This window comes from Melissospora conviva (assembly GCF_049523535.1).
Classification (GTDB): domain Bacteria; phylum Actinomycetota; class Actinomycetes; order Mycobacteriales; family Micromonosporaceae; genus Melissospora; species Melissospora conviva.
The window spans coordinates 112,922-208,928 of sequence record NZ_JBLLDT010000006.1; the positions used below are offsets into that span (position 1 = coordinate 112,922).

88 protein-coding genes and 2 pseudogenes (1 of these 90 only partly in view) are annotated in these 96,007 nt (G+C 71.7%); 50 read left to right on the forward strand and 40 right to left on the reverse strand.

The window, feature by feature from the left end; translation table 11 throughout:
- The 4 genes from ACK8GG_RS15485 to mce form a co-directional block, all read right to left on the reverse strand.
- Positions 1–880, reverse strand: partial view of a DivIVA domain-containing protein gene (locus ACK8GG_RS15485; protein ID WP_440351628.1) — the 5' portion only. 374 nt of this gene lie to the left of the window's left edge; the window shows 880 of its 1,254 coding nt (coding positions 1–880); it begins with the start codon at positions 878–880; its stop codon lies off the left edge, out of view.
- 203 nt (positions 881–1,083) lie between these two features.
- Positions 1,084–2,439 (reverse strand): crotonyl-CoA carboxylase/reductase, encoded by a 1,356-nt coding sequence (gene ccrA, locus ACK8GG_RS15490; protein WP_440351749.1) that lies wholly within the window; start codon positions 2,437–2,439, stop codon positions 1,084–1,086.
- A gap of 315 nt (positions 2,440–2,754) precedes the next feature.
- Entirely contained in the window at positions 2,755–3,192 is a 438-nt protein-coding gene (locus ACK8GG_RS15495; RefSeq protein WP_440355111.1) for an LLM class flavin-dependent oxidoreductase, read from the reverse strand.
- A gap of 97 nt (positions 3,193–3,289) precedes the next feature.
- Positions 3,290–3,763, reverse strand: a complete 474-nt coding sequence (gene mce / locus ACK8GG_RS15500; protein WP_440351626.1) for a methylmalonyl-CoA epimerase — start codon at positions 3,761–3,763, stop codon at positions 3,290–3,292.
- 62 nt (positions 3,764–3,825) lie between these two features.
- On the opposite strand from mce, the gene ACK8GG_RS15505 reads away from it, so the two are divergent.
- From ACK8GG_RS15505 to ACK8GG_RS15535, 7 genes and pseudogenes are all read left to right on the forward strand, one after another.
- Complete coding sequence (locus tag ACK8GG_RS15505) at positions 3,826–5,022, forward strand: acetyl-CoA C-acetyltransferase (protein ID WP_440351625.1); 1,197 nt, start codon at positions 3,826–3,828, stop codon at positions 5,020–5,022.
- Entirely contained in the window at positions 5,019–6,017 is a 999-nt protein-coding gene (gene meaB / locus ACK8GG_RS15510) for a methylmalonyl Co-A mutase-associated GTPase MeaB (protein ID WP_440351624.1), read from the forward strand. Before ACK8GG_RS15505 ends, meaB begins: the two co-directional genes overlap by 4 nt.
- A gap of 149 nt (positions 6,018–6,166) precedes the next feature.
- Positions 6,167–6,667 (forward strand): Asp23/Gls24 family envelope stress response protein, encoded by a 501-nt coding sequence (locus ACK8GG_RS15515; RefSeq protein WP_440355112.1) that lies wholly within the window; start codon positions 6,167–6,169, stop codon positions 6,665–6,667.
- Positions 6,668–6,799: 132 nt separating this feature from the next.
- The gene (gene icmA, locus ACK8GG_RS15520; RefSeq protein ID WP_440351622.1) at positions 6,800–8,488 is read left to right on the forward strand and encodes a coenzyme B12-dependent isobutyryl-CoA mutase large subunit; all 1,689 of its coding nucleotides are present in this window, start codon (positions 6,800–6,802) and stop codon (positions 8,486–8,488) included.
- 104 nt (positions 8,489–8,592) lie between these two features.
- Positions 8,593–9,528, forward strand: a complete 936-nt coding sequence (locus ACK8GG_RS15525; RefSeq protein ID WP_440351621.1) for a tetratricopeptide repeat protein — start codon at positions 8,593–8,595, stop codon at positions 9,526–9,528.
- Between the two features lie 64 nt (positions 9,529–9,592).
- Positions 9,593–10,609, forward strand: a pseudogene (locus ACK8GG_RS15530) (arginase family protein); the annotation flags it as partial.
- Positions 10,610–10,841: 232 nt separating this feature from the next.
- On the forward strand, positions 10,842–13,163 hold the full coding sequence (locus ACK8GG_RS15535) for a carboxypeptidase regulatory-like domain-containing protein (RefSeq protein WP_440356645.1): 2,322 nt from the start codon (positions 10,842–10,844) through the stop codon (positions 13,161–13,163).
- A gap of 70 nt (positions 13,164–13,233) precedes the next feature.
- Here the strand turns inward: ACK8GG_RS15535 and ACK8GG_RS15540 are convergent, their stop codons facing one another.
- The gene (locus tag ACK8GG_RS15540) at positions 13,234–14,001 is read right to left on the reverse strand and encodes an ABC transporter permease (RefSeq protein WP_440351619.1); all 768 of its coding nucleotides are present in this window, start codon (positions 13,999–14,001) and stop codon (positions 13,234–13,236) included.
- Positions 13,998–14,735 (reverse strand): ABC transporter ATP-binding protein, encoded by a 738-nt coding sequence (locus tag ACK8GG_RS15545; RefSeq protein WP_440355116.1) that lies wholly within the window; start codon positions 14,733–14,735, stop codon positions 13,998–14,000. Before ACK8GG_RS15545 ends, ACK8GG_RS15540 begins: the two co-directional genes overlap by 4 nt.
- Positions 14,736–14,847: 112 nt before the next feature.
- On the opposite strand from ACK8GG_RS15545, the gene ACK8GG_RS15550 reads away from it, so the two are divergent.
- Complete coding sequence (locus ACK8GG_RS15550) at positions 14,848–15,951, forward strand: sensor histidine kinase (RefSeq protein ID WP_440356646.1); 1,104 nt, start codon at positions 14,848–14,850, stop codon at positions 15,949–15,951.
- Complete coding sequence (locus ACK8GG_RS15555; protein ID WP_440355117.1) at positions 15,948–16,592, forward strand: response regulator; 645 nt, start codon at positions 15,948–15,950, stop codon at positions 16,590–16,592. The genes ACK8GG_RS15550 and ACK8GG_RS15555 overlap by 4 nt, the downstream gene beginning before the upstream one ends.
- 16 nt (positions 16,593–16,608) lie before the next feature.
- Here the strand turns inward: ACK8GG_RS15555 and ACK8GG_RS15560 are convergent, their stop codons facing one another.
- On the reverse strand, positions 16,609–18,561 hold the full coding sequence (locus tag ACK8GG_RS15560) for a penicillin-binding transpeptidase domain-containing protein (RefSeq protein ID WP_440355118.1): 1,953 nt from the start codon (positions 18,559–18,561) through the stop codon (positions 16,609–16,611).
- 353 nt (positions 18,562–18,914) lie between these two features.
- Between ACK8GG_RS15560 and ACK8GG_RS15565 the strand changes: the two genes are divergently transcribed.
- Complete coding sequence (locus tag ACK8GG_RS15565) at positions 18,915–23,960, forward strand: NAD-glutamate dehydrogenase (protein ID WP_440351614.1); 5,046 nt, start codon at positions 18,915–18,917, stop codon at positions 23,958–23,960.
- Positions 23,961–24,058: 98 nt separating this feature from the next.
- Here ACK8GG_RS15565 and ACK8GG_RS15570 read toward each other — a convergent pair whose 3' ends face one another.
- The 3 genes from ACK8GG_RS15570 to ACK8GG_RS15580 form a co-directional block, all read right to left on the reverse strand.
- Positions 24,059–24,430, reverse strand: a complete 372-nt coding sequence (locus tag ACK8GG_RS15570) for a hypothetical protein (protein WP_440355120.1) — start codon at positions 24,428–24,430, stop codon at positions 24,059–24,061.
- Positions 24,431–24,644: 214 nt separating this feature from the next.
- The gene (locus ACK8GG_RS15575; protein WP_440356647.1) at positions 24,645–25,520 is read right to left on the reverse strand and encodes a hypothetical protein; all 876 of its coding nucleotides are present in this window, start codon (positions 25,518–25,520) and stop codon (positions 24,645–24,647) included.
- Positions 25,521–25,531: 11 nt separating this feature from the next.
- Positions 25,532–26,119, reverse strand: coding sequence for a hypothetical protein (locus tag ACK8GG_RS15580; RefSeq protein ID WP_440351611.1), 588 nt, complete (start codon positions 26,117–26,119; stop codon positions 25,532–25,534).
- Positions 26,120–26,364: 245 nt separating this feature from the next.
- Here ACK8GG_RS15580 and ACK8GG_RS15585 point away from each other — a divergent pair, with 245 nt between their 5' ends.
- The 3 genes from ACK8GG_RS15585 to ACK8GG_RS15595 all read left to right on the forward strand — a co-directional run bounded on the left by ACK8GG_RS15585 (position 26,365) and on the right by ACK8GG_RS15595 (position 31,276).
- Positions 26,365–27,408 (forward strand): lactonase family protein, encoded by a 1,044-nt coding sequence (locus ACK8GG_RS15585; RefSeq protein WP_440351610.1) that lies wholly within the window; start codon positions 26,365–26,367, stop codon positions 27,406–27,408.
- A 267-nt stretch (positions 27,409–27,675) separates the two neighbouring features.
- Positions 27,676–29,430, forward strand: coding sequence for a VWA domain-containing protein (locus ACK8GG_RS15590; RefSeq protein WP_440355122.1), 1,755 nt, complete (start codon positions 27,676–27,678; stop codon positions 29,428–29,430).
- Positions 29,431–29,791: 361 nt separating this feature from the next.
- On the forward strand, positions 29,792–31,276 hold the full coding sequence (locus tag ACK8GG_RS15595) for a sugar transferase (RefSeq protein WP_440356648.1): 1,485 nt from the start codon (positions 29,792–29,794) through the stop codon (positions 31,274–31,276).
- Between the two features lie 62 nt (positions 31,277–31,338).
- Here ACK8GG_RS15595 and ACK8GG_RS15600 read toward each other — a convergent pair whose 3' ends face one another.
- A complete protein-coding gene (locus ACK8GG_RS15600) occupies positions 31,339–32,469 on the reverse strand; it encodes a PP2C family protein-serine/threonine phosphatase (protein WP_440351607.1) in 1,131 nt (376 codons plus the stop codon).
- A 60-nt stretch (positions 32,470–32,529) separates the two neighbouring features.
- Here ACK8GG_RS15600 and ACK8GG_RS15605 point away from each other — a divergent pair, with 60 nt between their 5' ends.
- The 3 genes and pseudogenes from ACK8GG_RS15605 (at position 32,530) to ACK8GG_RS15615 (ending at position 36,298) form a co-directional block, all read left to right on the forward strand.
- Positions 32,530–33,033: a MarR family winged helix-turn-helix transcriptional regulator gene (locus ACK8GG_RS15605; protein ID WP_440351606.1), complete on the forward strand. Its 504-nt coding sequence runs from the start codon at positions 32,530–32,532 to the stop codon at positions 33,031–33,033.
- Positions 33,034–33,117: 84 nt separating this feature from the next.
- Positions 33,118–34,509: pseudogene (locus tag ACK8GG_RS15610) on the forward strand (MFS transporter); the annotation flags it as partial.
- A gap of 367 nt (positions 34,510–34,876) precedes the next feature.
- Positions 34,877–36,298: a sugar transferase gene (locus tag ACK8GG_RS15615; protein WP_440356706.1), complete on the forward strand. Its 1,422-nt coding sequence runs from the start codon at positions 34,877–34,879 to the stop codon at positions 36,296–36,298.
- 95 nt (positions 36,299–36,393) lie between these two features.
- On the opposite strand, the gene ACK8GG_RS15620 is transcribed toward ACK8GG_RS15615, so the two are convergent.
- Positions 36,394–37,374 (reverse strand): WecB/TagA/CpsF family glycosyltransferase, encoded by a 981-nt coding sequence (locus ACK8GG_RS15620; RefSeq protein ID WP_440356649.1) that lies wholly within the window; start codon positions 37,372–37,374, stop codon positions 36,394–36,396.
- Here ACK8GG_RS15620 and ACK8GG_RS15625 point away from each other — a divergent pair.
- From ACK8GG_RS15625 to ACK8GG_RS15650, 6 genes are all read left to right on the forward strand, one after another.
- Positions 37,373–38,374, forward strand: coding sequence for a glycosyltransferase (locus ACK8GG_RS15625; protein ID WP_502216356.1), 1,002 nt, complete (start codon positions 37,373–37,375; stop codon positions 38,372–38,374). The genes ACK8GG_RS15620 and ACK8GG_RS15625 overlap by 2 nt on opposite strands.
- Before the next feature lie 324 nt (positions 38,375–38,698).
- Positions 38,699–40,474, forward strand: coding sequence for a DUF4082 domain-containing protein (locus ACK8GG_RS15630; RefSeq protein WP_440356651.1), 1,776 nt, complete (start codon positions 38,699–38,701; stop codon positions 40,472–40,474).
- A 146-nt stretch (positions 40,475–40,620) separates the two neighbouring features.
- Positions 40,621–41,889, forward strand: a complete 1,269-nt coding sequence (locus ACK8GG_RS15635; RefSeq protein ID WP_440356652.1) for an MFS transporter — start codon at positions 40,621–40,623, stop codon at positions 41,887–41,889.
- Positions 41,886–42,929: a TolB family protein gene (locus tag ACK8GG_RS15640; RefSeq protein ID WP_440356653.1), complete on the forward strand. Its 1,044-nt coding sequence runs from the start codon at positions 41,886–41,888 to the stop codon at positions 42,927–42,929. Before ACK8GG_RS15635 ends, ACK8GG_RS15640 begins: the two co-directional genes overlap by 4 nt.
- Positions 42,926–43,975 carry a glycosyltransferase gene (locus ACK8GG_RS15645; RefSeq protein ID WP_440356654.1) on the forward strand — a complete coding sequence of 350 codons (1,050 nt, stop codon included), beginning with the start codon at positions 42,926–42,928 and terminating at the stop codon, positions 43,973–43,975. Before ACK8GG_RS15640 ends, ACK8GG_RS15645 begins: the two co-directional genes overlap by 4 nt.
- Before the next feature lie 11 nt (positions 43,976–43,986).
- Positions 43,987–44,841, forward strand: coding sequence for a DUF6492 family protein (locus ACK8GG_RS15650; RefSeq protein WP_440355132.1), 855 nt, complete (start codon positions 43,987–43,989; stop codon positions 44,839–44,841).
- A 15-nt stretch (positions 44,842–44,856) separates the two neighbouring features.
- Here ACK8GG_RS15650 and ACK8GG_RS15655 read toward each other — a convergent pair whose 3' ends face one another.
- From ACK8GG_RS15655 to ACK8GG_RS15705, 11 genes are all read right to left on the reverse strand, one after another.
- The gene (locus ACK8GG_RS15655) at positions 44,857–46,071 is read right to left on the reverse strand and encodes a rhamnosyltransferase WsaF family glycosyltransferase (protein WP_440355133.1); all 1,215 of its coding nucleotides are present in this window, start codon (positions 46,069–46,071) and stop codon (positions 44,857–44,859) included.
- A gap of 11 nt (positions 46,072–46,082) precedes the next feature.
- Entirely contained in the window at positions 46,083–47,534 is a 1,452-nt protein-coding gene (locus ACK8GG_RS15660; protein WP_440356655.1) for an oligosaccharide flippase family protein, read from the reverse strand.
- Complete coding sequence (locus ACK8GG_RS15665; protein ID WP_440356656.1) at positions 47,525–48,757, reverse strand: glycosyltransferase; 1,233 nt, start codon at positions 48,755–48,757, stop codon at positions 47,525–47,527. The genes ACK8GG_RS15660 and ACK8GG_RS15665 overlap by 10 nt, the downstream gene beginning before the upstream one ends.
- 122 nt (positions 48,758–48,879) lie before the next feature.
- Positions 48,880–52,047: a N,N-dimethylformamidase beta subunit family domain-containing protein gene (locus tag ACK8GG_RS15670; protein ID WP_440356657.1), complete on the reverse strand. Its 3,168-nt coding sequence runs from the start codon at positions 52,045–52,047 to the stop codon at positions 48,880–48,882.
- Between the two features lie 201 nt (positions 52,048–52,248).
- Positions 52,249–53,082 carry a Wzz/FepE/Etk N-terminal domain-containing protein gene (locus ACK8GG_RS15675; protein WP_440355137.1) on the reverse strand — a complete coding sequence of 278 codons (834 nt, stop codon included), beginning with the start codon at positions 53,080–53,082 and terminating at the stop codon, positions 52,249–52,251.
- Entirely contained in the window at positions 53,082–54,626 is a 1,545-nt protein-coding gene (locus tag ACK8GG_RS15680) for an O-antigen ligase family protein (protein WP_440356658.1), read from the reverse strand. Before ACK8GG_RS15680 ends, ACK8GG_RS15675 begins: the two co-directional genes overlap by 1 nt.
- A gap of 12 nt (positions 54,627–54,638) precedes the next feature.
- A complete protein-coding gene (locus ACK8GG_RS15685) occupies positions 54,639–55,829 on the reverse strand; it encodes a DegT/DnrJ/EryC1/StrS family aminotransferase (RefSeq protein WP_440356659.1) in 1,191 nt (396 codons plus the stop codon).
- Positions 55,830–55,831: 2 nt separating this feature from the next.
- Entirely contained in the window at positions 55,832–56,548 is a 717-nt protein-coding gene (locus tag ACK8GG_RS15690; RefSeq protein ID WP_440355140.1) for a NeuD/PglB/VioB family sugar acetyltransferase, read from the reverse strand.
- Positions 56,545–57,678, reverse strand: coding sequence for a DegT/DnrJ/EryC1/StrS family aminotransferase (locus ACK8GG_RS15695; protein ID WP_440355141.1), 1,134 nt, complete (start codon positions 57,676–57,678; stop codon positions 56,545–56,547). Before ACK8GG_RS15695 ends, ACK8GG_RS15690 begins: the two co-directional genes overlap by 4 nt.
- The gene (locus tag ACK8GG_RS15700; protein WP_440356660.1) at positions 57,675–58,649 is read right to left on the reverse strand and encodes an NAD-dependent epimerase/dehydratase family protein; all 975 of its coding nucleotides are present in this window, start codon (positions 58,647–58,649) and stop codon (positions 57,675–57,677) included. Before ACK8GG_RS15700 ends, ACK8GG_RS15695 begins: the two co-directional genes overlap by 4 nt.
- Positions 58,646–59,734: a Gfo/Idh/MocA family protein gene (locus tag ACK8GG_RS15705; protein ID WP_440356661.1), complete on the reverse strand. Its 1,089-nt coding sequence runs from the start codon at positions 59,732–59,734 to the stop codon at positions 58,646–58,648. Before ACK8GG_RS15705 ends, ACK8GG_RS15700 begins: the two co-directional genes overlap by 4 nt.
- Before the next feature lie 305 nt (positions 59,735–60,039).
- Between ACK8GG_RS15705 and ACK8GG_RS15710 the strand changes: the two genes are divergently transcribed.
- On the forward strand, positions 60,040–60,657 hold the full coding sequence (locus ACK8GG_RS15710) for an acyltransferase (RefSeq protein ID WP_440356662.1): 618 nt from the start codon (positions 60,040–60,042) through the stop codon (positions 60,655–60,657).
- 56 nt (positions 60,658–60,713) lie between these two features.
- Here ACK8GG_RS15710 and ACK8GG_RS15715 read toward each other — a convergent pair whose 3' ends face one another.
- The 9 genes from ACK8GG_RS15715 to ACK8GG_RS15755 form a co-directional block, all read right to left on the reverse strand.
- On the reverse strand, positions 60,714–62,402 hold the full coding sequence (locus tag ACK8GG_RS15715; protein ID WP_440356663.1) for a glycoside hydrolase family 13 protein: 1,689 nt from the start codon (positions 62,400–62,402) through the stop codon (positions 60,714–60,716).
- 100 nt (positions 62,403–62,502) lie between these two features.
- Entirely contained in the window at positions 62,503–63,468 is a 966-nt protein-coding gene (locus ACK8GG_RS15720; RefSeq protein WP_440355146.1) for a carbohydrate ABC transporter permease, read from the reverse strand.
- 1 nt (position 63,469) lies between these two features.
- Positions 63,470–64,486: a carbohydrate ABC transporter permease gene (locus ACK8GG_RS15725; protein WP_440356664.1), complete on the reverse strand. Its 1,017-nt coding sequence runs from the start codon at positions 64,484–64,486 to the stop codon at positions 63,470–63,472.
- A 72-nt stretch (positions 64,487–64,558) separates the two neighbouring features.
- A complete protein-coding gene (locus tag ACK8GG_RS15730; protein ID WP_440351583.1) occupies positions 64,559–65,893 on the reverse strand; it encodes an ABC transporter substrate-binding protein in 1,335 nt (444 codons plus the stop codon).
- 181 nt (positions 65,894–66,074) lie between these two features.
- Complete coding sequence (locus tag ACK8GG_RS15735) at positions 66,075–66,566, reverse strand: TspO/MBR family protein (RefSeq protein WP_440355148.1); 492 nt, start codon at positions 66,564–66,566, stop codon at positions 66,075–66,077.
- A 164-nt stretch (positions 66,567–66,730) separates the two neighbouring features.
- Complete coding sequence (locus ACK8GG_RS15740) at positions 66,731–66,874, reverse strand: GPGG-motif small membrane protein (RefSeq protein WP_440355149.1); 144 nt, start codon at positions 66,872–66,874, stop codon at positions 66,731–66,733.
- A gap of 11 nt (positions 66,875–66,885) precedes the next feature.
- Positions 66,886–67,644: a metallophosphoesterase family protein gene (locus ACK8GG_RS15745; protein WP_440356665.1), complete on the reverse strand. Its 759-nt coding sequence runs from the start codon at positions 67,642–67,644 to the stop codon at positions 66,886–66,888.
- Between the two features lie 10 nt (positions 67,645–67,654).
- Positions 67,655–67,930: a hypothetical protein gene (locus tag ACK8GG_RS15750; protein ID WP_440351579.1), complete on the reverse strand. Its 276-nt coding sequence runs from the start codon at positions 67,928–67,930 to the stop codon at positions 67,655–67,657.
- A gap of 48 nt (positions 67,931–67,978) precedes the next feature.
- Entirely contained in the window at positions 67,979–68,548 is a 570-nt protein-coding gene (locus tag ACK8GG_RS15755) for a nucleotidyltransferase family protein (RefSeq protein WP_440351578.1), read from the reverse strand.
- 247 nt (positions 68,549–68,795) lie between these two features.
- Between ACK8GG_RS15755 and ACK8GG_RS15760 the strand changes: the two genes are divergently transcribed.
- From ACK8GG_RS15760 to ACK8GG_RS15770, 3 genes are all read left to right on the forward strand, one after another.
- On the forward strand, positions 68,796–69,722 hold the full coding sequence (locus ACK8GG_RS15760; protein ID WP_440355152.1) for a MurR/RpiR family transcriptional regulator: 927 nt from the start codon (positions 68,796–68,798) through the stop codon (positions 69,720–69,722).
- Positions 69,719–70,645, forward strand: a complete 927-nt coding sequence (locus ACK8GG_RS15765; RefSeq protein ID WP_440355153.1) for an N-acetylmuramic acid 6-phosphate etherase — start codon at positions 69,719–69,721, stop codon at positions 70,643–70,645. The genes ACK8GG_RS15760 and ACK8GG_RS15765 overlap by 4 nt, the downstream gene beginning before the upstream one ends.
- A 320-nt stretch (positions 70,646–70,965) precedes the next feature.
- A complete protein-coding gene (locus ACK8GG_RS15770; RefSeq protein WP_440355154.1) occupies positions 70,966–71,967 on the forward strand; it encodes a sigma-70 family RNA polymerase sigma factor in 1,002 nt (333 codons plus the stop codon).
- 141 nt (positions 71,968–72,108) lie between these two features.
- Here ACK8GG_RS15770 and ACK8GG_RS15775 read toward each other — a convergent pair whose 3' ends face one another.
- Complete coding sequence (locus ACK8GG_RS15775) at positions 72,109–73,071, reverse strand: C40 family peptidase (RefSeq protein WP_440355155.1); 963 nt, start codon at positions 73,069–73,071, stop codon at positions 72,109–72,111.
- 201 nt (positions 73,072–73,272) lie between these two features.
- Between ACK8GG_RS15775 and ACK8GG_RS15780 the strand changes: the two genes are divergently transcribed.
- Complete coding sequence (locus ACK8GG_RS15780; RefSeq protein WP_440355156.1) at positions 73,273–73,422, forward strand: hypothetical protein; 150 nt, start codon at positions 73,273–73,275, stop codon at positions 73,420–73,422.
- A 124-nt stretch (positions 73,423–73,546) separates the two neighbouring features.
- Here ACK8GG_RS15780 and ACK8GG_RS15785 read toward each other — a convergent pair whose 3' ends face one another.
- Together ACK8GG_RS15785 and ACK8GG_RS15790 are read right to left on the reverse strand one after the other, a co-directional pair.
- The gene (locus ACK8GG_RS15785; protein ID WP_440351573.1) at positions 73,547–73,876 is read right to left on the reverse strand and encodes a DUF3817 domain-containing protein; all 330 of its coding nucleotides are present in this window, start codon (positions 73,874–73,876) and stop codon (positions 73,547–73,549) included.
- Positions 73,877–73,899: 23 nt separating this feature from the next.
- Positions 73,900–74,364, reverse strand: a complete 465-nt coding sequence (locus ACK8GG_RS15790; RefSeq protein WP_440356666.1) for a hypothetical protein — start codon at positions 74,362–74,364, stop codon at positions 73,900–73,902.
- Positions 74,365–74,510: 146 nt separating this feature from the next.
- On the opposite strand from ACK8GG_RS15790, the gene ACK8GG_RS15795 reads away from it, so the two are divergent.
- From ACK8GG_RS15795 to ACK8GG_RS15805, 3 genes are all read left to right on the forward strand, one after another.
- Positions 74,511–74,828 (forward strand): DUF6158 family protein, encoded by a 318-nt coding sequence (locus ACK8GG_RS15795; RefSeq protein ID WP_440355158.1) that lies wholly within the window; start codon positions 74,511–74,513, stop codon positions 74,826–74,828.
- A gap of 1 nt (position 74,829) precedes the next feature.
- Positions 74,830–75,168 carry a hypothetical protein gene (locus ACK8GG_RS15800; RefSeq protein ID WP_440351570.1) on the forward strand — a complete coding sequence of 113 codons (339 nt, stop codon included), beginning with the start codon at positions 74,830–74,832 and terminating at the stop codon, positions 75,166–75,168.
- A gap of 121 nt (positions 75,169–75,289) precedes the next feature.
- Positions 75,290–75,829: a DUF1360 domain-containing protein gene (locus tag ACK8GG_RS15805; RefSeq protein WP_440351569.1), complete on the forward strand. Its 540-nt coding sequence runs from the start codon at positions 75,290–75,292 to the stop codon at positions 75,827–75,829.
- Between the two features lie 57 nt (positions 75,830–75,886).
- Here the strand turns inward: ACK8GG_RS15805 and ACK8GG_RS15810 are convergent, their stop codons facing one another.
- From ACK8GG_RS15810 to ACK8GG_RS15820, 3 genes are all read right to left on the reverse strand, one after another.
- A complete protein-coding gene (locus tag ACK8GG_RS15810; protein WP_440351568.1) occupies positions 75,887–76,087 on the reverse strand; it encodes a hypothetical protein in 201 nt (66 codons plus the stop codon).
- A gap of 13 nt (positions 76,088–76,100) precedes the next feature.
- On the reverse strand, positions 76,101–76,307 hold the full coding sequence (locus ACK8GG_RS15815) for a hypothetical protein (RefSeq protein ID WP_440351567.1): 207 nt from the start codon (positions 76,305–76,307) through the stop codon (positions 76,101–76,103).
- 354 nt (positions 76,308–76,661) lie between these two features.
- On the reverse strand, positions 76,662–77,747 hold the full coding sequence (locus ACK8GG_RS15820) for a 3-deoxy-7-phosphoheptulonate synthase (RefSeq protein WP_440356667.1): 1,086 nt from the start codon (positions 77,745–77,747) through the stop codon (positions 76,662–76,664).
- Positions 77,748–78,034: 287 nt separating this feature from the next.
- On the opposite strand from ACK8GG_RS15820, the gene ACK8GG_RS15825 reads away from it, so the two are divergent.
- The 10 genes from ACK8GG_RS15825 (at position 78,035) to ACK8GG_RS15870 (ending at position 87,240) form a co-directional block, all read left to right on the forward strand.
- Complete coding sequence (locus ACK8GG_RS15825) at positions 78,035–78,262, forward strand: hypothetical protein (RefSeq protein WP_440351565.1); 228 nt, start codon at positions 78,035–78,037, stop codon at positions 78,260–78,262.
- Between the two features lie 123 nt (positions 78,263–78,385).
- Positions 78,386–79,678, forward strand: coding sequence for a M16 family metallopeptidase (locus ACK8GG_RS15830; RefSeq protein WP_440356668.1), 1,293 nt, complete (start codon positions 78,386–78,388; stop codon positions 79,676–79,678).
- A complete protein-coding gene (locus ACK8GG_RS15835) occupies positions 79,675–81,027 on the forward strand; it encodes a M16 family metallopeptidase (RefSeq protein WP_440356669.1) in 1,353 nt (450 codons plus the stop codon). Before ACK8GG_RS15830 ends, ACK8GG_RS15835 begins: the two co-directional genes overlap by 4 nt.
- Positions 81,028–81,124: 97 nt before the next feature.
- Positions 81,125–82,159: an aspartate-semialdehyde dehydrogenase gene (locus ACK8GG_RS15840; RefSeq protein ID WP_440356670.1), complete on the forward strand. Its 1,035-nt coding sequence runs from the start codon at positions 81,125–81,127 to the stop codon at positions 82,157–82,159.
- Positions 82,160–82,230: 71 nt separating this feature from the next.
- On the forward strand, positions 82,231–82,647 hold the full coding sequence (locus tag ACK8GG_RS15845) for a CBS domain-containing protein (protein ID WP_440355163.1): 417 nt from the start codon (positions 82,231–82,233) through the stop codon (positions 82,645–82,647).
- Positions 82,648–82,802: 155 nt separating this feature from the next.
- Positions 82,803–83,180: an SCP2 sterol-binding domain-containing protein gene (locus tag ACK8GG_RS15850; protein WP_440356671.1), complete on the forward strand. Its 378-nt coding sequence runs from the start codon at positions 82,803–82,805 to the stop codon at positions 83,178–83,180.
- Positions 83,173–85,227 carry an amylo-alpha-1,6-glucosidase gene (locus ACK8GG_RS15855; protein WP_440356672.1) on the forward strand — a complete coding sequence of 685 codons (2,055 nt, stop codon included), beginning with the start codon at positions 83,173–83,175 and terminating at the stop codon, positions 85,225–85,227. Before ACK8GG_RS15850 ends, ACK8GG_RS15855 begins: the two co-directional genes overlap by 8 nt.
- Positions 85,228–85,368: 141 nt before the next feature.
- Complete coding sequence (locus ACK8GG_RS15860) at positions 85,369–86,124, forward strand: lysophospholipid acyltransferase family protein (RefSeq protein WP_440351558.1); 756 nt, start codon at positions 85,369–85,371, stop codon at positions 86,122–86,124.
- A gap of 58 nt (positions 86,125–86,182) precedes the next feature.
- A complete protein-coding gene (locus ACK8GG_RS15865; RefSeq protein WP_440356673.1) occupies positions 86,183–86,803 on the forward strand; it encodes a hypothetical protein in 621 nt (206 codons plus the stop codon).
- Between the two features lie 77 nt (positions 86,804–86,880).
- Complete coding sequence (locus ACK8GG_RS15870) at positions 86,881–87,240, forward strand: cupin domain-containing protein (RefSeq protein ID WP_440351556.1); 360 nt, start codon at positions 86,881–86,883, stop codon at positions 87,238–87,240.
- Here the strand turns inward: ACK8GG_RS15870 and ACK8GG_RS15875 are convergent.
- Positions 87,206–87,937, reverse strand: a complete 732-nt coding sequence (locus tag ACK8GG_RS15875; protein WP_440351555.1) for a methyltransferase — start codon at positions 87,935–87,937, stop codon at positions 87,206–87,208. The genes ACK8GG_RS15870 and ACK8GG_RS15875 overlap by 35 nt on opposite strands.
- Positions 87,938–88,419: 482 nt before the next feature.
- Between ACK8GG_RS15875 and ACK8GG_RS15880 the strand changes: the two genes are divergently transcribed.
- The 10 genes from ACK8GG_RS15880 (at position 88,420) to ACK8GG_RS15925 (ending at position 95,533) form a co-directional block, all read left to right on the forward strand.
- On the forward strand, positions 88,420–88,596 hold the full coding sequence (locus ACK8GG_RS15880) for a hypothetical protein (protein WP_440351554.1): 177 nt from the start codon (positions 88,420–88,422) through the stop codon (positions 88,594–88,596).
- A gap of 84 nt (positions 88,597–88,680) precedes the next feature.
- Positions 88,681–89,082 carry a hypothetical protein gene (locus ACK8GG_RS15885; RefSeq protein WP_440351553.1) on the forward strand — a complete coding sequence of 134 codons (402 nt, stop codon included), beginning with the start codon at positions 88,681–88,683 and terminating at the stop codon, positions 89,080–89,082.
- Between the two features lie 114 nt (positions 89,083–89,196).
- A complete protein-coding gene (locus tag ACK8GG_RS15890) occupies positions 89,197–89,844 on the forward strand; it encodes a hypothetical protein (protein ID WP_440356674.1) in 648 nt (215 codons plus the stop codon).
- Positions 89,845–89,934: 90 nt separating this feature from the next.
- A complete protein-coding gene (locus ACK8GG_RS15895) occupies positions 89,935–91,221 on the forward strand; it encodes an MFS transporter (protein ID WP_440356675.1) in 1,287 nt (428 codons plus the stop codon).
- Complete coding sequence (locus ACK8GG_RS15900; protein ID WP_440356676.1) at positions 91,214–91,963, forward strand: MerR family transcriptional regulator; 750 nt, start codon at positions 91,214–91,216, stop codon at positions 91,961–91,963. The genes ACK8GG_RS15895 and ACK8GG_RS15900 overlap by 8 nt, the downstream gene beginning before the upstream one ends.
- Before the next feature lie 150 nt (positions 91,964–92,113).
- Complete coding sequence (locus ACK8GG_RS15905; protein ID WP_440356677.1) at positions 92,114–93,067, forward strand: zinc-binding dehydrogenase; 954 nt, start codon at positions 92,114–92,116, stop codon at positions 93,065–93,067.
- A 162-nt stretch (positions 93,068–93,229) separates the two neighbouring features.
- Positions 93,230–93,883 (forward strand): hypothetical protein, encoded by a 654-nt coding sequence (locus tag ACK8GG_RS15910; protein ID WP_440356678.1) that lies wholly within the window; start codon positions 93,230–93,232, stop codon positions 93,881–93,883.
- Between the two features lie 70 nt (positions 93,884–93,953).
- Complete coding sequence (locus ACK8GG_RS15915) at positions 93,954–94,343, forward strand: VOC family protein (RefSeq protein ID WP_440356679.1); 390 nt, start codon at positions 93,954–93,956, stop codon at positions 94,341–94,343.
- The gene (locus tag ACK8GG_RS15920) at positions 94,340–94,975 is read left to right on the forward strand and encodes an SAM-dependent methyltransferase (protein WP_440356680.1); all 636 of its coding nucleotides are present in this window, start codon (positions 94,340–94,342) and stop codon (positions 94,973–94,975) included. Before ACK8GG_RS15915 ends, ACK8GG_RS15920 begins: the two co-directional genes overlap by 4 nt.
- A gap of 57 nt (positions 94,976–95,032) precedes the next feature.
- The gene (locus ACK8GG_RS15925; protein ID WP_440356681.1) at positions 95,033–95,533 is read left to right on the forward strand and encodes a hypothetical protein; all 501 of its coding nucleotides are present in this window, start codon (positions 95,033–95,035) and stop codon (positions 95,531–95,533) included.
- An 86-nt stretch (positions 95,534–95,619) separates the two neighbouring features.
- Here the strand turns inward: ACK8GG_RS15925 and ACK8GG_RS15930 are convergent, their stop codons facing one another.
- A complete protein-coding gene (locus tag ACK8GG_RS15930) occupies positions 95,620–95,874 on the reverse strand; it encodes a hypothetical protein (protein WP_440356682.1) in 255 nt (84 codons plus the stop codon).
- Positions 95,875–96,007: the final 133 nt, after the last annotated feature.

Below are 96,007 nucleotides of genomic sequence, written 5' to 3' on the forward strand. Positions count from 1 at the left end.
GCTGCTCGGCCTCGCTGACCAGCTTCTGGGTCTGGGCGACCTGGGCGGCGTGCCGCTCGGACTCCTCGCGCTCGGCCTTCTCCCGCCGCTCGGCGAGCTGCAGCTCCAGCGCCTGCAGGTCCTTGTCGCGCTTGTCCCGGGCGTCGGCGAGCAGCTTGGTGGCCTCGGCGCGCTTCTCCTCGGCCTCGCGGGCGGCCTTCGCCCGCTGCTGGGTGATCTCGCGCTCGGCGGTGGCGCGCAGCGTGGCGACCTCGCGCTCCACGGTGGACTTCAGCTCGGCCACCTCGTGCGCGGTGACGGAGCGCAGCTGCTTGGTCTCCCGGTCGGCGTCGGCACGGAGGGTGTCCGCCTCCCGGCGGGCCTGCACGCGGACCTCGGCGGCCTCGCGCTCGGCGACGGTGCGGACGGTGCCGGCCTCGCGCTCGGCGGCGGCCTTCATCGCCGCGGCCTCGGCCCGGGCCTTGTCGGTGATCTCCCGGGCCTCGAGCCGGGCGGCGGAGAGGATGCCCTCGGACTCCCGCTTGGCCTCGTTGCGGTGGTCGTTGGCCTGCTCCTCGGCCAGCCGCAGAATCTGCTCGACCCGCGTGCCGAGTCCGGAGAGCGTCGGGCGGCTGTTCTCCTCGAGCTGCTTGTTGGTGTCGGCGAGCTTCTGCTCGAGCGCGGTCAGCCGCTGCTCGGACTGGCGCAGTCGGCGCTGCGCGTCGTTCATCCGCTGCTCGGCCTCGGCGCGGGCCTGCTCGGACTGCGCCAGGGCGCCGTTGAGCCGCCCGATGAAGTCGTCGACCTGAGCGGAGTTGTACCCGCGCAGGCTGACGGTGAAGTCGGGCTGTGTGTTCGCGTTTTCGAAGAACGCCAGAGGGGGGGTCTGCTGCTGGGGCATGGCCCCATACTCGCAGACGCACCAGGGGGCTCCGCAAGAGCCGGTCGGCCTTGTCGGCAGCCTCGCACCGCGCCGGCGGCCCGGTCGCGGCGCCCTCGGGCGAGCGGCCCGCCGTGCTGGTGGCGCAGGCGTCGGGTGACTGTGGAGAAACGGCGGCGTCCGGACAGTCGAGTGACCGTCCGGACGCCGCCGACCACCTGCTGTTACTGACCGCGGAAGCGGTTGATCTCCTGCTCGTACTTCGCCCGCATCTGCGTGTTGCGCACGCCGAGCCCCTCCTCGGGGGCCAGGCAGAGCACGCCGACCTTGCCCTGGTGGGCGTTGCGGTGCACGTCGTACGCGGCCTGCCCGACCTCGGCCATGCTGTAGCTCTGCGAGACGGTGGGATGCACCAGGCCCTTGGCGATCAGCCGGTTGGCCTCCCACGCCTCCTTGTAGTTGGCGAAGTGGCTGCCGACGATGCGCTTGAGGTTCATCCAGAGGTAGCGGTTGTCGTACTCGTGCATGAAGCCGCTGGTGGAGGCGCAGGTCACGATGGTGCCGCCGCGCTTGGCGACGTAGACGCTGGCGCCGAAGGTCTCTCGGCCCGGGTGCTCGAAGACGATGTCCGGGTCCTCGCCGCCGGTCAGCTCACGGATCTTCTCGCCGAAGCGCCGCCACTCGGCCGGGTCCTGGGTCTGCTCGTCGGACCAGAACTTGTAGCCCTCGGCGGCACGGTCGATGACCAGCTCGGCGCCCATCCTGCGGCACAGTTCGGCCTTCTCGGGAGAGGAGACGACGCAGACCGGGATCGCGCCGCCGTTGAGGGCCATCTGGGTCGCGTAGCTGCCCAGGCCGCCGGAGGCGCCCCAGATCAGCACGATGTCGCCCTGCTTCATGTTGGCGCCGTGGTGCGAGACCAGCTGCCGGTACGCGGTGGAGTTGACCAGCCCCGGGCTGGCGGCCTCCTCCCAGGTCAGGTGGTCCGGCTTGGGCATCAGCTGGTTGGCCTTGACGATCGACAGCTCGGCCAGGCCGCCGAAGTTGGTCTCGAAGCCCCAGATCCGCTGCTGCGGGTCGAGCATCGTGTCGTCGTGGCCGGCGGCGTCCTCGAGTTCCACCGAGAGGCAGTGCGCCACGACCTGGTCGCCCGGCTTCCACTTGGTCACGCCGGCGCCGACCTTGAGGACCACGCCGGCGGCGTCCGAGCCGACCACGTGGTACGGCAGATCGTGGCGCTTGGTCAGCTCCGAGTTGCGGCCGTAGCGCTGCAGGAACTTGAAGGTCGAGACCGGCTGGAAGATGCTCGTCCAGACGGTGTTGTAGTTGATGGCGCTCGCCATCACGGCGATGAGCGCCTCACCCGGGCCGAGTTCGGGGGTGGGCACCTCCTGCACGTGCAGCGACTTGCGGGGGTCCCGGTCGCGGCTGGCCAGTCCGTCGAACATGTTCTGCTCGTCGGCGCGGACCACCACGCCCTGGTAGCTCTCCGGTACTGCGAGACCACCGATGCCGGCGAGTTCCCTGGCCGGATCCTTGGCCCCCTCCGCCGCCATGATCGCGTCGAGGATGTCCTGCACGGTGACCTCCCGGTGAGACGCGCCTGCCCGGCGCGTGGTTGCTGCCATCGTTCGAGGGTGAGCCACGGGCGGTGGCGCTGCTCGGAGCGTCCGGTCTGGCGGCAAATGCCGGACCCCGCCCGGTGCTTTGCGCGGACGTTACTGAAGAGTAGCAATCGGATAAAGACACTGTGAAAAACTGCATCGAGCGCTGCGCGTAGTTGTGCGGTAGCAGCACGGGCCGGACCGTTTCGCGCCTCATATCGGCAACCGTAGGCAGATTTCGGGCACCGGAACCCGCCGCAGTAGTCCGAATGGCCGACCAGGTGGTCGGCCCTACGGCCGGTGGCGCCTCGCCGGTTCGCCGCTTCGCGCCGCGCCGCCCGTCAGCACCCGGCGAGCCGGGCGCCCGTCGCGGGAATTCACGCCGGCGGCGCGGCGGGGGTTGATCCCGACGATGTCCGCGAACCGGCCGGCGAGCCCCAGCACCCGGCGGCCGCCACCGCCAGTCGTTGCAGAACCCACCAGCGCCAGCACCCGCAGCCGGGAGGTCGCCTCCGCGGCCACCGTCATCGCCACGACCGGGTCCATGCTCCAGCCGCCGGTGAGGTGGTCCGAGACGGAGACCGAGTCGAACCCGAGCTCCTCGATGCGGCGTACGTCGTCGCGCCAGTGGGACGCCGGCCCGGTCAGCGCGGGCATCGAGGTGGTGAAGCGGAACGGGCGTACCGGATTCGCGTCGGCATCGTCTCCGCGTCGATCCGTGCCTGCCACGACCACGGACAGTAAATGCCGGGGGTGGTAGCTGACGGTGGCGCGGGTTCGACACGCCGGGTGCCCCTCCCGCTGCCCGGCGGGAGGGGCCGGTCGGTCAGTGGCCGGCGGCCGGCTCGACCAGCTCGACCAGGACGCCGCCGGCGTCCCTGGGGTGGACGAAGTTGATCCGCGAGTTCGCGGTGCCGCGGCGCGGCGCGTCGTAGAGCAGCCGCATCCCGCGCTCACGCAGCTTCGCCGAGGCGACCTCGATGTCGGCGACGGTGTACGCGACCTGCTGCACACCCGGGCCGTTGCGGTCCAGGAACTTCGCGATGGTCGATTCCGGGCTCAGCGGCGCGAGCAGCTGCACGCAGCCGCCGGCCGGGGTCGGTCCCACCGAGAGCATCGCCTCGCGGACGCCCTGCTCGGTGTTGGTCTCGGTGTGCACGCAGCGCATGCCGAAGACGCGCTCGTAGAACTCGATCGCGGCGTCCAGGTCGGCGACGGCGACTCCGACGTGATCGATACGGAGAAGCCCGATGTCTGTGACATTGTCCGCACCGGGCGCAGGGGAGTGAATGTCGGCCATGGCGCTAGTCTGGCCGAACAATCGTTACGCCGTCGGCCCACCCCCCTCGGAGGCTCACAGACATGGCTTCGGTGATCGTCAGCGGTGCGCGTACCCCCATGGGGCGCCTGCTGGGCAACCTCAAGGACCTCCCTGCGACCAAGCTCGGCGGTATCGCCATCGGCGCCGCCCTGGAGCGGGCCGGCGTGGCCCCGGAGCAGGTGCAGTACGTCATCATGGGTCAGGTGCTGCAGGCCGGCACCGGTCAGATCCCGGCCCGCCAGGCCGCGGTCGAGGCGGGCATTCCGATGAACGTGCCCGCGCTGACCATCAACAAGGTCTGTCTCTCCGGTCTGGACGCCATCGCCCTGGCCGACCAGCTGATCCGCGCGGGCGAGTTCGACATCGTCGTCGCCGGCGGCATGGAGTCGATGACCAACGCCCCGCACCTGATGCTCGGACAGCGCTCCGGCTACAAGTACGGCGACGTCGTCATCAAGGACCACATGGCGCTCGACGGCCTGACCGACGCCTGGGACTGCTGCTCGATGGGCGAGTCCACCGAGCGGCACGGCGCCAAGCACGGCATCACCCGCGCCGAGCAGGACGCCTTCTCCGCCGCCAGCCACCAGAAGGCCGCCGCCGCCCAGAAGAACGGCGTCTTCGCCTCCGAGATCACCCCGGTGCTGATCCCGCAGCGCAAGGGTGACCCGATCGCCGTCACCGAGGACGAGGGCATCCGCCCGAACACCACCGCCGAGTCGCTGGGCAAGCTGCGTCCGGCGTTCACCTCCGACGGCACCATCACCGCCGGCAGTTCGTCGCCGATCTCCGACGGCGCCGCCGCGGTCGTGGTGATGAGCAAGGCCAAGGCGACCGAGCTGGGGCTGACCTGGCTGGCCGAGATCGGTGCGCACGGCAACGTCGCGGGACCGGACAACTCGCTGCACTCGCAGCCCTCCAACGCCATCCAGCACGCCCTGCGCAAGGGCGGGCTCAGCGTCTCCGACCTGGACCTCATCGAGATCAACGAGGCCTTCGCGGCGGTCGGCATCCAGTCGATGCGCGACCTCGGCGTCAGCGAGGAGATCGTCAACGTCAACGGTGGCGCGATCGCGCTCGGCCACCCGATCGGCATGTCCGGCGCCCGGCTCGTGCTCTCCCTAGCGATGGAGCTGAAGCGGCGCGGCGGCGGCACCGGCGCGGCCGCGCTCTGCGGCGGCGGCGGTCAGGGCGACGCCCTGATCATCCACGTTCCGGGTGGTGAGAACAGCAAGTGAGCACCGTCGGTACGGGCGCGTCGGGCGTCCGGCGCAGCCGGGACGTACCGACGCTGGTCGAGCGGGCCCGCGCGGGTGAACCCCGCGCGGTCGCCCGCCTGATCACGCTGGTCGAGTCGGGCGACGAGCTGCTGCCGCAGGTGGCGGCGGCGCTCGCGCCCCACACCGGCAAGGCGCAGGTCGTCGGGCTGACCGGCTCACCGGGCGTGGGCAAGTCGACCACCACCAACGAGCTGGTCCGGGCGCTGCGCGCGCGCGGCCACCGGGTCGGGGTGCTGGCGATCGACCCCTCCAGCCCCTTCACCGGCGGGGCGATCCTCGGCGACCGGGTCCGGATGCAGGACCACGCCACCGACCCCGGTGTCTACATCCGCTCGATGTCCAGCCGCGGTCACCTCGGCGGCCTCTCCGCGGCGACGCCGCAGGCGGTCCGGGTCCTGGAGGGCGCCGGCTGCGACGTGGTGCTGGTGGAGACCGTCGGCGTCGGACAGGCCGAGGTGGAGGTCGCCTCACTCGCCGACACCACGCTGGTGCTGCTCGCCCCCGGGATGGGCGACGCCATCCAGGCGGTCAAGGCCGGCATCCTGGAGATCGCCGACGTCTTCGTCGTCAACAAGGCCGACCGCGACGGCGCCGACGCGACCATCCGCGACATCAAGGGCATGATCGCCCTCGGTGGCCGGGAAGCGGGACAGTGGCGCCCCGAGGTGGTGCGCGCCGTCGCCGCCCGCGGCGAGGGAATCGACGACGTGGCCGCCGCGATCGACAAGCACCGCGACTGGCTCACCGACACCGGTGAGCTGCGCCGCCGCCGGGAGGCCCGGGCCGCCGCCGAGGTCGAGGCGATCGCGCTCGGCGTGCTGCGCGGCCGGATCGGCTCGCTGCGCGACGGCACCGAGCTGACCGTCCTCGCCGAGCAGGTGGCGGCTGGTTCCCTGGACCCGTACGCCGCCGCCGACGAGCTGCTGCGCCACCTCGACCGGCCCGCCGGCTGATCGCACGACCGGGCCGGCCAGGCCCGCCGGCCTCTCCGGCCGCGGTGTCCACATTGCCGCTCGCGACCCCACCCCTGGTGGCTCTCGCCGAGTAGGCTCCCTGATCGCCACGGAGGCCGGCTCGGTGGCGGACCAGGGGAGATGTGTCGATGACCGAGGTTGAGCAGAACGACGGGGACGCCACCGCTGCCGGTGCCGTCCCCGCGCCCGTAGCGCCGCAGCCCGCTCCGGCCGCTACGCCGGACGCGCCGGCTCCGGCCGCTACGCCGGACGCGCCTGGCGCGGCGGCGAGCCGGGGCGCCACGGAGGTCTCCGAGGAGGTCGTCCAGAAGATCGCGGTCGCGGCGGCACGTGCGGTGCCCGGGGTGGCGGATCTCGGCGGCGACGTGGCGCGTTTCTTCAACGACGTGCTGGACCGGGTGGGGCTGGATTCCGTCGGCGACGCCACCCGGGGCGTCTCGGCGAAGGTGACCGGCACCAGCGCCGTCATCGACGTCGTGCTCGTCATCGAGGCGGGGCACGTCGTCGGGGACGTCACCGAGGCGGTGCGGACCCGCGTCATCGAGGCGGTCGAGGGCTACGGCCTGGCGGTGACCGAGGTCAACGTCAAGGTCGACGACCTCCAGACCCCCGCCGCGCCCACCGCCTGACCCGGACCGGACCGGCCGGCGGGGCCGGTGGTCGTCGACCCTGCCCTACCGGCCGGTACGAGTTTCCTTAGTGATCGTTCAGGTAGACCCTCTACACTCGATGGCGCATCGAGGCTCAAGGAGGAGCTACGGATGAACGCCGATGAGATCGCCGCCGGGCGGGCCCGCTGGCAGGCCCGCTACGACGCCGCGCGCAAGCGCGAAGCCGACTTCACCACGCTCTCCGGGATGCCGGTCGAGCCCGTGTACGGCCCACCCGAGGGCACCGATCACCCGGGCTTCGCGCGGATCGGCTGGCCGGGGGAGTACCCGTACACCCGGGGGTTGTATCCGACCGGCTACCGGGGTCGTACCTGGACGATCCGGCAGTTCGCCGGCTTCGGCAACGCCCGGCAGACCAACGAGCGCTACAAGATGATCCTCGGCGCGGGCGGCGGCGGCCTCTCCGTCGCCTTCGACATGCCCACCCTGATGGGCCGCGACTCCGACGACCAGCAGGCCCTCGGCGAGGTCGGCCACTGCGGGGTGGCGATCGACTCCGCGGCCGACATGGAGACGCTCTTCGACGGCATCGACCTGACCGCCGTCACCACCTCGATGACCATCTCCGGGCCGGCCGTGCCGGTCTTCTGCATGTACCTGGTCGCCGCCGAGCGCCAGGGGGCCGACCTGGCCCGGCTCGACGGCACGCTGCAGACCGACATCTTCAAGGAGTACATCGCCCAGAAGGAGTGGCTCTTCGACCCGGAGCCGCACCTGCGGCTGATCGGTGACCTGATGGAGTACTGCGCGGCCGAGATTCCGCGCTACAAGCCGCTCTCGGTCTCCGGCTATCACATCCGGGAGGCCGGCTCCACCGCCGCGCAGGAGCTGGCGTACACGCTCGCCGACGGCTTCGGCTACGTCGAGCTCGGGCTCTCCCGCGGCCTGGACGTCAACACCTTCGCCCCGGGGCTGAGCTTCTTCTTCGACTCGCACCTGGACTTCTTCGAGGAGATCGCCAAGTTCCGCGCCGCCCGCCGCATCTGGGCCCGCTGGCTGCGTGAAGTCTACGGCGCCACCGACGAGCGGGCGCTCTGGCTGCGCTTCCACACCCAGACCGCCGGCGTCTCGCTCACCGCCCAGCAGCCGGTCAACAACGTCGTCCGTACGGCGGTGGAGGCGCTGGCCGCGGTGCTCGGCGGCACCAACTCGCTGCACACCAACGCCCTGGACGAGACCCTGGCGCTGCCCACCGACGAATCCGCCGAGATCGCGCTGCGTACCCAGCAGGTGCTGATGGAGGAGATCGGCGTGACCAACGTCGCCGACCCGCTCGGCGGCTCCTGGTACGTCGAGGCGCTCACCGACCGCATCGAGGCCGAGGCGGAGGAGATCTTCGCCCAGATCCGGCGGCTCGGCGGCGACGGCCCGCACCGCATCGGCCCGATGACCTCGGGCATCCTGCGCGGCATCGAGGACGGCTGGTTCACCGGGCACATCGCCGAGGCGGCGTTCGTCTACCAGCAGGCCCTGGAGAAGGGCGAGAAGAAGATCGTCGGAGTGAACTGCCACACCGGCACCGTCGCCAAGGAGCTGGAGATCCTGCGCATCTCGCACGAGGTGGAGCTGGAGCAGCGGCGGGTACTGGCGCAGCGTAAGGCGGACCGGGACGCCGGCGCGATCCGGGCCGCGCTGGAGCGGATGCGCGCCGCCGCCCGCGCCGACGAGAACATGATCCCGGCGATGCTCGACGCCGTCCGCGCCGAGGCGACGCTCGGCGAGATCTGCGACACCCTGCGCGAGGAGTGGGGCGTGTACTTCGAACCCGCCCGCTTCTGAGGTCGGGTCGCCGACAGTCGCCGGTGACGCGAACACGGCACGGGGCGACTGTCGGCGCCGCGGTTGGTCTGACCAGCGCCCGGCACGTGCAAGACTAGGCAACCATGAACGACCCACGGATCAACCCGTCGATTTTCACCCGCGGCGCGGTCGACCTCAGCGCGCTGCGTAACGCCCCGCCGTCCGCCCGGCCCACCCCGCCGCCGGCCGCGGCGCCGAGCGGTCTCCCGGCCGGTGTGCCGGGCGGCGCCCCGGCCGCGCCCGGCGGCGGCGTCGCCGTCCTGGACGTGACCGAGGCGACCTTCCAGACCGAGGTGCTGGAACGCTCGCTGACAACGCCGGTGGTGCTGGACTTCTGGGCCGAGTGGTGCGAGCCCTGCAAGCAGCTCGGCCCGATGCTGGAGCGGCTCGCCGCCGAGGGCGACGGCGCCTGGATCCTCGCCCGCGTCGACGTGGACGCCAACCCGCGCATCGCGCAGATGTTCCGGATCCAGAGCATCCCGATGGTCTTCGCCGTCGTCGGTGGACAGCCCATCGACGCCTTCTCCGGTGTGGTGCCCGAGGCGCAGCTGCGGCAGTGGCTCGGCGCGGTCCTCAAAGCCGGCGGCGTGGCGGTCGAAGCCCCGGGCGACCCCCGGCTCGACGAGGCCGACGACGCGATGATGACCGGTGACCTGGACGCCGCCGAGGAGGCGTACAAGCGGATCCTGGCCGAGACCCCGGGCGACGCCGCCGCCGAGGCCGGCCTGGCCCAGGTCGGGCTCTTCCGCCGGGTTGCCGGCGTCGACCCCGGCACCGTGCTCGCCGCGGCCGAGGCCGCCCCCGACGACGCGCCGGCGCAGCTGCTCGCGGCCGACGTCGAGGTGGTCGCCGGCAACGCCGAGCAGGCGTACGCCCGGCTGGTGGGGCTGGTCCGGCGGACCTTCGGCCCCGAGCGGGAGACGATCCGGCAGCACCTGGTGTCGCTCTTCGCCGTCGCCGGACCGGACGATCCGGCGGTGGCCAAGGCCCGGCGGGCGCTGGCCAGCGCGCTGTTCTGATTCGACGCACCGACGCGGGCCGGCACTCCGGCCGGCCCGCCCGACCCCGAGGACGGGAGTTGCCCTGATGCGCCGGATTGCCGTCCTTGACGCGCCGACGAACCTGGGCCTGCGACCGCCCACGCCGACCTCGGTGCCCGGCTGCGCCAAGGCCCCGGGCGCGCTGCGCGACCACGGCCTGGTCGCCCGGCTCGGGGCCCGCGACGCCGGGTGCCTGACCCCGCCGCGCTACGACCCGGGGGACTGGCGCCCCGGTGACGGGGTCTGCCAGGCGCGGGAGATCGAGTCGTACTCGGCGGCGCTTGCCGACCGGATCGGCGAGATCATCGACCAGGGCGAGTTCCCGGTGGTGCTCGGCGGCGACTGCTCGGTGCTGATCGGCGCCGCGCTGGCGATGCACCGGCTCGGCGAGTCGGTGGGCGGCCGGGTGGGGCTGGTCTACGTCGACGGCCACTCCGACTTCCGCCACCCGGGCAACGCCTCCTACGTCGGGGCCGCCGCCGGGGAGGGGCTGGCCCTCGTGACCGGCCGCGGCCAGGCCGACCTGGCCGGCATCGAGGGACGGCGACCCTACTTCCGCGACATCGACGTGGTGCTCATCGGCATCCGCGCCCAGGACGAGTACCGGCTGGACCTGCAGGCCGCCGGCATCGTCACCCGGCCGGTCCCGGCGCTGCGCGCCGAGGGCGCCGCCCGCAGCGCGCAGTGGGCCCACGACCAGCTCGCCGACTGTGCGGGCTACTGGGTGCACATCGACCTCGACGTGCTGGACCCGGCGGTGCTGCCGGCGGTGGACGCGCCGGAGCCCGGCGGGATCGCCTTCGCCGAGCTGGAGATCCTGCTGGCCGGACTGGTGGCCAGCCCGCACTGCCTCGGTGTCGAGATCACCGTCTTCGACCCGGACTACGACCCGCAGGGCGGGTACGCCGCCGAGATCGTCGCCACGCTCGTGGCGGCGCTGGCCCCGCTCGGGGTGGCCGCCGACCCGCCGGTACGGCTGGTGCCGCAGCAGGCCGGTCCGGAGGCGGCCGGGACGCCGGGCCGCCCGGACGACGCGGTTGCGCCGACCGCACGGGCCGACTCGACTCCTGCCTGACTCGCGTACCGCGGGCCCGGCGATCGCCGCTCGCGCAGCACCGGTCGGCGACGGGCCAGGTGCGCCGGCGCGACCCGCCGAGCCGGTACGTACGGCGCCCGGCAGGGGATTTAATTGATCAAGTTTGTCGGGCCCTTCCGCTAGTGTCCGTGTCCGAAAGGGAGCGAGAGGGGACTTCGGGCCCCCGGTGCTCCGTCGTTCTTCGGACTGGAGATGAATGCGCAGATCACCCCTGCAGCGGCTGGTGCTGCTGCTCGTGCCGGCACTCGCCGCCGCGACCATGACCGCGGCGGCGGCCCCGGCCGCCACCGCATCGGAAACCGGCACCATCGCCGGTACTCTCACCGACAACGGCGCACCCGTCGCCGGCGCCTCGGTCTACCTGTACGCCACCGACGACTCTTACGGCGACTGGGCCGAGACGGACTCCAACGGGCGCTACACCCTCTCGAACGTGCCGGCCGGGGAGGACGCCTACCTGGTGTCGTTCCAGGCGGCGGGCCACCCTGAGCAGTACGCCTTCGGCAAGGTCAACTGGGACGACGCGGACCGCATCTCGGTGGTCGCCGGTCAGCGCACGACCGTGGATGACGCGTTGCTGCCGACCGGCACGATCAGCGGCCGCTTCACCGACAGCGACGGCAACGGCGTCTACGCCTGGGTGCGTGCCGACGGAGGGAACGTCTCCGGCGGCAGCACCAGGACGGATTCCGACGGCAGCTACTCGCTGAAGGTCTTCCCCGGCAGCTACCGGATCTCGTTCTCCTACGGCGAGAACCAGCAGTACGCCTACGGAACCACCGACCACGAGCAGGCCGAGGTTTTCGCGGTGGCAGCCGGACAGGCGGTGACCGTCAACGACATCAAACTGCAGACCGGTGCGATCGAAGGCCGGGTGACCGACGCGAATGGCGTACCGGCTGCCGACATCGAGGTCCAGGCGAGCGGCGCGGGATCCGGCTGGACCCGCACCGATGAGTCCGGTGACTACCGGCTCGACGATCTGTTGCCGGGCACATACAAGGTCGACTTCAGCGTGCCGGACGGCGGCCGGCAGTACGCGCATCAGAGCCGTACCTGGCACGAGGCAACGCGCTTCGAGGTCGTCGGCGGCGAGACGACTCGACTCGATGAGCAGTTGCTGCCCACCGGATCGGTCGCCGGGCGGTTCGTCGACCGCACCGGCGCGGGAATGGCCAATGTGCAGGTGTCGGTCTCCGCGGTCGGTTACGACGACCAGGGCTGGGCCTCCACCGACGCCAACGGCGACTTCCACGTTGCCGGGCTCTTCACTGGCGAGTACACCGTCCACTTTTCCAAGTGGGGGGCGATCGACCAGTACGCCTACGGCCAGGTGCACGCCGCGCAGGCCGAGCGGATCACGGTTGCGGCGGGTCAGACCAGCACGGTGAACGACACCGCCCTGCCCGTCGGGGATGTGCGCATCACGGCGCGTGATGCGGTGACCGGTGCCGCCGTGACGGACTTCTGGGTAAACGTGAAGGACTGGAGTGGCAGCAGCGCCGATGGCGCTGTGACCATCACCGGCCTTCCGGTCGGTACCTACCCGGTCAGCGCCGGAGGTGACGGCTACGCCTTCAACGACGATGCGGCTTCGGTGACGGTCGTCGCCGGAGCGCAGGTCGAGGTCGAGCTCAGCCTGCGGCCGCTCGGCCGGATCACCACGACGGTGACCGACCGTGCCACCGGTGCACCCGCGGCCGGGATCTGTGTCTTCCCGGTCAGGGAGAAGTCCTTCAACTTCCCGGACGGCTGCCGGTTCCGCAGCGACTCACAGGGCGAGGTGACGATCACCGTCAACGACCCCGACCGCTATCGCCTCTTCGCGCTGCCGGACCGCAGCAGTCCGTACGGGGCGCAGTGGGTGGGGACGACCGGGGGCACGGGTTCGGAGTTGGCCGCCAAGCTGCTGACCGTTGAGGCGGGCGCCACGGTGGCCGCGCCGACGGTCCGACTTGACCGCAAGGGAGTGGTTACCGGCACGGTCACCACTGCCGACGGTGCGCCGGTGCGCAACGGCACCGTGAGCATCGTCGGCCCGGACATCGGCGCCGGAGCGGACCTGCGGTATGCCCGGGTCGCCGCCGACGGCACGTACCGCATCGACTGGCTCGGTCCGTACCGGTGGCCGTTGCTGTTCAAGGCCGAGGCGCACCCGTACCAGTGGAGCGGTGGACTGGGCAACCGCTACCTCGGCCGGACGGTCGCGGTTCAGGCGGGAACCACCAGCACCTTCGATCACACCCTTCGCGCCGGCGCGGACCTGACGGTCACCGTACCGTCTGTGACGTCGGGGCGGATCGTCGTCCACAACGCGGTGACTGGCGACCGGATCGGTGTGGTGGACGGACTGGTCTCCACCGGGGTTACCCTGCAGGTCGCCCGCCCCCAGTTCGTCAAGATCTCCTGCTACTGCGGTGACGGAATGCGCTGGTACGGCGGGGACGACTTCGACTCCGCGTCCCCGGTGCTGATCACCGGCATCGGCACCAAGGAGATCGTCTTCCCGGCAGGCTGACGGTCGCGATACATGGTGGGGGACGTCCGCGGACGTCCCCCACCGCTTTTCCGCTGCTGTACCGCGCCTGTCATTCCCAGCGGAAGAGCAGTGCCGCCACCGTCGCGCCGACCGCGACCGTGATGCCGAGGCTGAGGAGCTGGCCTCCCTCGACGGCCGTCCCGGCCCAGGCGGCGGAGAGGGCGTCGACCGCGGCCCCGAAGGGCAGCCGGCTGCCGATCTCCGCGAGCGGCTCGGGGAGCCCGCCGCGACCGCCGAACATGCCGCCGAGGGCGCCGAGTGCGAAGAAGGCGACGAGACCGGCGGCGACGGCGGAGTTGGGCGTGGGGGCGACAGCGGCGACGATCATGCCGATGCTGTACATCGCCGCCATGGTGAGCGCGACGACGCCGATGGCTGCCCCCGGATTGACGGGCGGGTTGGCGTCGAAGGCGAGCGTGGCGACCACGAGGGCGAGGGTGATGCCCACGGCCGCCTGCATGAGGCTCACGATCGCCTGGGCGGCAAGCACCATGACCGGTGACGCGGGAGTGACCGCGAGCCGGCGCAGGATGCCGGAGCGCCGGTAGTAGGCGAGGAAGCTGGGCATGTTGATGATGCCGATCGTCGCCGTGACCATGGCGAGGACGAGCGGCAGTACGAAGAGGTCGAGCGCCGTCCGCCCGTTGACGATTTCCGTCCTGCCGGCGGCGGAGGCGCTGGTGAGCAGGATGAGCAGCGGTAGCCCCAGCGGCACGACGAGGCCGGCGGTGTCGCGGACGACCATCTTCGTCTCGGCGCCGATGAGGATGAGCATCGACCGCATTCCGGGTCGGTGGGCCTCGATGACGGTGCTCATTGCGAATCCTCCGGTTCCTTGCCGGCCAACGCGACGAACGCGTCGTCGAGGGTGGCGGTGCCCGCCCGCGCCGCGAGGCCGCGGGGGGTGTCCAGGGCGACGATCCTTCCGGCGTCGAGGAGGGCGACCCGGCCACAGAGGCGCTCGACCTCCTCCATCGCGTGGCTCACCAGCAGGATCGTCACGCCGTCCTGTTTCAGCTGCTCGATCGTGCCCCACATGTGCCGTCGGGCTCTGGGGTCGAGTCCCGTGGTCAGCTCGTCGAGGATCAGGACGCGGGGCCGGCCGGCGAGCGCGAGGGCGATGGAGAGGCGCTGCTGCTGCCCGCCGGAAAGCTTTTCGAACACCGTCCGCCGTTGCTCGCCCAGATCCACCAGCTCCAGCAGTTCCGCGCCGGAGCGCGGGTTCGGATAGAAGCTGCGGTACAGGTCGACCAGCTCGGAGACCCGCAGTGCGCCGTGCAGATAGGCGTGCTGCAGCTGTACGCCGAGCACCTGCCGCAGCCGGGTGCGGTCGTGGCGGGGGTCGAGGCCGAGCACCCGTACCCGGCCTTGGTCGGGATGGCGCAGGCCCGCGATCATCTCGACGGTGGTGGTCTTGCCGGCGCCGTTCGCCCCCAGGATCCCGAACGTCTCACCGGCCTCGATTCGCAGGCTCACGTCCGCGACGGCGACCTTCTGCCGGTAGCGCTTGGCGAGCCCTTCGGCGAGGATCGCCGGATCGGATGTATTCATGGTCATCACGCTAGAGACCGCACGGCCCTGCTGGCTCGTGCTGGAAGTCACCCTCCGCAACCATGACTTTCCGCAGGGGTGCCTGCGGTGTCCGGCTTCGTAGGATGGCGGCATGCGGCGGCTCGGGACGGAGGAGTGGTCAGGTCTGGCGATGCTCGTCGTCTCCGTCGCGGTCGCGGCCCCCGTCCTGTTCGGAGTCGCGGCGCCGACGATGCCACGAGGCGGATGGATCGCGCTCTGCACGCTCTTTCTGGTGGCCCTGCTCGGTGCGATCACGGCGCAGACCTCGGCGCCGGCCCGGTACGGCGGGTTCGCCGTGGCCACCGTGTCGGCATGGGCGCTCGTGCTGACCGCGCCGGGAATGGGCCTGCTGCTGATCCTGCTGGTGATGACGGCCGCGACGAGCGTCTACGTCCTGCCGCTGCGGGCGGGGTTCGTCGTCGTGGCCCTCAACACCGGCGTGATCGTCGCGGTCACCGTCCAGGTCGCCGCGGACGTGACCGAAAGCGTCATCCTCGCCGGCTTCTACCTGTTCATCCAGCTGGCCACGTTGCTCAGTTCGGCCACGCTGATCCGCGAGCAGCGGATGCGCCGCGAACTCGCCGAGGCGCACGTCGAGCTGCAAGCGGCGAGCGTCCTGCTCTCGGAGTCCGCACGCACCGCCGAACGGCTGCGGATCTCCCGTGAACTGCACGACCTCATCGGCCACCAGCTGACGGTGCTGACGTTGGAGCTGGAGACCGCCCGGCATGTCGAGGGCGCCGGTTCCCGCGAGCACCTCGACCGTGCCGACCGGGTCGCCCGCGAGCTGCTGCGTGACGTACGCGCCACCGTCGGTCAGCTCAGGACCGAGGCTCCCGACCTCGAACGTGCACTGCGTGCCATGGCCGACGCGGCACCGGGGCTCGCTGTCTCGGTCGAGGTCGCCCCGCGGGTGCGACTCGACGAGCAGCAGAGCGCCACTCTCGTCCGCGCGGCACAGGAGGTCGTCACCAACACCCTCCGGCATGCCGACGCCCGCGAGCTCTGGATCGAAGTCACCGCCGAGGCGGACAGTGTCGTGTTCCGCAGCCGTGACGATGGATGCGGCGCCCGCGATGTCGTGCTCGGCAACGGTCTGCTGGGCCTGCGCGAGCGCTTCGCCGAGCTCGGCGGTGACATCACCGTGGACGGACGTGACGGGTTCCGGATCACCGCGTGGGTGCCGGCCTCATGATCCGTGTGGTGGTCGTCGACGACCAGGCGCTGATCCGGCAGGGCATCGCCGGGCTGCTCGCCGTCGCGGGCATCGAGGTCGCCGGTGAGGCCGCCGACGGACGGGCCGCGATCGAGCTCATCGCCGCGACGGAACCCGACGTGGTCCTCCTCGACATGCGGATGCCCCGCTTCGACGGGATCTGGACGCTCGAGCGGCTGCGGGAGAACGGGACGGAGGTCCCGGTCCTGGTGCTGACGACCTTCGACGACGATGCCCTCGTGCTCGACGCCCTCCGGGCCGGGGCGCGCGGATATCTGCTCAAGGACGTCACGCTCGCCCAGCTCACCCAGGCGGTGCAGACACTGGCCGAGGGTGGAACCCTCGTCGCCCCGGCCCTCACCGACCGCCTGCTCCGGGCGATCCGCTCCGGGGCCTCGCCGGTCGCCGCGGATGCTCTCCCGGCGCAGAAGCTGACGGCCCGCGAACTCGACGTGCTCCGTCTCGCGGCGTCCGGCTACAGCAACCGGCAGATCGCGGACGCGCTCTTCCTCGCCGAGGGGACGGTCAAGAACCACCTCTCCGCCATCCTCGCCAAACTCGGTGCCCGGGACCGCACCAGCGCGGTCCTCCGCGCGCTGCACGACGGCATCCTGGGCTGAGCGGTACGCCGCGGTCCTAGCGGTTGAGGCCGCGCAGGAAGCGTCCGGCGATCGGTACGGCGCTGTCGCCGCTGCCGCCACCCTGTTCGACGAAGACGGCGAAGGCGACGTCACCCTGCCAGCCGACGAACCAGGCGTGCGTGTGGGCGGGGTTGTCGTCGTACTCGGCGGTGCCGGTCTTGCCGTGGACCGGGCCGCCGGGCACCCGGGCGAGGCTGGTGGCGGTCCCCTTGGTGACGACCTCGCGCATCATCGTGCGCAGCGCCGCGACCGACTCGGCGTTCAACGGCGCCCCTTCGGCGGCCGGCGAGCCGGGCACCGGGTCGAGGAGCAGCTTCGGCTGCACCGCGTGCCCGCGGGCCACCGCGGCCGTCGCCGACGCCATCGCCAGCGGGCTGACCAGGGTGGTGCCCTGACCGAAGGAGGCCGCGGCCTGCTCAACCGCGGGGCCGCCGGTGGAGACCTTGCCGCTGAACGCTTCCAGCCCCAGGTCCCACTGGCCCTCGAGGCCCAGGCTGCGCCCGGCCGCCGCGAGGCCGTCGGGGCCGAGCTTCGGCGCCAGGGCGGCGAAGGCGGTGTTGCAGGATTCGGCGAAGTCAGTCCGGAAGGGCACCCGGCCGAGTGCGAAGTTGTTGGCGTTCTTGAACGAACGGCCCTCCACGGTGAAGGTCTTCGGGCAGGCGACCGGAGTGTCCAGCTTCACCGCGCCGGCGTCGAGCAGCCCCAGTGTGCTGACCATCTTGAAGGTCGAGCCCGGTGGCACCTGCGCGGTGAAGGCAAGGTTCTGCCCGGCGGCGCCGGGGCCGTTGGCGGTGGCGAGGACGGCGCCGTCGCTGATACGGATCGCCACCACCGAGGCGCGCCGCTTCTCGCCGTGCAGGGCCGCGTCGGCGGCGTTCTGGGTCGCCACGTCCAGGGTGGTCCGCACCGGGGCCCCGGCCGCGGGCTCCTGGCGGAAGATCTCGGTCGTGGTGACGGTGCCGTCCGGCCCGGGACGGTTGATCGAGACGCCGACCCCGGTGCCGCCGCGCAGCCGCTCGTCGTAGCGGCCCTGCAGGCCGCCGTGGCCGACCAGGTCGCCGGCGGCGTACACCTCGGGCTTCGCGGCGAGGTCCTCGGCGGTGGCCTGGTCGACCGACCCGAGCAGCGCGCGGGCGAACTCGCGGGTCGGGGCGAGGTTGAGTTCACCCTCGCGGAACCGGGTGCCGGGCAGGTCGTAGATGCGGGGCTTGATCTGGTCGTACGCCTCGCGGCGCAGGGTGACCACCTCGACGAAGGCGTCGGGCTTCGCCTCGGCCAGCCGCGCGGGCAGATCGGAGACATCGACGGCGGGGGTGAGCCGCGGGCGGACGGCCTTGAAGGCGGCGTCCAGGTCGCGGGCGAGCTGTCGCGGGTTCTCGGCCGCCTGCGGCTCCACGCCGACGGTGACCACCGGCCGGGGCGCCACGATCGGCTCGCCGACCCCGTCGAGCACCGCCGCGCGGGCTGCGGTCAGGCGGGTCACGGCCAGCCGGTCGCCGCTGGTCATGCCCTCGTGCACCAGCGCCGGCTCCCAGATGACCTGCCACCTGTCGTCGGCGCCGCGCTGAAGCCTGATCGGCCGGGTGTAGCTCCACGCCACGTCCCCCGGCAGGGTCCACTGCACGCTGAAGGCGGCGTCGGCGCCGTTGCCCTGCACCCGGACGTCGCCGCTGCGCGAGAGTTTCGGCGGGGTGTCGCCGAGATCCCCCACCAGGCCGGCGATCTCGGTCGCCACGGTGTCGGCGGCGATCCGCTGGCCTGCGGGGTTGAGGAAGCCGACATCATGCAGGCTGCCGGTGGTCCAGCCGTTGAGGAAGGCGTCGATGTCCCGTTCGACGTCACCCTCGGCGGAGCAGGCGGCCAGTCCTGTCGTGACCAGGATCAGCGCGGCCAGGACGGCCACCGACCGTCGTGCGCGGGGCAGCGCCGTGCGTGATGCCAGGGGCATGCGACTTCCCTCCAGATGCGGCTCGTGGGCACCCTAGCCGTTGCGGCGGTGGCTGCGCTGGCCCTTCCGCGGCGACGCGCCAGCGACGTGTGCGGCCGGCGGGCCGCTCGGGTCCGGCCCACCGGCCGGAAGAACCTGCCCTGCCCCCGGGGTGAGGAAGCCACCGCTGCTGGGTACTCCGGTGAGGCATGTCCGTGTTCTTCATCGCCGGTTGCGCGCCGCACCACAGACCGGACAACAACGGCGGATATCGGCGCCCGGACTGCGATCCACCGCGTCGGTGGCCGATCGCGAAGGCTTAGTGTGGGCGCAAGAGTGACCCACAGCGTGGTGGGTCGAGGGGAGTGGCACCGATGGACCGGCGTCCGAGAAGCAGCATTGGACCCGATCTCCGGCCCGCACGTGGCGGCCGGAACGACAGCTCGGCCGTGCCGGGCGGGCAGGCGACCCGGATGCCGGGCAGGGGTGGTGGGGCGACCGGCCCGGACAGCCGGTCCGGCTTCGGGCTTCCGCCGGGCGCCCTCGCCGACGACATCGAGGAGAGCGAGCTCGACGCGGCGGTCCCGAACGCCGAGCGCCTCGTCGCCCAGGCGGTGACGATGGCCGGCGACGACCACGACACGGCGACCCTGGTGGCCCGGTTCTGGCGCTTCGCCCCGGACGAGGATCTCGTCGGGCTCACCCCCGAACAGATGATCACCGCGGCCCGCGAGCACAAGGAGCTCGCCGAGCAGCGGGTGCCGGGCGAGCTGAAGCTGCGTATCCACGAACCCGGACCGGAGCAGCAGCACTCGGTCATCGAGATCGTCACCGACGACATGCCGTTCCTGGTCGACTCGGTGACCGCCCTGCTCACCTCCCGCCACCTGGACGTGCACCTGCTGGCGCACCCGCTGGTCGTGGTCCGGCGCGAGCCGCTGGGACGGCTGACCGAGGTCGCCGCGAACGTCGAGCCGGACGACGCGATCGACGGGGACATCGTCGAGAGCTGGATGCACGTCGAGATCGACCCGGTCCGCGGCGAGGGCGCCCGCGACGAGCTGCGCCGCGAGCTGCAGCGGGTGCTGACCGACGTGCGCGAGGCGGTCGAGGACTGGCAGCGGATGCGCCGGCAGGCGCTGGAGCTGGCCGACGAGCTGGCCGCCGCCCGTACCTCCGACAACCGGCCGCCGGTGCCGGAGAAGGACATCACCGACTCCGTCGAACTGCTGCGCTGGCTGGCGCACGACCACTTCACCTTCCTCGGCTACCGGGAGTACCGCCTCGTCGACGGGGACGCGGTCGACGGGCAGCGGCCCGGCGAGAAGGTGCTGGAACCGGTGCTCGGCACCGGCCTGGGCATCCTGCGCCAGGGCGCAAGCGGCGGGCGGGCGTTGTCGTCGATGCCGGCCGAGGCGCACGACAAGGCGCTGGAGAAGCGGCTGCTGATCATCACGAAGGCGAACTCCCGGGCAACCGTGCACCGCTCGGCGTACCTCGACTACATCGGCTTCAAGGTCTTCAACGACTCCGGCGAGGTGATCGGCGAGCGCCGCTTCCTCGGGCTCTTCTCCACCGCCGCCTACCGCACCAGCGTGCGGGAACTCCCAGTGGTGCGCCGTAAGGTCGCCGAGGTGCTGGAGCGCTCCGGCCTCAGCGAGCGCAGCCACTCCGGCAAGGACCTGCTGCAGATCCTGGAGACCTACCCCCGCGACGAGCTCTTCCAGATCAAGACCGACGACCTCTACCACGCCACGATCGACGTGCTGCGCATGGCGGGCCGCCGGCAACTGCGCGCCTTCGTACGCCGCGACGCGTACGGCCGTTTCGTCTCCTGCCTGATCTACCTGCCGCGGGACCGCTTCACCACCGCGAACCGGCTGCGGATGCAGGACATCCTGCTGGCGGAGCTCAACGGCATCGGCGTCGACTACACCACCCGGGTCACCGAGTCGATGCTGGCGCGGGTGCACTTCATCGTCCGCACCGACCCGGCCGACCCGCCCGGCGAGGTGAACACCGACCTGCTGGTCGAGAAGCTCTCCGACGCGACCCGGCACTGGGACGACGACTACCGCCTGGTGCTGGAACGCAAACTCGGTGACGAGCAGGCCAAGCACCTCTTCACCCGCTACGCCGACGCCTTCCCCGACTCGTACAAGGACGGGCACACCCCGTACGAGACGATGAAGGACCTCGCCAAGCTCGAGCTGCTCGAGGAGCCGGGGCAGCTGGAGATGCACCTGTTCCGCAAGCAGTACCCGCCGCGTGCGGTCCGGGTCCCCGCCAAGCAGGACGTGCGGTTCAAGGTCTACCGCTACGGCGAGCCGATGATGCTCTCCGCCGTGCTGCCGGTGCTGCACTCCCTCGGTGTGCAGGTCGTCGACGAACGACCGTACGAGGTCCAGCGGCGCGACGGCCGGGTCTGGCTCTACGACTTCGGGCTGGAGCTGCCCGCCGGGCACCGCGAGCTGGCCGAGGTCCGCACGAACGTGGAGAACGCCTTCGCCGCCGCCTGGCGCGGTGAGGCCGAGGTGGACGCCTTCAACCAGCTGGTGCTGCACGCCGGGCTCACCTGGCGGCAGGTGGTGGTGCTGCGGGCGTACGCGAAGTACCTGCGCCAGGCCGGCACCGTCTTCTCCCAGGAGTACATGGAGTCGACCTTCGTCACCTACCCGCACCTGGCCGGGCTGCTGGTCGAGCTCTTCGAGGCCCGCTTCGCCCCGGACGGTCCGGCCGACCCGGCCGAGCGCGACGAGCGGGCACGTGAGCTCGTCGACCGCATCGGCGCGGCGCTCGACGACGTGGCCAGCCTCGACCAGGACCGGATCATCCGGGCCTACCTGATGCTGATCCAGGCAACCCTGCGGACCAGCTTCTACCAGCGCAGCGCCGACGGGCGACCCAAGGCGTACGTGGCGTTCAAGCTGGACCCGCAGGCGATCCCGGACCTGCCGCAGCCGCGGCCCAAGTACGAGGTCTTCGTCTACTCGCCGCGCTTCGAGGGCGTGCACCTGCGGTTCGGGCCGGTCGCCCGGGGCGGGCTGCGCTGGTCCGACCGGCGGGAGGACTTCCGTACCGAGGTGCTCGGCCTGGTCAAGGCGCAGATGGTGAAGAACGCCGTCATCGTGCCCGTCGGCGCCAAGGGCGGGTTCGTGCTGAAGCAGAAGCCGGGGGACCGGGACGAGGCCGTCGTCTGCTACCGCGAGTTCATCTCCGCGCTGCTGGACGTCACCGACAACATCGTCGGCGGGCAGCTCGTGCCGCCGGCGGACGTGGTGCGCCACGACGGCGACGACCCGTACCTGGTGGTCGCCGCCGACAAGGGGACCGCGACCTTCTCCGACACCGCCAACGAGATCTCCACCGCGTACGGCTTCTGGCTCGGTGACGCCTTCGCCTCCGGCGGCTCGGCCGGTTACGACCACAAGAAGATGGGCATCACCGCCCGCGGCGCCTGGGAATCGGTCAAGCGGCACTTCCGGGAGCTGGGCCTGGACACCCAGGCCGAGGACTTCACCGTTGTCGGCGTCGGCGACATGTCCGGCGACGTCTTCGGCAACGGCATGCTGCTGTCGGAGCACATCCGGCTGGTGGCCGCCTTCGACCACCGCCACATCTTCCTCGACCCGGACCCGGACGCGGCGGCGTCCTGGGTGGAGCGGCGCCGGCTGTTCGAGCTGCCCCGCTCCTCCTGGGGCGACTACAACCCGGAGCTGATCTCGGCCGGCGGTGGGGTGCACCCGCGCACGGCCAAGTCGATCCCGATCACCGGGCAGGTGCGCGCGCGGCTCGGGCTCGACGAGGACGTCACCGCGCTCTCGCCCCACGAGCTGATCCGGGCGATCCTGACCTCGCCGGTGGACCTGTTCTGGAACGGCGGCATCGGCACGTACGTCAAGGCCTCGTTCGAGACGCACGCCCAGGTCGGGGACAAGGCCAACGACCCGATCCGGGTCGACGGCAAGCAGCTGCGCTGCCGGGTGGTGGGCGAGGGCGGCAACCTCGGCTGCACCCAGCACGGCCGCATCGAGTACGCCCTCGGCGGCGGCCGGGTCTTCACCGACTTCATCGACAACGCGGCCGGGGTCAACTGCTCCGACCGTGAGGTGAACATCAAGATCCTGCTCAACGGGGCGGTCGCCGACGGTGAGCTGGCCCTGCCCGACCGGGACCGGCTGCTGGCCGAGATGACCGACGACGTCGCGGCGCTGGTGCTGCGCGACAACTACGACCAGGCGCGGGCGATCGGCAACTCGCTGGTGCAGGCGCCGTCGCTGCTGCCGGTGCACCGGCGAATGATCGACGATCTGGAGCGCAGCGGGCAGCTGGTGCGGGAGCTGGAGTCGCTCGCCTCCGACGAGGAGCTGGCGGCGCGCGGCAAGGGTCTGACCGCGCCGGAGTTCGCGGTGCTCATGTCCTACATCAAGATCGGGCTGGAGCGGGAGATCCTCACCGACGGCATCGCCGACGAGGAGTGGACCGCCCAGGTGCTGGCGAACTACTTCCCGCCGGCCATGCGCGAGCGGTACGCCGAGCGGATGGCCGGCCACCGGCTGCGCCGTGACATCGTCACGACGGTGCTGGTCAACGAGGCGATCAACCGGGGCGGCATCTCGTTCGTCTTCCGGGTGGTGGAGGAGACCAACGCCTCGCCGGCCGATGTGATCCGGGCCTACGTGGTGGTGCGGGACGTCTTCGGGCTGCGGGAGCTCTGGGCGGCCGCGGAGGCGCTCGACAACGCCGTGCCGACGGCGTTGCAGACGACGGTCTACCTCAACAGCCGCCGGTTGCTCGACCGGGCGGTGCGCTGGCTGGTCACCAACCGGCGTTCACCGCTGGACGTGCCGGCCGAGATCGCCCGGCTGCGGGACGGGGTGGCCCGGCTCCTGCCGGAGCTGGAGCGGCTCTTCCAGGGCGACGAGCGGGCGGCGCTGACCGCCCGGATCGACGAGCTGACCGAGCAGGGCCTGCCGCGGGAGCTGGCCGAACGCAGCACCCGGCTGATGTACGGCTTCGGTCTGCTGGACATCGTGGAGACGGCGGCGCAGACCGGGCGCGACGTGGAGGAGGTGGGCGCGCTCTACTTCGTCCTCTCCGACCGTTTCCGGGTCGACGCGCTGCTGTCGAAGATCTCGCTGCTGCCGCGCGACGACCGGTGGCAGACGCTGGCCCGGATGGCGCTGCGCTACGACCTCTACGCCGCCCTGGCGGCGTTGACCGCGGAGGTGCTCGCGGCGACGGACGCCTCGATGAGCCCGGAGGACCGGGTAGTGCATTGGGAGCAGTTGAACACCACAGCGATCGGGCGTACCCGGCAGGCGATGAGCGAGTTCAAGGACTCCCGCGCCGACCTGGCGGCGTTGTCGGTGCTGCTGCGCCAGATCCGCACCCTGGTGCGCACCTCGGCGGCGGGCTGAGCGCGACCGCTTCCGCGTGCGGTGAGCGAAGACGCGTCCCGGCCCCCGGCGATCAGCCGGGGGCCGGGACGCGTCTCCGGGTGCGGGCGGGGTGGGGCTCAGGGCACGGTGCCCTCGACGGCGGCCGGGCCGTCCTGGTCGAGGTCGCGCCGGGCCCGTGCGAGGTTGTCCGGGGTGAGGTCCTCGCCGCGGGCCCGGACCAGGTCGCCGGGCTCCCAGGGCTGCTCGGCCCCGGTGCGGCCGAGTGTCTCGGTGCCGGGCCTGCCGTAGGCGTCGCCGATGATGTCGTCGTCGCCGAGGTCCTCGCCCGGCGGCAGATCCTGCGGGGCGACGAAGTCCGGCCCCTCCGCGTCGAGGTCGATGCCGTCGTCGGCGAGGAACTGCGGCACCGCGGTGTCGTCCTCGACGGCCGCCGCCACCTCGGGCAGCTCCTCCAGGGGTTCCTCCAGCTCGGGGTACCGCTCGGTCATCTCTGCGCCCTCCTGTCGGCTTTCGCGCCCGTGGTCGGTTCGGCGTGCCGGACACTTCCGGTCCGGCTACCCGTCTGCCGCCCGGGCATGCCGGCCGCGGCCGCCTCGTCGCGCATCCCGCGCACCGCCGCGTACGGGCAAGCGCCCCGGTCGGGCACGCGACAGCGCCCGGGACCTCGAGGTCCCGGGCGCTGCGGTGGGGCGGGTGGCCGGCTCAGAGAGCCACCAGGCGGTCCAGGAAGTCGCGGTAGCGGCGGACTGCCATCCGCAGCTTCTCGGTGTCGTCGGCGCTGCTGCCCTGCCAGTCGCCGAGCTCCTCGCGGCTGCGCTTGAGCGACGCCGCGATCTCGTCGATGGCGCTCTCGACCAGCTCCTGGGCCTCGCCGGCGGCGCCCTTCGGGTCGTCGACGAAGCGCAGCTGCACGTCGCGCCAGCGCTCCTTGAGGTGGGTGCCGGTGCCGGCGGCCAGCAGCGACGGGCCTTCGGAGTGATGCCCGTCGCCGGTCTCGTGCTGCCCGGTGGCGACCCCCGAGTCGGCGACGGACTGCGCCGGCAGTTCGTCGGAGCCGCTGTGGGCGGCGGTGAAGTCGTCGGTGCCCAGCTCCTCGGAGTTCGCCGGGTCGGTGTGCCGGTCGGTCGTGGTGGTGTCGATGCCCCGGCCGAGGGCCGGGTCCCGGTCGGCGGCGTCCGTGTCGGCGACCCGGTCGGCCGTCGCCGCCTCGGTGGCGCCGTCGCGCCGGCCGTCGCCGACCGCCACGGTGCTGTCGTCGTTCGGGTCCGGCTGGACGTCCGTACGCGGGTTCGCCAGCGCCGAGGCGGCGACATCCTCGCCGACGCTGGTGGCGCCGAAGGTGGTGGACGCCGGCGCCGGCTCGTGGAACGTCACGTCGTCGTCACGTCGTACGCCGTCGGCGTCGTACTCGCCGGAGTGGTCCCGGTCGTACGAGCCGCGGTCGTCGACGGTCTCCTGGGTCAGCCCGTCGGTGTGCTCGTCCCGGTCGGGGTCCTGCGAGGTCGCGGCCACCGGCACCGGGGTGGAGCGGACCGTCTCGGGGTGCTCGTCGCGGGTCTGTTCGTCCTGGTAGCGCATGGTGGTGTCTCCTAGCGGCTCGTGGCGTCCTGGGGACGGTCGGGGTGGTCGCTGCTGGTCTCCTGCGGTACGGGCTGCTCGCCGAGCAGGTCGGCGAAGAGCGCGCGGTAGTGCACGACGGCCTGGCGCAGCTCCTCGGTGCCGGCCTCGCCGCGGGCGTTGCGCAGCTGGATGTCGTGGGCCTCGCGGTAGTGGGTCAGGGTGCGGGAGTGCTCGACGGAGAGGTGTTCGAGCTGGCTGGAGTAGTCCTCCGTCGGGTATCCGCGTTCGGAGATCAGCCGGGTGACGAGTTCGTCGGCCTCGGCGACGGCTTCGGCGGGGGAGTCGACGAAGCGGGCCTGGATCTCCTCCCAGTCGTGGGCGTAGCGGGCCCTGGCCTCGGGAGCGAGTTCGGTGAGCTCGAGTTCGGCGTGGCGCCGCTCCCGGGCTCGCAGCTCACGCGCGGCGGCCGAGGCGCTCTCCTGCTCGGCCAGCCGGTCGTACTCCGGCCCGAAACGCTGACGCAGTGATCTGCGGCGCATGACGACGACGGCGACGGCGATCAGGGCGGCGACGACCAGTACGGCGAGAACTATGACGATTACCTGCGATGACGACATGGTTCCTCCTTCGGTTCTCCTGCTATTCCCGCGCAAGGGTGGTCGCCAATCCCCGATCGTCGTTTCTTTGCCGCAGTGGTATCGCAAAAAGCGACACAGCGTGACGAAACGGAAGCGCGCCGTGGCTCCTTGGCGAGGTGGTGGTGGCGTGCCTGGGCGGCGGGGGTCGCGGGCTCGACCTGCGACCACGGCAGGATCTTGATTGGATCGAGGAGGATTCGACGGGCGGGACGAAGGAGGCGGGCGTGGCTCGTGCCGAAAGCGAACTGGTCTTTCTGGGCTGTTACACCCCGCAGGGCGGTGGCCGTGGCGAGGGGGTGGTCCTGGCGCGGCGGGATCCGGTCGGCGGCGGCCTCACCGTGGTCGGGACTGCCGCCGTCACCGAGTCGCCCTCCTATCTGGCCCGCCATCCGCGACTGCCGGTGCTCTACGCGGTCAACGAGCGCCGCGACGGCGCTGTCAGCGCCTGGCGTTTCGACGCCGACGGTGCGCTGACGCCGTTGGCGGTGCGCGACACCGGCGGGGAGGAGCCGTGTCATCTCGCTGTCTCGCCCGACGGCGGCCACCTCTTCGTGGCGAACTACGGCAGCGGCAGCGTCGCCGTGCATCCCCTTGACGATCAGGGCGTGCCCGGCGAGCGCAGTGACCTGCTGCGGCACGCCGGGCACGGGGCGGACCCGGACCGTCAGGCCGGGCCGCACGCGCACCAGGTCTGTCCCGGCGCCGACAGCGCCTCGCTGCTCGTCGTCGATCTCGGCATCGACCTGGTCGGCCGCTACCGGCTGGACCGGGCGACCGGCCGGCTCAGCGCCACCGGTGAACCGCTCCGCCTGCCGGCCGGGACCGGGCCGCGGCACCTGGCGCGACACCCCGACGGGCGGCGGGCGTACGTCGCCGGCGAGCTGGACGGCACCGTCACCGAGATCGTCTTCGGCGCCGACGGCGGGCTGCGCGCCGGAGCCCGGGTGCCGGCGAGCGATCGCGGCGGGCACGTGCAGCCCTCCGGGATCGCGGTCGGGGCGGACGGGCGCTTCCTCTATCTGGCGAATCGGGGCGTCGGCACTGTCACTGTCTTCGATCTGACAGATGTCGACCCGCGGCATCTGGACGAGGTGGAGACCGGGGGTGAGTGGCCGCGTCAGTTCGCCTTCGCCGGGTCCCATCTCTACGTCGCCGACGAGCGGGCCCACCAGATCCGGGTCTTCGCCCTCGACCCCTCGACCGGGGTGCCGCGGCCCTGCGGTGAACCGGTCGAGGTGCCGAGTCCGACCTGCGTGCTGCCCGTCTGAGTGGTCCGGTCCGCGCCGCGGGCCGCCGCTGCCGGCCGGTGTGGCGGAGGTCGGCGGGCCGGCGGCCGGTGGCGCTTCATCCGGAAAGATCAGGTAAAGATGATCTAGAGTGGGCTACCGGCCGTTTTGGCGACATTGAGAAACCGCTCGGTAACCAAAAGTCACTGTGTGTCGATCAACTGTTTCTGGCGGGTAACTTTCGTCCGAACGGATATGGCACAGCGCCGCAACGGTCCGCAAGATGGTCACGTGTCTGGCCGCCATCGCATGAACTCAAAGATCCGCGGAGCCGGCGTCATCGCGGCTACGTTGGTGCTCGCCGTCGTCGCCGCCGGATCGTGGTTCGCCCTGCGCGGACTCACCGGCGCCTCCTGTTCCGGCGAGGTGCCCCTCGCCCTGGCCGCCGCCCCCGAGATCGCGCCGGCGATCCAGGCAGCGGCCGATGAGTGGATGTCCACAGGTGCCGCCGTCGACGGCACCTGTGTCAAGGTCGTCGTCGAAGCGTCCGATTCGGTCGACGTCGCGGCGGCCGTCGCCGGCAAGCACGGCGCCAGCCTTTCCGGCGTCGGGCAGGCCAGTGGCACCGCCACCACGCCCGACGTCTGGGTGCCGGACTCCTCCACCTGGCTGGTCCGGCTGACCAGCGGTGGCGCGGCGGCCTTCGACCCGGGAAACGGCGCCTCCGTGGCGCGCAGCCCGGTCGTGGTGGCGATGCCCGAGCCGGTCGCCACCGGTCTCGGCTGGCCGGAGGAGACCCCTTCCTGGTCCGACCTGCTCCAGGGGATCACCAAGGGGACCAAGCTGCGGGCCGGCATCGTCGACCCGACCCGGGACGCCGCCGGTCTCTCCGCCCTGCTGGCGCTGACCAGCGCCGCGGCGCAGAGCGCCGGCGGCAACGTCCAGTCGGCGACCACCGGCGCACTGCGGGCGCTGGCGACCGGCCGCTCCGCCCTGCGGGAGGACCTGGTCGCCAAGTTCCCCCGCTCCTCGGACGCCTCCACGGTGGCGCAGGCGCTGAGCATGGCGCCGCTGTCGGAGGAGGACGTCATCGCCTACAACGCCAAGAAGCCGCCGATCCCGCTGGCCGCGCTCTACCTGACCCCCGAGCCGGTGGCCCTGGACTACCCGTACGCGGTGCTGCCCGGCCTCGACCCGGTCAAGAATTCGGCGGCGAAGGGCCTCTTCGACCGCCTGGGCACCGACGCCTTCAAGGACCGGCTGGCCGCGCAGGGGCTGCGCGCCGCCGACGGCAGCTGGGGTGGCGGCTTCTCGGCGCCCCAGGGCGCTCCCAGCCCGTCCGCCGGGGCGCCGCAGCCGATGGCGAGCGACGGGCCGGACAAGGGGGGCGTGGACCCGAAGGTGCTCGAGCAGGTCGTCACCGGCTGGTCGATCACCACCCAGTCGGGGCGGATGCTCGCGGTCATCGACGTCTCCGGTTCGATGAACCAGCAGGTGCCCGAGGCCAACGGGGCGACCCGCGCCGAGGTCACCGCCGCCGCCGCCCGGCGCGGCCTGGCGCTCTTCGACGACAGCTGGGCGCTCGGCCTCTGGATCTTCTCCACCAAGCTGGATGGCAACCGCGACTACCGGGAGCTGGTCGGCATCGGCCCGCTCTCGGCGCAGCGCAGCGAGCTGGAGCGTGCACTGCCCCAGGTGCGGCCCAAGGACGGCAGCCGCACCGGCCTCTACGACACCGTGCTCGCCGCCTACAAGGAGGTGCAGAACGGCTGGGAGCCGGGCCGGGTCAACTCGATCGTGCTCTTCACCGACGGGCAGAACGAGGACGACCCGGGGGGCCTCACCCGCGCCAAGCTCCTCTCCGAACTGGAGCGGCTCAAGGATGACGAGCGCCCGATCCAGCTGGTCTTCATCGGCATCGGGGCCGACGTCAACGAGGGCGAACTGAAGTCGATCGTCAAGTCCAGCGGCGGAACGGGCGGCGTATTCATCACCCAGGACCCGACCGACATCGGCGACATCCTGCTGCGGGCGATCTCGATGCGCGGCACCCCGGGCAGCTGACCCGCGGCCACTGCGCCGTCGGCGAACCACCGCCACAGCCCCCACGACTCGTGTCGCGGGGGCTGTGGCCGTCCCGGGCCCGGGACGTACCCATGACGGCGCCACCGTCGGTGACCACCTGTTTCTCCCGGCGAATGCCCAGCCGGACCGGATCTCCCGTGGTCCGCGATCGTTGTCTCCTCTGGCGGCCCGGCCGGCATCCGGCCGGCCGCCGCAGATCCACATACGAAGCGATTCGCGGCTGATCCGGCGAACTGCCCTTGTTGCGGGGTTTTCTGCGCGATGATGAGCGGGTCCCGCTGTCCGTCCGCGCCCGCCTGCCCGGGGACCGCGGCTCGCATGTGCGAACAGGGAGGGGCCGGTGACGAGTGGCACCATGCTGAGTCCTGCGACGGTGCCCGCCGCCGCGGGCAGGTCACGGGTCACCATGAGGATGTCGCAACGACCGTACGTGCGCGCAGTCGTCCTGCTGGACGCCGCGGTCATCGCTCTGGCCGTCGGCGGCGGCTACCTGGCCCGCTTCGGCGGGGACGAGCAGAGCACCGGCGGCTCCGAGATCCCCTACGCCGTCGTCGCGCCCGCCCTGGTGCTGATCTGGCTGCTCACCCTCAAGATGCTGCGCTGCTACGACAACCGGGTGCTCGGTTACGGCGCCGACGAGTACCGGCGGGTCTCGGTGGCGAGTTTCCGGCTCGCCGGCGGTGTCGCCATCGCCGGGTACCTCGCCGATGTGGGAGTCTCCCGGGGCTTCCTCGGCATCTGCTTCATCACCGGCACCGTCGCCCTGGTCGGCACCCGCTTCCTCGCCCGCAAGTGGCTGCACCGGGCCCGCAGACGCGGCGCGGGCTGGTGCCGACGGGTGCTCGCCGTCGGGGACACCGCGCACGTGCTGGAGTTGGTGCATACGTTGCGGCGTGAGCCGTACGCGGGTTATCAGGTGGTGGGGGCGTGTATTCCGGACGCGCTGTTGGCGCCGGTGCCGCAGCGCCTCGGCGACGTGCCCGTGGTCGGGTCGTTCAGCGGCATCCTGGACGCCGCGCGCGCTGCTGAGGCGGACACGGTGGCGGTCACCGGTTCCGCCGAGTTGACGGCGACGCGGTTGCGTCGTCTGGGTTGGCAGTTGGAGGGGACTGACATCGATCTGGTGTTGGCGCCGGCGTTGACGGATGTGGCGGGGCCGCGGATCCATACCCGGCCGGTGGCGGGGCTGCCGTTGATCCATGTGGAGGCGCCGGAGTTCCGGGGCGCCCGGAAACTGGTGAAGGGGTTCGTCGACCGTTCCATCTCCGCGGTGGTGCTCGCCTGCGCGCTGCCACTGATGATCATCATCGCCCTGGCGATCAAGCTGGACAGCCGCGGGCCGGTCCTGTTCCGCCAGGTACGGGTGGGGCAGGGCGGGCGTGAGTTCGGCGTCTACAAGTTCCGCACCATGGTCACCAACGCCGACGCGCTCCTGGCCGAGCTCGCCGCCCGCAACGAGACCGACGGGCTGCTGTTCAAGATCCGCGACGATCCGCGGGTCACCCGGGTCGGGCGCTATCTGCGCAAGCGGTCGCTGGACGAGCTGCCGCAGCTGCTCAACGTCCTGCTCGGCCAGATGAGCCTGGTCGGCCCCAGGCCACCGCTGCCCACCGAGGTGGCCCGCTACGACGGCGACGTCGCCCGCCGGCTGCTGGTCAAGCCCGGCATCACCGGGCTGTGGCAGGTCAGTGGCCGCTCCGACCTGCCCTGGGAGGACGGGATCCGGCTGGACCTCTACTACGTCGAGAACTGGTCACTCGCCAGCGACCTGACGATCCTCTGGAAGACTCTCGGCGCGGTACTGCACGGCCGCGGCGCGTACTGATCCGGGTGGGCGCCGCGACCCCGGTGCGGGTCGGCCGACGCGCACCCGTCCGGGCCGGGGCCTCACGGCTGCGGCCCGCTCCAGTCCAGGCAGACCACCACCGCGTCGTCGACCAGATCGGTGCCGACGAAGGCCCGCAGATCGCCCAGGATCGAGCGGACCGCCTGCATCGGCGCCATCGCCGCCGTGCGCCGCAGGAACCGCGCCAGCGCGGCGTCGCCGTAACGCCCGGCGGCCGCCGTCGCCTCGGTCACCCCGTCACTGACGACGAAGAGCCGGTCGCCGACCCGCAGGTCGAAGTGCTGCGCCTCGTACCGGGTGCCGTCGAACATGCCCAGCGGCAGCTGCGCCTCCAGCTTCTGGTGGGTGACCTCGCCGTCGCGCAGCAGCAGCAGCCGTGGCGAGCCGGCGTCCACCGCGGTGACCCGCCCGGTACGCAGCTCGACGCCGAGCAGCAGCACCGAGACGTGCTGCTCGCCCCGGTGGAAGGAGTAGAGCGCCTGGTCGGCCAGCTCCGCCTGGTCGGCCAGGTCGACACCGGCCCGGCGGGCGTTGCGCAGCGCGTTGACCGCCAGCGTGGTCAGCGCCGAGGCCGCGGTCCCCTCGCCCATGCCGTTGAGCACCGAGAGCCAGAGCCGCTCGCCGTTGTCGGACCAGTCGAAATTGTCACCCCGGACCGCGTACGCCGGTTCGAGCTGCCCGGCGAGGCTGAACGACGGGCGGACCCGGCTGCGGCCGGGCAGCAGCTCCCACTGCATCTCCGCGGCCAGGGTCAGCCGCCGGCTGCGCGCGGCGACGGTGTACCGGTCGGTGCCGGTGCCCGCGGCGGCCAGCTCGTGGGCGAGCAGCCGGGCCACCTCCACCAGCTCGCCCAGCAGCTCCGGCTCGCTCGGCACCGGCGTGACCCGCAGCACCCCGGTCCGCTCGCCGCGCACCGTCACCGGGAAGTAGCCGACGCCGTCGGCGAGGGCCGGTGACTGGTGGTCGAAGCAGTGCCATGCCGGATGGCCCGCCGACGAGACCGGCTCACCGCCGCGCAGCGGCAGCAGCGTGGACAACCGGTAGTCGACCTGCAGGAGTTCGGCCCCGGTGATCCCGTACGAGCGGCGAAGCTCCTCCTCGAGCCGCTCCACGAGCAGATCCACCGGAGCCGCGGTCAGCGTGTCGCACACTCGTGATGTCCGCTCGTCCATGATTTCCATCCCCCTCGCCGACCCGGCCGTTGCCAGGTTCGGAGTATTCTCGGCCTCACCATGGCTGACAAACGCAGTCTGAGCGGACCAGACGAGAACATGGCCGCCGCGATTGACGCGGTCGGCGGCAGCCTGCTGTCGGTCTGGGACGTCGCCCGGGAGCGGACGACAAGCAGGCTCTCCAGCTCCCAGCTGCGCGCCGTCGTCGCCGTCGAGCAGCAGCAGGGCATCAACCTGCGCGGGCTCGCCGAGGCCCTCGGCATGCTGGTCTCCTCGGCCAGCCGGCTCTGCGACCGGCTGGTCGCCGCGGGCATGCTGCAACGCGAGTCGAGCCGCCTCGACCGGCGCGAGATCTCACTGCACCTGACCGCCGAGGGTGAGGCGCTCCTCACCGAGCTGCGCGCCGAGCGGCGCAGCGAGCTCGCCCGGGTCCTGGCCGAGATGACCCCGGCCGGCCGGCAGGCGCTGCTGCGCGGTCTCTCCGAGTTCGCCGCCGCGACCGAGGTGCTCCAGAGCGACCAGGAAGGGCTCGCCACCCCGTCGTCGCTGGCCCACACCGCCTGAACCCAGGCCGGGCACCCCCGCTCCCGATACGATCCGAGACCGGTCCCTGTGCAGGCGGGTACCCGGAATCGGACAGGGGAGGGAATGCGGGTGCCCAGAGGCGGATCGGCGGCACACCGCTGGTACAGCGTCGTCGTCTTCGTGGTGCTCGCCTCGCTGGACAACGTGGCGATCGCCCTGGTGCCGCCCCTCTACGAGTCGATCTCCGTCGACCTGGCGGTGCCCAAAGCCATGATCGGCGCGGTCACCGCCGCCGGCTACCTGGTCAGCGCGGTGGCCGCCGTGGTGTGGGCGTACGTCGGAGACCGGACCAACCGCAAGCCGCTGCTGATGGCCGGCACCCTGCTCTGGGCCGCGGGCACCGCCGGCACCGGTCTCGCCGGCGGCTACTGGACCTTCCTCGCCGCCCAGTTGATCGCCGCGGTCGGGCTGGGCGCGGTGGGGTCGGTCGGCTTCTCCGTCGTCACCGATCTCGTCGCACCGCGCCGCCGCGGCCTGGTGCTGAGCTTCTGGGGACTCTCCCAGGGGGTCGGCACCCTCACGGGCACCCTCGCCGGCGGTCTGCTCGGGGCGACCGACTGGCGCCGGCCCTTCCTGGTGCTCACCGTGGCCGGCCTCGTCGCCACCGTCGCGTACCTGTTCACGTACGACATCCGGCGCGGTCAGAGCGAACCCGAACTCGCCGGGGTGCTCGCCGCCGGTGGTGACTACGACTACCGGATCAGCCGCGCCGACGTGCGCCGCATCATCGACCGGCGGACCAACGTCTGGCTGATCCTGCAGGGGGTCAGCGCGCAGGCCGCGTTCGGTTCGATGGTCTGGCTGCCGGTGCTCTTCAGCGAGCGGGCCCTCTCCCAGGGCTACTCGCTGCCGACGGCGACCATGGTCGGCAGCATCTTCGCCACGCTCTTCCAGCTCGGTGCCGCCCTCTCGATCGTCGGCGGGCTGCTCGGCGACGTGTTACAGCGGCGCAACCCACGCGCGAGGGCACTGGTGGCCGCGGTCGGAATCCTCGCCGCGGTGCCGTTCTACCTGGTGCTCTTCTTCGTGCCGATGCGGATCGAGGTTCCCGACGGCGCCGGCGTCGGCGCGACCGTCACCGCAGTGCTGGCCAATGTCTTCACCGAGCCCACGGTGGGGCTCAGTCTCGTCGCGGCGCTGGTGGCACTCGCCCTGACCTCGGCGAACTCACCCAACTGGTTCGCTCTGATCGCAGACGTCAACCCGCCCGAGCACCGGGGCACTGTCTACAGCCTCGGCAACCTCGCCAACGGGGTGGGCCGGTCGGCGGGCAACTCGCTGGTCGGGGCCGCCTTCGACGCCCTGCGCACCGCCTTCCCGCCGCCGCTGAACTACGCGGTCGGGCTCGCCGCGTTCCAGCTCTTCTTCCTGCCGACCGGCGTCATGTACTGGCTGGCCTCACGTACCTCACCCCGCGACATCGGCGCGGTGCGCCGGCTGCTCGCCGAGCGGGCCGTGCTGCACGTGGCGGCGTCGCGACCGGTGCCGCCGGATCCGGCCGGCCCGCCGCGGTCGTCATCGGTGCCGTCCCCGCCCGCCACCGCGCCGCCGGCCGAGGGTGACGACGCCGGCAGGGCCGGCTGAGGCGCCCCGCCGATCCTCCGTTCGGGCAGGTCGGGCCGCCGAGCGGTGCGACCTGGTGACAGCAATCCGTCGATGGGTGCGGGACACCCACCGCCATCGGTGAAGCTGTCGGAGTCGTCCGGGCGGGTGCTCTCCACAGGGGATCGAGCGATCGCCGCCGCCCGGAGGCGAGGGGAGACCCGTCATGTCGGTGGCCTTGCTCGATCCGGCGACCAGTCCGGCGCAGGACGTCCCGGGAATGCCACCGGAGGCCAGGGGCAGCCAGCGGGTGCCCACCGGCCGGCTGATGCTCGTCGACGCCCTCGTGCTCGTCGCGGCGGCGCTCGGCGGCTACTTCGCCCGGTTCGGGCCGCCGGAGGACGGGTCGGACGTCCCGTACCTGATCGTGGGGGCCGGGCTGGTCGGGGCCTGGCTGATCTCGCTCAAGCTGCTGCGCTGCTACGACGACCGGGTACTCGGCTACGGCGCCGACGAGTACCGCCGCATCACCGTCGCCGGGATGCGGCTCGCCGCGGCGGTCGCGATCGCCGGCTACGTCCTCGACGTCGGCGTCTCCCGGGCGTTCCTGGCGCTCAGCATCGGAATGGGCACCGCCGGGCTGCTGGTGGCGCGGTTCGCGGCGCGCAAACGGCTGCACCGGCTGCGCCGCCGGGGCGCGGGCTGGTGCCGGCGGGTGCTCGCCGTCGGCGACATCGCGCACGTGCTGGAGCTGGTGCACACGTTGCGGCGTGAGCCGTACGCGGGTTATCAGGTGGTGGGGGCCTGTATTCCGGATGCGTTGCTGGCGCCGGTGCCGCAGCGCCTCGGTGACGTGCCGGTGGTGGGGTCCTTCTCGGCCATTCTCGAGGCGGCCGAGACGATCGGGGCGGACACGGTGGCCGTGACCGGTTCCGCCGAGTTGACGGCGACGCGGTTGCGGCGTCTGGGCTGGCAGTTGGAGGGGACTGACATCGATCTGGTGTTGGCGCCGGCGTTGACGGATGTGGCGGGGCCGCGGATCCATACCCGGCCGGTGGCGGGGCTGCCGTTGATCCATGTGGAGGCGCCGGAGTTCCGGGGCGCCCGGAAACTGGTCAAGGCCCTCATCGACCGGTCGGCGGCGCTCGCGGTGCTCACCGTCGCCGCGCCGATGCTCCTGCTGATCGCCGTGGTGATCAAGCTCGACACCCGTGGTCCGTTGCTCTTCCGCCAGGTGCGCATCGGCCAGCACGGGCGCGAGTTCGGCGTCTACAAGTTCCGCACCATGGTCACCAACGCCGACGCGCTCCTGGCGCAGCTCGTCGGCCACAACGAGACCGACGGGCTGCTCTTCAAGATCCGCGACGATCCGCGGGTCACCCGGACCGGCCGGTTCCTGCGCAAGTGGTCGCTGGACGAGCTGCCGCAGCTGCTCAACGTCCTGCTCGGCCAGATGAGCCTGGTCGGCCCCCGGCCCCCGCTGCCTTCGGAGGTCGCCCGCTACAGCGGTGACGTCCGACGCCGGCTGCTGGTCAAGCCGGGCATGACAGGGCTCTGGCAGGTCAGTGGCCGCTCCGACCTGCCCTGGGAGGACGGCGTCCGGCTGGACCTCTACTACGTCGAGAACTGGTCGCTGGCCGCCGACATCAGCATCCTGTGGAAGACGGTGGGGGCGGTGCTGGGCAGCCGCGGCGCGTACTGACGCCGCTGCCGGACGCGATGACGAGGCTCGACGAGCGCGGGCCGGCCCGTCCGGGCCGGCCGGTGATGGTGATCTCCACCGTTGTTCTCGTGCGTCTACGGCGTGCTCTGGTCGTCGGCGGGGAGGGCCGGCGCCGGCACCACCACCGCGCCGACCCGCTCCACCGCATCGACCATCGAGGTAGCCACGGTCGGCGGGGTCACCACGGTCGTCGGGGCCACCGCGCTCAGCGAGGTCGTCGCGGGCAGGGGCACCGACGGCGGCGGCGTGACGGGCGTGGGCCGCGCCGGAGCGCGGAGCCGGGTACGCGCCGCACCGGCCAGCAGCCGGCAGGCGAACGGAATGTCGTGCACCACGTATCGCCGGCCGAGTCGCTGCGGTTCGGCCAGGAGGCGGTGCATCCATTCCAGACCGGTCTGCTGCATCCACCGCGGCGCCCGCCGGTGTACCCCGGCGACGAATCCGATGGCGGCGCCGCAACCGAGAAACCAGCTCGTCCGCAGCATCGGCCGCAGCCGGGCGATGACCCGTTCCTGTTTCGGAAAGCCCAGGCCGACGTAGACCAGGTCCGGGCGGGCCGCGGCGACCTCGTCGCAGACGCGGTCGAATTCCTCGGGCCGGGTGTCGAAACCGAATGCCGGGCTGAGGTGACCGGCGAAGCGCAACTGCGGAAAACGTCCCCGCAGCACCGTCTCGGCCTGTGCGGCGGTGCCCGGTTTTCCGCCGAGCAGGTAGACCGACCGCTCCTGTTCGGCGAGCGCCGCCGAGAGGCTCCAGATCAGGTCGGAGCCGGGTACCCGCGCGGGCAGTGGCCGGCCGGCGAGGCGGCTGGCCCAGATCAGCGGGGTGCCGTCGGCCACCACGATGCTCGCCGCGTCGACGTGTCGCCGGGACTCGGCGTCGCGCTTCACCCGGCGCAGGATGTCGACGTTCGGCGTGATTATCTGGCCGCCTCGGCCGGCGCCCAGTTCCCGCATGACGTGGCGCAGCACGTCATCTTCGCGAACCGGGTCGAAACCGATTCCGGAAATGACGACCCGGCTCCGCTGCTGCGGAATTCCTGCACGTGGGAACATGCCTGCAATCTATCGATGCCGAGGCTCGGAACAATGCCGTCCAGCTGTCGGCTACGCGATATCGGATCCCCCATTCGGCCGGTTGTCGTTGAGCATTTCGCCTGGTCATTATGGTCGCGTGCGGATCAGTGTCGTCATGCCTGCCTTCAATGAGGCCTCGGGGATCGGCTCGGTATTGCGGACGCTGCTCGCGTCACCGGAATTCGGGTCGGACATGGAGATCGTCGTGGCGGCCAACGGCTGCACCGACGACACCGCCGCGATAGCGCGGTCCTACGGCGTACGGGTGGTGGAGATCGCCACGGCGTCCAAGGCGGCGGCGCTCAACGCCGGTGACGAGGTGGCCACCGGCGAGGTGCGGATCTATCTGGACGCCGATGTGCCCGCCGGTGCCGGGCTGCTGCGTGAGCTCGCCGCGGCGCTGGCGGAGCCCGGTGTCGCCGCGGCGGTGCCCCGGCCGCAGGTCGACACCACCGGCAGCAGCTGGCCGGTCCGGGCCTACTACGAGATCAATTCTCGGCTGCCGGTATTTCGCGGCCGGCTCTTCGGGCGCGGGGTGATCGGCCTCTCGGCCGCCGGGCGGGCGCGTTTTTCCCGCTTCCCGGATCTCATCGCGGACGACATGTTCCTGGACGCGGTCTTCGCCGCCGACGAGAAGCGCGAGATCGGCGCCGCCGTGCGGGTGCTGCCGCCGAGGCGCGCCGCGGACCTGGTCAACCGGGTGGCGCGGGCCCGGGCAGGCAACGCCGAGTTCTGGCAGTTCATGCGGTCGACGCCGCAGGAGCATCGCGGATCCCCGGATCCCGTGCCGGAGGCGAGTTCGTTCTCCTGGCTGCGGGACGTGCTGCTGCGTTCGCCGCGGCTGCTGCCGGCGGCGGCCTGCTACGTCCTGGTGGTGCTGCTGGCAGAGGGCCGGCGCCGTCGGTCCGGGTGGAGCGCGCGGTCCGGCTGGGGGCGGCCGGCCGCTCCGGGGGGCGGCGGTACGGCCCTGGATGGCTGAAATCTGATCAAGATAATTGCGCGCCACCATTCTAGGTGGCATTTATTCGGATTCTTGAGCATTCGGCGTATTGGTATAAGAGAGCGTTAATTTCCACGGCCGGGGATGGGCGTGCGTGACGAGGGTGGGTAGCGTCCTCCTGGTGAGCGGCAGCGGTCGGCAGGTCGTGACGTTCACGTTTCCTGGGGAGGAGGCCATCGCGTAGGCGCAGATGGTGCAGCCAGAGATCAAAGCCGAAGGGTAGAGCATCTCGTGGAAAGCGAATTTCCTTCCGATCATCGCCGCCGAAGCCGATTTCCGGACACGGCACCCCGCCGGCGCCGGGTGGCCTTCCTCGTCGCCTTCGCCGCCAGCCTGCTCGGCTCCGCGGCGACCGTCTCCAGCTGGGCGGCGACCGCCACCACCGACACCTACTCCTTCTTCACCGGCGCCGACGTCTCGGCGGTGCCGGTCGACTCCGACACCACCCCGGTCGAGCTGGGCCTGCGCTTCACCGCGAGCCGCGACGGCGACCTGACCGGCGTACGGTTCCTGAAGGCCGGCACGGCCGACCGGCATCCGGTCAGCGTCTGGAGCGGCAGTGGCGTCAAGCTCGCCGCCACCGTGTCCCGCGGTGAGACCGGCAGCGGCTGGCAGCAGGTCGACCTCGGCACGCCGGTCGCCATCAGGGCGGGCCAGGAGTACGTGGTCTCCTACCGCACCGACCGGTACCGGGCCAGCGAGCGGTACTTCACCCGGAAGGTGACCGCCGGGCCGCTGAGCACCGTCGGCGCCGCCGGCGTCTACCGGTACGGCGCCGGCGGCTTCCCGGAGCAGACCTACCAGGCCAGCAACTACTGGGTCGACGTGGTGTTCCGCCCCACGGCCGGCCGGCCGACCCCCAGCCCCACCACGCGTCCGGTCGGCCTCGACCTGCCCCGCGTCCCGTGGGACGGCGGCCCCGGCTACTACGCGGGCTTCCCGGTCGCCCGTCAGGGCGGCTGGACCGACCCGGCCTTCTTCCCGACCGCCGTCTGGTTCGAGGGCACCTACGAGCAGTACGACATCAACCTCGACTCCGGCGCCGGGCTCAACACCTACGTGCAGCTGACCCGGCAGTCCAATCTGCCCCTGATCGGCCGCAACGGCATGCACGCGATGGTCGGCCCGGAGCTGGCCAACCGCGGCGCCGAGACCAAGGGCTGGGTGCTGGCCGACGAGCCCGACATGTGGGCCGGACCGGGCAACGGGACCTGGACCGGCAACTGGCCCGGCGAGGGTGAGATCTGCACACCGCGCGGCAGCGGCTGCGGACACGACGTACAGCGCAGGCTCCTGGCGGAGTTGCCCGCCGGTGAGGGCCGGATGCGCTACGCCAACTACGGCAAGGGCGTGATCTTCTGGCAGTCCGACGCCGACGCGGCGGCCTTCGTCAACGGCTACACCGACATCGTCTCGGCCGACATCTACTGGTACACCGACCCGAACGTCTGCACCTCCGCCTCGGAGGGGCCGACCCTCGGGGTGCGCCCGGAGAACTGCCGCCGCGCGGCGAACTACGGCCTGACCATGGACCGGGTGCGCGCGCTCGACGCCGCCGACGGCAAGCGCCAGCCGGTCTACGCCTTCGTCGAGGTCGGCCACCCGTTCAGTGAGGACGACGCACCGACCATCACCGGCAACCAGATCGCCGGCGCGGTGATGAACTCACTGATCCACGAGGCACGCGGGATCATCTACTTCAACCACAACTTCGGCGGGCCGTGCCACTCGCAGCACGTGCTGCGCGACTGTGGAATGAAGACCGTACGACCGAAGGTCACCGAGACCAACGACCGGGTCAAGGCGCTGGCGCCGGTGCTGAACACCCAGTCGTACCAGTGGCGCTTCAACCAGAGCCTGGACACGATGCTCAAGGCCCACGACGGGTCGTACTACATCTTCGCGATGCCGGGACGCGACGGCGGGACCGGCGACCAGACGCTGACGCTGCCGCCGGGGCTGGGCGGGGCCAGCGCCGAGGTGCTCTTCGAGAACCGGTCGGTGCCGATCAGCGGCGGGACGCTGCGGGACCGCTTCGCCGAGGAGTACAGCTACCACATCTACAAGATCACGCCGTGACGATCCGGCGGGACGGGCCGGCCGTCCGTCCCGCCGCGCATCGTCCGGTCGGTCGTGTCGCCTATCGGTCACCGGCAGACAGGCGAGGCAGAGCGATCACCGTCGAATAATGGGAGCGACCTCCGCTCGTTCGGAAGGGCTCCCCGTTGTACGTCTCCCTGCGCGACCGGCCGGCCGGCCCCGATTCCCGTGCCGCCGTCCCCGCCGGCCGGATCGGCGCCACCGTGGTGCTGCTCGGCCTGGTCAGCATGTTCACCGACGTCTCCTCCGAGATGGTCGCCGCCGTGCTGCCGCTGTACCTGACGGCGCACGTCGGGCTCGGCATCGTCGCGTACGGCTTCATGGACGGCCTCTACCAGGGCGTAAGCGCGCTGGTGCGGATCGCCGGTGGTTACGCCGGTGACCGGGGCGGGCGGCCGAAGTGGGTGGCCGCGGCCGGCTACAGCCTCTCGGCCGCGAGCCGGCTGGCGATGCTGCCGGCGCAGGGGCTGGTGGCGATCACCGCGGTCATCACCGCCGACCGGCTCGGCAAGGGCCTGCGGTCCGCGCCCCGGGACGCGTTGATCGCGGCTGCCGCGCCACCGCACCGGCTCGGCCGGGCCTTCGGGGTGCATCGCGCCCTGGACACCGCGGGCGCCGTGGCCGGACCGTTGCTGGCGTTCGCACTGCTCGCCGCGGTGCCCGGCGGTTACGGATCGGTCTTCACCGTCTCGTTCGCCTTCGCGGTGATCGGGGTCGCGGTGCTGGTGCTCTTCGTCCCCGACCGGCGCAGCGCCCCGGCCGCGCAGCGGCTGCGGCCGGCGGGCCTGGTCCGGGAACTCACCGGCCGCCGGCTGCGCCGTCCACTGCTGGTGGCCGGGCTCCTCGGCGTGCTCACCGTCGGCGACGGCTTCCTCTACCTGGTGCTGCAGCAGCGTGACGCCGTCGGGGCGGGCTTCTTCCCGCTGCTCTACGTCGCCACCAACGCCGTCTACCTCTGCCTCGCCGTGCCGCTGGGCCGCCTCGCCGACCGGGTGGGGCGGGCCCGGGTGCTCGTCGCCGGGCACGTCGCGCTGCTGGTCGCCTATCTGGTCGCGGCCGGCGTCCCGGGTGTCGCCGCCGCGTTCGTGGTGCCGGCCCTGCTCGGCGCCTTCTACGCCGCCACCGACGGTGTGCTGGCGGCGCTGGTCAGCCGGCTGGTCGCGCCACCGGCCCGCGGCAGCGGGATCGCCGCGGCGCAGACCGTGGTCGCCCTGGCCCGCTTCGCCTCCTCCGTCGGCTTCGGCAGCCTCTGGCTCGTGGCCGGTCCGCAGGCGGCGGTGGTGGTGATGGCGGCGCTGCTCGCCGTCGCGCTGCCGGTGGCGGCGCTGCTGGTCCGCGACGTGGACCAGCAGTCGGCGGTCCAGCCGCGCGACGACGTGGCGGTGCCGCTGTGAGCCCGCGGGCCCGGCTCGCCGCGCTGGTCGCCGTGATCGTGGTGGTGACGGTGGGCGCCGGGGGATACGTGCTGCGGGAGCGGGCCCGGCAGCAGGCCGCGGCGGCCGGAGCGCGGGCGGCGGCCACCGTGGAGCCCGCCGCCCTGGCGGGCCGGCCGAGCCTGGTCTTCCGCAACACCGCCGCCGGTGCGGGGTACGGCCGGGTCGCGGTGGTGGCGCTGGACGACCCGGACGGGCCGCGGGCGTTCACTCCCGCCGAGTGCGAGCGGGTGTACGCGGTGGCGGGCGCGGCCGTCTGCCTGGCCGCCGACCGGGGCCTGACCACCACCTACCGCGCGCAGCTGCTCGGTCCCGACTGGACGCCGGTGCGGGACCTGCCGCTCAACGGGCTGCCGAGCCGGGCGCGGCTCTCCCGGGACGGTTCGCTGGTTGCCACTACCACCTTCGTCTACGGCCACGGGTACGCCGACCCCGGCCAGTTCTCCACCGAGACGCTGGTCAGTCGCGCCGACGGCACACCGGTCGGGAACATCGAAGAGTTCACGCTGCTGGTGTCGGGACGCCCGGTCAACCGGGCGGACAAGAACCTCTGGGGTGTCACCTTCGTCGACGGCGACCAGTTCTATGCGACGGCGGCCTCCGGCGGCACGACCTGGCTGGTGCGGGGGAGCCTCGCCCAGCGGCGGCTCACCGCCCTGCGCCAGGACGCGGAGTGCCCGTCGCTGTCGCCCGACGGTACCCGGGTGGCGTTCAAGAAACACGGCGATCTCCCGCCCGGCCAGTGGCGCCTGGCGGTCCACGACCTGCGGACCGGGGCGGAGACGGTGCTGGCGGAGACCCGCAGCGTGGACGACCAGGTCGATTGGCTCGACGACGACCGGATCGTCTACGGGCTGCCACGCGGCGGGTCGGCGGTGGCGACCAGTGACGTCTGGGCCGTCCCCGCCGACGGCGGCGGCCAACCCCGGCTGCTGGTACCGGATGCCTGGTCGCCGGCGGTGCTCCGCGCCGGCCAGGGCGAGGAAGGAAGTACGCCATGACCGATCTCGACCAGCGGCAGCGCGAACCTGACCACGAGGCGACAGCCGGACCGGTCGTGGCGACTGCGGGACAGCAGGCCGACTGCGCGGTGATCGTGGTGACCTACAACAGCGCCGCCGAGGTGGGGGCGCTGCTCGATTCGCTGCCGGCCGCCGCCGCCGGACTGCGCCTGCGGGTGCTGGTGGTGGACAACGACTCCGCCGACGCCACGGCCGCCGTGGTCGCCCGCCACCCGTGGGCCCGGCTGGTCCCCAGCGGGGCGAACCTCGGGTACGCCGGCGGCATCAACGTCGGCCGGGAGCAGGTGGCGCCGACGCGTACGGTGGCGATCCTCAACCCGGATCTGGAGCTGACGCCGGGCAGTCTGCGCCGGCTCGTCGAGACCGCTGTCCACAGCGGCGCTGCGGTGCCGCGGATGCTCGACCGCGACGGGCGCCTCTTCCCGTCGCTGCGGCGGGAGCCGTCGGTGTCGCGGATGCTCGGCGACGCCCTCTTCGGCGCCCGCTGGCCGGCCCGCCCCGGCTTCCTCGCCGAGATGGTGCGCACCGTCGCGGCGTACGAGCGGCCGGCCGACGTCGAGTGGGCCACTGGGGCGGCGCTGGTGCTCAGCGCGACGGCCGACGCCGTGGTCGGGCCGTGGGACGCGCGGCGCTTCTTCCTCTACAGCGAGGAGACCGACTACTGCCGCCGGCTGCGCGAGGCGGGCTTCACCGTGCGCTACCTGCCGGAGGCGGTCGTGCGGCACCACGGCGGCGGCTCCGGTGGCGGTCCGGCGCTGGTGGCGCTCGGCCTGGTCAGCCGGATCCGGTACTTCGGCAAGTACCACGGGCGGTTCGCCACCGGGTGCTTCGCCGCAGCGGTCGCCGGCAACGAACTGCTGCGGCTGCACCGGCCCGGCAACCGCCGGGCACTGGCGGCCCTGCTCTCCCGCCGCAGCCGCGCCACCCTGCCCGGCGCGACCGCACCGCCGGACACCGCCACCCTGCCCGGTGCGACCGCACCGCCGGACACCACCGCCCGGCCCGGCCCGACCGCCCGCTCCTGACGGAGGATCCGATGACCCGACTGGCTGTCGTCACGCCGAGCTACGCGCCGGACTTCGACCTCTGCGCCGACCTGAACCGGTCGGTGCTGGCCCACTCCGGCGACGACGTGCACCACCACATCGTGGTGGCGGCCCGCGATCTCGCGCTCTTCGCGCGGCTGGCCGGTCCGCGTACGCACATCCGCCGGGCGTCCGATCACCTGCCGCGCGGCTTCGTGCCGGTGCCGAGGACGAATCTGACGCTGAACCTGCGCCGCCCGTTCCCACCGCTGCGGGGCTGGATCACCCAGCAGATCGTCAAACTCGCGGTGACCGCCGGCTTCGACGCCGACGCGGTGCTGCTGGTCGACTCCGACATCGAGTTCATCCGCCCGTTCGGGCCGCAGACCTACCTGCGCGACGAGGTGGTGCGCTTCTACCGCAAGCCGGACGCCGTCGACGAGTCGCTGCCGCGGCACCTCAGCTGGCACCGGGTGGCCCGGGAACTGCTCGGCCTGCCGCCCGCGCGGCCGCCGTTTCACGACTACATCAGCGCCCCGGTCGCCTGGTCGCCGACCATTGTGCGACGGCTGCAGCACCGCATCGAGATGGTCACCGGCCAGGCCTGGGCCGACGCGATCGGCGCCCGGCTGCACTTCTCCGAGGCGACCCTCTACGGCGTCTTCGTCGACGAGGTTCTGGGCGCCCCGGCTACGGCGAACTCGTCGGCGGAGATGCTCTGCCACAACCACTACGAGGAGGTGCCCCTGGACGCCCCGGCGCTGCGCCGGTTCCTGGCCGAGGTGGCGCCGGCCGACGTCGCGGTGATGATCTCCGCCAAGTCGCAGACGCCGCTGGAGCTGCGCCGCCAGGCGCTGCGCGGCTGATCCGAGTCGACGGCTTCAGGCGGCTGGGCCGTACACCTCGTCCTCGATGGTCGCCACGGTGGTGCGCTGGGCGTCGTCCCAGGGGCGACTGCGCACGCTCGCCGCCACCACCTGCGGTGTCGCGCGCTCGCCGTCGACGATCGCACTGAGCGCGTCGGCCAGGCCGTGCGGCGTCGGCGCCGCCCACCGGACGTGCGGATTCTCCAGACCGCCGCGGGCGTACGGGTCCTCGTTGGTCACCGGGATCACCCCGCAGGCCAGCAGCTCGTCGGGGACCAGGGAGACGTTGGTGAACGACAGGGTGAGCCCGGCGGTGCAGCGGTTGTAGAGGGCGGCGAGCTCCGCCGGGGTGATCCGGCCGTGGTTCACCGCCGGGAACGGCACCCGCACGCTCGCGTCCCCGAAGAGGTGGATCTCCTGTGCCCGATGGCGCCGGTGGAACTCCCGCAGCGCCGCCAGGCCGAGGGTGAAGCCGCGCCGGGCGGTGTCGCGCTTGGCGTAGAAGACGACTCCGCTGCGCGGCCCCGGATCGGTCAGCCGGTACGTGCCGAGGTCGCAGCCGAAGTGCGCCACCGCGGCGCGTACCGCGAAGCGGTCCCGGAGCAGGTCGGCGAGCATCGGACCGACGGTGATGGCGCGGAACCCGAAGCGGTACGTCTCCTCGGCGAGCACGTACTCCGCCCCCGCCGGGTAGAAGAGGGGCTCGAAGTCCTGGATGAAGTAGAGCCGCCGGGTGGGCAGCTCCGCCCGGGCGGCGAGCAGGTGGGCGGTCGGCCAGGCCGAGGCGACGTACGCGTCCAGCGGCGCCAGCCCCGCGTCGGCCGAGCGGATCTCGGCCCGTACGTCCGGCCAGCCGCGCCGGATCAGCTCCTCGTGACGGCGGACGTCGCTGCCGAGCGGGTCGTAGAGGTAGAGCACGCAGGTGTGGCCGGCCTGCTCGGCGGCGGCGACCATCCGGAAGAGCGTGGTGTGCCCGCCGGAGCCGGGGCCGGGCGGCGCGCAGAGCCAGCCGATCGTCAGTGGAGTGCCGCGCGCCGGTCGCCGGGCGGGGACGGCGAGCCGCAGGCCACGGGAGTCCGCGACGTCGTCCAGGCGCAGCGGGGAGTCCAGTTCGGCAGCGCCGAGGCGCTGGTAGGCCAGGCGGGAGACGCGTTGCGCCAGGGCCCGCGGGCCGCGGTCGCGCAGCACCCGCAGCGCCTCCCGGGCGCGGCTGTCACCTGTAACCGACACGGTCCCTCCATTCATCCGGGTGCTTCGATGTCACGCAGGGCGGCCAGGGCGGGGCGCATCCGGTGCCCCATCCAGGCGATGGCGGCGAGCCCGGCGAGCCCGGAGACCGCGAGGATTGCGAGGTCGCCGTCGACGGTGCGCACCGCCAGGGCGGCGGCCGCCGCCACCGCTGCCGCTCCGGCGACGGGCAGCAGCATCGGCGCGCCGAGGGCGGCGGGGCCGATCCCGGTGCGGTGCAGTTCGCGCAGGTAGATCGGGAGCACCACGAGCAGGCCGACCGCGAACTGCGCCAGGCCGGCGCCGGCCACCCCGGCAGCGCTGGTGCCGAACCAGATCGCCGGGATCAGGGCCAGCAGCCACACCAGCTGGATGGTGAAGACGACGCGGGTGTTGGCCAGCACCACGAAGTAGTCGTAGACGAGTTCGAAGAGGATGCGCAGCGCGCCGAGCAGCGCCAGCCAGACCAGCACCCCGGCCGCCGGCGCCCAGACCTCGCCGTAGACGAAGCGCACCAGCGGCGCGGCGGTGGTGGCGAGCAGGACGCAGGCGGGCAGCGTCACCGCCGCCAGCAGGCGCGTCGCGGAGAGGAAGGCGGCTCGCACGGCGCGCCGGTCGGCCTGCAGCCGGGCCAGCAGCGCCGGGGCCACCGCCCGTACCGGCAGCGAGAAGATGGTCGCCGGCCAGCTGGAGAGGTTGAAGGCGAGCACGTAGAGCCCGAGCGGCACCGGCCCGAGCAGCGCCCCGACGATGAGGCGGTCGACGTTGGTGGCGGCGAAGACGACGATGCTGGAACCGGCCAGCGGCAGGCCGAAGCGCAGCAGCGCCCGGGCCCGCGCCCGGTCGAACCCGGGGCGCACCGCGCCGGGTTCGAAGGCGATGAAGAGCACCGCCCCGGCCGCCGCGCCGGCGAGCTGCCCGATCGCCAGGCTCATCGCGCCGAGCCCGGCCAGGGCGCAGGCGATCGAGGTCAGCGCGCTGACCCAGGTCGTCACCTGGTCGGCGGCCATCTTGTGGCCCTGCCGGAACTTGCGTTGCAGCATGCCGACGGGGGTGGCGACCAGGCCGCTGATGATGACGCTGACCGCGAGCACCCGCACCACGCCGGCCGCCGCCGGATCACCCATCGCCGCGGCGAACCAGGGGGCGGCGAACCAGCAGCCGGCGTAGATGACGGCGCTGGAGCCGACGGCGAGGGTCACCACCGTCGGCGCGATCTCCCGCGGGTCGCCGGGCCAGCGCACGATCGCCAGGCTGACGCCGAGTTCGTTGAAGCTGAGCACTGCCATCAGCGCCACAAGCGCCACGGCGAAGGTGCCGAATGACTGCGGGCCGAGGATCCGGGCCAGCGCGATGCCGATGCCGATGGTGCTCAGCTTCGCCAGCACCGTGCTGGCGAAGCTCCAGCCGAGGGCGCGGCCGGCGGAGGCGCCGAGCGAGGGCTTCTCGCCGGTGGTCACCGCCACGGCGCCACCTGCCGGATCCGCCGGCGCAGGCCCCCGGGCGCGAGCTCGGCGGCGCTGCGGTGGGCGGCGATCCGCAGGGCGCTACGGTGCCGTCGGAGGGCGCCGGGGGCGCCGGAGAGGGCTGCGGCGTAGACCTCGGTGAGAGTGTCGGCGGCGGTCTTGAGGCTGAACCGGTCGAGCACGAACTGCCGGGACCACTGCCCGAGCCGCTGCCGCAGCCCGGCGTCGCCGGTCAGTCCGGCGAGCTGCGCGGCCAGCGGCGCGGCGGCCAGGTCACCGTCGCCGACGCCGTAGAAGCCGGCGCGGAGGAAGTAGTCGGTGCTCTGCGGCGTGACCGGCCGGGAGAACCCGCCGGTGCCGAGGGCGATCAGCGGCCGGGCGAAGGCCATCGCGCGCAGCGCCGAGCCGCCCATGCCGAGGGCGATGTCGGCGGCCGCGTACGCCGGGCGGGGGTCGTCCAGCGCGCCGGTGAGTGTCACGGCCTCGCGCCCCAGTGCCGTGTTGACCTGTGCGGCCTCCGCGCGCAGCCGCGCCGCCGAGGGGCCGTCGCCGACGATCAGCAGCCGCAGCCGGTCGTCGCCGAGCAGCGGCAGCGCCGCCATCGCCCGGCGGATCCCCTCCGCCTTCATCTCCGGCTCCAGCCGGGAGACCACCACCAGCGCCAGATCGGTCTCGCCGATGCCGTACGCGGCGCGGAAGGCCCCTCCGTCGACGCGCGCGGGATCGTCGGCGTCGGTGTCGACGGGCGGTTCGATCAGCCAGGGGGCCGGCCGGAAGGCGGCGGCCTGCTCGACCAGCTCCTGCGTGCCGACCACCAGCGGAGGGTCGGCCGGCAGCCAGCGGGGCACGTCCATGGCGTACACGGTGGTGGCCAGCGGGGTGCCGAGCCGGCGGTGCGGACCGTGGAAGGCGTCCAGGATCAGCGGGTACTCGTAGACGTGCAGCAGGTCGGCGCGGTGGGCCTGGACCGCGGCGGTGAGGGCGGCCGAGACGGCCGGGCGGCAGGGCGCACCCCGCCGTGGGCGTTCCCGCCGGTGCCGGACGGTCCAGACCGGCAGGCCCAGCTCCCGGCCGCGCTGCGCCAGCGGCCCCGGTTCGCTGCCGTCGTGTACGCCGAGGAGGCCGACCTGGTGGCCGCGGTGGGCCATCTCCCGGGCGAGATCCAGCGCGTTGAGCTGGCTGCCGCCGAGCCCGAGCTGGTGGAGACCGACGAGCAACCGCATTTCTCCGGGTCTCCGAATCGTCGGCGCGGGCAGGGAAACTCAGCTTCCGTCCGGGGCCACCCCGGCACAACCACCATCGGGGTCGCGCCGGGGTCCGAATCCCGACTCGGGAGGCGCCCTGGTCAGCCGGATGGGCGCAGCAGCACGTCGACCCAGTAGTTGGCGTCGGCGAAGGTGCTGGCCGGGAAGCCGTCCGGGCCGTACCGGTAGAGGCCGTTGCCGCCGGCCGGGGCGCTCAGTGCTCCCCGGGTCCAGTCGTTGGCGAAGAAGTGGGTGTCGACCGCGTAGCGCCCGTGGGGGGCGTGGTACGAGACGACGTAGGTGGTGCCGGGCTGCACGGCGATCGGGGTGGCGAAGGTGGCGGTCTGCCAGCCGACGGACTCCTCGTCGGCGAAGGTGACCTCGCCCAGGCGTACACCGTGCACGGTCCAGAGGCCGCCGGTGTGCGTGCCGGTGTTCGCGGCGGACTTGTAGTACCGGATGCCGACCACGGACCCGGCGGTGGCGGGGCTGAACTTGACCCCGAGCGTCACCGCGTCGGTGTCGCCGCTGTCGGTCACCGCCGGCAGGGCGTCGTTCGGGAAGAGCTTCGCCAGCTCCGGGTACGGGTCGGTCCGGAACGACCACGGCGGCGCCGGATCCAACGGCTGGTTCTGCGTGTCGGCGGCGGCCACGGTCATGGTGTAGCGCTGCCCTGCCGCGAGCGGCTGCGCGGGCGTGAAGGTGGCCCGTCGTGCGGTCGGGTTGTAGGCGGTCTGACCTGGGACGTTGCCGTCCGGTCCGGTCAGCTGCAGCACAACCGAGGCGGCGGTGACCGCCTTGGAGAAGGTCACCGTCGGTGTCACCGCGGGCGCGACGCCGGCGGTGCCGCGGGCCGGGGAGACCGACAGGATCGCCGGCGGTATGACGTTGCGGTCGAGGAAGAGCACGTCGACGTGGTAGTTGGTGCTCTGGTGGGTGCGGTGGGGGAAGTTGTCACCGCCGGCGTACACCCCGTTGTCGCCGCGCGGTGCGACCAGGGGCGGCGCGACGTGATCGTGGTAGGAGAAGAAGTACGGATCGGCCGAGTAGTGCCCGTTCGGTGCGAAGTACGAGGCGACGTACGTCGTGCCGGCGTTGACCGGGACCCGCTGGTCGAAGGTCATCGTCTGCCAGCCGCCGGCCGTCTCGCCGGTGAAGGTGCCGGTCGCCAGTCGGGTGCCGCCGCTGCTCCAGAGGGTGCCGGTGTGCGTACCGGTGTTGCCGGGTCCCTTGTGGAAGCGCACGCCGGTCACGTAGCCGTCGGCGGTCGGGGTGAAGCGGACGCCGAGCTGGTACGCGCCACTGTCGTCGACCGCGGCGATCTTCGGGGCGCGGTCACCGAAGAGACTCGTCGCCCCGGTGAGGGCGAGTACCCGGGTGGCCGGCGAGGGCGCGATGTTGACGCTGTCGTCGATGGCGCGTACCCGGATCGTCGTGCTGCCCGCGCCGGTGGCGGGGAAGGTGTACGACCACGCGGTGGTCCCCTCGGCGCGGCGCCAGGTGCTGCCGTCGGTGGAGACCTCCACCGCCGCCACCCGCCCGCCGCCGGCATCGGTCGCGGTGCCGGTGACGGTGACCGGGGTGCCGCTGGCCACGGTGGCCCCCGCGGCCGGGCTGGTGATCTGCACCGTCGGCGGCTGGTTGTCGCCGCTCGGCGTCGGGGTCTGCATCCCGGCCATGGTGGTGGTGGGCAGGATTCCCATGTCGGCGAAGAGGTTCATGGTCGCCTGCTGCATCGCCGGGTCGGCGGGGGAGCGGACGCCGTCGTGGACGCTGTCCAGCCCCCAGGCCCACTGGATGGTGCCGGCCGAGAAGACCAGCGCCCCGCTGGTGGCCCGGTAGAGCGTCAGGTGGTGGGTGGTCTGGCCGGGGGAGACCTCCCGGCCGAAGTCGCGCAGGTACTCGGGGGTGGCGCCGACGGTGGTGGAGAGCCGGATCAGCCCCGGTGGCCGGAAGCCGTTGTCGAGGTCCTCGTTGGACTCGTAGCCGATGGTGTGCGGGGCGAGCGTGGCGGTCTGGCCGGGGGTGAGCGCGGCGACGGAGGTGCCGCGCCAGAACCGGTACCGGCCCTGCTCGGCGGGGACCTGGAGGGCCAGGTCGGTGTCGTTGGCGATGTACGCGGTGCCGACGAGGGCGTTCTCGGGGCGTCCGCCGTTGGCGGGCGGACTGAATCGGGGGTCGCGCCAGGTGCCGGTCCACTCCTGCGACGGGTCGATCTTGGCGTCCGCCCAGCTCTCCTTGTAGCAGACCATGGTCCGGAACGGGGTGCCCGAGCCGTCCTGCGCGGACTCCCAGCGGGTCTTCCAGTAGACCTCGTTGCCGGCGAAGAAGGCCAGGTGCACGCCGGCGTCGCGGGCCGCCTCGACGTTGGCGCGCTGGGTGCCCGACCAGTACTCGTCGTGCCCGATCGAGAGGAAGAGGTCGTGGTTGCGGATCAGGTGTCCGCGCCGGTCGGAGTCGACGCCGCTGGTGTAGCTGACGTCGTACCCGTTGCGTTCCAGGAAGCGGATCATCGGGTATTCGTTGCTGAAGAGGAAGTCGCGCCCGTAGTTGTCGTTGCGGGTGGCGAAGGGGCGGTTGTAGCTGAGCTTGTACGCCCGCCCGTTGCCGCCGCCGTGGTAGAAGTTCGACCCGCCGAAGTCGTTGTACGCGTGCCAGGTGGTGTCCGAGGTCTGGAAGAACACCGCCGAGGTGCTGCTGTCGTCACGGACGACGAAGGTGATGTGGCTGGCGCCGCCGTCGTCGGTGCGGGTGAGCCGGGCGACGTAGACGCCGGAGACGGCGGTGGACGGCACGGTCCAGGAGGCCGAGAACGCCCAGTTGCCGCAGTCGTAGATCTCGGTTGTCGGGTCGATGTAGCAGTCGTCCTGCTGCTGGGCGGTGATGGCGGCGGCCGGCACGCTGTCGACCTTGCGGGCACCGAGGCCGCCGTACCAGCCGAGCCGGTACAGGTCGATCGTGTACGCCGTCGCCGTAGTGTCGATCTTGAAGTCGATGTTGCCGCCGATGTTGACGCTGATGTCGGTGGCGTAGCCCTGGATGGTCTCGTCGCCGGCGCGGTCGATGTCCCACACCTCCGGCGGGGTGCCCGGCCGGCTGTTCTCGCAGACGATCGGATTCGGCGAGCAGTTCGCTGCGGCGGGCGCCGGTGGCACCCAGCCGAGGGTGGCGATGACGACGGCGGCGACGGCGATCAGCGGTCGTACCGGTCGCCGGGGCCGGGACGGCAGCGCGGTCTCCAACGGGACTGACAGAGCGGATCCGGCCATCGGTGGCTGCCCTTCGTCGCACGAGCCGCACGATGCACCTGCTGCGTCGGCTTCCTCGAGGCTAGGAGCGCCATCGGCGACGGACAATCGAACGGATCAGTCGATCGGCGCACCGGCCGGAGGGGGCGCCTCACCTGATCGGACGTGACCGGACGTGAATCCGACAGCGGAACGGACGGCCCGCCGACTGACAGCCGGTGGTCAGTTGCGCCGTCGCTGGCCACGGGCCCGGGCGATCTCCTCCTCGGTCCGCTTGGGGAGCAGCATGGTCAGGTCGTTCTCGTTGGCGCGCCCCGGGGGATTCGGCGGCATCGGCGGCATCGGTCGCGCCGGCTGCATCGGCTGCGGCTGCGCGGGGGCCGGTGCGCGCGACGGGGCCGCCGGGGAGATCGGCTGCACCCGCCGCACCCGCAGCGCCTCGGTGATCGACAGCAACGCGAAGAGCAGCACCGCCCCGGCCGCCGTGACACCGATCAGCGACCGGATGGTGCTGGTCACCTTCCGCAGCGGATCCGTCGGCGGGTTGATCAGCAGCGCCTGGATGAGGTACTCGTCGTCGGCGCCGTCGACCTTCTGCATCGCGTAGAGCTCCGCCTTGATCCGCTCGGAGACCAGCTCCAACGTGCGGCTCGCCTGCGCGGCGGAGGTGCCGGTGCCGGTGATGTCGATGACCGTGCCGGAGCCGATGGCGTTCGTCGAGGCCACCAGGTAGTCCTCGTCGGCGCCCTGGGCGATCAGCTCCCGGCGTACGTTGTCACCGGAGACGCGCTGGGCGACCACGTCCACCACCACCGAGGGATTCGGCAGCCGCAGGAACGGGTTGTTGGTGTTGACGTCTGCCAGCTTCGGATCGCGGGCGATCTGCGAGTCGGTCGGCGGCGCCGGCGGGTTGATCAGCACGTACTGCGCCTTCGACTCGTACTGCGGCGGAATGCCGAAGGCGATGTAGGCGTCCGCGGCGGCGGTGAGCAGCAGCACGACGAGCACGAGCATCTTGTGCCGACGCAGGGTGGTGAACAGAGCCAGCAGATCCATCAGGCGCTCACTTCGTGGGGCAGGGTCGGAGTGCGTCGGGAATCGGTGCGTCGCGCATGGAGCCAGAGCGTTCCGCTCAGGCCGACCACCAGCGCGTGGACGGCCGCGAACTGGGCGAAGGAGAAGGCATCAAAGGTAAACGATCCGACGCCCGCGGCCATGCAGGCGCCGCCGATCGCGGCGCAGAGGGCGCGGGGCGCCTCCTCGGTGAACCAGGTGCGGGCGATCAGCGCCGCGACGACCGGCACGAAGAAGTAGAGGCAGAGCGCGAGCAGCCCGACGCCGCCGAGTTCGATCGCCGACTTCAGGTACTGGTTGTCGAGGATCTTCGTCGCGTCCGGCGCGATGTCCGTGCCGCCGCCCTGCCCGAGCCAGGGTCGCTCCTGGACCGCCGCCCAGACCCGGGGATAGTTGTTCAACCGGTTGGTGATCGACGGGTCGGTGCCGGCGCCGGTGAAGGAACCGAGGATCGTGCGCAGGTAGCCCGGGGTGGTGGCGAAGATGACCACGATCCCGACCGGGAGAAAGGCGAGCATCTTCGCCCGGTTCACCACCGGCAGCAGCACAATCAGCACCGCCAGCGCGACGGCCAGCGACAGGATCGCCGACCGGGAGACCGACATCGGGATGCACATGCCGATCACCCCCGCCGGCGCCCAGCGGCGCAACGGCCGGCGCGCGGTGTCGTAGAAGGCCAGCCAGAGCGCCAGCGGCAGGATCAGCGCGGCGATCACCCCCAGTTCGATCGGGTGGTTGGCCGTCCCCGAGACCCGCATCAGCGCGTCGCGGGCCTGGAAACCGCTGTACGCGCCGTCGTGCTCGAAGCCGACCAGCGGCATCCGCAGGTAGGGCTTGAGATCCCAGCGGAACCAGAACTGGAACAGCGCTACGAACCCGGAGAAGGCGCCGCCCCAGACGACCATCCGCACCACCCGCAGGATGTCCGGCCAGCTCCGCAGGTGCTCGGCGGACATCAGGATCACCCCGGACATGCCGATCAGGAGCATCACCCAGCGGTCGGCGCTCAACCGCTGCGTCGCGTCCGGGGCGTAGAAGGGCATCATCGCGTACGACAGCAGCGACGCGATCCAGAAGAAACCCAGCGCCCCGCGTACGGGGTAGCGGGTGTGCACCGGATCGTGGAAGCCGAGGATCGCGGTGACCGCCCAGGCCAGGAAGAGCACGATCGCGGTGATCCCCGCGACGTAGCCCTGCGCGCCGATCACCCGGATCACCGTGTCGGAGGGGAAGAGGAAGACGGTCAGGATGAAGACCTGCAGCACGAACGCCGCCTGCCGGGACCCCTCCGGGTGCACGCTCGGCGCGGGCAGCGGGTGCTCCGGACCGGTCCGCCACCACCCGCTGCCGGTGGCGGCAGGCCGCCCTCGCACGCCGTCGAAGGCGGCCCGCCGCCCTCGCTCACCATCGAAGGCGGCCCGCCGCCCTCGCCCACCGTCAGTGGCGGGACGCCGCCACAGCCCGCCGGCCCCGGCGGCGCGGTGACGCCGGGGGCCGGGGGCGGAGGCGCCGGGCGGTTCGGTCATCCGATCGCCGGATCAGCCCTGACTGCCGACCGGCAGCCGCGCGGGGGAGCGGCGCGGGGCGGCCACCGCGGCGGGTGCCGCCCCGGCCGAGCGGGCCAGCGCGGTCGTCAGCGCCTCGACCACCGTCTCCTGCTGCGCTGCGGTGAGCTGCGGATGGATCGGCAGTGACAGCAGCTCGCCGGCGGCGCGCTCGGCGTGCGGGAAGGCGCCCGGGGCGTACCCGAGTCCGGCGAAGGCGCCGGTCAGGTGCACCGGCACCGGATAGTGGACGCCCGCGCCGATTCCGGCGTCGTTGAGCTCGGCCAGCACCCGGTCCCGCCGGGCGGGGCCACCGGGGATCCGGACACAGTAGATGTGCCAGACGTGCACGTTGCCCGGCAATGTCACCGGACGGATCACCTCGGTGTCGGCCAGCAGCGTGTCGTAGCGGGCCGCCGCCGCCCGCCGCCGGTCGTTGCCCTCGGCCAGCCGGGCGAGCTTTGCGCGCAGCACCACCGCCTGGAGGGCGTCGAGACGGCTGTTCATGCCGATCACGTCGTGGACGTACTTGGTCAGGCCGCCGTGGCTGCCGAGCGTCCGGACCGCCGTGGCGATCGCGGCGTCGTCGGTGACCACAGCCCCCGCGTCGCCGTACGCGCCGAGGTTCTTGCCCGGGTAGAAGCTGGTGGCGGCGATCCCGCCGACACCGGCGGCGTGCCCGTGCCGGGTCGCTCCCTGGCACTGGGCGGCGTCCTCGACGACGGCGATGCCGCTGCCGGTCAGCCCGGCCCACAGCCGCTCCACCGGGGCGAGCTGACCGTAGAGGTGCACCGGCACGACCGCCCGGGTCGCCGGGGTCACCGCGGCCAGCGCGGCGTCGACGTCGATCAGGTGGGTGTGCGGATCGCAGTCGACCAGCACCGGCCGGGCGCCGGCCCGGGCGACCGCCTCGGCGGTGGCGATGAAGGTGTTAGCCGGCAGGATCACCTCGCTGCCGGGGCCGACCCCGACCGCGCGCAGCGCCAGCTCCAGGGCGTCGGTGCCGTTGGCGACGCCGACGCAGTGCCGCACCCGGCTGAACCGGGCGTACTCCTGCTCGAAGGCCGCCACCTCCGCTCCGCCGACGAAGGCCGTGCCGGCGATGACCCGCGCGAAGCCGGCCTCGACCTCCTCGGCCACCTCCGCGTGGGCGGCGGCGAGGTCCACCAGGGGAACGGAAGCCATGCTCACTCCTTCACTGCGGCGCCGACGGGCACGCCGGCGGGCGGATGCCGAACGGGTACGGGTGTGACAGCGCGCAGCCGGCGTGCCGGGTTGCCGGCCCACACCTCGCCGGGCGGCACGTCGTGCAGGACGGTGGCGCCGATGCCGACCAGGGCACCCGCGCCGATGCGGACCCGCTCGCGCAGCAGCGCCCCGGACCCGACGTACGCGCCGGTCTCGACGCGCACCGCGCCACCGGCCCGGACCCCGGCGGCGAGGGTGGCGAAGTCGCCGACGACGTCGTCGTGGGTGAGCACCACCTGCGGCATCACCGCGACGTGCGCGCCGACGGTGACGTCGGCGGTGAGGACCGTGCCGGCCAGCAGCACCGAGCCGGGGCCGACCCGGCTGCCGGCGCCCACCTCGACGGTGGGGTGCAGCACGGTGGCGTAACGCCGTTCGGGCAGGGCCAGCCGGCCCACGATGCGTTCCCGGGCGGCGAAGTTGCCGGGGTTGCCGACACAGACGATCACGGCGGCCTCCGCGAGCGGCCCGGTGGCGGCCAGCAGCGCGGTGCCGCCGAGCACCGGCAGCCCGGACCGGATCACGCCGTGCAGGGCCGGGTCGTCGTCGAGGAAGCCGTGCAGCCGCCAGGTCGGGGCGATCGTGTTGACCGCCGCGACCGCGGCTGCGGTCTCTCTGGCGAAGCCGCCGGCGCCGACGATCACCAGGTCCCTCACCGGCCGGCCGCCGCGCGCAGCACGGTGACGATGCGCTCCTGGTCGGCGCCGGTGAGGCGGTGGTGCAGCGGCAGGATCAGCGAATCCCGGGTCAGCCGCTCGGTCACCGGCAGCGGTGCGGTGCGGGCTGCCAGATCGGCGTACGCGGGCTCCAGGTGCGCGGCCATGATGCCGCGCCGGGCCGAGATGCCCGCGTCGGCGAGGGCGTCGAGCAGTGCGTCCCGCCCCGCGCCGAACTCCGGGTCGACCCGTACCCAGAAGGACTGGTGGTTGCTCTGCCCGTACGGCGGGTCGGTCACCGCGGTCAGCCCCGGCAGCCCCGCGAGCAGCTCCTGGTAGCGGGCGGCCAGGGCCCGGCGCTGCGCCACCAGAGCGGGGAGGCGGCCGAGCTGCACCAGGCCGATCGCGGCCTGGATGTCGGTCATCCGGTAGTTGTAGGCGGTCTCCAGGTAGGACTCCTGCACCGGCCGTGAGCTGGCGTGACGGGCGGCGGCGGAGACGTTCATGCCGTGCTCGCGCAGCCGGCGCAGCCGTCCGGCCAGCTCCGGGTCGTCGAGGGTGAGCATGCCCCCCTCGCCGGTGGTGATGACCTTGCGGGGGTGGAACGACCAGGCGGCGATCGCCGCGCCCGCCCCGGCGGGAGCGCCGTACGCGGTGGAGCCGGCCGCGCAGGCCGCGTCCTCGATCAACGCCAGCCCCCAGCCCTCGGCGGCTTTGCGCAGCGCGACCGTGTCGAAGGGGACCCCGCCCTGGTGCACGGCGATCACCGCGCGGGTGGCGCCGGAGCGCACCGCGTCGACGGTCTCCACGGTCAGGTTGCCGCCGGCGAGGTCCACGTCGGCGAAGACCGGGGTGGCCCCGACGTAGCGGACCGCGTTGGCAGTGGCGATGAAGGAGAGCGACGGGACGATCACCTCGTCGCCGGGGCCGACGCCGTGCACCACCAGGGCCAGGTGCAGCGCGGTGGTGCAGGAGCTGACGGCGACGCCGTGCCCGGCGCCCACCGCGGCGGCGAATGCCTCCTCGAAGCGGGCGACCCGCGGGCCCTGGGCGACCCAGCCGGAGCGGACCGCCTCGGCGGCGGCCTGCGCCTCCTCCTCGCCGAGCATCGGCACCATCACCGGGATCACGCGGCTGCTCCCTGCGCCCGCCACCACTCGACGAGCCCGGTCAGCCCGTCGCGTAGCCCGATCTCGCTGCGGAAACCGAGGCGCTGCGCGGCCGCGGAGGTGTCGGCGAGCCGGCGGGTGACGCCGTTGACGGCGCGCGCCGGGCCGTGCACCGGGGCCAGGTCGGACTTCATCACCTCGCCGAGCGCGGCCGCGAGCTCCACCAGGGAGGTCTCGGTGCCGCTGGCGATGTTGAAGACCTCGTCGGTGACGTCGGCGCGGGCGGCCAGGATGTTGGCGCGGGCGATGTCGGCAACGTGCACGAAGTCCATGGTCTGCAGTCCGTCGCCGAGGATCAGTGGCGCCACGCCGTTCGCGATCCGCTCCATCCAGCGGATCAGCACCTCGGTGTAGAGGCCGTGGACGTCCATCCGCGGGCCGTAGACGTTGAAGTAGCGCAGCGCCACGTAGTCCAGCCCGGACATGGCGTGGAAGCTGCGCAGCATCGCCTCGTTGAACGCCTTGGCCGCACCGTAGAAGGTGTCGTTGTCGTAGGGGTGGTGCGACTCCGGCGTCGGGAACTGCTCGGCCAGCCCGTAGACCGAGGCCGACGACGAGGCGATCACCTTCCGTACGCCCGCGGCGGCGGCCGCCTCGAGCACGTTGAAGGTGCCGTCGACGAGCACCTCGTTGGCCAGCCGGGGCTCCTGCGCGCACTGGGTGATCCGGATGGCCGCGAGGTGGAAGACCAGGTCCTTGCCGCGGGTCTGCTCGTGCACCAGGGCCGCGTCCCGGATGTCGCCGGTGACCAGCCGCACCGGGCCGTGCTCCAGCGCCCAGGCGAGGTTGTCGCGCCGGCCGCGGACGAAGTTGTCCAGCACCACGATCTCGGCGGCGCCGCCGCGGACCAGCTCGTCCACCACGTGCGAGCCGATGGTGCCCGCGCCGCCGGTGACCAGAGCGCGGGCGCCCTCGATCGGTACCGCGCTCATGCCGTCTCCTTCACGTACGCCAGGTCCAGGTTGGTCAGGTCGACCGAGGCGCCCCCGGCGGCGAGGCTGCGGGTGGCCGCCTCCAGGATCTGCAGCACCCGCAGGCCGGCGTGCCCGTCGGTCAGGGCGGGCGTCCCGGTACGGATCGACCGGGCGAACTCCTCGACCATGGTGCGCAGCGCCTCGCGCTCGGTCAGTGCCGGCGCGACCATGTCCCCGGAGCGGTACGACACGAGCATGTCGCGCCGCTGGTCGTCGTCGAGCTCGTCCGGTGCGGCCACGTCGACTCCGCGGTCGAAGACGGCCAGCCGCTGGCTGGGGTTCAGGTCGTCCCAGACCAGCGTGCGCTTGGCGCCACCGATGATGGTGGTGCGGACCTTGACCGGGGAGAGCCAGTTGACGTGGATGTGCGCGATGGCGCCGGTGTTCATCCGCAGCGTCAGGTACGCCACGCAGGCCCGGCCCGCGCCGATGCCGTCTGCGCCGTGCGCGGCGACCGAGACCGGCCGGACCTCCGGCGGCAGGACGAAGTCGAGGATCGACAGGTCGTGCGGGGCGAGGTCCCAGAGCACGTCGATGTCCCGCTGGACCAGGCCCAGGTTGATCCGGACCGAGTCGAGATAGTGCACCTCGCCGAGTTCGTTGCCGTGCAGGATCTCCCGGATCCGCAGCACCGCCGGGGTGTAGCAGTAGGTGTGGTCGCACATCAGCGACAGCCCGCGCCGCTGCGCCTCGTCGATCAGCTGCCGGCCCTGCTCCAGCCCGGCGGCGAGGGGCTTCTCCACCAGCACGTGTTTGCCGGCGCGCAGCGCGGCCATGGCGATCGGCAGGTGGGTGCCGGCGGGGGTGGCGATCGCCACCGCGCTGACCCGCTCGTCGGCGAGGACCGTGTCCAGGTCGGCGGTGACCTGCACGGTGGAGTATCCGCCGAGGACCCGCTGCGCGCGGGCGACGTCGAGGTCGCAGAGCCAGTGCAGCCGGAACTGCGGCGTGGCCTGGAAGTTGCGCACGAGGTTGGGGCCCCAGTAGCCGGCGCCGATGACGGCGACACCGATCGGTTCCCGGGCAGCAGCAGGTGCGTTCACCGAATGGGTTCCTTACCTGACGAGGTGATGTGGGCCGGGTGACGGGACCGGACGGCGTCAGAGGGGGGAGTGGCAGCGCCCGTTGCGGGCGGTCCGTTCGGCAAGCTACCGACGTAAAGTCAACGCCTGCTAGCGCTGTGTCAGATTTCCAGCAGGCCCCGGGTGTGGAACGGTCCGTTCGGTCCCCTACCTGCTCCGATCGACCGAGATACCCCGCGAAGTCGCCCGTCCGACACCCGCGCCGCCGGCGCGTCGTTAGCGTGGCGATGCCCCGCGCGTTGGGCGCGCGTGAGAGGGGATGTGGCATGACCGCAGGTCCGGTGGTTTCGTCCGTGCAGGTGGCGGAGTCGGCCGACGTGGACGACCGCGCCGAGATCGGACCCGGCACGCGCATCTGGCACCTTGCGCAGGTCCGCGAGGAGGCGGTGGTCGGGCGCGACTGCGTCATCGGCCGGGGGGCCTACATCGGGCCCGGAGTGCGGCTCGGCGACAACGTCAAGGTGCAGAACCACGCCCTGGTGTACGAGCCGGCGGTCCTCGCCGACGGTGTCTTCATCGGCCCGGCGGTGGTGCTGACCAACGACGAGTTCCCCCGGGCGGTCACCCCCGAAGGCCGGCTCAAGTCCGGCGAGGACTGGACCGCCGTGGGGGTCACGGTCGGCGAGGGCGCGGCGATCGGTGCCCGCGCGGTCTGCGTTGCGCCGGTACGGATCGGCCGCTGGGCACTGGTCGCCGCCGGCGCGGTGGTCACCCGCGACGTACCGGACTTCGCGCTGGTGCGCGGGGTGCCCGCCCGGCAGGTCGGCTGGGTCGGCCGGGCGGGGGAGCCGCTGACCGCCAAGGGCGACGGCCGGTACGTCTGCCCGCGCACCGGCGCCGGCTACCGCGAGGAGAACGGCCGCCTGACGGAACTGCCCACCTGAGCGACAAGCCGGTCAGGCAGCCGGTCAGTCAGGCGGCCGGTCAGGCGGGCGGCCGGTCAGTCGCGCAGCCAGACCGTGACGTCGGTCGGCACGTTGCCGTCGGTGTCGAGCGGCCCGCTGGCGTGCAGCAGCTCCGCCCCCTCGGGCAGCGGCACCGCCTCCGCCCCGAAGTTCGTCAGCACCCGGACCGGCCCGTTGCGGAAGAAGAGCACCTCGTCCCCGGACTCCAGCCACTCCACGGTGCCACTGCCCAGCCCCAGGGCGCGCCGCAGTCGCAGCGCCGTCCGGTACATCTCGTACGTCGAGCCGGGCACGTCGCGCTGCCGGTCGAGCGCGAACTCGGCCCAGACCCCCGGCTGCGGCAGCCAGCTCGCATCGGTCGGCCCGAAGCCGTACGAGGGGGCGTCGGCCTCCCACGGGATCGGCACCCGGGCGCCGTCGCGGCCGCGTTCGGTGTGGCCGCTCCGCTCCCAGGTGGGGTCCTGGCGGGCCTCGTCGGGCAGCCGCAGGTGCTCCGGCAGCCCCAGCTCCTCGCCCTGGTAGAGGTAGGCCGAACCGGGCAGCGCCAGCATCAGCAGGCTCGCCGCGCGGGCCCGGCGCAGGCCGAGCTGGACGTCCGGCTGCGGGTCGCCGATGCCGATGCCGTTGGGGCGGGGGGTGCCGACGGGCAGGCCGAGCCGGGAGGCGTGCCGGACCACGTCGTGGTTGGAGAGCACCCAGGTCGGGGTCGCGCCGACCGAGTCGGCGGCGGCCAGCGAGCGGTCGATCACCGCGTACTGGTCGGCGGCGGTCCAGGAGGCCTGGAGGTATTCGAAGTTGAAGGCCTGGTGCATCTCGTCGGGACGGGTGTAGGCGGCGAGCCGCTCGGCCGGCTGCACCCACGCCTCGGCGACGAGGATCTTGCCGCCGGGGTAGGTGTCCAGCAGTGCCCGCCAGCTCCGGTAGATCTCGTGCACGCCCTCCTGGTCCCACATCGGCGGGCGGCGCTGGTCGGTGCCGCCGGAGAGGGTCTCCTGCGGGTAGTGCCAGTCGGCCAGGTCGGCCTGCTTGACCAGGCCGTGCGCGACGTCGACGCGGAAGCCGTCCACGCCCCGCTCCAGCCAGGTCCGCAGGATGTCCAGGAACTCGGCGCGCACCTCGTCGTTGTCCCAGTTCAGGTCGGGCTGGGCCGGATCGAACAGGTGCAGGTACCACTGGCCGGGTGAGCCGTCGGGCTCGGTGACGCGGCTCCAGGCCGGGCCGCCGAAGACGCTCTGCCAATCGTTCGGCGGCTCGTCGCCGCCGGGGCCACGCCCGTCGCGGAAGATGTAGCGGGCCCGCTCCGGGCTGCCCGGCCCGGCGGCGAGCGCCGCGGCGAACCACGGGTGCGCCGACGAGGTGTGGTTCGGCACCAGGTCGACGATGACCCTCAGCCCGCGCCGGTGTGCCGACTCGATCAGCGCGTACGCGTCGGAGAGCTCCCCGAAGATCGGGTCCACGCCCCGGTAGTCGGCGACGTCGTAGCCGGCGTCGGCCTGCGGCGACGGGTAGAAGGGGGAGAGCCAGAGCGCGTCCACCCCGAGTTCGGTGAGGTGCTCCAGGCGGGCGGTGATGCCGGGCAGGTCACCGATGCCGTCGCCGTCGGAGTCGGCGAAGGAGCGCGGATAGATCTGGTAGATCACCGCCTGCCGCCACCAGTTGTCGGCTGCGGCGGCGGGGACCGCCTGGTCGCTGGGCTGGCTCTGCACCGGTCGTCGTCTCCCCATGGGTCGCGTGCCTCGTCACCGGTCTTCGTGCCCGTTGCGGTGACGGTTCACTCGTGGGCTGTGCCACCCGGGGCGCTCACTGGCCCCGGGTGGCGCCTGTTCAGCCCTTGACGCTACCTGCGAGCAGACCCCGCACGAAGTAGCGCTGCAGAGAGAGGAAGACGATCAACGGCACGATCATGGAGACGAAGGCGCCGGCGGTGAGCCGCTGCCATTCGCTGCCTCTGCTGCCGGCCATCTCCGCCAGCCGTACGGTCAGCGGGGCGGTCTGCCGCCCGCCGCCGGCGAAGATCAGCGCGACCAGCAGGTCGTTCCAGACCCAGAGGAACTGGAAGATCCCGAACGCGGCGAGCGCCGGCACTGTCAGCGGCAGCACGACGCTGCGGAAGATGCGCGCGTGCCCGGCCCCGTCGACCCGGGCGGCCTCCATCAGGTCCTTGGGGAGCTGGGACATGAAGTTGTGCAGCAGGAAGACCGCCAGCGGCAGCGCGAAGCAGGTGTGGGCGAACCAGACCTGCACGAAGCGTTCCTCGGCGGTGAGATCCCAGGCGGGCAGCACCTGGACCCCGGCGACGGTGACGCCGGTGGAGAAGAAGCGCAGCAGCGGCACCAGGGCCATCTGCAACGGCACGATCTGCAGGGCGAAGATCCCGATGTAGATCCAGTCCCGGCCGCGGAAGTTCATCCAGGAGAGCGCGTACGCCGCCAGCGCCGCGAAGGCCAGTGGGAAGAGCACCGACGGAATGGTGATCACCAGCGAGTTGATGAAGAACCCGGCGAGCTGCCCCGAGGAGGCGGTACGGCCGAAGAGCACATCCTGGTAGTTGGCGAGGGTGAACTGCGGGTCGGTGAAGACGTTCCACCAGCCGTTGGACTTGATCTCGTCCTCGGGCCGTAGCGAGGAGACGAAGAGCCCGAAGGTGGGCACCGTCCAGATCATCGCGATGACGATGGAGACGGCGGTGGCGGTCCGGCTGGTGAGTCGTTTGCGGACCCGGCCGGCGACGGTGGGCGGCCGCTTGGGGTCGGCGACGGAAACCGGCACCGGGGGAGTGGTGGTGGTCATCTCAGCCCTCCCGCTGCTGACGCAGGTTGCGGATCTGGTAGATCACGATCGGGATCACCAGGACGAAGAGGAAGACGGCGAGTGCGGAGCCCTTTCCGGTCTCGCCGTAGGGGAAGGCGTGGAGGTACATCTCGTTGGCGATGACGCTGGTGTCGTAATGGCCGTTGGTGGAGGTGCGCACGATGTCGAAGACCTTCAGGGTGGCGATCGAGATGGTCACCACCACGACGATCAGCGCGGGCCGGATACTCGGCAGGGTCACCCGGGCGAACATCTGCCACGCGTTGACGCCGTCGAGCCGGGCGGCTTCGACGATGTCTCCGGGGATCGCCTTGATCGCGGCGGAGAGGATCACCATCGCGAAGCCGGCCTGGATCCAGACCATGATCACGATCAGCAGCAGGGTGTTCAGTGGCGGGTCGAGCAGCCACTGCCTCGGTTCTCCGCCGAACGTCACGACGATCTGGTTGAGCAGGCCGATCTGCTCCTCGCCCTCACCGCGGAAGGCGTAGACGAACTTCCAGATGATGCTGGCGCCGACGAACGAGATCGCCATCGGCATGAAGATCAGTGATTTCGCGATCGACTCGAAGCGGGCCCGGTCCACCAGCACCGCGTAGAGCAGCCCGATGACGGTGGCGCTCAGCGGCACCAGCACCACCCAGGTCATGGTGTTGAGCAGGACCCGCCGGATGTCGTCCTGGGCGAACATCCAGTGGTAGTTCGCCAGCCCCACCCAGGAGTCGGAGCCGGCGTCCATGAAGGAGAGGCCGGTGGTGCGGACCGCCGGCACCACCAGGCCGATCCCGACCATCAGCAGCGCCGGCAGCAGGAAGAACAGGGCCAGCCTGCCCTCCGTGCGCTTCCCTGGCCTGCGCCGGGCGATGCGGCGCTTCTCCAGCCAGGACGGCACAACCTCCAAGAGCAGGATCAGGCCGCCGACGGCCACCACGAAGGCGATCAGCCCGTAGAGCAGCATGAGGAGTTTGTCGGACTCCCGGGCCAGGTCGAAGTTCATGTGCGTTCTCCAGTCACAAGGAGCCGGCTGCCGGTCCGGCCCGGCCCCACCAGGCCGGACCGGCAGCGTGGATCACTTCGGCCAGCTGCTCTCGATGCCGTCGAGAACGCCCTTGGTGTCATTGCCGTTGACCCAGTCGACCATGCCGCGCCAGAAGGTGCCGGCGCCGACGGACGCGGGCATCACGTCCGAGGCGTCGAAGCGGAAGACCGTCTGCGGGTTCTGGAGGATCTCCACCGAGAGGCGGTCGATCGGGTTCGCGACGTTGGCAGTGTCGAGCTCCTTGTTCGCCGAGACCCAGTCGCCGATCTTCGCGCGGCTGTTGGCGTGCAGGCCGGAGGCGAGGTACGTCTGCACCGCCTGCACCTCGGGACGGTCGGCGAACGCGACGACGAACTCGCCGCCGCCGAGGACCGGCTCACCCTTGCTCGGGTCGACCGCCGGGAAGTAGAAGGCGAAGACGTCGCCGTCCTCGGCGACCTTGGTGTTCTCCGGCCACTGGTTGGCGTAGAAGGACGCCTGCCGGTGCAGCGCGCACTTGCCCTGCGTGATCGGCACGCCGGCCTCCTGGAAGGAGGTGGTGGAGATGCTCTTCACGCCGCCGAAGCCGCCGTTGACGTACTTCTCGTTCTTGAGGATGCGGCCGGCCTGGTCCAGCGACTCGGCGATGCGCGGGTCGTTGAAGGCGATCTCGTGGTTGACCCACTGGTCGTAGACCTCGGGAGAGGCCACGCGCAGCACCATGTCCTCGACCCAGTCGGTCATCGGCCAGCCGGTGGCGTCACCGGACTCGATGCCGACACACCAGGGCTTGGTGCCGTCGGCGGCGATGGTGTCGCTGAGCTTCAGCAGCTCGTCCCAGCTCTTCGGGACCTGCCAGCCCTTCTCGGCGAACATCGTCGGCGAGTACCAGACGAAGGACTTCACGTTGGAACCCAGCGGCGCGCCGTAGAGGGTGCCGTCGACCGATCCGTAGCGCAGCCAGTCGGCGGTGTAGTTGGCCTCGGCCATCGTCTTGGTGTCGGCGGAGACCGGCTTGGCCTTGCCGGAAGCGGCGAAGCGCTGGATCAGGCCGGGCTGCGGGATGAACGCGATGTCGGGAGCGTTCCCACCGTCGACCCGCACTGGCAGCTGCGCCTCGAACTCGCCGCTGCCTTCGTGCTCGATGTCGATGCCGGTGCACTCCTCGAATTCTTCCCAGGACTGCTGGAGCCGCTCGTCCTCGATCTCCCGGATCGAGGAGTAGATCTCGACACTCGTTCCGTCGTGTCCCTCGTACTGCTCGTACGCGCCGCAGTCGGCCGTCGATTTTCCGCCGCTGTCGTCAGTGCCGCACGCGGCGGCGCTCAGCACCAGCCCCACGGCGGCGGCGATCGCCAGGGCCGGTCGTCTGCTGGAGAATCCCACGGGGTTTGCTCCTTCCGTACGGCGCCTCGCGTCGATCAGAGCGCAGCGCCGATTGCGATGTGCGTCACCACATGCAAACCCGTTAGGCAGGAAAGGTCCATCCCTGGGGGAAACAAGCTCGTAACGATTCCGGCGGATGACTGTCACAACGCCCGGATCGAGGCGTGCCGCCGTCGACGCCTCAGCTGTTGAGCCGCCAGATGGCGAAGTTCAGCGCCCCGGCGAAAGTGACCCAGGCCCAGTACGGCAGCAGCAGCGCCGCCGCGGGACGGGAGAGGCGCCAGAACGCGATCACGTTGGCGGCGATCAGCCCCCAGAGCGCCACGATGTCGGCGAAGGCCAGGCCGTACTGGGCGGCGCCGAAGAAGAGTGGCGTCCAGATCGCGTTGAGGACCAGCTGGGCGGTCCAGATCCAGAGGGCCGGCCCGAAACCGCCGCGGCGCCAGGCGAGCCAGCCGGAGACCGCGATCATCGCGTAGAGCAGACTCCACACCGGACCGAAGAGCCAGGACGGCGGTGCCCAGTCCGGCTGGACCAGGTTCTGATACTCCTCACCGGTGCCGCGTACGCCGAGCCCGCCGATGGCTGCCGCGGCGAAGACCGCCGCGCCGAAACCGGCCAGGGCCCACCAGCGGGGGGAGCCACGTCTGCGCGCCAACGTCGTACGGGTCATGTCCGTCGTCCTTCCCGTCCGATCCTGCGGCAAACCGGACGACGGTGATTTCGCATCCCGTGCGAACAGTCCGCGGCAGTGGCACGAAAAGCCGTCGCCCTCGCCGGTCCTCCAAGGGGTGGAAGGATCGGCGAGGGCGACGGGTGAGGGGTCGGGAGCCGGCGTTAGTTGAAGAGGCTTACGCCGCCCGGTCCGACCAGCAGGCCGACAATGATGAGGACGATGCCCCAGAGGAGCTGCCGCCGGAACAGCGCGAGAACGCCGGCGACCACCAGTACAACAGCGAGAATCCAGAGAAGCAGTTCCATGAAGAGAATGTCTACCCGAGCCCGGCGAAACGGAAACCTGGTTCCTCCTGATGTTGTTCGCCGACGATGTAGACGCTGTACGCCTGCTTGATGACCGGGTGCGCGACATTGCGTACGTGCACCCCGCCCGGGGTGGTGCCGCGCTCGCTGCCGGCATGGGCGTGGCCGTGGACGGCGAGCGCCGTGGGGGCCGAGTCGATGGCCTGACCGAGCAGATAGGACCCGAGGAAGGGGTAGATCTCCGGGGGTTCGCCGAGCAGGGTGTCGGGGACGGGGGAGTAGTGGGTCAGGGCGACCAGGGTGTCGCACTCCAGTGAACGCAGCGCGGCGCCGAGCGTCTCGGCGACGACACGGGTGGTCCGTACGAAGGACTTCATCTCCGGTTCGCCGAACTCGCTGGCGCTGCGGCCGGCGAAGCCGCCACCGAAGCCCTTGGCCCCGGCCACTCCCAGCCTGCCCGCCGGCAGCTCCAGCACCGTTCCGGTGCCCTCCAGCACGGTGATCCCGGCGTCCTCCAGCACCCGTAGGACCTGGGGCACCTCGTTGCAGTGGTAGTCGTGGTTGCCGAGCACGGTGACCACCGGCACCCCCAGCCCGCCGAACTCGCGGGCCACGCAGCGCGCCTCGGCCTCGGTGCCGTGCCGGGTCAGGTCCCCGGCGAGCAGCAGCACGTCCGCGTGGCGCGGCAACTCCTCCAGGGCCGGGCGGAACCGCCCGACCACGTCCTCGTCCATGTGCACGTCGCCGACGGCGGCGATCCGCATGACCATTGCGCTCCCCTCAGCTCAGCTCCTCGGCCTCGGTCGGTGCCGGCGCCCCGGTGATCCCGATGCCGCTGACCACCGGCGTGCCGGGGAAGCGCTCGGCGATCAGGGTGAGGATCTCCTCGCGCCGTTGGGCACTTTCGACCTGGCCCTGCAGCATCAGCGCGCCCTCGAGACGGGCGACGGTGATGCCCTGTTCGGCGACCTGCGGCGTCTCGGTCAGCAGGTGCTGGATCTCGGCTTCGACGTACTCGTCGGGGCCAGCGGGCGCCCCGTCTCCGGCGAGTGTCATGCCTCTCCCTTCGTGTCGTGCCCTGCTAGGCCCCTTCGTGGCGCCCTGCTAGGCGACCACGTCCGGGCCGGGAACGACCTCCAGCCGCTCCAGCAGCACCAGAAACGCCTCGGCGTACGGCGAGTGCGCCGTCTCCTTGCGCACCCGGTCCCAGTCGATCTGCTCACGCAGAGAGCGGGCCAGCGGCAGACCCCGGGCGAAGTCGCAGTAGTGCTGCGAGTAGCTGAGCAGCTTGTGCACCATCAGCTGCGACGCCGACAGCACCGGCATCTGGATCGCGTCGACCGGCCGGACCACGGTGTCGAGGAAGGTCTCCTCGGTCACCGGCGTCTCCACCGGCCGGTGGATGAGGTCGACCATCCGGTCGTCGTCGTAGACCTTCACCAGCCAGTCCTCGGGCGGACGCTCGGCGGTGAAGCCGACGGCGACCAGGGCCGCCAGGGCAGCCTCCACGTCCTCGGCGCGCAGCAGGAAGTCCACGTCGTGGTCGCTGGAGTGCCCGCCGTGGGCGTACACGGCGAAGCTGCCCCCGAGCGCGAACGGGATCTCCTCCTGTTTGAGTACGGAGGCGACCCGCTTGAGGGTGTGCAGCAGACCTTCGTCCCCATTGCTGACCATTGGCGTTCTCCCGTTGCTGCTGACGGCGGTTGACCGGGTCGCGGCCGCTGCGGTGAGATGTCTTCCGTCTCTGTTCGTACCCGGGGCCCGGTGGCTCTACACACCCGGCCCGTACGTCGCAGATCCGCCGGTACCGGGGCGCTTGCGACGTGGCCGTCCGGTTTCGCCGCCGGGAGGGGCCGAATCGCTTGTCAGAGCAGCTGATCCGTGGTTGACGCTCACCCCCTGTGAAAGTAAGTTTCACGCTGTGGTCAAGGGTTCAAAGATTTCTGCGCAGGACGCGACGTCGGACGCGACCGGTGGGCTGATCGTCCATATCAGCGGCCTGCTGCCCTCGCTCTCCCCGGCCGAGCAGCGCGTGGCCCGGCTGGTGGTCGCCGACCCCGCACAGGCGGCCCGCCGCACCATCACCGACCTCGCCACCGCCGCCGAGACCTCCGAGGCGACGGTCATCCGGTTCTGCCGCTCGGTCGGCATGCCCGGCTACCCGCAGCTGCGCATCCGGCTGGCAGCCGAGGCCGCCCGCCGCGTGGAGCCGCCCGACGCGCGGGTGGTGGGCGGGGACATCCCGCCCGGAGCCGATCTCGCCCAGATCATCGCCACCATCGCCTTCAACGACGCCCGCGCCGTCGAGGAGACCGCCGAACAGCTCGACCCGGCCCTCTGCGAACAGGTCGTCGACGCCCTCGCCGCCGCCGCCCGGATCGACATCTACGGCGCCGGCGCCAGCGGGGTCGTCGCGGCCGACTTCCAGCAGAAGTTGCACCGGGTGGGCCGGACCGCCTTCTACTTCCCGGACGTGCACACCGCGCTGACCTCGGCAGCGCTGCTCGGCAGCGGCGACGTCGCATTGGGCATCTCGCACACCGGCACCACCTCCGACGTCATCGAGGTGCTCGCCCAGGCCCGGGAACGGGGCGCGCTCACAGTCGCGCTGACGAACTTCCCGCGCTCACCGATCGCCGAGGTCGCCGACTTCGTGCTCACCACCGCCGCTCGCGAGACCACCTACCGTTCGGGGGCCATGGCCAGCCGGCTCGCGCAGCTGACCGTCGTCGACTGCCTCTTCGTGGGGGTGGCGGCGCACAACCGCGCGCGCACCCGCCGGGCGCTGGAGGTGACCGCGGAAGCGGTGCGGGCCCACCGCGTCGGCGGTGCGCGGAGAAAGGCATGACCGCAGCGCCCGAGCCGGCCGCGGCCGTCCGCGTAAACGCGCCGACCGAGCGGCGCAATCCACTCAGCGCCGACCTCGATCTGATGTCCGGTCCGGAGATCCTCGCCGTGATCAATCAGGCCGACGCCGGCGTGCCGGGCGCGGTACGGGCGGTGCTGGGACCGCTCGACACGGCGGTCGGCCTCGCCGTGCGGGCGCTGCGCGCCGACGGCCGGGTGCACTACTTCGGCGCCGGCACCTCCGGGCGGCTCGGGGTGCTCGACGCCGTCGAGCTGATCCCGACCTTCAACAGCCCGCCGCACTGGTTCTGCGCCCACCTGGCCGGCGGGCAGCGGGCGATGTGGGGCGCCGTCGAGGCGGCGGAGGACGACGAGGCAGCCGGTGCGGCCGAGGCAGCCGGCTGCGTACGCCCCGGAGACGTCGTGGTCGGGCTGGCCGCCAGCGGCCGCACCCCGTACGTGCTGGGGGCGCTCGCCGCAGCCGGCCGGGCCCGCGCTGCGACGGTGCTGATCTGCGCCGACCCCGGCGCACCGGTGGCGGGCAGCGTTGACGTCTTTGTCGGCATGGACACCGGTCCGGAGGTGGTGACCGGCTCCACCCGGATGAAGGCCGGAACCGCCCAGAAGCTGGCCCTCAACGCCTTCTCCACCGCGGTGATGGTGCGGCTCGGCCGTGTCTACTCGAACCTGATGATCGACGTGCTCGCCACCAACGCGAAGCTGCGCGGGCGGACGGTCTCGATCCTGATCGAGGCGACGGGCTGCGACGAGGCCGCCGCCCGGCGGGCGCTGGCCGAGGCGGACGGGGAACTGCGCACCGCGCTCGTGGCGCTCGTCGCAGGCGTCGCCGCCGGCGCGGCCCGGGCCGCGCTGCAGCGGTGCGGCGGTGACGTCCGGGCCGCGACGGCCCTGCTGGGTGCCTGAAACATCAATTCCGGACGCCGGGACTTTCCTCGCCCCCGAGATTGTTGCCCGAGGCGTGGGGTAACCCTGCGACGGTGAGCGCAGTCGATGAGCTGTGCGCTGTGACGAGCATCGCGACGATGGTGCAGCGGCACGGGATTGCCGCTCGTGGCGGCCGGGCCCTCACCCGGCCCTGACAGCAAACATTGCGGGCGCTTTCAGCGACTGCTCAGGCATTCGTGACAGTTTCTAGCGACGAAAACGGAATCCCCGAAGCGGTTCGGATGTTGTGTCTGAGTCAGCGAAAACCAGACGCGGCGGAAGTTGCGGGGGAAGGGCTGATGGACGTGGGGACGGCAAGGAACCGGGCAACCGGCGTAGGCGAGGGGACCGTGGGCGACGTGGACAAGAACATCGGTATGCGGACTGACGAGGTCGCCGAGGAGCGGGACCTGGTCGGTGTCTACCTGCACGAGATCTCCCGGACGCCGTTGCTGGACGCGGCCAAGGAGGTCGAACTCTCCAAGGCGATCGAGGCCGGCCTCTACGCGGATCACCTGCTCAGCACGGGCCCGATCCCCGAGGGGATCGAGCCCGACGAGTTGCAGGCGCTGATTGCCGACGGCGCACAGGCCAAGGACCAGTTCATCCGGGCCAACCTGCGGCTGGTGGTGTCGATCGCGCGGCGTTACGTGCGCAGCGGCATGCCGATGCTGGACCTGATCCAGGAGGGGAACACCGGTCTGGTCCGGGCCGTGGAGAAATTCGACTACGCCCGGGGTTACAAGTTCTCGACGTACGCGACGTGGTGGATCCGTCAGGCGATCAGCCGGGCGATCGCCCAGCAGGAGCGGACGGTGCGGCTGCCCGTGCACCTCGTCGAGGACGTCAACCGGATGCGCAACGTGGCACGTCAGCTCACCCGTGAGCTTGGCGCGGACCCGGAGCCGGAGCAGGTCGCGGCGGCGCTCGGGGTGACCGTGGAGCGGGTCAACGAGCTGATCCGCTGGTCGCAGGACACCGTCTCGCTGGACACCCCGGTCGGTGACGACGGCGACACCAACCTCGGTGACCTGGTCGCCGACAGCGACGCCCCGTCCCCGGAGGACATTGTCCTGACCGGCCTGGAGCGGCAGCGCATCGAAGGGCTGCTCGACCACCTGGACGACCGGTCGGCCGGCATCATGCGCGCCCGCTACGGACTCGAGGACGGCCGGGAGCACTCGCTGACCGAGGTGGCGTCGCGCTTCTCGCTCTCGCGGGAGCGGATCCGGCAGCTGGAGATCCAGGCGCTCGGCCGGCTGCGTGAGCTGGCCCGGGCCGAAGGGCTGCGCGCGGCCTGACCTGCGGCTGCCCGCGCCGCAGGCGGCCGGCCAGCCGATGGTGGTGCGAGCCCCGCGACCCGGCGGCGGTGCAGAACGAGAAGAAGGGGCGGTGTCCGACCGGACACCGCCCCTTCTGTCTGCTCGTACGCGTGCCGCCGGTCAGGTCACCCGGCCGTAGCCGTAGGGGGGCATGACGTCCACGCCGGCGAGCTGGACGTTCTCGCCGAAGGTCGGGGCGTGGATGATCTGGTTGCCGCCCACGTAGATGCCGACGTGGTCCAGGCCGCTGTAGAAGACGAGGTCACCGGGTTGCAGGTCGCCGCGGCTGACCTTTGCCACCTGGTTCCACTGCATCGCGGCGTTGTGCGGCAGGCTCTTGCCCGCCGCCTTCCACGCCGCCAGCGTGAGGCCGGAACAGTCGTAGCCGGAGGCGGTCTCGCCGCCCCAGACGTACGGGGTGCCGATGGCGTTGTAGGCGAAGCGCACGGCCACCCCGGCGGAACCCGAGACGTTCGGTACCGCCCCGGTGTATGTCGAGGCGGTACTGGTGGCCGAGCCGTACGCCTTCTCGCGGAGGTCGTAGAGCTCCTCCAGGTCGGCCTCGATCTTTTTCTTGCCCTCGGCGAGCTGCTTCTTCTGGGCCTTCTGCTTGGCGAGGGTGTTCTCCAGCTCCGCCTTGCGGTCGAGCAGCTTCTGCTGGCTCTGGTTGAATCCGGAGATCGTCTGCTGCCGGCCGCGCATCAGGTGGTCGAGGGTGCCGAGACGGGAGACCAGATCTTTCTGGTCTCCGCCGAGGAGCAGGTTGGCGGTGGAGAGCCCGGTGCCGCCGGTGTAGGCCGTGGCCGCGATCTGCTTGACCTCCGCGCGGGCCTGCTCGACCTCCTGCTCCAGCGGGCCGATCTCCGTTTCGATCTTCTTGCCGGCCTTCTGGGTGGCCTTGATCTCCTCGTTCACCCGGTTGTAGGACTCGACGATGTTCTCGAGCTTGGCCGAGGATTTGTTGATCTGCTGCGTGAGGTCGGCGACCGACGGCTCGGCGTGGGCCGCCGCGCCCGGCGCGATGAGGACGGCCGAGAGGCCGCCGACGACAATGGCACGCAACAGGATCCGCACTGACGACAAGAGTCGCAGACCCCTTCCTGCTGTCGTCGCGGCAGGCGTGCACCGCGCCGACACCGGACCGGAGCCACCGTTGTCGGTGACATGTGGCCGAACCGGCTCGACTGAAGCTAGCCGGGTTTGCCGATGATCGGCATTCCAGGACGGACGCTATTTCCCACTTATGTGGATTGTCAAGAATGTCGCGATCACTGAGCGTGTCGGATGTTGAGCGAATGGTCAGAGCGTCCGGTTGAATTGCGCACGTTCTCGCATTTCACCGGCGTGATCGTCCTTTTGATTCGCCGCGCCGCGGCACGGCTGGCGGAAAACTGTGTCGTCGACCACATGACACGCCGCCGGAGCCGTCACTGACCAGGCAAGATCAATTGTTCCGCCGATAGTCGTATTCGTTTTACACAATGTCCTCAATCGACGCCGGCCGACCCGGGTCGCCGGTACTGGCCGGCCCGCAATCGCCGGCGCCGCCGGCATCCGGTCAGCTCGCGACCGGCTCCTTGGCCGCCGGTTCCGGTGCTGCCGTGATCCAACCGCGGACCTTGTGCTCGGCGTAGAAGGACAGGAACGGGATCGTGCCCGACAGCATGATCTTCGCCATGGTCCCGAGCGGCCACTGGGCGCGCCGGCCGAGGTCGAAGACGGCGACCAGGTACACCATGTAGAGGAAACCGTGCGCCTGGCCGACCGTCTCGACCAGGATCGGCTCGTCGAAGAGGTACTTCAGCGGCATCCCGACCACGACGAGCAGGATCAGCGCGACACCCACGATGTAGGCGATCACACGGAACCGGTTGAGCGCAGCGCGCACCTTCGTTTCCTTCCTACCGGCCCTCAGCCGGGATAGTCGCCGGGCCTCGCGCCCGGATTGGCGTTCAACCAAGACAGATAGCGGTTGTAGGCGGCAAGCTCCGGATCGCCGCCGTCGGAGTCGGCGGCGGACGCGTCCCGGGTGACCCGGACCGGCCGGCGGATACGCACCGGCGCCGGCGCCTCCTCGGGGGCCTCGGCGGGGGAGAGAGCCGACTCCGACGAGGCCGTGGCCCCGGCCGCCGCCTCGGCCTCCGACGGCGAGGCGGCGCCCGCCCCGCCGGAGCCCAGCTCGGCCCGCATCTCGCGGATCCACATGTAGATCACGAAGCCGGCGAAGACCGGCCATTCGAGGGCGTAACCCCAGCTGATCGCATTGCCACCCGCAGCCCGGGTGACCTGCCACCAGCCGAGCCCCAGGAAAGCCACGACGAGGACGAGGGCGACCGCGTGCAGGGCGAGCCAGCGCGGTGTCCAGAGCCGTCTCATGGCCCGAATGGTACCGCCGGCGTCACGACGTCTCCGACAGCACGTCGTACACCTTCACACGCCCCCGGTGAGCAGCCGGTGGGTTTGGGGCGGTCCCGCTCGGGCAAACGTGTACTCGCCGCAGCGGTCGAGCACAGGAGGGCGCGATGAACGAATTTGTGCAGCGGGACATCTCCGTCACCACCGAGACCGAGGTGAGCCCGGAGCAGCGCACGCCGGCCTGGGACACCGACCGCACCCCGGTCGATCTCGACGACTCCGCCGGCATCGACCCGGCGGAGCTCGGCGACGACGACCTGATGCGCGAGATGCAGAGCCTGCACCGCACCCGGCTCGACACCCTGCGCCACGCCGCCGACTCCGCGCTCGCCACCCACCTGCGCCGTACGGCCGAACTGGAGACCGAGTACCTGACCCGCCACCCCGGCCGCGAGGTCGACCCCGACCGGCTGCGAGGTGATTGAGATGGCTGACGCCCGACGCCCGATGTCCGCCCCGCCCGAGGTGGTCTTCAGCACCGCCACCGACGCGAACCGGGCCACCGCCTGGCTGCCGTCGGCACTGCTCGACAGCCCCACCGCCGACGCCCAGCACAGATCAACCGAGTGGCGGGCCCACTGGCGCAGCGAGCGCAACCCGGACTGGTCGGCCCACCTCGTGGTCATGGCCTCCCCGGCCGGCGGCGCGGACGTCAGCCTGGTGCTCGAGGCCGGCGACGCCGGACCCGAGGAGCTGACCGGCCTGGCCGACGAAACCCTGGACAGCCTCGCCCGAGAGGTGGCGGACAACCTCCAGGCGAGCTGAGCCCGCCGCCGGGCAAGGCGGCCGAACGACGCGGGTCAGGGCCGGTGAAACGGCCCTGACCGTGACCCCATGCAACCCATCCCCCCGCGCTCCCGCGGACCGCAGCACGAAGGAGACGGCCGTGACGGGCCTCAAGGACAGGGTGGCGCGACTGCGCCGCGCGTACGCGCCCCACGAACACCGGCCCCTCGACGGCTACCTCGTCGGCATGGGCACCTACGCCACCGTGACCGGCGCGCTCGCCGGCCTGGTCAAGGTCACCGGCCGGCCGGTGCCCGAGCGCGTCGCCGTGCAGGACGTGGTGCTCGTCTCGATCGCCACGCACAAGCTCAGCCGGCTGCTGGCCAAGGACGCCATCACCAGCCCGATCCGCGCCCCGTTCACCCGCTACGACCACCCGATCGGCAGCGGGGAGGTGATGGAGCAGGTCCGGGACGAGGGCAGCAACACCCGCCACGCGATCGGGGAGCTCCTCAGCTGCCCGTTCTGCCTGGCGGTCTGGGTCGCCACCGGGATGACCGCCGGTCTGGTGCTCGCGCCCCGGCTCACCCGCCTGGTCGCCACCGCGCTGACCGCCGTGGCCGCCTCCGACTTCCTCCAGATGGGGTACGCCGTCGCCCAGCAGGCCGCCGAGGGCGACCACGACGAACACACCGACTGACCCGCCGCACGACGAGGACCGACGGCGGCGCCCTGTCGCGGGCGCCGCCGTCGGTCGTCAGTCCTGCTGCAGGCCGGACCAGCCGCGAGGGCTCTCCGGCTCCCGGCGGTCCTCGTCGGCTCCGGTGATCACATCGTCGGAGACCGCCGTGGCCTCGTGCTCCGCGGCGAAGTCCGGCTCCGGTTCCGCGGTGGTGGTGCCCGGCGGCTCGCCGAGCGCCTCCCGGTCGGCCGCGCCGTGGTCGGGTCGGTCGTTCATCTGCCGTCTCCTCTCAGCCGGGGGTGGTGCCGAGCATTTCGGCGACCTCCTCGATCTCGTACGAGCCCTCGGGCAGGGCGGAGATCCGGACCATCAGCTCCGCGGGGAGCTCCGCGACGACCGCGCGTCGCTGGATCTCGGTCTGGTTCATCCGGTCCCGGCCCAGGTAGAGGTCGTCCAGGAAGCCGTCGAGTACCTCGGTGGTCGCGTCATCGGTCACGGTCAGCAGCTACCCCGCCGGGATTCGGCCAAACAACGCCGCGCCCGGAGGTGGCCTGAAGAGCAGGGCTGCCGGCGTGATCCGCCGAGCCCGTGCCCCGCAGGTGGCAGCGGTGGGGGCGAACCGCCAGTGAGATGGAGTACAGCGCCGGTATGGAACACAACCGGCCCGGGTGTGGTTCAGTAGTGGTGTCGGTGTGTCCAGTGTCCCCGGGCCGCATCTGAAAAAAGCCTTCGCGGAATACCGTTCGGCTGGAGCCGCGTCGCGCCACTCGCCGTGAGGCGACCTGCACATCGACACGGGCGCCGCCCACGGTCCAACCGTGGGCGGCGTTCCGTTTTCGGCACGTGCCGGTCAGGCCGGTGCCGTGGTGACCGCCCGCCGGGCCCGCACCGCCGCCGCCAGCTCCCGCATCGACTCGGCGGTCTGCGCCCAGCCCATGCAGGCATCGGTGACCGACTGCCCGTACGCCAGCGGGCGCGTCGGATCCAGCTCCTGACGCCCCTCGGTCAGGAACGACTCCAGCATCACCCCGGCGATGCCGCGTTCTCCGGCCGCGAGCTGGGCGCCGATTTCGCGTACCACCTGCGGCTGCCGGCGGTGGTCCTTGCCGCTGTTGCCGTGGCTGGCGTCGATCACCAGCCGCTCCGGCAGGCCGGCGGCGCGCAGCAGCGCCAGCGCCCCGGCGACGGAAGCCGCGTCGTAGTTCGGGCCGTCGTTGCCGCCACGCAGCACCAGGTGGGCGTCGACGTTGCCCCGGGTGTGCAGGATCGCCGGCGCGCCGGAGACGTCGATGCCGGGGAAGACGTGCGGCACACCGGCGGCGCGGATCGCGTCCACCGCGGTGGCGATGCTGCCGTCGGCCCGGTTCTTCATCCCGATCGGCATCGAGAGCCCCGAGGCGAGCTGGCGGTGCACCTGGCTCTCCACCGTGCGGGCGCCGATCGAACCCCAGGCCACAGCATCGGCGATGTACTGCGGCATGATCGGGTCGAGGAACTCGCAGCCGACCGGCAGGCCGAGCCCGATGACATCCAGCAGCAACGAGCGGGCGACGCGCAGACCGGTGTTGACGTCGCCGGAGCCGTCCAGCGCCGGATCGTTGATCAGCCCCTTCCAGCCCACCGTCGAGCGCGGCTTCTCGAAGTAGACCCGCATCACGACCAGGAGATCATCGGCGAGCTCCGCGGCGACCTCCCGCAGCTTCCCGGCGTACTCCAGGGCTGCGGCCGCGTCGTGCACCGAGCAGGGGCCGACGACGACCAGCAGCCGGTCGTCGACGCGGTCGAGGACCCGCGCCACCGCCTGGCGGCCGGCGAGCACCGCCGCGCCGCCGGTGGCGTCGAGCGGGAACTCGTGCCGCAGCAGGGCCGGGGTGGTCAGCGGGACGACCCGGTCGATGCGCTGATCGCTGACCCGTGGGGAGGACAAGGGGGACACCGTGGCTTCCTTCTGCCGGCCCCCGCCCAGGGCCGGCCCCCGGGCCGGTCGAGCCGGCTGCTCGTACGCAAAAGGGCAGGAGTGAGAACTCCTGCCCGGCCGGCTCGAAAAACTGGTGACGTCAGCTCATGGTCGAGTCACCGGCTTCGAAGCCGGCTGCCTAAACCATCGATACGAGCGCGTCACGCCAGCGACGATACCCGAGCCGGCCCCGGCGGCGCCCCGATTCGCCGGTGGTTACCACTGGCTGGGAGTAGCGCCGGGACGAATCGGGTACCAGGGCCGACATGAGCACCGACGCCGAGCACACCGAACAACCGGGGCGCGTGGAAACCCGCGCCGAGTACCTGCTGCCGGAGGAGCGCATCGTCGGCAGCGACGACCCGCACGCCCAGGCCGAGGCGGTCCTGGCCGAGTCGGACCTGCGGGAGGAGGACCAGAACCTCGCCCCCGACACAGTCCTGGAGCAGCGCAGCTCCGATGAGACGGTCACCCCGATCGAGCCCCCGGACTGAGCCGGCAGCGAAGGCGGGCCGGGCCTCCTCGTCGATGCCCGGCCCGCGCTCCGTGGTGATCTTCCGGGCCGCCGCGCGCCGCCGTGCCCCGGGACCGGCCTCCGGTCGGCTAGCGTCATGGGCATGTCCGAGACCGGTTACCCCTGGCCGATCGAGACCACGCGGCTCGACAACGGCCTGCGCGTGGTGGTGAGTGAGGACCGGACCGCCCCGGTCGTCGCCGTGAACCTCTGGTACGACGTTGGCTCGCGTCACGAGCCGCCGGGTCAGACCGGCTTCGCGCACCTCTTCGAGCACCTGATGTTCGAGGGCTCCGTCAACGTCGCCAAGACCGAGCACATGCGCCTCGTGCAGGGCGCCGGCGGTTCGCTGAACGCCACCACCAACCCGGACCGCACCAACTACTTCGAGACGATGCCGGCCGAGCACCTGGCGACGGCGCTCTGGCTGGAGGCCGACCGGATGGGCGCGCTGGTGCCCGCGCTGACCCAGGAGACGCTGGACAACCAGCGCGAGGTGGTCAAGAACGAGCGGCGGCAACGCTACGACAACGTCCCGTACGGCGACGCCTGGCTGCGGCTGCTGCCGCTGCTCTACCCGCCGGGGCACCCGTACCACCACGCGACGATCGGGTCCATGGAGGACCTCAACGCCGCGGGTCTGGCGACCTTCCAGGATTTCCACAGCACGTACTACGCGCCGAACAACGCGGTGCTGACAGTTGTCGGCGACACCGACGCCGCCGAGGTCTTCGCGCTGGCACAGCGCTACTTCGGTGCGCTCGCGCCGCGCCCCGACATCCCGCCCGCGCCGGACGGCCGGCAGGTGGCGGGCACGGGCGTACCGGCGCGGGAGACGGTGACCGGTGAGGTGCCGGCCGCCCGGATCTACCTGGCGCACCGGACCCATCCCTTCGGCACCCGCGGCTACGACGTGGTGACGGTGCTCGCCACGATCCTCGGCAGCGGCCGGGGCAGCCGGCTCTACCAGCGGCTCGCCGACGGCGCCCGGCTGGCCCAGCCGGACCTGGTCGGGGCCTACGGGGTGGACCTCGCCCACGCCCCCGCACCGCTGATCGTCACCGCGACCACCCGTCCCGGGGTGGACGCCGCGCGGCTGGAAGCGGCGATGGCCGAGGTGGTCGACGAGATCGCCACCGGCGGGGTGACCGCCGCCGAGCTCGAACGGGCGCACGCCCTGCTGACAACCGCCTGGTGGCGGCAGCTGGCCACGGTGGACGGCCGGGCCGACACGCTCGGCCGGTACGCCACCCAGTTCGGCGATCCGGCCCGCGCCGGTGACCGGCTGCCGTCGTGGCTGTCGGTGTCCGCCGACGAGATCGCCGCCGTCGCCGCCGAGGTGCTGGCGCCGGCCGACCGGGTGACCCTTACCTACCTGCCGGAGGTGGCGCAATGAGCCTGATCGCCGAGCGTCCCGAGGCGGGCCCGGCCCGCGATTACCACTTCCCCGCCGTGGTGCGCCGTCCGGTCGCCGGCGGCGAGGTCGTCGCCGCGCACCTGCCCGGGCACCGGCTCGCGGTGGCGGTGCTGATCCTGCCCACCGGGGCCGGGCGGGAGCCGGTCGGCGCCCCGGGCGTGGCGACGGTGCTGGCCAAGGCGCTGGAGGAGGGGACTCTCCGCCGTGACTCGGCGGCCTTCGCGCTCGCCGTGGAAGGGCTCGGCACCGAGGTCGTCACCGCGCTTGACTGGGACAGCTTCCAGGCGAGTGTGCAGGTCCCCGCCGAGCGGCTGCTGCCCGCCGTCAAACTGCTCGCCGAGGCGGTCCGCACGCCGCGGCTGGACCCGGCCGACGTGGCGCGGGTGCGTGACGACGAGGCGAACGGGCTGCGGATGGACTGGGCGAACCCCGGCCCCCGCGCCGACGCCGCCCTGCGGGCGGACCTCTTCGGCACGCAGCTGCGGATCGGCCGGCCCCTGCACGGCAGCCCCGCCTCGGTCGCCGCGCTCAGCGTCGACGAGGTGATCGCCTTCCACCGCCAGTGGTTCGGCCGGCCCGGCACGCTGGTGGTCGTCGGCGACCTCGACCGGCTCGACCTGGACGCGCTCGGCGTGGCCGCCTTCGCGGGCGCCACCGAAGGCGGGCCCCTCCTCGAAGGCCCGCTGGAGATCACCCTGCACGGCGGGCGGCGGATCCTTCTGGTCGACCGTCCCGGTTCGGTGCAGTCGACGCTGCGGCTGGGGCATCCGGCCCCGCCGCGGACCCACCCCGACTATGTGCCGATGGTGCTGGCCGCCACCGTGCTCGGCGGGGCCTTCACCTCGCGGCTGAACCACCTGATCCGGGAGGTGCGCGGCTACACGTACGGGATCCGGTCGGACTTCGGCCTGTCCCGGCGCTTCGGCCGGTTCCTGGTCAGCTCCGCGGTGCAGACCGCCGTCACCGCCCCGGCCCTGGTCGACGCCGTCGGCGAGATCGAACGGACCCGCACCGACGGGGTGACCGAGCCGGAACTGGCGGTCGCCCGGTCCTGGCGGGCCGGGGGACTCTCGGTGGAGCTGCAGAGCCCACGGGCCATCGCCGGCGCCCTGACCACGCTGGTGGTCTACGGGCTCCCCGACGACTACCACGCGCAGCTGCGGCAGCAGTTGCTCACCGCGGGCGAGGAGGAGGTCTCGGCGGCGGCGGCCCGGCACCTGCGCCCGGAGGCGCTCACCCTGGTCATCGAGGGTGACGCCGCGGCAATCCGGCAGGAGCTGACCGACACCGGGCTCGGAGAGGTGATCGACAGCGGCGAGCTCTCCTGAGCGTGCGGCGCCGCGGCCGCAGATGACGTGAAGATCACCACTGCGGGGGTGGGAAATGCCTTGCGTGCCCCGCGGTGATGCTGGGTAGCCTCGGGACATGAGGATCGGCATTGTGGGGGCCACCGGCCAGGTCGGTGGAGTGATGCGGCAGGTGCTGGCGGAGCGGCACTTCCCGGCGGACGAGCTGCGGCTCTTCGCCTCGGCCCGATCGGCGGGACGGACGCTGCCGTGGCAGGGGCGGGAGATCACGGTCGAGGACGCCGCGACCGCCGACTACCGGGGCCTGGACATCGTGCTCTTCTCGGCGGGCAAGGCCACCTCCAAGGAGCTGGCGCCGCGGGTCGTCGAGGCCGGCGCGGTGGTCATCGACAACTCCTCCGCGTACCGGATGGACCCGCAGGTGCCGCTGGTCGTCGCCGAGGTCAACCCGCAGGCCGCCACCGAACGACCCAAGGGCATCATCGCCAACCCGAACTGCACCACCATGGCGGCGATGCCGGTGCTGCGCCCGCTGCACGCCGAGGCGCAGTTGGTGGCGCTGGTCGTCGCGACGTACCAGGCGGTCTCCGGCGCCGGGCTCGCCGGCGTCAGCGAGCTGGCCGAGCAGGTCGCCAAGACCGCGGACCAGGCCGCCGGGCTGGCCTTCGACGGCCGGGCCGTCGAGTTCCCGCAGCCGCACTCCTTCGCCGCGCCGATCGCGTTCAACGTGCTTCCGCTGGCCGGTTCGATCGTCGACGACGGCTCGGGCGAGACCGACGAGGAGCAGAAGCTGCGCAACGAGAGCCGCAAGATCCTCGGTATTCCGGAGCTGAAGGTCTCGGGCACCTGTGTGCGGGTGCCGGTCTTCACCGGCCACTCGCTCCAGATCAACGCCCGGTTCGCCGCGCCGATCACGCCGCAGCGCGCCCGCGAACTGCTCGCCGGCGCCCCCGGTGTCTCGCTCGCCGACGTGCCCACCCCGCTGCTGGCGGCCGGGCAGGATCCGACCTTCGTGGGGCGTATCCGTGCCGACGAGACCGTCGAGCACGGTCTGTCGCTTTTCTGTGCGAATGACAATCTCCGCAAGGGGGCCGCACTGAACGCCGTCCAGATCGCCGAACTGGTCGCCACCGAGCTCGCCGCGCGCGCCTGACCCCCTCGCCGGTCGTTACCTTCCGCCCTCCCGCGGGTAACCCGTGGTGCCCACAGGGAGAGGGGAACAGCATGACGACCGTCGAGGAGTTCATGACGACTCGTCTGGTGACCATGTCCTGCGACGACACGCTGACCGAGGCCGCGCAGAAGATGCGTGACAGCAACATCGGCGACGTGATCGTCACCAGGGACGACAACGTGGTCGGCGTGGTCACCGACCGGGACATCACGGTACGTGCCGTGGCGGACATGCTCGATCCGCAGAGTGCGACGCTGAGCCAGATCGTCAGCTCCGACCTGGTGACGGTCAGCCGGCAGGACGACGCCCTCACCGCGGCGGACACGATGCGCGCGTACGGCGTACGACGGTTGCCGGTGACCGATGACGGCCGGCTGGTCGGCGTGGTCTCCATCGGTGACCTTGCGGTGGAGCGGGAGCCGGAGTCGGTGCTGGCCGACATCAGCGCCGACGACCCCAACCGCTGATCCGGATGAATCCGACGCCGGCCCTGTGACGGGGCCGGCGTCGGCCGTTTTTCCCCTGGCGTCCGACCGACTGGATTGCCCGCGCGCGGAGTGGGAAGCCGCACCGGGTCCGCCCCGCGCACCTCGGCTACCGCGGGGCAGCGAGGGGAGCGGTGATGGGGGCGACCGGCACCTTCTTCGAAAGACTCCACGAGCAGGGCTACGAGCGGCTGCTCAAACGGGTCCGCGGCACGATCGCGCTGGTCGCGTACCGGCCGGAGGGGGATAACCGCTGGGTGGTGACGATCCGCGACGGCGAGATCGGGCTGACGCGGGAGGAGTTGCGGGCCGACGCCTGCATGGAGGCGAGCGCCGAGCTCTTCGACGCCCTCTCCGACGGCCGGAAGAACACGATCGCGGCGACCCTGCGGGGTGACCTGGTGGTCACCGGTGACCTGAGGCTGGCGCTGCAGCTGACCCGGCTGCTGCCGGGGCCGCCGCACACGCAGGGCCCGCGTTACGTAGGACGGAAGGCGGCGCAGGAGCATGGGTGAGGGTCTGGTCCGGATCCTGGACGGCGCCACCTTCGCCGTGTCGCAGGGCACCGGTGACATCGAGCCGGACCCGGCGGAGCCGACCGGGCTCTTCTCGCTGGACACCCGCTTCATCTCCAAGTGGGTGCTCACCGTCGACGGCCGGCGCCTCAACGCGCTCTCCTACGACGCCAAGCAGTACTTCGAGTCGCGCTTCTTCCTGGTGCCGGGGCCCCACACCACCTACACCGACGCGCAGATCTCCGTGGTGCGCAAGCGCAGTGTCGGCGGTGCGCTCGTGGAGGAGTTGGTGATTCTCAATCACGCCGACCACGCGGTGGAGCTGCGGCTGCGGATGGACATCGAAGCCGACTTCGCCGACATCTTCCAGGTCAAGGACCGCCGCATCGAGAAGAGGGGCGAGTACTACAGCGAAGTCGAGGAGGACGGGCTGCGGCTGGGCTACCGGCGGGACAACTTCGCCCGGGAGACCCGTATCACCGTCAGCGGGCCTGCCGTCTTCGATCGCGAGGGATTCACGGTGCGCCTGCGGCTGGAGCCGCACGCCAAGACGGACCTGAAGATCCATGTCGATCCGCGGGCGGTCATGCCGGGCCGCCGCGGGCTGCGGATGGCGCTGCCCGGGCAGGGGCGGGAGCGGGATCTGTACGAGGACCTCGACGAGTGGGTGGAGCGGGCGCCGAAGCTGAACGCCGAGTGGGGGGCGCTCAACGGGATCTACCAGCGTTGCCTGGTCGACCTGGCGGCGCTGCGCTTCTCGCCGCTGGCGCTGGGCACCTCCGTCCTGCCGGCGGCCGGGCTGCCCTGGTTCATGACCATGTTCGGCCGGGACAGTATCTTCACCTGTCTGCAGACCCTGCCGTTCGCCCCGCACCTGTCGCAGACGACGTTGCGGATCCTGGCGGCACTGCAGGGCACCCGCTTCGACGACTTCCGCGACGAGGATCCGGGCCGGATCCTGCACGAGATGCGGTACGGGGAGTCGGCGGCCTTCGAGGAGCAGCCGCACTCGCCGTACTACGGCTCCGTCGACGCCACCCCGCTCTTTGTGATCCTGCTCGACGAGTACGAGCGCTGGAGCGGTGACAGCGCGCTGGTGCAGGAGCTGGAGGCGCCCGCCCGGGCGGCGCTGAACTGGATCGAGAAGTACGCCGACCTGGTCGGTGACGGCTATATCTGGTACTCCAGCCGCAACGACCGCACCGGGCTGCACAACCAGTGCTGGAAGGACTCCGGCGACGCCATCTCCTACCGCGACGGCCGGCTGCCCGGTTTCCCCCGCGCCACCTGCGAGCTGCAGGGTTACGCCTACGACGCCCGCATCCGCGGTGCGCGGCTGGCCCGGACCTTCTGGCGGGACGAGGTGCTCGCGCACCGCCTGGAGCGCGACGCCGCCGAGCTCAAGGCGCGCTTCAACCGGGAGTGGTGGGTGGCCGAGGGGGAGTACTACGCCCTCGGCCGGGAGGCGGACGGCCGACAGGTCGACGCGTTGACGTCCAACATCGGCCACCTGCTCTGGAGCGGGATCGTCGAGCCGGAGCGGGCCGGCAAGGTCGTCGAGCATCTGCTCGGGCCGCGGCTGTTCACCGGCTGGGGCGTGCGCACCTTCGCCAGCGAGCAGGCCCGCTACAACCCGGTCGGCTATCACATCGGCACCGTCTGGCCCTTCGACAACTCGTTCATCGCCTGGGGACTGCGCCGGTACGGCTTCCTCGCGGAGGCTGCCACGCTGGCCGAGGCGATACTGCAGGCAGCCGAGTACTTCGAGGGCCGGCTGCCGGAGGCGTTCGGCGGCTATGGGCGCTCGCTGACCAGCGTGCCGGTGCGCTATCCGACGGCGTGCAGCCCGCAGGCCTGGTCGACCGGAGCGCCGCTGCTGATGCTGCGGGTGCTGCTCGGACTGGAGCCGCAGGGCGACCAGCTCGTGGTGAACCCGGCCATTCCGGAACGTATGGGACGGATGGAGCTGCTCGACATTCCCGGCCGTTGGGGGCGGATGGACGCCTTCGGGCGCGGCCGGATGCACCTGCCCGAGCGGCTGTGCTGACCGGGTCGGGCGACCGCGGGCCCGGGCGGGCCTGATCGAGCGGGCGCGCTGACCTGCCCGGACTTGTAGCACGCCCGCCACGGTGTGGACAGGCCTGGCGGCCCTGCTTAACCGAGTGCCGGGGCGGGTATCGTTCGGCCCATGCCCGACCTCGTGTATCCGCCTGTGATCGCCGCCTGCAAGACCATGTTCAAGGTGCTGGATCTGCGCCTGAACGTGGAGGGCAGCCACCACGTGCCGCGTACCGGCGGTGCCGTGCTGGCCTGCAACCACATCGGTTACCTCGACTTCATCTTCTGCGGTCTCGGCGCGCTGGACTCCAAGCGCCTGGTGCGGTTCATGGCCAAGCAGGAGGTCTTCGCCGACAAGATCGGCGGTCCGCTGATGCGGGGCATGAAGCACATCCCCGTGAACCGGGGAGCCGGCACCGCGTCCTTCAACGCCGCTGTCGACGTGCTTAAGCGCGGCGAGGTCGTCGGCGTCTTCCCGGAGGCCACGATCAGCCGGTCGTTCACCGTCAAGGACCTCAAGAGCGGTACCGCCCGGATGGCCGCCGACGCAGGCGTGCCGATCCTGCCGGTGGCGGTCTGGGGCACCCAGCGGCTCTGGACCAAGGGCCTGCCGAAGAACCTGACCCGCCGCCACACCCCGATCACCATCCTGATCGGCGAGCCGATGCAGCCCGGCGAGCACGGTGACGTCGCGGCGACCACCGCGGAGCTGCGGTCGAGGCTGGTGGCGCTGGTGGCCCGGGCCCAGCAGGAGTACCCGGACAAGCCGGAATCCGCCGAGGACGGCTGGTGGCTCCCGGCGCATCTCGGTGGCAGCGCGCCGACGCCGGAAGAGGCGGTCGAGCTCGAACGGGAGCGTCTGCGCCGCAAGAAGAAGTCCAACTGAGCGAGCTGCCGTCGGGGCCGTGACGTCTCGTCCGGCCGCGCTCGATTAGCATCTGCCGATGCACAAGCGACCTCTGCGTCTCACCGGTACGACCTTGCTGGCGCTGACCACCGCCGTGTCGGCGGCTGCCTGCGGCGGCGAGACCGCCGACCCGCAGGCGGCCCCGGCTTCCGTCTCGGCCGCCCCGGCGACGACCGCCGCCCCGGCTGCCACGCCGTCGCCGAGCGCCACCGAAGCCGAAGACTGCCTCGTCGGCACCTGGACCGTCCCTCCGAAGGACCTGGCCCGGTTCTACAAGGTGGTCACCACCCACCACGGGCAGCCGCTGGATGCCGCCGGCGCCGCCGAGCTGCGCTTCACCGAGAAGAACCGGTACGAGTACACCGTGGACCTCCAAGGTGAGGCCGAGGGGATGACCGTGACCATGGCGGCCGTCATCAGCGGGGAGTACCGCACCGACGGATCGACGATCACCACCAAGAAGGACAAGAGCCAGGTCACAGCCACCGGTGACGTCGGTGGTCAGAAGATCGACGCCAGCGGTCCCGCCCGCGAGCTCTTCGCCTCGTCGCCGATCGCCTCCGTTCCGTACACCTGCGCCGGCGGCGTGCCGACGATCGAGTTCAGCGCCACCGGCAAGGCCGCCGACCGGATGTCGATCGCCCTGCAGGAGAAGTGATCCCAGGTGGCGGTGCCTGTCTCGTGGAGGCACCGCCACCCTGATCCGCGTCCGGCCACAACGGATAGTCTGCGGCGATGCAGAACCACGGTCACGCCACCGCTCCCGACGGCAGCGCCGTCGCGCTCGGTCCGGTCGGGCAGGAAATCGTCTTCGAGAACGACCAGGTGCGGGTCTGGGAGATCAGCCTGGCGCCGGGGCAGCGGCAGCCGTGGCACCACCACCGCAACCCGTACCTGGTGATCGCCCTCGCCGAGGCCGACAACCGCATCGACGCGCTCGCCGGGGGCCAGCCGCGCCTGGTGCACGAGTCGGTGGGCGGGGTGGTCTACCGGGAGCCCGGCGAGATCCACATGCTCACCAACCACGGGGACACCCCGTACCGCTGCCGGCTGGTGGAGCTCAAGTACCTCGGGGAGAACTCTGCGGCTGGGTGAGCCGGAAGGTGAAGTACTCCACCCGCCAGTCGTCCTTGACCAGGTCGGTGGAGGCCACCACCTCGGTGTCGAAGCCCGTCTCGCCGATCAGGTTCCGCAGGTGGCCGATGTCCCCGGAGCTGCCGAAGAAGATCAGCATCCGGCCGGTCGGGGTCAGGTGCTCCCGCGCCTGGCGGAAGAAGCGCGTCATCGCCGCATAGTTCTCGTCGGTGCTCGCCATCTCCAGCAGGTCCCGCGGCGCGAACCAGCGGAACGGCGGGTCGAAGACGATCAGGTCGAAGCGGCCGTCGACGGCGGAGAAGACATCGCCGAGGCGTACCTGGATCCGGTCGGCGACGCCGTTGCGGGCCGCGTTCGCCTGCGCCGCGGCGACCGCCTCGGGGTTGACGTCCACCGCCAGTACGTCGGTCGAGACGGCGGCGGCGAGGATGGCGTTGACACCGCAGCCGGTCCCCATGTCCAGCACCCGGTCGCCGGGGCGGACCTCGGCCAGCACCGCCTCGCCGAGCAGGTGTGAGGTGCCGTTGATCGGGTGCACCCGCGGCGGCACCACCAGGGTGCGCCCGAGGTAGCTGAAGGTCTGCGGCCCGTCGGCGGCCTCCGCCTGGGCCTGCCGGTACGCGTTCTCGTGCCACGCCCGGATCCGGGCGGCGTAGTCGGCGTCGACAGTCGGGGTGAAATCACTGCGCTCGGTCATCGACGAAAGCTACTTCCACGCCTGATCTGGACCAAATGCATTTCCCTGACCACGGAGAGTAATGGTGTTTTCAATCCCATCAGCCGGTCGGGGGAGGCGGTATTGGGCTGGGTGGAGGATTATTGGCAGGGTGAACGTGTTATTCCTTGGCGGTCCCTGGCACGACGAACGGCACGACGTCACCCCGACGCGGGTTTCCTCCGCGGGGTGCTCGCTACCGGCGGTCTTCCACGTATCCGTAGCCGCCGGTTCGCGCCGGCACGTCACCTACCGGCGGCGCTTCGCCCGCTGTGGTGACGAGCGGCTGCCGGTCTACGTGACCGCCGACTATCAGGGGCCGCCCCGGGCATAGGACGGCCGCCATGGCGGCCCGGGTGTAGGCTGGGTAGATCACACCGGCGGGCACGAGATTGCGTCACAAGGACGTCCGGCCCGCCGTCGCCGGTGAATTCTCGCCCTGGCGCTCGATGTCTTGGAGTCCCATGTCCTACCCCGTCTCGTCCATGTCCGGTCCGCAGGCCGCTCCCTGCGCGGATGCCCCCTTCCAGGCGCCCCCCGGCGACACCCCCGAGGATGAGCTGCTGCCGGTCGACCACCGGCCCGGCGCGATGGCCCGGATGCGCGACCCGTTCCGCGTCGACGCCCCGGGCGAGCACTGAGCCTTCCGCGGGCAGCACTCTGCTTGCCCGATTGAGTACGGCTACCCATCCGCCAACGGTGGCGCTAGGGCAGACTCCCTTGCCATGGAAGCCACCACCCCCGGCCGCAGTCGCGGCCTGCTCTGGATCATCGCGCTCGGCGCCACCACCGTCGCCGCCTACCTTGCGCTGCTCGGCTGGGACCAGCGCAAGGACCTGGACGTGGTGACGGGGAACGAGACCGGCCCGTACGAGGCCTGGCAGATCATCGGCCTCGGCCTGGTCGTGGCCGCGCTGGCGTTCCTGGCGGGACGCAAACACCAGGTCCTCTCGGCTGTGGTGGCGTTGCCGCTGGCACTCACCGCCGCGTTCGCCGTCATCGCCGTCAGCAGTCCCGAACCCGGTTTCTGGCCGATCGGCGCGCTGCTGCTGGCGCTGGGATCGGCTGCCGCCACGACGCTGGTCGCGGTCATCGGCCGCAGCACCGCCTCGCACCGCCCCGCCTGACGACGTGATCCGCGGGAGGTGTCGATGCCTCCCGCGGCAGCCCCGGCCCGGCAGCGACGCCGGTAGGTACCGGTACTCATGCCGGGCGCGGCCACGACAGACACTGTGTGGATCATGAATACCACTCCCACCGGCCGGCCGCGTACGGTCACCGCCACGGCCGTCCTGCAGTCGGCGATCGCCGGCATCGCGCTGCTGCTGCTCGCCGTCACCTGGTGGTCGTATGTGGACTTCGCGGGCCTGGTCGACTCCGCGCTGCGGATGGTCCCCGAGGCCGATGCCGAACAGGTGGCGGCGCGGCGGCGTTACAACCTCGGCACCGCCCTCACCTTCACCGTCCTGGCCGGATTCCTGCTGCTCTGGGCTGCGGGGACCCTGCGGCCGCTGCTGCGCCGCCACAACGGTGGACGCCTCGCGGCGACAGCCGGCGCCGGGCTGACGGTGCTGATCGGCCTGAGCTTCTGCGGGGGCCTCAACGACGGGCTGCTGGCGCTGTGGCGCGGGCCGCGCAGTGGCGACGCGCCCGCCGACGCGTTCTCCGTGGCCCTGGAACAGGCGGCCACCGCCGGCTTCGTCGGCGGCGATGCGACGTACCTGCTCGCCGTGGTCGTGATGCCGTTGGCGGCGCTCCTCGCGCTGGCGGCTCTTGTGCTGCTGCTGACGCCGACCACGCGACGCTGGTACGCCACCGCCACCGCCACCGCCACCGCCACCGCGGGCCCCGCTGGGGCGCAGGCGCAGCCTTCCGACACCGAGCGGTGATCACCGTACGAGCGCGACCAGTCGTCTGAAGCCCGGTGCCTGCCGGTCGGGCCTTGACCCCGCCGCTGCGTCATGGTTTTGGCTGCCCGCATGCGTCTCGTTCCAGTCGCCTATCTGGCGTCGTATCTGCTCTCGCTGCTCGGCAACGCCATCGCCGGGATCGCGCTGCCGTTGATCGTCCTGCAGAGCACCGGCAGCGCTCTCGGTGCGGGAACGGTAGCCGCCGCCACCGCCGTCCCGGCGGTGGCGGCGGGCCTGTTGATGGGCGTCGTCATCGACCGGGTAAACCGGCGCACCGCCTCGGTGCTCACCGACCTGATCTCCGCCGCCTCGGTGGCGGCCCTGCCGGTCGTCGACGCGGTGACGAGGCTCGGCATCGGCTGGTTCGTGCTGTTCGGAATCGTCGGCTCGCTCGGCGACGTGCCGGGGCTGACTGCCCGGGAGGCGATGCTGCCCGCGATCGTGCGGGCCGGCGCAGTCTCCGCGGACCGGCTCGTCGGCATCCGTGAGGCGCTCGGCGCGGTGGCCCTGCTGCTGGGACCGGCGGCCGCGGGAGTGCTGATGGTGCTCTTCGCCGGATCCACTGTGCTCTGGATCACCGCCGGGACGTCGGCCGCCGCGGCTCTGGTCACGCTGCTGATCCCCCGTCAGGTCGGCCGCATCGCCACCGACGAGAGCGTGCCGTCGGCACCGTCGAGGGCGTCGGCGTGGGCGCAGTTGCGGGACGGCTGGCAGTCGCTGCTGCGGAACCGTTTCCTGATGACGGTGACCGCGATCGGGTTGGTCTCGGTCTTCACCCTCGGTGCGCTCCAGGGGCTGATCCTGCCCGTGTACTTCACGTTGATCGGGCAGCCGGGGGCGTTCGGGTTCGTGCTGACCGCGCTGGCGTTCGGCATGCTGCTCGGCGCCGGCGTCAACGCGGCGGTGGGGGAGAAGGTATCCCGCCGGGTCCGGCTGCTGAGCGGGCTGGCCGGGATCACGCTCGGTTTCGGGATGATCGCCACGCTCTCCGCGCCGTGGCTGGTATTTGTCGGCGCCTTCGTCATCGGTGCGTCCAGCGGCCTGTTCAACAGCCTGCTCGGCGTGCTGATGATCGAGCGCATCCCCGATGAGCTGCGGGGGCGGATCATGGGGACCCAGAACGCGATCATGACCGCGGCGCCGCCCGCCGGGATCTTCGGCGCCGCGCTCATCGTGGAGTTCGTCGCCGTACGGACGGCGGCGATCGCCGTCGCCGCCTGCTGGCTGCTGGCCGTCGTGGTGACCGTCCCGGCCCGGTCGCTGCGTAGCCTTGGCCCGGACGCAGCCCCGGGCCCGGATACGGCGGTGGCGGCGCCCCCGGCACGGGGACAGGAGGAGGCGACGGCGCATGCGTAGCAGCGAGCTGGCGGCGATCGCCGGAGTCAGCGTCCGAGCCCTGCGCCACTACCACCAGCTCGGCATCCTTCCCGAGCCGCCGCGCAGCGCCAACGGCTACCGCGACTACAACGTCCACCACCTCGTACGGCTGCTGCGGATCGTCCGTCTGGCCGGCCTCGGCTTCCCGCTCCACAAACTCCCGGAACTCCTCGACCGGCCCGACGACGACCCGGTCTCGCAGCTCGACCAGCTCGACGCCGAACTGGCCGCGCGAATCGACCGGCTGACCGCGCAGCGGGCGCTTGTCGCGCGACTCAAGCAGGAACGGGCGGCACCGGACCTGCCACCGGAGTTCGCCCCGTACGCGGCGCTCTTCGCGGCCGGCGGACTCCCACCGCGGTTCGCCCGGCTCGACCGCGAGCAGCTCATCCTGCTCGCGCACCTCGTCGGCGACGAGCACCTGACCTCCATAGCCCGCCTCTACGGGCGGCTCGCCGAGCCAGGACTGCTCGCCGCCGCGACCGAGGCCGCCGCCCGTTTCGCCGAGCTCGACGACGACAGCGGTGACGAGACGCTACGGGAGGTGGCCGACGACTTGATCAGCGTCTGCGCGTCCGTCGCCGAAGAGTTGACCGGGGCGGAGAACCCCGTCGACCTGGGTGACGCCGCCGCCCTGCTCGCCGATCACTCCGACGACCTGCTGAACGTCGCGCAGAAGCGTGTCCTCGCCCTCGTCGAATCGCGGCTGCGCACGTCATAGCGCCTGAGGTGTGGCGGGCCGGCACCCTGCTCCGGTGGCCGGATGGCGCAGACGCCAGGGCCGACGTTGACCTCAACCTTGCTTCATGTTGGAGGCTGAGTGCTGCCGGGAAGACAACCGAGAGGGGGCGGCATGCGGGTGGTACGGGCAATGCGTTTCGGTGGGCCGGAGGTACTGGTGCCAGGTGAGGCGCCGGCGCCGGTGGCGGGAGCCGGACAGGTCGTGGTGGAGGTCTCCGTGGCAGGGATGACCTTCGTCGAGACGCAGATCCGGCAGGGCACCGACAAGTGGCACGACAAGCCGAACCTGCCGTACGTTCCGGGCACCGTCGTGGCCGGCCGGGTGAACGCGGTCGGTGCGGATGTCGATCCGAACTGGACGGGAAGACGTGTCGTCGCCCGTACCGCGTCGACCGGCGGCTTCGCCGAACAGGCGGTGGCCGGGGTCGACGATCTCCTGGCGGTGCCGGACGCGCTGGGCCTGCCGGAAGCCTGCGCCCTGCAACCGGACGGCAGCGCGGCGCTGGGGCTGGTGGAGAACGCCCGGATCCGTTCCGGGGAGTGGGTGCTGATCGAGGCGGCGGCAGGCAGCCTCGGCAGCCTGCTGGTGCAGCTGGTTCGCGCATCCGGCGCGCGAGTGATCGGCGCTGCCCGCGGCACCCGCAAGCACGACCTGATCCGTCGGCTCGGCGCGGACGCCGTGGTCGACTACTCCGAGCCGGACTGGACCAGGCAGGTGATCGCTGTGACCGGCGGCGCGGGCCCAGATGTGGTCTTCGACGGCGTCGGCGGAAAGATCGGCCGGGCGGCCTTCGAGGTGGCGGCCCGAGGCGGCCGTTTCTCGGTGCACGGCGCCTCCAGCGGTACTGCCACGGTGGTCGACCCGGCGCAGGCGCAACAGCGCGGGGTGACAGTGATCGGGATTGAGCAGCTCCCCGCTTTCGGGCCGCACATGCTGCGGTGGGGCGCGCAGATCATGGCGGAGGCGGCAGCGGGCCGGATCCGGCCTGTCATCGGGCAGACATTTCCACTGGAGCGCGCCGCCGACGCGCACGCCTCGATCGAGAACCGCAGCGGCCTGGGCAAGACCCTGCTCCTGATCTGAGGCGTCGGCGTAGGTTGCTTCGCATGCAGCATGAGACCGCCGTGGTGCCCGAAAGGGTCCGCATCCGGTTCGCGGGAGACGGGGAAATCGCCGGGACCCTGTGGCAGCCCGCCGTTCCGCCGATCGCCGCTTGAGTTGGTGATCCATGGTTCACTGTCGCGCATGACGCGACCACGGGCCGGCGCAGTGATCGTCATCATCGCGGTGCTGGTGGTCGCCTTCGGGTGGCGCTGGTGGCACCACCGCCCGCCGTACGGTCCGGAGGCGCTTGCCCTCACATCCCGCCTCAGCCTGGCCTCCTATGAAGAGGCGAAGGCGGCGCTCGGCGCGGACGTGGTGGTGCCCGGCGAGGGCGACCAGTTGGTGCTCGGCCGGGTTTCCTGGCAGGCGCCGCCCACGCCGCTCGACGGCGGCTGGTTCGCAATCTTCCTGATCGACAAGCGCACCGATGCCAAGCCGGGCACTTTCGCCATATCCTCGGAGCAGAAAGCCGTCTCCGTCGGAAGCCATGGAGCGCACAACAAGATCCCTGAGCGGTTTCCCTGGCTGCAAGGCGCAGGCGACGTCGAGCACAACGGCACCTGGACAAGTATCGGCAGCAACCTGTCCGTGGCCGACGCGGCCGCGTCGCCCCTGACGTTCATCGCGCTCTTCGGTAACGAGCAGCGCATTCAGGAGGAGGCGTCGGAAGAGTTGGATTCAGGAGCCTTGCCGAGTGTGGCCGTCGCGCCGGTCGCGATGTCGGATCTGCTGCTGGCCATGGTCTACATGGGACCCGACGGTCAGGTGTACTGGGCGCAGCGCCTCCACGGATAGGCGGCTGACCGGTCAACCGGGCGAGCGCGTGGTGCCCCGGGCAGGCTTCACCTCGGTAGCATTGCCGTCGATGCCTGCCAAACAGCTCAAAGTGGGTCTACGGGTACGCGACCTCGAAAGGTCCTTCGCGCTCTACCTGCGGCTCGGTTTCCGGCACCTTCCGCAGCCCGGACAGGCGAATCTGCGCTACCTCACATTTGGGCACACCTGGCTGATCCTCTCCGACCTCCACCAGCACGGTCACCACAACGCCGAGCGTGAGCGCGAGACCAGGCTGGGTCCGCCGGGGCTCGGCTTTGTGCTCGTCGTGCCGACCGCCGACCTTGATGCGACGTACGCGCTCTGGCAGCAGGAGGGCCTGCCGGTCACGCTCGAACCGGAGGATGTCGGCTGGGCGCGGATCTTCTACGGCCTGGACCCGGACGGGTACGAGCTGATGTTCGAGCAGTTCGCCTCATGACGAGCACCCATTGGCAGGCGTGGCATGAGCCCTACGCCGACGAGAACTCCGCCCTGTCGCGTCGCCTGCGCCTCGTCCAGCAGCACATCGCCGCCTGGCTGGACCGGCGTCCGGACGAAGAGGTGACAGTGGTGAGTGCCTGCGCCGGGCAGGGGCACGACCTCATCGGCCTGCTCGCCACCCGCCCCGATACCCGTCGGGTGCGGGCGACCCTGCTCGAGTACGACACCGGCAATGTCGCCGCCGCGCAGGCCGCCGCCGACGGCGCCGGGCTGACGAACCTCGTGATCAGGCAGGCGGACGCGGGCCGGCTCTCGTCGTACGCGGGGGTGGTCCCCGCTGACCTGGTGCTCATGGCCGGCGTCTTCGGCAACATCTCGGACGCCGACGTGCAGCGCACGATCAACGCGCTGCCCCAGATGTGCGCGGAGGGCGCCACGGTGATCTGGACCAGGACCCGGCGCGCGCCGGACCTGACACCCGCCGTACGGGAGTGGCTGGCGGAGGCCGGTTTCGTGCAGGATGCCTTCGAGGCCCCGGAGGATGCGCGATTCTCTGTCGGTGTCCACCGGTTCGAAGGAGTGCCGCGGCCGCTGGACACCACCGCGACAATCTTCACGTTCCTGCCCTGAGGGAAGCGACGGGATATTCCGTGACCGGCTCGCGGACCGCTCGGTACTCTCGCCCGCATGCAACCAGCCGGTGATGTGGACGAACGGTTCGTCGATCGCTCGGAACGGTTGTGCTGCTTCGCCGGCGAAATACTGGTGCGGTGCCCCCGCTGCGACGGGCAGGCGTCGATCGTGTCGGACCCCGCCGACAAGGGGCATCGGCATCTCTGGGTGCGCCGCCGCCTTGTCTGCCGCAGGTGCGGGCGTACGGTTGCCTGGGAAGCGCCGCGCATTCCCGGATCCGCCGGGCGAAACCTGCCCAGGTTTTCCGGGCCCCGGGAGCCCTATTTCGGCCTGTCCCTCTGGTTGTCCATCGATTGCCGTGGGCGGGTGCTCTGGGCGTACAACGCCGAGCATCTGGAGTTGCTCGAGAGCTACGTGTCGGCGGGTCTGAGAGAGCGGGGCCGGGGTGCCAGGAGCATGAGCATGGTGGAACGTCTTCCGAAGTGGATTAAGGATGCCAGGAACCGGACCGAGGTGGTTCGGGCGATCCGGCGCATGAAGACGTCACTGACCTGACCAACGTCATGATCTTCTGCGCATCTCGTGGGCTCTGTCCGGGCTGACCAGCGTCCCTCGGAAGAACTGCCTTGCCCTGTCGCACCTCACTGATTATGTGTCAGCTTCACAGCGGTGACGGGAACCGTCTCGATGAAGTAGTCATCGGTCCAGTGTGGCTGTATGTCGATCGTGTCATCGTCGCTCACGTAGCGAACGATAAACACTGTTTCTCGTAGCGCATCCGCGTTGTAATCCGCCAGACTCGCGGGCAGTTCACCGACGAGCCGTACCTCGTCGCCCGGCAGGATGGGCGCGCCTGCCGCAGCCTCTCTGCGTTGAATGGCGGTAAGCAACTCCATAAGTGTGTCCACGTGCGGGGGGGGGGGGGGGGGGGGGGCGGTGGTTATTGGCACGGGTGCCGGAAAAACCCAAAAAAAAATCAATTTACGACCAAAAGAAATGCGACACGCCGACGGGAGCAAAAGGGGGAAT

Bases quoted from the DNA above. Each gene is read 5' to 3' on its own strand.
- mce (WP_440351626.1), bottom strand. From the start codon at position 3,763: ATGGCCGACATTCACTCCCCTGCGCCCGGTGCGGACAATGTCACAGAC.
- ACK8GG_RS15505 (WP_440351625.1), top strand. From the start codon at position 3,826: ATGGCTTCGGTGATCGTCAGCGGTGCGCGTACCCCCATGGGGCGCCTG.
- ACK8GG_RS15515 (WP_440355112.1), top strand. From the start codon at position 6,167: ATGACCGAGGTTGAGCAGAACGACGGGGACGCCACCGCTGCCGGTGCC.
- icmA (WP_440351622.1), top strand. From the start codon at position 6,800: ATGAACGCCGATGAGATCGCCGCCGGGCGGGCCCGCTGGCAGGCCCGC.
- ACK8GG_RS15525 (WP_440351621.1), top strand. From the start codon at position 8,593: ATGAACGACCCACGGATCAACCCGTCGATTTTCACCCGCGGCGCGGTC.
- ACK8GG_RS15535 (WP_440356645.1), top strand. From the start codon at position 10,842: ATGCGCAGATCACCCCTGCAGCGGCTGGTGCTGCTGCTCGTGCCGGCA.
- ACK8GG_RS15540 (WP_440351619.1), bottom strand. From the start codon at position 14,001: ATGAGCACCGTCATCGAGGCCCACCGACCCGGAATGCGGTCGATGCTC.
- ACK8GG_RS15545 (WP_440355116.1), bottom strand. From the start codon at position 14,735: ATGAATACATCCGATCCGGCGATCCTCGCCGAAGGGCTCGCCAAGCGC.
- ACK8GG_RS15550 (WP_440356646.1), top strand. From the start codon at position 14,848: ATGCGGCGGCTCGGGACGGAGGAGTGGTCAGGTCTGGCGATGCTCGTC.
- ACK8GG_RS15555 (WP_440355117.1), top strand. From the start codon at position 15,948: ATGATCCGTGTGGTGGTCGTCGACGACCAGGCGCTGATCCGGCAGGGC.
- ACK8GG_RS15560 (WP_440355118.1), bottom strand. From the start codon at position 18,561: ATGCCCCTGGCATCACGCACGGCGCTGCCCCGCGCACGACGGTCGGTG.
- ACK8GG_RS15565 (WP_440351614.1), top strand. From the start codon at position 18,915: ATGGACCGGCGTCCGAGAAGCAGCATTGGACCCGATCTCCGGCCCGCA.
- ACK8GG_RS15570 (WP_440355120.1), bottom strand. From the start codon at position 24,430: ATGACCGAGCGGTACCCCGAGCTGGAGGAACCCCTGGAGGAGCTGCCC.
- ACK8GG_RS15575 (WP_440356647.1), bottom strand. From the start codon at position 25,520: ATGCGCTACCAGGACGAACAGACCCGCGACGAGCACCCCGAGACGGTC.
- ACK8GG_RS15580 (WP_440351611.1), bottom strand. From the start codon at position 26,119: ATGTCGTCATCGCAGGTAATCGTCATAGTTCTCGCCGTACTGGTCGTC.
- ACK8GG_RS15590 (WP_440355122.1), top strand. From the start codon at position 27,676: ATGAACTCAAAGATCCGCGGAGCCGGCGTCATCGCGGCTACGTTGGTG.
- ACK8GG_RS15600 (WP_440351607.1), bottom strand. From the start codon at position 32,469: ATGGACGAGCGGACATCACGAGTGTGCGACACGCTGACCGCGGCTCCG.
- ACK8GG_RS15605 (WP_440351606.1), top strand. From the start codon at position 32,530: ATGGCTGACAAACGCAGTCTGAGCGGACCAGACGAGAACATGGCCGCC.
- ACK8GG_RS15615 (WP_440356706.1), top strand. From the start codon at position 34,877: ATGCCACCGGAGGCCAGGGGCAGCCAGCGGGTGCCCACCGGCCGGCTG.
- ACK8GG_RS15625 (WP_502216356.1), top strand. From the start codon at position 37,373: ATGCCTGCAATCTATCGATGCCGAGGCTCGGAACAATGCCGTCCAGCT.
- ACK8GG_RS15620 (WP_440356649.1), bottom strand. From the start codon at position 37,374: ATGTTCCCACGTGCAGGAATTCCGCAGCAGCGGAGCCGGGTCGTCATT.
- ACK8GG_RS15645 (WP_440356654.1), top strand. From the start codon at position 42,926: ATGACCGATCTCGACCAGCGGCAGCGCGAACCTGACCACGAGGCGACA.
- ACK8GG_RS15650 (WP_440355132.1), top strand. From the start codon at position 43,987: ATGACCCGACTGGCTGTCGTCACGCCGAGCTACGCGCCGGACTTCGAC.
- ACK8GG_RS15665 (WP_440356656.1), bottom strand. From the start codon at position 48,757: ATGCGGTTGCTCGTCGGTCTCCACCAGCTCGGGCTCGGCGGCAGCCAG.
- ACK8GG_RS15670 (WP_440356657.1), bottom strand. From the start codon at position 52,047: ATGGCCGGATCCGCTCTGTCAGTCCCGTTGGAGACCGCGCTGCCGTCC.
- ACK8GG_RS15675 (WP_440355137.1), bottom strand. From the start codon at position 53,082: ATGGATCTGCTGGCTCTGTTCACCACCCTGCGTCGGCACAAGATGCTC.
- ACK8GG_RS15680 (WP_440356658.1), bottom strand. From the start codon at position 54,626: ATGACCGAACCGCCCGGCGCCTCCGCCCCCGGCCCCCGGCGTCACCGC.
- ACK8GG_RS15685 (WP_440356659.1), bottom strand. From the start codon at position 55,829: ATGGCTTCCGTTCCCCTGGTGGACCTCGCCGCCGCCCACGCGGAGGTG.
- ACK8GG_RS15700 (WP_440356660.1), bottom strand. From the start codon at position 58,649: ATGAGCGCGGTACCGATCGAGGGCGCCCGCGCTCTGGTCACCGGCGGC.
- ACK8GG_RS15710 (WP_440356662.1), top strand. From the start codon at position 60,040: ATGACCGCAGGTCCGGTGGTTTCGTCCGTGCAGGTGGCGGAGTCGGCC.
- ACK8GG_RS15715 (WP_440356663.1), bottom strand. From the start codon at position 62,402: ATGGGGAGACGACGACCGGTGCAGAGCCAGCCCAGCGACCAGGCGGTC.
- ACK8GG_RS15720 (WP_440355146.1), bottom strand. From the start codon at position 63,468: ATGACCACCACCACTCCCCCGGTGCCGGTTTCCGTCGCCGACCCCAAG.
- ACK8GG_RS15725 (WP_440356664.1), bottom strand. From the start codon at position 64,486: ATGAACTTCGACCTGGCCCGGGAGTCCGACAAACTCCTCATGCTGCTC.
- ACK8GG_RS15735 (WP_440355148.1), bottom strand. From the start codon at position 66,566: ATGACCCGTACGACGTTGGCGCGCAGACGTGGCTCCCCCCGCTGGTGG.
- ACK8GG_RS15740 (WP_440355149.1), bottom strand. From the start codon at position 66,874: ATGGAACTGCTTCTCTGGATTCTCGCTGTTGTACTGGTGGTCGCCGGC.
- ACK8GG_RS15745 (WP_440356665.1), bottom strand. From the start codon at position 67,644: ATGGTCATGCGGATCGCCGCCGTCGGCGACGTGCACATGGACGAGGAC.
- ACK8GG_RS15750 (WP_440351579.1), bottom strand. From the start codon at position 67,930: ATGACACTCGCCGGAGACGGGGCGCCCGCTGGCCCCGACGAGTACGTC.
- ACK8GG_RS15755 (WP_440351578.1), bottom strand. From the start codon at position 68,548: ATGGTCAGCAATGGGGACGAAGGTCTGCTGCACACCCTCAAGCGGGTC.
- ACK8GG_RS15765 (WP_440355153.1), top strand. From the start codon at position 69,719: ATGACCGCAGCGCCCGAGCCGGCCGCGGCCGTCCGCGTAAACGCGCCG.
- ACK8GG_RS15770 (WP_440355154.1), top strand. From the start codon at position 70,966: ATGGACGTGGGGACGGCAAGGAACCGGGCAACCGGCGTAGGCGAGGGG.
- ACK8GG_RS15780 (WP_440355156.1), top strand. From the start codon at position 73,273: ATGTTGAGCGAATGGTCAGAGCGTCCGGTTGAATTGCGCACGTTCTCG.
- ACK8GG_RS15790 (WP_440356666.1), bottom strand. From the start codon at position 74,364: ATGAGACGGCTCTGGACACCGCGCTGGCTCGCCCTGCACGCGGTCGCC.
- ACK8GG_RS15795 (WP_440355158.1), top strand. From the start codon at position 74,511: ATGAACGAATTTGTGCAGCGGGACATCTCCGTCACCACCGAGACCGAG.
- ACK8GG_RS15800 (WP_440351570.1), top strand. From the start codon at position 74,830: ATGGCTGACGCCCGACGCCCGATGTCCGCCCCGCCCGAGGTGGTCTTC.
- ACK8GG_RS15810 (WP_440351568.1), bottom strand. From the start codon at position 76,087: ATGAACGACCGACCCGACCACGGCGCGGCCGACCGGGAGGCGCTCGGC.
- ACK8GG_RS15825 (WP_440351565.1), top strand. From the start codon at position 78,035: ATGAGCACCGACGCCGAGCACACCGAACAACCGGGGCGCGTGGAAACC.
- ACK8GG_RS15830 (WP_440356668.1), top strand. From the start codon at position 78,386: ATGTCCGAGACCGGTTACCCCTGGCCGATCGAGACCACGCGGCTCGAC.
- ACK8GG_RS15835 (WP_440356669.1), top strand. From the start codon at position 79,675: ATGAGCCTGATCGCCGAGCGTCCCGAGGCGGGCCCGGCCCGCGATTAC.
- ACK8GG_RS15840 (WP_440356670.1), top strand. From the start codon at position 81,125: ATGAGGATCGGCATTGTGGGGGCCACCGGCCAGGTCGGTGGAGTGATG.
- ACK8GG_RS15845 (WP_440355163.1), top strand. From the start codon at position 82,231: ATGACGACCGTCGAGGAGTTCATGACGACTCGTCTGGTGACCATGTCC.
- ACK8GG_RS15850 (WP_440356671.1), top strand. From the start codon at position 82,803: ATGGGGGCGACCGGCACCTTCTTCGAAAGACTCCACGAGCAGGGCTAC.
- ACK8GG_RS15855 (WP_440356672.1), top strand. From the start codon at position 83,173: ATGGGTGAGGGTCTGGTCCGGATCCTGGACGGCGCCACCTTCGCCGTG.
- ACK8GG_RS15860 (WP_440351558.1), top strand. From the start codon at position 85,369: ATGCCCGACCTCGTGTATCCGCCTGTGATCGCCGCCTGCAAGACCATG.
- ACK8GG_RS15865 (WP_440356673.1), top strand. From the start codon at position 86,183: ATGCACAAGCGACCTCTGCGTCTCACCGGTACGACCTTGCTGGCGCTG.
- ACK8GG_RS15870 (WP_440351556.1), top strand. From the start codon at position 86,881: ATGCAGAACCACGGTCACGCCACCGCTCCCGACGGCAGCGCCGTCGCG.
- ACK8GG_RS15875 (WP_440351555.1), bottom strand. From the start codon at position 87,937: ATGACCGAGCGCAGTGATTTCACCCCGACTGTCGACGCCGACTACGCC.
- ACK8GG_RS15880 (WP_440351554.1), top strand. From the start codon at position 88,420: ATGTCCTACCCCGTCTCGTCCATGTCCGGTCCGCAGGCCGCTCCCTGC.
- ACK8GG_RS15885 (WP_440351553.1), top strand. From the start codon at position 88,681: ATGGAAGCCACCACCCCCGGCCGCAGTCGCGGCCTGCTCTGGATCATC.
- ACK8GG_RS15890 (WP_440356674.1), top strand. From the start codon at position 89,197: ATGAATACCACTCCCACCGGCCGGCCGCGTACGGTCACCGCCACGGCC.
- ACK8GG_RS15895 (WP_440356675.1), top strand. From the start codon at position 89,935: ATGCGTCTCGTTCCAGTCGCCTATCTGGCGTCGTATCTGCTCTCGCTG.
- ACK8GG_RS15900 (WP_440356676.1), top strand. From the start codon at position 91,214: ATGCGTAGCAGCGAGCTGGCGGCGATCGCCGGAGTCAGCGTCCGAGCC.
- ACK8GG_RS15905 (WP_440356677.1), top strand. From the start codon at position 92,114: ATGCGTTTCGGTGGGCCGGAGGTACTGGTGCCAGGTGAGGCGCCGGCG.
- ACK8GG_RS15910 (WP_440356678.1), top strand. From the start codon at position 93,230: ATGACGCGACCACGGGCCGGCGCAGTGATCGTCATCATCGCGGTGCTG.
- ACK8GG_RS15915 (WP_440356679.1), top strand. From the start codon at position 93,954: ATGCCTGCCAAACAGCTCAAAGTGGGTCTACGGGTACGCGACCTCGAA.
- ACK8GG_RS15920 (WP_440356680.1), top strand. From the start codon at position 94,340: ATGACGAGCACCCATTGGCAGGCGTGGCATGAGCCCTACGCCGACGAG.
- ACK8GG_RS15925 (WP_440356681.1), top strand. From the start codon at position 95,033: ATGCAACCAGCCGGTGATGTGGACGAACGGTTCGTCGATCGCTCGGAA.
- ACK8GG_RS15930 (WP_440356682.1), bottom strand. From the start codon at position 95,874: ATGGAGTTGCTTACCGCCATTCAACGCAGAGAGGCTGCGGCAGGCGCG.